The sequence below is a fragment of the Streptomyces sp. AC558_RSS880 genome (assembly GCF_019049255.1).
Classification (GTDB): Bacteria; Actinomycetota; Actinomycetes; order Streptomycetales; family Streptomycetaceae; genus Streptomyces.
The window spans coordinates 1-113,680 of sequence record NZ_JAGMUJ010000003.1; the positions used below are offsets into that span (position 1 = coordinate 1).

Annotated in this window: 104 protein-coding genes and 1 tRNA gene (1 of these 105 cut by a window edge); 38 read left to right on the forward strand and 67 right to left on the reverse strand. The window is 70.8% G+C overall.

From position 1 onward, the window contains the following. The 17 genes from KUM38_RS00205 to KUM38_RS00285 form a co-directional block, all read right to left on the reverse strand. Positions 1–252 (reverse strand): response regulator transcription factor (locus tag KUM38_RS00205; protein ID WP_217127175.1); only part of this gene is annotated, 252 nt, incomplete at its 3' end. After that, positions 249–1,586, reverse strand: a complete 1,338-nt coding sequence (locus tag KUM38_RS00210; RefSeq protein WP_308408867.1) for a histidine kinase — start codon at positions 1,584–1,586, stop codon at positions 249–251. The genes KUM38_RS00205 and KUM38_RS00210, both read right to left, overlap by 4 nt. Positions 1,587–1,687: 101 nt before the next feature. Further along, positions 1,688–2,350 (reverse strand): response regulator transcription factor, encoded by a 663-nt coding sequence (locus KUM38_RS00215; protein WP_217127177.1) that lies wholly within the window; start codon positions 2,348–2,350, stop codon positions 1,688–1,690. Then, positions 2,347–3,681 carry a sensor histidine kinase gene (locus tag KUM38_RS00220; protein ID WP_217127178.1) on the reverse strand — a complete coding sequence of 445 codons (1,335 nt, stop codon included), beginning with the start codon at positions 3,679–3,681 and terminating at the stop codon, positions 2,347–2,349. Before KUM38_RS00220 ends, KUM38_RS00215 begins: the two co-directional genes overlap by 4 nt. Continuing rightward, on the reverse strand, positions 3,674–4,861 hold the full coding sequence (locus KUM38_RS00225) for an acyltransferase (protein ID WP_217127179.1): 1,188 nt from the start codon (positions 4,859–4,861) through the stop codon (positions 3,674–3,676). The genes KUM38_RS00220 and KUM38_RS00225 overlap by 8 nt, the downstream gene beginning before the upstream one ends. Then, a complete protein-coding gene (locus tag KUM38_RS00230) occupies positions 4,858–5,772 on the reverse strand; it encodes an alpha/beta hydrolase (protein ID WP_374227023.1) in 915 nt (304 codons plus the stop codon). The genes KUM38_RS00225 and KUM38_RS00230 overlap by 4 nt, the downstream gene beginning before the upstream one ends. Positions 5,773–6,156: 384 nt before the next feature. Continuing rightward, positions 6,157–7,026 carry an alpha/beta hydrolase gene (locus KUM38_RS00235; RefSeq protein WP_217127181.1) on the reverse strand — a complete coding sequence of 290 codons (870 nt, stop codon included), beginning with the start codon at positions 7,024–7,026 and terminating at the stop codon, positions 6,157–6,159. A gap of 173 nt (positions 7,027–7,199) precedes the next feature. After that, positions 7,200–8,402 carry a kynureninase gene (gene kynU / locus KUM38_RS00240; RefSeq protein WP_217127182.1) on the reverse strand — a complete coding sequence of 401 codons (1,203 nt, stop codon included), beginning with the start codon at positions 8,400–8,402 and terminating at the stop codon, positions 7,200–7,202. After that, positions 8,395–9,228 (reverse strand): tryptophan 2,3-dioxygenase family protein, encoded by an 834-nt coding sequence (locus tag KUM38_RS00245; protein ID WP_217127183.1) that lies wholly within the window; start codon positions 9,226–9,228, stop codon positions 8,395–8,397. The genes kynU and KUM38_RS00245 overlap by 8 nt, the downstream gene beginning before the upstream one ends. Before the next feature lie 165 nt (positions 9,229–9,393). Then, on the reverse strand, positions 9,394–9,807 hold the full coding sequence (locus tag KUM38_RS00250; RefSeq protein ID WP_217127184.1) for a DUF3151 domain-containing protein: 414 nt from the start codon (positions 9,805–9,807) through the stop codon (positions 9,394–9,396). A gap of 17 nt (positions 9,808–9,824) precedes the next feature. Further along, positions 9,825–11,294: an MFS transporter gene (locus tag KUM38_RS00255; protein WP_217127185.1), complete on the reverse strand. Its 1,470-nt coding sequence runs from the start codon at positions 11,292–11,294 to the stop codon at positions 9,825–9,827. A gap of 62 nt (positions 11,295–11,356) precedes the next feature. Continuing rightward, on the reverse strand, positions 11,357–12,388 hold the full coding sequence (fbaA, locus tag KUM38_RS00260) for a class II fructose-bisphosphate aldolase (protein WP_217127186.1): 1,032 nt from the start codon (positions 12,386–12,388) through the stop codon (positions 11,357–11,359). A 218-nt stretch (positions 12,389–12,606) separates the two neighbouring features. Then, positions 12,607–13,155: an orotate phosphoribosyltransferase gene (gene pyrE, locus KUM38_RS00265; protein WP_217127187.1), complete on the reverse strand. Its 549-nt coding sequence runs from the start codon at positions 13,153–13,155 to the stop codon at positions 12,607–12,609. A gap of 10 nt (positions 13,156–13,165) precedes the next feature. Then, positions 13,166–13,954 carry an aldose 1-epimerase gene (locus KUM38_RS00270; RefSeq protein ID WP_217127188.1) on the reverse strand — a complete coding sequence of 263 codons (789 nt, stop codon included), beginning with the start codon at positions 13,952–13,954 and terminating at the stop codon, positions 13,166–13,168. A gap of 173 nt (positions 13,955–14,127) precedes the next feature. Next, positions 14,128–14,979: an SRPBCC domain-containing protein gene (locus KUM38_RS00275; protein ID WP_217127189.1), complete on the reverse strand. Its 852-nt coding sequence runs from the start codon at positions 14,977–14,979 to the stop codon at positions 14,128–14,130. Positions 14,980–15,065: 86 nt separating this feature from the next. Next, positions 15,066–16,739 (reverse strand): polyamine aminopropyltransferase, encoded by a 1,674-nt coding sequence (locus KUM38_RS00280; protein WP_217127190.1) that lies wholly within the window; start codon positions 16,737–16,739, stop codon positions 15,066–15,068. 130 nt (positions 16,740–16,869) lie between these two features. After that, entirely contained in the window at positions 16,870–17,388 is a 519-nt protein-coding gene (locus KUM38_RS00285; RefSeq protein ID WP_217127191.1) for a DUF2617 family protein, read from the reverse strand. A gap of 769 nt (positions 17,389–18,157) precedes the next feature. Between KUM38_RS00285 and KUM38_RS00290 the strand changes: the two genes are divergently transcribed. Beyond that, entirely contained in the window at positions 18,158–19,351 is a 1,194-nt protein-coding gene (locus KUM38_RS00290; RefSeq protein WP_217127192.1) for a pyridoxal phosphate-dependent aminotransferase, read from the forward strand. Positions 19,352–19,623: 272 nt separating this feature from the next. Here KUM38_RS00290 and KUM38_RS00295 read toward each other — a convergent pair whose 3' ends face one another. Next, the gene (locus KUM38_RS00295) at positions 19,624–20,262 is read right to left on the reverse strand and encodes a VanZ family protein (RefSeq protein ID WP_217127193.1); all 639 of its coding nucleotides are present in this window, start codon (positions 20,260–20,262) and stop codon (positions 19,624–19,626) included. Between the two features lie 157 nt (positions 20,263–20,419). On the opposite strand from KUM38_RS00295, the gene KUM38_RS00300 reads away from it, so the two are divergent. Continuing rightward, positions 20,420–21,646, forward strand: coding sequence for a sensor histidine kinase (locus KUM38_RS00300; RefSeq protein ID WP_217127194.1), 1,227 nt, complete (start codon positions 20,420–20,422; stop codon positions 21,644–21,646). Further along, a complete protein-coding gene (locus tag KUM38_RS00305; RefSeq protein ID WP_217127195.1) occupies positions 21,643–22,293 on the forward strand; it encodes a response regulator transcription factor in 651 nt (216 codons plus the stop codon). Before KUM38_RS00300 ends, KUM38_RS00305 begins: the two co-directional genes overlap by 4 nt. 730 nt (positions 22,294–23,023) lie before the next feature. Here KUM38_RS00305 and KUM38_RS00310 read toward each other — a convergent pair. Further along, positions 23,024–24,079, reverse strand: coding sequence for a hemin ABC transporter substrate-binding protein (locus KUM38_RS00310; protein ID WP_217127196.1), 1,056 nt, complete (start codon positions 24,077–24,079; stop codon positions 23,024–23,026). 171 nt (positions 24,080–24,250) lie between these two features. Between KUM38_RS00310 and KUM38_RS00315 the strand changes: the two genes are divergently transcribed. From KUM38_RS00315 to KUM38_RS00330, 4 genes are all read left to right on the forward strand, one after another. Continuing rightward, a complete protein-coding gene (locus KUM38_RS00315; RefSeq protein WP_254396467.1) occupies positions 24,251–24,961 on the forward strand; it encodes an LPXTG cell wall anchor domain-containing protein in 711 nt (236 codons plus the stop codon). 33 nt (positions 24,962–24,994) lie between these two features. Beyond that, positions 24,995–25,969 (forward strand): HtaA domain-containing protein, encoded by a 975-nt coding sequence (locus KUM38_RS00320; protein WP_217127198.1) that lies wholly within the window; start codon positions 24,995–24,997, stop codon positions 25,967–25,969. 172 nt (positions 25,970–26,141) lie between these two features. Next, positions 26,142–26,666 carry a hypothetical protein gene (locus KUM38_RS00325; protein ID WP_217127199.1) on the forward strand — a complete coding sequence of 175 codons (525 nt, stop codon included), beginning with the start codon at positions 26,142–26,144 and terminating at the stop codon, positions 26,664–26,666. A gap of 75 nt (positions 26,667–26,741) precedes the next feature. Continuing rightward, on the forward strand, positions 26,742–29,291 hold the full coding sequence (locus KUM38_RS00330) for an immunoglobulin domain-containing protein (RefSeq protein ID WP_217127200.1): 2,550 nt from the start codon (positions 26,742–26,744) through the stop codon (positions 29,289–29,291). Positions 29,292–29,385: 94 nt separating this feature from the next. On the opposite strand, the gene KUM38_RS00335 is transcribed toward KUM38_RS00330, so the two are convergent. Both KUM38_RS00335 and clpB read right to left on the reverse strand, forming a co-directional pair. Then, positions 29,386–29,913 (reverse strand): YbjN domain-containing protein, encoded by a 528-nt coding sequence (locus KUM38_RS00335; protein WP_217127201.1) that lies wholly within the window; start codon positions 29,911–29,913, stop codon positions 29,386–29,388. A 177-nt stretch (positions 29,914–30,090) separates the two neighbouring features. Beyond that, on the reverse strand, positions 30,091–32,688 hold the full coding sequence (gene clpB, locus KUM38_RS00340) for an ATP-dependent chaperone ClpB (protein WP_217127202.1): 2,598 nt from the start codon (positions 32,686–32,688) through the stop codon (positions 30,091–30,093). 128 nt (positions 32,689–32,816) lie between these two features. On the opposite strand from clpB, the gene KUM38_RS00345 reads away from it, so the two are divergent. Further along, a complete protein-coding gene (locus tag KUM38_RS00345) occupies positions 32,817–33,233 on the forward strand; it encodes a pyridoxamine 5'-phosphate oxidase family protein (RefSeq protein ID WP_217127203.1) in 417 nt (138 codons plus the stop codon). 168 nt (positions 33,234–33,401) lie between these two features. Here KUM38_RS00345 and KUM38_RS00350 read toward each other — a convergent pair whose 3' ends face one another. Continuing rightward, positions 33,402–33,737, reverse strand: coding sequence for a hypothetical protein (locus KUM38_RS00350; protein WP_073933142.1), 336 nt, complete (start codon positions 33,735–33,737; stop codon positions 33,402–33,404). A 313-nt stretch (positions 33,738–34,050) separates the two neighbouring features. Between KUM38_RS00350 and KUM38_RS00355 the strand changes: the two genes are divergently transcribed. Both KUM38_RS00355 and KUM38_RS00360 read left to right on the forward strand, forming a co-directional pair. Next, entirely contained in the window at positions 34,051–35,061 is a 1,011-nt protein-coding gene (locus tag KUM38_RS00355) for a helix-turn-helix transcriptional regulator (protein WP_217127204.1), read from the forward strand. 23 nt (positions 35,062–35,084) lie between these two features. Next, positions 35,085–36,077 carry a LuxR C-terminal-related transcriptional regulator gene (locus tag KUM38_RS00360; RefSeq protein WP_217127205.1) on the forward strand — a complete coding sequence of 331 codons (993 nt, stop codon included), beginning with the start codon at positions 35,085–35,087 and terminating at the stop codon, positions 36,075–36,077. Here the strand turns inward: KUM38_RS00360 and KUM38_RS00365 are convergent. The 7 genes from KUM38_RS00365 to KUM38_RS00395 form a co-directional block, all read right to left on the reverse strand. After that, complete coding sequence (locus KUM38_RS00365) at positions 36,040–37,071, reverse strand: helix-turn-helix transcriptional regulator (RefSeq protein ID WP_217127365.1); 1,032 nt, start codon at positions 37,069–37,071, stop codon at positions 36,040–36,042. The two genes, KUM38_RS00360 and KUM38_RS00365, sit on opposite strands and share 38 nt — an antisense overlap. Positions 37,072–37,200: 129 nt before the next feature. Further along, a complete protein-coding gene (locus KUM38_RS00370; protein ID WP_217127206.1) occupies positions 37,201–38,307 on the reverse strand; it encodes a sugar ABC transporter substrate-binding protein in 1,107 nt (368 codons plus the stop codon). A gap of 277 nt (positions 38,308–38,584) precedes the next feature. Continuing rightward, complete coding sequence (locus tag KUM38_RS00375; RefSeq protein ID WP_217127207.1) at positions 38,585–39,034, reverse strand: heat shock protein transcriptional repressor HspR; 450 nt, start codon at positions 39,032–39,034, stop codon at positions 38,585–38,587. 5 nt (positions 39,035–39,039) lie between these two features. After that, positions 39,040–40,215, reverse strand: coding sequence for a molecular chaperone DnaJ (dnaJ, locus tag KUM38_RS00380; protein ID WP_217127208.1), 1,176 nt, complete (start codon positions 40,213–40,215; stop codon positions 39,040–39,042). 36 nt (positions 40,216–40,251) lie between these two features. Then, on the reverse strand, positions 40,252–40,920 hold the full coding sequence (gene grpE, locus KUM38_RS00385; RefSeq protein ID WP_217127209.1) for a nucleotide exchange factor GrpE: 669 nt from the start codon (positions 40,918–40,920) through the stop codon (positions 40,252–40,254). After that, positions 40,917–42,758: a molecular chaperone DnaK gene (dnaK, locus tag KUM38_RS00390; protein ID WP_217127210.1), complete on the reverse strand. Its 1,842-nt coding sequence runs from the start codon at positions 42,756–42,758 to the stop codon at positions 40,917–40,919. The genes grpE and dnaK overlap by 4 nt, the downstream gene beginning before the upstream one ends. A 93-nt stretch (positions 42,759–42,851) precedes the next feature. Further along, positions 42,852–43,889, reverse strand: a complete 1,038-nt coding sequence (locus KUM38_RS00395) for an MraY family glycosyltransferase (RefSeq protein WP_217127211.1) — start codon at positions 43,887–43,889, stop codon at positions 42,852–42,854. Positions 43,890–44,151: 262 nt separating this feature from the next. Between KUM38_RS00395 and KUM38_RS00400 the strand changes: the two genes are divergently transcribed. The 4 genes from KUM38_RS00400 (at position 44,152) to KUM38_RS00415 (ending at position 50,718) form a co-directional block, all read left to right on the forward strand. Next, a complete protein-coding gene (locus tag KUM38_RS00400) occupies positions 44,152–46,434 on the forward strand; it encodes a (Fe-S)-binding protein (protein ID WP_217127212.1) in 2,283 nt (760 codons plus the stop codon). Between the two features lie 203 nt (positions 46,435–46,637). After that, positions 46,638–48,113: a VCBS repeat-containing protein gene (locus tag KUM38_RS00405; RefSeq protein WP_217127213.1), complete on the forward strand. Its 1,476-nt coding sequence runs from the start codon at positions 46,638–46,640 to the stop codon at positions 48,111–48,113. A 155-nt stretch (positions 48,114–48,268) separates the two neighbouring features. Next, positions 48,269–49,609 carry an FG-GAP and VCBS repeat-containing protein gene (locus KUM38_RS00410; RefSeq protein ID WP_217127214.1) on the forward strand — a complete coding sequence of 447 codons (1,341 nt, stop codon included), beginning with the start codon at positions 48,269–48,271 and terminating at the stop codon, positions 49,607–49,609. Positions 49,610–49,689: 80 nt separating this feature from the next. After that, positions 49,690–50,718, forward strand: a complete 1,029-nt coding sequence (locus tag KUM38_RS00415) for a Yip1 family protein (protein WP_217127215.1) — start codon at positions 49,690–49,692, stop codon at positions 50,716–50,718. A 67-nt stretch (positions 50,719–50,785) separates the two neighbouring features. On the opposite strand, the gene KUM38_RS00420 is transcribed toward KUM38_RS00415, so the two are convergent. Together KUM38_RS00420 and dcd are read right to left on the reverse strand one after the other, a co-directional pair. Beyond that, complete coding sequence (locus tag KUM38_RS00420; protein ID WP_217127216.1) at positions 50,786–51,283, reverse strand: phosphoribosyltransferase; 498 nt, start codon at positions 51,281–51,283, stop codon at positions 50,786–50,788. Continuing rightward, positions 51,280–51,855, reverse strand: coding sequence for a dCTP deaminase (dcd, locus tag KUM38_RS00425; protein WP_073933174.1), 576 nt, complete (start codon positions 51,853–51,855; stop codon positions 51,280–51,282). The genes KUM38_RS00420 and dcd overlap by 4 nt, the downstream gene beginning before the upstream one ends. A gap of 488 nt (positions 51,856–52,343) precedes the next feature. On the opposite strand from dcd, the gene KUM38_RS00430 reads away from it, so the two are divergent. After that, positions 52,344–52,417, forward strand: a tRNA-Gly gene (locus KUM38_RS00430). 49 nt (positions 52,418–52,466) lie between these two features. Here the strand turns inward: KUM38_RS00430 and KUM38_RS00435 are convergent. From KUM38_RS00435 to KUM38_RS00490, 12 genes are all read right to left on the reverse strand, one after another. Then, a complete protein-coding gene (locus KUM38_RS00435) occupies positions 52,467–53,636 on the reverse strand; it encodes a tyrosine-type recombinase/integrase (RefSeq protein WP_217127217.1) in 1,170 nt (389 codons plus the stop codon). Beyond that, positions 53,636–53,848, reverse strand: coding sequence for an excisionase family DNA-binding protein (locus tag KUM38_RS00440; RefSeq protein ID WP_193512408.1), 213 nt, complete (start codon positions 53,846–53,848; stop codon positions 53,636–53,638). The genes KUM38_RS00435 and KUM38_RS00440 overlap by 1 nt, the downstream gene beginning before the upstream one ends. After that, entirely contained in the window at positions 53,841–55,136 is a 1,296-nt protein-coding gene (locus tag KUM38_RS00445) for a replication initiator (protein WP_217127218.1), read from the reverse strand. The genes KUM38_RS00440 and KUM38_RS00445 overlap by 8 nt, the downstream gene beginning before the upstream one ends. A gap of 153 nt (positions 55,137–55,289) precedes the next feature. Further along, on the reverse strand, positions 55,290–55,535 hold the full coding sequence (locus KUM38_RS00450) for a SpdD protein (RefSeq protein ID WP_217127219.1): 246 nt from the start codon (positions 55,533–55,535) through the stop codon (positions 55,290–55,292). A gap of 25 nt (positions 55,536–55,560) precedes the next feature. Continuing rightward, a complete protein-coding gene (locus KUM38_RS00455; RefSeq protein ID WP_055690856.1) occupies positions 55,561–55,755 on the reverse strand; it encodes a hypothetical protein in 195 nt (64 codons plus the stop codon). Positions 55,756–55,770: 15 nt separating this feature from the next. Further along, positions 55,771–55,962 carry a mobile element transfer protein gene (locus KUM38_RS00460; protein ID WP_217127220.1) on the reverse strand — a complete coding sequence of 64 codons (192 nt, stop codon included), beginning with the start codon at positions 55,960–55,962 and terminating at the stop codon, positions 55,771–55,773. A 2-nt stretch (positions 55,963–55,964) separates the two neighbouring features. Then, positions 55,965–56,147, reverse strand: a complete 183-nt coding sequence (locus KUM38_RS00465; protein WP_217127221.1) for a hypothetical protein — start codon at positions 56,145–56,147, stop codon at positions 55,965–55,967. A gap of 16 nt (positions 56,148–56,163) precedes the next feature. Then, entirely contained in the window at positions 56,164–56,820 is a 657-nt protein-coding gene (locus tag KUM38_RS00470) for a DUF2637 domain-containing protein (RefSeq protein ID WP_217127222.1), read from the reverse strand. A gap of 88 nt (positions 56,821–56,908) precedes the next feature. Continuing rightward, a complete protein-coding gene (locus KUM38_RS00475; protein WP_217127223.1) occupies positions 56,909–58,288 on the reverse strand; it encodes an FtsK/SpoIIIE domain-containing protein in 1,380 nt (459 codons plus the stop codon). Next, entirely contained in the window at positions 58,288–58,644 is a 357-nt protein-coding gene (locus KUM38_RS00480) for a hypothetical protein (RefSeq protein ID WP_217127224.1), read from the reverse strand. Before KUM38_RS00480 ends, KUM38_RS00475 begins: the two co-directional genes overlap by 1 nt. Positions 58,645–58,812: 168 nt before the next feature. Then, the gene (locus tag KUM38_RS00485) at positions 58,813–59,094 is read right to left on the reverse strand and encodes a DUF3027 domain-containing protein (protein WP_217127225.1); all 282 of its coding nucleotides are present in this window, start codon (positions 59,092–59,094) and stop codon (positions 58,813–58,815) included. 14 nt (positions 59,095–59,108) lie between these two features. Then, on the reverse strand, positions 59,109–59,894 hold the full coding sequence (locus tag KUM38_RS00490; protein ID WP_217127226.1) for a GntR family transcriptional regulator: 786 nt from the start codon (positions 59,892–59,894) through the stop codon (positions 59,109–59,111). Between the two features lie 107 nt (positions 59,895–60,001). Here KUM38_RS00490 and KUM38_RS00495 point away from each other — a divergent pair, with 107 nt between their 5' ends. The 4 genes from KUM38_RS00495 to KUM38_RS00510 all read left to right on the forward strand — a co-directional run bounded on the left by KUM38_RS00495 (position 60,002) and on the right by KUM38_RS00510 (position 61,602). Further along, a complete protein-coding gene (locus KUM38_RS00495; RefSeq protein WP_086739627.1) occupies positions 60,002–60,409 on the forward strand; it encodes an NUDIX hydrolase in 408 nt (135 codons plus the stop codon). A gap of 46 nt (positions 60,410–60,455) precedes the next feature. Beyond that, positions 60,456–60,887 (forward strand): ATP-binding protein, encoded by a 432-nt coding sequence (locus tag KUM38_RS00500; RefSeq protein WP_217127227.1) that lies wholly within the window; start codon positions 60,456–60,458, stop codon positions 60,885–60,887. A 116-nt stretch (positions 60,888–61,003) separates the two neighbouring features. Then, on the forward strand, positions 61,004–61,228 hold the full coding sequence (locus KUM38_RS00505) for a hypothetical protein (RefSeq protein WP_308408869.1): 225 nt from the start codon (positions 61,004–61,006) through the stop codon (positions 61,226–61,228). After that, on the forward strand, positions 61,225–61,602 hold the full coding sequence (locus KUM38_RS00510) for a hypothetical protein (protein ID WP_217127229.1): 378 nt from the start codon (positions 61,225–61,227) through the stop codon (positions 61,600–61,602). Before KUM38_RS00505 ends, KUM38_RS00510 begins: the two co-directional genes overlap by 4 nt. 361 nt (positions 61,603–61,963) lie before the next feature. Here KUM38_RS00510 and KUM38_RS00515 read toward each other — a convergent pair whose 3' ends face one another. From KUM38_RS00515 to KUM38_RS00525, 3 genes are read right to left on the reverse strand one after another with little or no spacing between them, the layout of a single operon-like run. After that, complete coding sequence (locus KUM38_RS00515; RefSeq protein WP_217127230.1) at positions 61,964–63,706, reverse strand: DUF2326 domain-containing protein; 1,743 nt, start codon at positions 63,704–63,706, stop codon at positions 61,964–61,966. Then, the gene (locus KUM38_RS00520; RefSeq protein ID WP_217127231.1) at positions 63,690–63,941 is read right to left on the reverse strand and encodes an ABC-three component system middle component 6; all 252 of its coding nucleotides are present in this window, start codon (positions 63,939–63,941) and stop codon (positions 63,690–63,692) included. Before KUM38_RS00520 ends, KUM38_RS00515 begins: the two co-directional genes overlap by 17 nt. Next, the gene (locus tag KUM38_RS00525) at positions 63,922–64,707 is read right to left on the reverse strand and encodes an ABC-three component system protein (protein WP_217127232.1); all 786 of its coding nucleotides are present in this window, start codon (positions 64,705–64,707) and stop codon (positions 63,922–63,924) included. Before KUM38_RS00525 ends, KUM38_RS00520 begins: the two co-directional genes overlap by 20 nt. 811 nt (positions 64,708–65,518) lie before the next feature. Between KUM38_RS00525 and KUM38_RS00530 the strand changes: the two genes are divergently transcribed. From KUM38_RS00530 to KUM38_RS00540, 3 genes are all read left to right on the forward strand, one after another. Continuing rightward, positions 65,519–66,442: a Shedu immune nuclease family protein gene (locus KUM38_RS00530; protein WP_217127233.1), complete on the forward strand. Its 924-nt coding sequence runs from the start codon at positions 65,519–65,521 to the stop codon at positions 66,440–66,442. Positions 66,443–67,021: 579 nt separating this feature from the next. Continuing rightward, positions 67,022–67,870: a hypothetical protein gene (locus KUM38_RS00535; RefSeq protein ID WP_217127234.1), complete on the forward strand. Its 849-nt coding sequence runs from the start codon at positions 67,022–67,024 to the stop codon at positions 67,868–67,870. Between the two features lie 681 nt (positions 67,871–68,551). Further along, positions 68,552–69,385 carry a PIG-L family deacetylase gene (locus KUM38_RS00540; RefSeq protein WP_217127235.1) on the forward strand — a complete coding sequence of 278 codons (834 nt, stop codon included), beginning with the start codon at positions 68,552–68,554 and terminating at the stop codon, positions 69,383–69,385. A 381-nt stretch (positions 69,386–69,766) separates the two neighbouring features. Here KUM38_RS00540 and KUM38_RS00545 read toward each other — a convergent pair whose 3' ends face one another. Further along, positions 69,767–71,101 carry an erythromycin esterase family protein gene (locus KUM38_RS00545; protein WP_217127236.1) on the reverse strand — a complete coding sequence of 445 codons (1,335 nt, stop codon included), beginning with the start codon at positions 71,099–71,101 and terminating at the stop codon, positions 69,767–69,769. Positions 71,102–71,226: 125 nt separating this feature from the next. Here KUM38_RS00545 and KUM38_RS00550 point away from each other — a divergent pair, with 125 nt between their 5' ends. Then, positions 71,227–71,817 carry a TetR/AcrR family transcriptional regulator gene (locus KUM38_RS00550; protein ID WP_217127237.1) on the forward strand — a complete coding sequence of 197 codons (591 nt, stop codon included), beginning with the start codon at positions 71,227–71,229 and terminating at the stop codon, positions 71,815–71,817. A gap of 850 nt (positions 71,818–72,667) precedes the next feature. After that, positions 72,668–72,937, forward strand: coding sequence for a hypothetical protein (locus KUM38_RS00560; protein WP_217127238.1), 270 nt, complete (start codon positions 72,668–72,670; stop codon positions 72,935–72,937). 429 nt (positions 72,938–73,366) lie between these two features. On the opposite strand, the gene KUM38_RS00565 is transcribed toward KUM38_RS00560, so the two are convergent. Next, on the reverse strand, positions 73,367–74,476 hold the full coding sequence (locus tag KUM38_RS00565; RefSeq protein WP_217127239.1) for an SPFH domain-containing protein: 1,110 nt from the start codon (positions 74,474–74,476) through the stop codon (positions 73,367–73,369). Positions 74,477–74,506: 30 nt separating this feature from the next. Continuing rightward, the gene (locus KUM38_RS00570; protein ID WP_217127240.1) at positions 74,507–74,944 is read right to left on the reverse strand and encodes an NfeD family protein; all 438 of its coding nucleotides are present in this window, start codon (positions 74,942–74,944) and stop codon (positions 74,507–74,509) included. A 499-nt stretch (positions 74,945–75,443) separates the two neighbouring features. Here KUM38_RS00570 and nhaA point away from each other — a divergent pair, with 499 nt between their 5' ends. Both nhaA and KUM38_RS00580 read left to right on the forward strand, forming a co-directional pair. Then, positions 75,444–76,766 (forward strand): Na+/H+ antiporter NhaA, encoded by a 1,323-nt coding sequence (nhaA, locus tag KUM38_RS00575; protein WP_217127241.1) that lies wholly within the window; start codon positions 75,444–75,446, stop codon positions 76,764–76,766. A gap of 277 nt (positions 76,767–77,043) precedes the next feature. Next, positions 77,044–78,759 (forward strand): SpoIIE family protein phosphatase, encoded by a 1,716-nt coding sequence (locus KUM38_RS00580; protein WP_308408870.1) that lies wholly within the window; start codon positions 77,044–77,046, stop codon positions 78,757–78,759. A gap of 33 nt (positions 78,760–78,792) precedes the next feature. Here the strand turns inward: KUM38_RS00580 and KUM38_RS00585 are convergent, their stop codons facing one another. Together KUM38_RS00585 and KUM38_RS00590 are read right to left on the reverse strand one after the other, a co-directional pair. After that, positions 78,793–79,326, reverse strand: a complete 534-nt coding sequence (locus KUM38_RS00585; protein WP_254396472.1) for a hypothetical protein — start codon at positions 79,324–79,326, stop codon at positions 78,793–78,795. Positions 79,327–80,710: 1,384 nt separating this feature from the next. Further along, a complete protein-coding gene (locus KUM38_RS00590; protein ID WP_374227021.1) occupies positions 80,711–81,622 on the reverse strand; it encodes an alpha/beta fold hydrolase in 912 nt (303 codons plus the stop codon). Positions 81,623–81,736: 114 nt separating this feature from the next. Between KUM38_RS00590 and KUM38_RS00595 the strand changes: the two genes are divergently transcribed. After that, the gene (locus KUM38_RS00595; protein ID WP_217127245.1) at positions 81,737–82,354 is read left to right on the forward strand and encodes a TetR/AcrR family transcriptional regulator; all 618 of its coding nucleotides are present in this window, start codon (positions 81,737–81,739) and stop codon (positions 82,352–82,354) included. A gap of 176 nt (positions 82,355–82,530) precedes the next feature. Here KUM38_RS00595 and KUM38_RS00600 read toward each other — a convergent pair whose 3' ends face one another. Further along, on the reverse strand, positions 82,531–83,151 hold the full coding sequence (locus tag KUM38_RS00600) for a TetR/AcrR family transcriptional regulator (RefSeq protein WP_254396474.1): 621 nt from the start codon (positions 83,149–83,151) through the stop codon (positions 82,531–82,533). A gap of 123 nt (positions 83,152–83,274) precedes the next feature. Between KUM38_RS00600 and KUM38_RS00605 the strand changes: the two genes are divergently transcribed. After that, a complete protein-coding gene (locus tag KUM38_RS00605) occupies positions 83,275–84,054 on the forward strand; it encodes an SDR family oxidoreductase (RefSeq protein ID WP_217127366.1) in 780 nt (259 codons plus the stop codon). Positions 84,055–84,345: 291 nt separating this feature from the next. Here the strand turns inward: KUM38_RS00605 and KUM38_RS00610 are convergent, their stop codons facing one another. Then, complete coding sequence (locus KUM38_RS00610; RefSeq protein WP_217127247.1) at positions 84,346–85,101, reverse strand: calcium-binding protein; 756 nt, start codon at positions 85,099–85,101, stop codon at positions 84,346–84,348. 214 nt (positions 85,102–85,315) lie between these two features. Then, on the reverse strand, positions 85,316–85,978 hold the full coding sequence (locus KUM38_RS00615; protein ID WP_217127248.1) for a hypothetical protein: 663 nt from the start codon (positions 85,976–85,978) through the stop codon (positions 85,316–85,318). A gap of 587 nt (positions 85,979–86,565) precedes the next feature. Between KUM38_RS00615 and KUM38_RS00620 the strand changes: the two genes are divergently transcribed. After that, positions 86,566–86,709, forward strand: a complete 144-nt coding sequence (locus KUM38_RS00620) for a WYL domain-containing protein (RefSeq protein ID WP_217127249.1) — start codon at positions 86,566–86,568, stop codon at positions 86,707–86,709. Positions 86,710–86,872: 163 nt separating this feature from the next. On the opposite strand, the gene KUM38_RS00625 is transcribed toward KUM38_RS00620, so the two are convergent. Continuing rightward, on the reverse strand, positions 86,873–88,843 hold the full coding sequence (locus KUM38_RS00625; protein WP_217127250.1) for an Ig-like domain repeat protein: 1,971 nt from the start codon (positions 88,841–88,843) through the stop codon (positions 86,873–86,875). Between the two features lie 578 nt (positions 88,844–89,421). Between KUM38_RS00625 and KUM38_RS00630 the strand changes: the two genes are divergently transcribed. Next, entirely contained in the window at positions 89,422–89,973 is a 552-nt protein-coding gene (locus KUM38_RS00630) for a DUF4232 domain-containing protein (RefSeq protein WP_217127251.1), read from the forward strand. 521 nt (positions 89,974–90,494) lie between these two features. Here the strand turns inward: KUM38_RS00630 and KUM38_RS00635 are convergent. The 5 genes from KUM38_RS00635 to KUM38_RS00655 form a co-directional block, all read right to left on the reverse strand. Continuing rightward, positions 90,495–91,796, reverse strand: a complete 1,302-nt coding sequence (locus tag KUM38_RS00635; RefSeq protein WP_217127252.1) for a diaminopimelate decarboxylase — start codon at positions 91,794–91,796, stop codon at positions 90,495–90,497. 213 nt (positions 91,797–92,009) lie between these two features. Next, positions 92,010–93,659, reverse strand: a complete 1,650-nt coding sequence (locus KUM38_RS00640; protein WP_217127253.1) for a CdaR family transcriptional regulator — start codon at positions 93,657–93,659, stop codon at positions 92,010–92,012. 96 nt (positions 93,660–93,755) lie between these two features. Next, positions 93,756–94,370 (reverse strand): hypothetical protein, encoded by a 615-nt coding sequence (locus KUM38_RS00645; RefSeq protein WP_217127254.1) that lies wholly within the window; start codon positions 94,368–94,370, stop codon positions 93,756–93,758. Beyond that, positions 94,367–95,998: a cell wall metabolism sensor histidine kinase WalK gene (locus tag KUM38_RS00650; protein WP_254396475.1), complete on the reverse strand. Its 1,632-nt coding sequence runs from the start codon at positions 95,996–95,998 to the stop codon at positions 94,367–94,369. The genes KUM38_RS00645 and KUM38_RS00650 overlap by 4 nt, the downstream gene beginning before the upstream one ends. After that, positions 95,995–96,681, reverse strand: a complete 687-nt coding sequence (locus tag KUM38_RS00655; protein ID WP_217127255.1) for a response regulator transcription factor — start codon at positions 96,679–96,681, stop codon at positions 95,995–95,997. The genes KUM38_RS00650 and KUM38_RS00655 overlap by 4 nt, the downstream gene beginning before the upstream one ends. Before the next feature lie 163 nt (positions 96,682–96,844). Between KUM38_RS00655 and KUM38_RS00660 the strand changes: the two genes are divergently transcribed. From KUM38_RS00660 to KUM38_RS00690, 7 genes are all read left to right on the forward strand, one after another. Then, complete coding sequence (locus KUM38_RS00660) at positions 96,845–97,750, forward strand: DUF3152 domain-containing protein (RefSeq protein ID WP_254396476.1); 906 nt, start codon at positions 96,845–96,847, stop codon at positions 97,748–97,750. Positions 97,751–97,908: 158 nt separating this feature from the next. Continuing rightward, the gene (locus tag KUM38_RS00665; RefSeq protein WP_217127256.1) at positions 97,909–98,865 is read left to right on the forward strand and encodes a hypothetical protein; all 957 of its coding nucleotides are present in this window, start codon (positions 97,909–97,911) and stop codon (positions 98,863–98,865) included. Beyond that, positions 98,862–100,391, forward strand: a complete 1,530-nt coding sequence (locus KUM38_RS00670; RefSeq protein WP_308408871.1) for a peptidoglycan-binding protein — start codon at positions 98,862–98,864, stop codon at positions 100,389–100,391. Before KUM38_RS00665 ends, KUM38_RS00670 begins: the two co-directional genes overlap by 4 nt. After that, a complete protein-coding gene (locus KUM38_RS00675) occupies positions 100,388–101,125 on the forward strand; it encodes an ABC transporter ATP-binding protein (protein WP_217127257.1) in 738 nt (245 codons plus the stop codon). The genes KUM38_RS00670 and KUM38_RS00675 overlap by 4 nt, the downstream gene beginning before the upstream one ends. Then, complete coding sequence (locus KUM38_RS00680) at positions 101,122–102,360, forward strand: ABC transporter permease (protein WP_217127258.1); 1,239 nt, start codon at positions 101,122–101,124, stop codon at positions 102,358–102,360. Before KUM38_RS00675 ends, KUM38_RS00680 begins: the two co-directional genes overlap by 4 nt. A 176-nt stretch (positions 102,361–102,536) precedes the next feature. After that, positions 102,537–103,538, forward strand: a complete 1,002-nt coding sequence (locus tag KUM38_RS00685; RefSeq protein WP_217127259.1) for a TerC family protein — start codon at positions 102,537–102,539, stop codon at positions 103,536–103,538. A gap of 58 nt (positions 103,539–103,596) precedes the next feature. Continuing rightward, positions 103,597–103,833, forward strand: coding sequence for a hypothetical protein (locus tag KUM38_RS00690; protein WP_254396477.1), 237 nt, complete (start codon positions 103,597–103,599; stop codon positions 103,831–103,833). A 164-nt stretch (positions 103,834–103,997) separates the two neighbouring features. Here the strand turns inward: KUM38_RS00690 and KUM38_RS00695 are convergent, their stop codons facing one another. From KUM38_RS00695 to KUM38_RS00710, 4 genes are all read right to left on the reverse strand, one after another. Next, positions 103,998–104,552 (reverse strand): GNAT family N-acetyltransferase, encoded by a 555-nt coding sequence (locus tag KUM38_RS00695; protein WP_217127260.1) that lies wholly within the window; start codon positions 104,550–104,552, stop codon positions 103,998–104,000. Between the two features lie 157 nt (positions 104,553–104,709). Then, positions 104,710–105,219 (reverse strand): inclusion body family protein, encoded by a 510-nt coding sequence (locus KUM38_RS00700; protein ID WP_217127261.1) that lies wholly within the window; start codon positions 105,217–105,219, stop codon positions 104,710–104,712. A 60-nt stretch (positions 105,220–105,279) separates the two neighbouring features. Beyond that, positions 105,280–107,118: an alpha-keto acid decarboxylase family protein gene (locus KUM38_RS00705; RefSeq protein ID WP_217127262.1), complete on the reverse strand. Its 1,839-nt coding sequence runs from the start codon at positions 107,116–107,118 to the stop codon at positions 105,280–105,282. Next, positions 107,115–109,154: an NAD(P)/FAD-dependent oxidoreductase gene (locus KUM38_RS00710; protein ID WP_217127263.1), complete on the reverse strand. Its 2,040-nt coding sequence runs from the start codon at positions 109,152–109,154 to the stop codon at positions 107,115–107,117. Before KUM38_RS00710 ends, KUM38_RS00705 begins: the two co-directional genes overlap by 4 nt. A 618-nt stretch (positions 109,155–109,772) precedes the next feature. Here KUM38_RS00710 and KUM38_RS00715 point away from each other — a divergent pair. Then, a complete protein-coding gene (locus KUM38_RS00715) occupies positions 109,773–110,546 on the forward strand; it encodes a polysaccharide deacetylase family protein (RefSeq protein WP_217127264.1) in 774 nt (257 codons plus the stop codon). Positions 110,547–110,597: 51 nt separating this feature from the next. Here KUM38_RS00715 and KUM38_RS00720 read toward each other — a convergent pair whose 3' ends face one another. The 3 genes from KUM38_RS00720 to KUM38_RS00730 form a co-directional block, all read right to left on the reverse strand. Beyond that, positions 110,598–111,977, reverse strand: coding sequence for a UDP-glucose/GDP-mannose dehydrogenase family protein (locus KUM38_RS00720; RefSeq protein WP_217127265.1), 1,380 nt, complete (start codon positions 111,975–111,977; stop codon positions 110,598–110,600). A gap of 152 nt (positions 111,978–112,129) precedes the next feature. Further along, on the reverse strand, positions 112,130–113,293 hold the full coding sequence (locus KUM38_RS00725) for a nitrous oxide reductase family maturation protein NosD (RefSeq protein WP_217127266.1): 1,164 nt from the start codon (positions 113,291–113,293) through the stop codon (positions 112,130–112,132). Further along, positions 113,290–113,680, reverse strand: partial view of a right-handed parallel beta-helix repeat-containing protein gene (locus tag KUM38_RS00730; protein ID WP_217127267.1) — the 3' end only. The gene runs 1,547 nt beyond the window's last position; the window shows 391 of its 1,938 coding nt (coding positions 1,548–1,938); its start codon lies beyond the right edge, outside the window; its stop codon occupies positions 113,290–113,292. The genes KUM38_RS00725 and KUM38_RS00730 overlap by 4 nt, the downstream gene beginning before the upstream one ends.

Below are 113,680 nucleotides of genomic sequence, written 5' to 3' on the forward strand. Positions count from 1 at the left end.
GGTGGTCAGCACGAGCACCTTCGCCGCGCCGTCGGCGGCGACGATCTCCCGCGTCGCGTCGATGCCGTTCAGTTCGGGCATGCGGATGTCCATGAGGACGACGTCGGGGGCGAGTTCGCGGACCCGCTCCACCGCCTCGCGGCCGTTGACGGCCTCGCCGACGACCTCGATGCCCGGCATCGCGTTGAGCAGGACCGAGAAGCCCTCGCGCACCATCATCTGGTCGTCCGCGATCAGGACCCGGATGGTCATGCGTCACCTTCGTTCACCGTGGCGACCGGCAGGAACACGGCGACCTCGTAGCCGCCGTCGTCGGCCGGTCCTGCCGTCATCTCACCGTTCAGCATGGCGACCCGCTCGCGCATGCCGGTGATGCCGTGACCGGCGCCGGGCGAGGGTTTGACGAGGCTCGGCTCGGGCGCTGGACCGTTGACGACGCGTACGCCGAGTCCGCCGAGGACGTACCCGATCTCGACGCGGGCGCTCGCGCCGGGCGCGTGCCGCAGGCTGTTGCTCAGCGCCTCCTGCACGATCCGGTACGCCGACAGCTCCACGCCCTGCGGCAGCTCCCGCACCGCGCCGGTCACCACCTTCTCCACCTCGAGACCGGCGTCGCGCACGTTGACGAGCAGGGCGTCCAGGTCGGCGAGGGTGGGCTGCGGGGCGTCCGGGGCCTCGTAGTCCTCGGCGCGGACCACGCCGAGGATGCGGCGCAGCTCGGTGAGGGCGGCCACCGCGTTCTCGCGGATGGTGGCGAAGGCGCGCTCCAGCTCCGGCGGCGGGTTCTCCACCCGGTAGGGCGCGGCCTCGGCCTGGATGGCGACCACCGACATGTGGTGGGCGACCACGTCGTGCAGCTCGCGGGCGATGGTGGTGCGCTCCTCAAGGAGCGTGCGCCGGGACCGTTCGTGCGCGGTGACGGTCTGCTGGGCGGTCACCTCCTGCTCGGCGGTGCGGCGGACGTGCCAGAGGGAGACCACGAGCAGGGCGAACGCGGACGTCACCATCATGGGCGCACTGTTCGTGGCGTAGTACGACCCGCCGAGGACGCCGTCCGAGAGGAAGGCGTACACGCCGGTCAGGACCCACATCCAGGCGGCGGTGCGGGGCCGGGTGCGCAGCGCCACGACGACCAGCACCGCCAGGTGGCCGACGAACGCGCCGGGCATCCACGGCCAGTCGCCCTGACCGCTCTTGATCACCGCGACCACCGGGGTCACCGCCAGGGACAGCCAGAACGCGCCGACCGGCCGGACCAGCGTGGTGAGCACCGGGAGCGCGCACAGCAGACCGATCAGCAGGGCCATCACGTCCCCGCCGGGCAGGCCGCTCGACAGCACGCCGGTCATCAGGGCGATCAGCGCCAGTACCCCCACCACCGCGTGCGGGAGGTGCTGCGCGGCCGACCGCGGCCGGGCGGGCAGCCGGCGGACGAACGGGCCGTCCGTGCGCCGGGGCGGCAGCGGGCGGTAGGCGAAGGGGTCGTGGAACAGGTCCTGGCGCAGTCCCCGCAGGGAGTTCCGGGCCAGCCGGTACTCCGGGCTGCGGGTCCCGGCTCCGTGCTGCTGCTGAGTCGTCTCGGTCACGCTCACACGGTAGGCCGACCGGGTGAGGGCGGTCGTCCCCGCCGAGGCGGGTTCCCGGGCATCCGTCTCAAGTACTACACGGGCCACGCCCGGGTCGCCTCTCAGTACCCGGAGGGGCGGACCAGCCCCGACTCGTACGCGAACACCGCCGCCTGGGTGCGGTCCCGCAGGCCCAGTTTCACCAGGATGCGGCCGACGTGCGTCTTCACGGTCTGCTCGGCCACCACAAGACGTACCGCGATCTCCGCGTTGGACAGGCCCTGTGCGATCAGCGCGAGCACCTCCGTCTCGCGTTCGGTGAGGTCGCCCACGCGCTGCTTGAGGGGGCTGCGGGGTCTGGCGTCCAGCCGGGAGAACTCGGCGATCAGCCGGCGGGTGATCCCGGGCGCGAGCAGGGCGTCCCCGGCCGCCACCACCCGCACCGCTTCAGCCAGTTGGTCGGCGGAGGCGTCCTTCAGCAGGAACCCGGAGGCCCCGGCGCGCAGCGCCTCGTACACGTACTCGTCGAGGTCGAAGGTGGTCAGTACGAGGACCTTGATGTCCGGGGTGGCATCGGTGATGAGGGCAGTGGCCTCGATGCCGCCGAGTTCGGGCATGCGGATGTCCATCAGGACGACGTCCGGGGCGAGTTCGGCGACCTGCGCGACCGCGTCCACTCCGTTCACCGCCTGGCCGACGACCTCGATGTCGGGCTGTGTGTTCAGCAGCACGGTGAAGCCCTGCCGGACCATCTGCTGGTCGTCGGCTATCAGTACGCGGATCATGCGGTGCCGTCCTGGGGAAGGGGGTCGGTGGCGGGCGGGGCGGTGGCGGGCGGGGCGGAGACCGGGAGGTAGGCGTCGACCTTGTAGCCCCGGCCGGTCCAGGGGCCGGCCGTCAGCCTGCCCCCCAGCATGACGGCCCGCTCCCGCATGCCGAGCAGCCCGTGCCCGGCGCCGGGGGACGGCGGCGCCTCCCGGTCCGGGCCGGTGTTGACGACCTTCACCCGCAGTCCCCGCGGATCGTAGGCCAGGGTGACGTGGGCGGTCGCGCCGGGCGCGTGCCGCAGCACGTTGCTCAGCGCCTCCTGCACGATCCGGTACGCCGACAGCTCCACGCCGGACGGCAGCGGACGCCGCTCGCCGGTGATCTGGGTGGTCACGGTCAGTCCGGCGGCGCGGGTGTTCTCCACCAGCGCCTCCAGCCGGTCGAGGGTGGGCTGCGGGGCGTCCGCGCGCTCGCCGGGGGCGGGGTGCTCGGAGCGCAGCACGTCCAGGACGCGGCGCAGTTCGGTGAGCGCCTCGACCGCGTTCTGCCGGATGCCGGCGAGGTTCTCCTTCAGCTCGTCGGGCGGGTCCTGGACGAGGTGCGGGGCGACCTGGGCCTGGATGGAGATCACCGACATGTGGTGGGCGACGACGTCGTGCAACTCCCGGGCGATACGGCTGCGTTCCTCGAGGAGGGTGCGCCGGGCGCGTTCCTCGGCGGTGAGCGTGGTCTGCCTGCCGAGTTCGGCGCGGGCCTCGCGGCGGCCGCGCAGGGCCGTGCCGAGCACGACGACGACGAAGAACAGGGTGACGGCGAGGTGGCCGGTGGGCTGGTAGTTCTGCCCTCCCACCAGCCCCTGGACGACATAGGTGAGCAGCGAGGTCAGCGCCACCGCCTCGGCCGAGACGCGGCTGCGGACCCGCAGGGCGAGCAGCAGCAGGACGAACAGGTGGGCGATCAGCCCGGCCGAGGTCCAGGGCCAGGTGAACTTGTACTCGCCGGGGGCCATCCGGGCGCGCACCGCCATCGCCCCGAACACCGTGACCAGGAGCGACAGCCACCATGCCGGCACCGGCCGTCGCAGCGCGAGCACCATCGCGCCGCTCTGCCCGAGCGCGATCAGCAGGGCGAGCCCGAGGCCCAGTCCGCCGTGGTCGTACAACTGGGCCAGGTCGCCGAGGAAGACACCGAACGCGGCCAGGCACACGAACCCGTGCGGCACCCAGCGCAGCCACACCGAAGGGGGCAGCGGGTCCACTCGCCAGGTCCACAGGTCGTCCCGCAGCACGCCCAGCCACCGCCGGACGTACCCCGCCCCCTTGTCCGTCACACGGTTCAGCCTAGACATGACGTACGTCCTTCGCCGTCGGCCGGTGGACACGGACCACCCGGGACCGTCCGCGCCGCCGCCCGCCCCCGCCCCGCTCCCACGACCGGAACGCCGCCCAGCAGACCGCGAGGGCGAGGACGAACACCGGCAGCCACACCAGGCGGGCGGCGACCCAGCCGAGGCCGTCGGGGACGGTGTGCAGGCCGGGGAGGCGGCCGGCCAGGAGGCCGGTGGCGGTGGTCGCCATCAGGGCGGACTGGTGCCAGAGGAAAATCGTCATCGCGGAGAGGTTGACCAGCGCCACCGCCGCCCACGCGACGGGACGCCGCATCGCGCCGCGCAGCCGGTCCCGCAGCAGCAGCGCGAGCCCGCACTGGGCGAGGCCGAAGGTGACGGCGGCCAGCGTCGGCGGGTTGAGGTTGGAGACACCGGCGCCCGGGACGCCGACCATCGACGCCGGGTAGCCGGCCCAGGCGACGAGCGCGGCCGTGGCGGCCGTACCGGAGAGCAGGAGGATCCAGCCGGACCTGCGGCGTTCCAGCTCGCCGCGCGTCCAGGCCGCGCCCAGGGCGTACGGCACCAGCCAGCCGGCCGCCAGGTTCAACCAGCCGAGCCAGGCGGGCGCGCCGAGGCCGAAGCGGAGCAGGTCGACGTGGAGGACGACGGCGAGCGGCCACAGCGGGTGGAGGCGGGCCAGCAACGGGGTCGCGGCGGTGAGTGCGGCGAAGACCAGCAGGAACCACAGCGGCGACAGGGCCAGCTTCACCAGCGTGCGGACGGTCGCGTACTCGGCCCCGGAGAGCAGCAGTACGGCGGTGACGGCCGTCCACAGGAGGAGGACGGCGACGACCGGCTTGAACAGCCGGACCAGCCGGCCGTGCAGCCAGCGGCGGTACGGGATGCCGCGGGCGCGGGACGAGGCGTACCCGCGGGTCGCCACATGGCCGCCGACCAGGAAGAACACGGCGAGGGTCTGGAACGCCCAGGACACGGGCGCCAGCCACGGCAGGTGCTGGAGCGGGCTGGCCGTGTGCAGGGTGCGGCCGTCCGCGACGAGGGCGGTGACCAGCCAGTGGCCGAGGACGACACCGAGGACGGCGCCGGCGCGCAGGGCGTCCACGGCACGGTCGCGATGGTCCGGGGTGGCCGCGTCGACGCGCTCGGCGGCGCCGCGTACCACGGCTGTGAGGCGGCTCATGAGGTCACCTCCGGGGTCTCGCCGAGGACGATCCGGGTGAGGTTGGCCAGGGAGGTGGAGCCGGGGGCGAAGTAGTCGCTGTGACCGCCGTCGCCGGCCGCGAAGACCCGGGCGCCGAAGGCCGGGGAGACGGGGTCGGTGCCGAAGCCGACGGTGGTGCCGAGGACGTCGACGCTGAGGTGGGGGACGTTCCCGATCCAGTCGTCGGCACCCCGGGCGGCCCAGACCCGGGCCCGGGTGCGCAGGGCGGCGGCGGTGTCGGCACCGGTGCCGGGGCTGCCGAGGAGGGCGATGTCGTCGACGTCGAGTCCCCCGGCGGCTTCGGCGCAGACGACGGAGCCGTAGGAGTGGCAGAGGAGGGAGACACGGGCGCGCGGTCCGGCGACGGCCCGCACGTCGCTCACCGCCTCCCGCAGTCCGGGGGCGGCTTCCTCCGCCCGGTCGGTGGTGGCGACGGTGGTGCTGACGGTGCCGGGGGTCTCGTAGCCGAGCCAGGCCACGACGGCCGTCCGCGTACCGGCCGGGGTCTCTCGGGCCAGCCGCTCGTGCAGGGCGAGGGCTGTCGCGCGGAACCGGCCGTAGGTGTCGATGCCGGTGTCGGAACCGGGGACGAGGACGGCGACACGGTCGGCGTGCGCGAGGTCCCCGAGCACCTCGGTGACCAGCCCGGACCCCCGCCCGTCGAAGTACAGCAACTGCCGCCCGGCCAGCGCGCGATCGGCGTCGGCCCGCCGCCGGTCCCCGTACGCGTCGGCCATACGGGCGGCTTCCTCGGCGTTGGCCCGGTTGGCGGCGTAGATCGCGTCAAGGCTCGCTGCGGAAGGCCCCGCGAGCACGACAGGCGGAGGCGCGGGCACCTGCGCCCGAGCCGCCCCGGCCAGCGGTACGGCCACGGCCCCGGCGACAAGCAGCGCGAGAGCACTACGCCGCCACCGTGCACCGCGGGCAGTCGTGTCATCGTTCCCGCGGACAGTCGTGTCGTCGTTCCCGCGGGCAGTCGTGCCGCTGGGGCGGCACGGGTGGGCGATGGGGGTCCCCCCGCTCGAGCGGAGCCGAGAGTGGGGGAGGCACCCCGCAAGCGCCGGGCCGCGCGACCCACCCTCGGCCGACCCCAACGCGGGGAACCCCTCACGCTCGCGCACCATGCCGCCGTACCTCCCCCTCCGCCCGCCCATCGGGCTTACTGGAAAGGGAAGTTACGGAGCCGCGTGTGTAACCCACGTCCCGCCTGGGGACTCACCTGAGCGGTAGCTCTCAGGTACTACGGGTATGACCGGGCGGCGCCACGAGGGTGCTCACCAGGCGAGCTGGGCAATCTCCTCCGCCACCACCGCACACGCGTCCGCCACCGGATCGATCAGCGGAAAGTGCCCGACGTCCTCCAGCAACGTCAGCCCCACCACTTCCCCGGCCTTCGCCGCCGCCTCCGCGTACGCCTCGGCGACCGCCTGCGGAACCACGGTGTCGGTACGTCCCTGCACCAGGGTGGTGGCGATCCCGGTGGGCAGCAGCACCCCGGGATCGGCATGCGGCCGGCGCTCGGCGAAGTGATCGTCGCCGCCCAGCAGTTGCCGCACCGCGCCCCCGCACACATCCAGCTTGTCGGCGATCTCGAAGTCCGCGATCGGGGCGAGGACGACGACGCCGCGCAGCGGCGCGGGCCCGTCCGTGCGCCAGGGGGAGCCGGCCGGCAGGACGTGCCGCGCGGCGGCCCACAGCGCCAGGTGGCCACCGGCCGAGTGACCGGTGAGCACGACGCGCCGCGGGTCGGCCCGCGGCACGTGCTCCCGCACCAGCGCCGGCAGCGCGTCCAGCGCGGCGGCGACGTCGTCGAAGGTGTCGGGCCACCGCCCCGCGACCGGATCACCGCCGCCGGACTCCCCCGCCCCGCGCCGGTATTCGACATTGGCCACGGCGAAGCCCCGCCCGGCCAGGAACGCCGCGAACGGACTGATGTGACGCCGGTCGTACGACGCGCGCCAGGCACCGCCGTGCAGCACGACCACCACCGGAGCGGGCCCGCCCTCGGCACGCGGCGCGTAGAAGTCGATCAGCTGGTCCGGGTCGTCGCCGTAGGCCACCGTGGCGTCGGGGTCGACGGGCGGGTGGGAGAAGGCCGACTCCTCCTCGGCGGCGGCCCGGGCGGCTGCGACGTCGTCCGTCATGCCTCAACCTCTCAGCGATACGAAGTACGTGACGGACCATGCGGGAACGCGGCCGTTTGGCCGGGACGGTATCAGCACGCCCACGTGCGCCGACATGGGGATGTCACGCTCGGTCAGCGGGCCCGGGAGCGACACCGTACGGCGTCACCCCCGGCCCCCGCCCGCGCCGGTACCTACGCCAGCACCTCCGCCAGCACCCGCGCCGCCCGCTCCACGTCCGCGAACCCGACGTACAGCGGGGTGAAGCCGAAGCGGAGCACGTCCGGGTGGCGGAAGTCGCCGACCACGCCCCGCTCGATCAGCCGCTTCATCACGTCACCGGCGTCCGGGCAGCGCAGGGCGACCTGGCTGCCCCGCTCCCCGTGCGCACGCGGGGTCACGCATGCGACCCTGCCCCCGGGGACGTACTCCTCGACGCACTCCAGGAAGAAGTCCGTCAGCGCGAGGGACTTGGCCCGCACCGCGTCGATCGTCACCCCGTCCCAGACCTCGAGGGCCGCCTCCAGGGCGAGCATGGAGAGGATGTCCGGGGTGCCGACCCGCCCGCGCACCGCGCCCGCCGCCGGTTCGTACCCGGGGCGCATGCCGAAGGGCTCCGCGTGGGAGTTCCAGCCGGGCAGCGGGGAGTCGAAGCGGTCCTGCAGATCCGCGCGCACGTACAGGAACGCCGGTGAACCGGGGCCGCCGTTCAGGTACTTGTAGGTGCAGCCGACCGCCAGGTCCACGCCGTGCTCGTCCAGGCCCACCGGCAGCGCGCCCGCGCTGTGGCACAGGTCCCAGACGACGTACGCCCCCGCCGCGTGCACGGCGGCCGTCAGCGACGGCAGGTCGTGCAGCCGGCCGGTGCGGTAGTCGACGTGGTTGAGCAGCACGGCGGCCGTACGCCCGCCGAGCGCGTCGGGGATCTCGGCCGGGGGCACCGGACGCAGCGTGCAACCGGTCATCCGGGCCGCCGACCCGGCGATGTAGCCGTCCGTGGGGAACGTGGTCGCGTCGACCACGATCTCGTCCCGCCCGGGACCCCCGTCGTCCGTCGGCCGTGCCAGCCGTACCGCGCCCACCAGTGCCTTGAACACGTTGACGCTGGTCGAGTCGCCGACCACGATCTGTCCGGCCGCCGCGCCGACCAGCGGCGCGATCCGGTCACCGATCCGTTCCGGCGCCGTCCACCAGCCGCCCTCGGTCCAGGACCGGATGCGCAGCTCGCCCCACTGCCGGCGCACCACGTCCTCGACCCGGCCGGGGACGGCGACCGGCAGCGCGCCCAGCGAGTTGCCGTCGAGGTAGACGACGTCGTCGAGGACGAACTCGGCGCGTTTGGCGGCCAGTTCGTCGGAGGCGTCCAGCTTCTCGGCCTTCATCACGAGCTCAGACATACGACCTCGCCGTCCACAGTTCGGGGAACACGCTCTTCTGCGCCCTTTTCTCCAGCCAGGCCACTCCGGCGGACCCTCCCGTACCGGTCTTGGCGCCCATCGCGCGCCGGGTGGCGACCAGGTGGTCGTTGCGCCAGCGCCACACCAGTTCGGCGACGTCGGTCAGCGTCTCGCCGAGGCGGGCGACCTCGTCCCGCTCGTCGCCCGCGTAGACGGCCGTCCAGACCGCCTCCACCTCCGCCGACGGCTCGTACTTCCGCGACACGTCGCGCCGCAGGACGTCCTCCGGGATCGCGTGCCCGCGCCGGGCGAGCAGCCGCAGCACCTCGTCGTACAGGCTCGGCTCGTACAGCGCCTTCTCCAGCTCGGCGTGCACCCGCGGCGCGCCGCGGTGCGGGACCAGCATGGACGCGGACTTGTCGCCGAGCAGGAACTCCATGCGCCGGTACATCGCCGACTGGAAACCGGAGCCCTCGCCGAGGGCGCCGCGGTAGGAGTTGAACTGCGCCGGGGTGAGCCCGCTCAGCGGCTTCCAGGAGGCGTTCAGCGCCTCCAGCTCCCGCCGGGACCGCTTCAGCGCGTCGACCGCGGTCGGGATGTCGTCCTCGCGCAGCGCCTTCGCCGCGGTCTCCCACTCGTGGACGATGACGGTGAACCACAGCTCCATGACCTGGGTGGTGACCAGGAAGACCATCTCTCCGGGATCGTCGGAGAGGGTGTGCTGGAGGTGGGTGAGGACATCGGCCTTGACGTAGTCCTCGTAAGGGGTCGTGCCCTGGAAGTCGAGATGCGGGGTCTCGGGCTGCTCGTGAGCCTCGTGGGACATCGCTGTCTCCTGTACGTGTACTCCGGGTAGCGGTCCGCCCCTGCCGTTACCGGCACGGGGGCCCCGGTCCCCACGGTGCATCCTGCGCAATCGTCCCCCACGACCGCAAGGCCCGCCTGCTCACAGACGGGCCCCGGGAACATCACAGGTCAGCCGGCCGGCCGGTCAGCCCAGGGCCTGGGCCGCCGTCGGCGAGGAGTCCTTCAGGAACTGCGAGCAGCGCTCGTACTCCTCCTGTTCGCCGATCGACTGCGCGGCGCGGGCCAGGGCGTGCAGGGCGCGCAGGAAGCCGCGGTTGGGCTCGTGCTCCCACGGCACCGGGCCGTGGCCCTTCCAGCCGTTGCGGCGCAGCGCGTCCAGTCCGCGGTGGTAGCCCGTACGGGCGTACGCGTACGACTCCACGACGCTGCCCCGCTCGAAGGCCTCGTCGGCCAGCTGCGCCCAGGCCAGCGAGGAAGTGGGGTGCTGGGCGGCGACATCGGCGGGCGAGGTGCCGGACGCGAGCAGCTCGCGCGGACCGGGGTCGTCGGGGAGGTGGGTCGGGGGCGGGCCCCCGAGGAGGTTCTCGTGAATCGACATGGGTCCAGTCTCGTACATCAGCGGGGCCGGCTCCCGTCCTCCTCCCCCGCTTCCAGCGGAGGCACCGCCACGCTGCCGTGGGTGTGGCACTCGGGGTGCTTGCAGTCGGGTGCCGGGCGGCGCACGGTCGCCCAGGCGATCGCCGCTCCGACCACCAGGACGCCCGCGCACAGGACCATCGCCCGCCGGAACGCGTCGTCGAAGGCGTCGGGGAGCCGGTACGCCTCCGGGCCCATCCCGGCGAGCAGCGGCAGCGCCGCCACCGCCACCAGGCCGGCCGCGCGGGCGGCGGCGTTGTTGATGCCGCTGGCCAGTCCCGCCCGCGCGGTGTCCACGGAGGCGAGGACGGTCGCGGTGAGCGGCGCCACCAGGGTGACCATGCCGAGGCCCAGCACCAGCAGCGCGGGCAGCACCTCGGCGGCGTACGAGGCGTCCGGGCCGACCCGCAGCATCAGCAGCATCCCGGCCGCGCACAGCAGCGGTCCGACGGTGAGCGGGACGCGCGGGCCGATCCGGTCGCCGAGTTCACCGGAGCGGGCGGAGAGCAGCAGCATCAGGGCGGTCGTGGGCAGCAGGGCCGTACCGGCGGCGAGCGCGGACCAGCCGACGACGACCTGGAGCTGGAGCGCGGCGAGGAAGAAGAACCCGCCGAACGCCGCGTACACGCACAGCGTGACCACGTTGACCGCCGAGAACTGGCGGGAGGCGAAGATGTCCAGCGGCATCATCGGGTGCGGGCGGTGCTTCTCGACGAGCACGAACGCGACCGCGGCGGCCAGCCCGGCGACCGCCGTGACCGCGACCAGCAGGGAGCCCCCGTCGGCCTCGATCAGCGCGTACGTCACCAGCGCGAGGGCGATCGCGCCGAGCGCGGCGCCGAGGACGTCGAACCGGCCCTCTGCCTCCCCGCCCGCCGACTCCGGGACGTGGCGCACGGCGACGGGGGCGCACAGCAGGGCGAGCGGCACGTTGAGGAGGAACACCCAGCGCCAGCCGGGCCCGTCCACCAGCCAGCCCCCGACGAACGGGCCGACCGCCGCGCCGATCCCGCCGAAGCCGGACCACAGGCCGACCGCGCGGCCCCGGTCGTCGGGGTGGAAGGAGGCCTGGATGAGGGCGAGCGAGCCGGGGGTGAGCAGCGCCCCGCCGACGCCCTGGAGCGCGCGGGCGGCGATGAGGATGCCGGCGTTCGGGGCGAGGCCGCACAGCAGGGACGCCGCGGCGAACCACAGCACCCCGACGACGAACACCTTCCGCCGCCCGTACCGGTCGCCCAGCGCTCCGCCGAGCAGGATCAGCCCGGCCAGCGTGACCATGTAGGCGTTGACGGTCCACTGCAGCGCGGCGAGGTCGGCGTCGAGGTCGCGGCCGATGCGCGGGAGGGCGACGTTGACCACGGTGGAGTCCAGCAGCGCCATGCTGGAGCCGAGGACCGTGGTGAGCAGGACCCACTTGCCCTGCGGGGAGGACAGCCGGACGTCGGGCATGCGGCGAGCATACGGAAGAGCCCGGCACCGCGTGCGGTACCGGGCTCCCGTGGAACGGGGTGTTACTTGAGGCGGGTGCCCGTGGAGCGCAGGTTCTGGCAGGCCTCCACGACGCGGGCCGACATGGACGCCTCGGCCAGCTTGCCCCAGGTGCGCGGGTCGTAGGTCTTCTTGTCGCCGACCTCGCCGTCGACCTTCAGGACACCGTCGTAGTTGCGGAACATGTGGTCCGCGACCGGACGGGTGAACGCGTACTGGGTGTCGGTGTCGATGTTCATCTTCACGACGCCGTTCTCCAGCGCGGTGAGGATCTCCTCCGGGGAGGAGCCGGAGCCGCCGTGGAAGACGAAGTCGAACGGCTGGGAGCCGGCCGGCTTGCCGTACTTGGCGGCGACGCCCTCGTTGAGCTCCTTCAGCAGCTCGGGACGGAGGACGACGTTGCCCGGCTTGTACACGCCGTGCACGTTGCCGAAGGACGCGGCGAGCAGGTAGCGGCCCTTGTCGCCGAGGCCGAGGGCCTCCGCGGTGCGGACGGCGTCGTCGACCGTGGTGTAGAGGGAGTCGTTGATCTCGTGCGAGACGCCGTCCTCCTCGCCGCCGGTCGGGGTGATCTCGACCTCCAGGATGATCTTCGCGGCGCGGGCGCGCTCGAGGAGCTCCTGGGCGATGGACAGGTTGTCGGCGAGGGTCTCCGCGGAGCCGTCCCACATGTGGGACTGGAACAGCGGGTTGCGGCCGGCCTTGACGCGCTCCTCGGACAGCGCGAGCAGCGGACGGACGTACCCGTCGAGCTTGTCCTTCGGGCAGTGGTCCGTGTGCAGGGCGATGTTGACGTCGTACTTCTCGGCGACGATGTGCGCGAACTCGGCGAGCGCGACCGCGCCGGTCACCATCTCCTTCTTGTGCTGGCCGCCCAGGAACTCGGCGCCGCCCGTCGAGATCTGGACGATGCCGTCGCTCTCCGCCTCGGCGAAGCCGCGCAGTGCCGCGTGCAGGGTCTGGGACGAGGTGACGTTGATGGCCGGGTAGGCGAACTTCTCCGCCTTCGCCCGGTCGAGCATCTCGTTGTAGACCTCGGGAGTTGCGATGGGCATCTGTCCGCTCCTTATGCGTGCGGTGTGGCGTACTGCGTACGGTCGGCCCTGACCTGGAACCTTGGATGCGACGTCATTGTCGGGGCCATCTTCCCAGACTTGCCCGCCCGGTCGACGGCGCAGGTCAAGTCGTTATGCGGAGGATGTCGAGGTGCCGGGGAGGCGCCTGGGAGGTGCCGGGGCGCCCTGCGGCCCCGGTGCGCGGCCTCGGCGCGGCCTCAGTCGAGGCCGAGCTCGTCCTTGGCGTAGGCGAACAGGTACGGCACCCCGGCGCCCTCCTGGATCTTCTCGGCGGCGCCGGTCGCCCGGTCGACGATCGTCGCGACGGCCACGACCTCCGCCCCGGCCTCGCGCACGGCCTCGACGGCGGTGAGCGGGGAGCCGCCGGTGGTGGAGGTGTCCTCGACGACGAGGACGCGGCGGCCCGCGATGTCCGGGCCCTCGACGCGCCGCTGCAGCCCGTGCGCCTTGGCGGCCTTCCGCACGACGAAGGCGTCCAGCCTCCGGCCCCGCGCGGCGGCGGCGTGCAGCATGGCGGCCGCCACCGGGTCGGCGCCCATGGTGAGCCCGCCCACCGCGTCGAACTCCAGCCCGTCGGTCAGGTCCAGCAGCACCTGCCCGACCAGCGGGGCGGCCTCGCCGTCGAGGGTGATGCGGCGCAGGTCGACGTAGTAGTCGGCCTCCAGACCGGAGGAGAGGGTCACCTTGCCGTGCACCACGGCCTTGTCCTTGATCTGCTGCAGCAGCGCGCCACGTACTTCGCTCATGACAGCCAGCTTAGAGGCGGGTCCAGGTCCAGGTGGTCGAGGCCTCCAGCGGCTCCAGGGGGGTGACCAGGCGGGGGTGGGTGTTCAGCCCGTCCGGCGGCCCGGTCTGCGGTTCCACGCAGACGGCCTCCCGCTGCTCGTCGTAGACCACGACCCACTCCTCCCGGCTGGTCACCTTCAGCTCCAGCCGCCCCGGCCAGGTGAGGGTGACGTCGACGCCGTCGGGCATCCCGAAGCAGTCGTCCCACGGCCCGGGCTTCGGCTCGATCCGGCGCCCCGTCGGCAGGTGGTCCGCCCCGCGCTCCTCCTGCCAGGCGGGCGCGAAGTCGATCGCCACGTCCTCGCCGCCGAGGTCGCGGTTGAACCACGGGTGCCAGCCGATCTGCGCCGGGAAGGACGACTCGTACGTCTCCACGCTCATCGTCAGCGTCAGGGAGTCCCCGGTCAGCGCGATCTGCTGGGTGACGCGCCCGGGGTACGGCCAGGGATCGACGAGGTCGTACGTGAGCACGGCCTCGTCGGTGCTCGTGCGGGCGGTGCGCCAGGCGGCGTCGCGGGCGGTGCCGTGGATGGCGTTCGGCGGCGCGTTGAGCGGCATCTGGTGCACGGTCGCGCCGTCCCGGAACCGTCCGTCACGGATCCGTCCGCACCAGGGCACCATCGGGAAGCACCCGAACCGCTCCCCCTGCCGCAGCAGCTCGACGCCCCCGACCCGCAGCCCTCCGACCCGCCCGCCGTTCCCCGGCAGCACGGTCACCTCCGCGTCACCCGCGGTCAGCGTGATGTCTCCGTTACTCACGCGACGACCCTACTGGGGTGATCAAGAGGACGCCGCCCCACCGACTCCCCGTTCCCGCGGGCAGTCGTGCCGCAGGGCGGCACGGGTGGGCGGTGGGGGTACCTCCCGCTCGAGCGAAGTCGAGAGTGGGGGAGGCACCCCGCAAGCGCCGGGCTGCGCAACCCCCCACCACCTCAGCGACGTCTACGAAGCGCCCTGATCGCGACAACCGCCGAGGCGACCGCCAGCGCCGCCGCCGGCGCGGCCCAGCGCAGGGGCGTCGCGGAGGCGACGGTCTGCGGAGCGGGAACGGGCGCGTAACGCCCGCGCGGCGGCGCGTGGTCCACCTCCTCCGCACTGCGGCCGATCATCGTCCGCCGAGCGTGCGCCGCCTCGGCGACGGAGTCGTCGTCCTCCTCCTCGAGGGAGGGCGACGGGATCTCCGCGTCGAAGACGGACGGGACGTCCGCGTCCGGAGCGGCTGGCGGGACGTCCTCCACGCCCGGAGCGGCCGGCGGCGGAGCGTCATCCGCATCCGGCGTGGTCTCGAAATCGGTCGTGGCCCGCGGTTCGAAGTCCCCCGTCGACAACAGCTCGGGCGACTCCGGCCCGGAGCCCCGCTCCGCCGCGTCGGCCCCCAGGTTCTCCGCGAAGCGGTCCAGCAGGCGGGACACCGCCGAGGCCACCGCGTCCGCCGGAAAGTCCATGATCCGGCCGTCGGCCGTCGCCGTACCCTCGACCGTGAGAGTGGTACCGCCCTCCACGGACCGCAGCCGCACCCGCAGCGCGAGCCGCACCGAGCCGCTGCCGCGGGTCTCCGCCGCGTCGCCCTCGACGGCGTAGGAACCGTCGTCCCGCGCGGACACCCGTACGGCACCCCGGTAGGTGACGGAGTGGCTGCCGACGCGGATCTTCAGCCGGCCGGCGACGGGATCCGCACCCGCGTCGTGCTGGAGCCCGGGCACCGCCCGGGCGACCCGCGCGGGGTCGTCCAGCACCTCCCTGAGCCGCTCCGCCTCGACCGGAACGAACGCCTCGTGCTCCATGAGTGCGGAGCCTACCCACGCGACGCCGAGCTGCACCTCCGTCGGCGGGAAGTCGCGGCGCGTCGGCGCGGAACGCGGTAAGGGGCTCAGTCGGTGTACCGGGGGTGCACCAGTGTGGACGGCGGCAGACCGGTGACCCGGGTGCGCTCCGCCGCCCGGACGTCCGCCGCGAGGGAGGCGTCGGTGAGCGTGCGCGGACGCGGTCCGGCGGGGTCGAGGCGCGGCTCGGGCAGGCCGCGGGCGGCCAGGACGAACCCCCAGTCGCGGTGGGCGTGGGCGGTGGCCGCGGTGCCCCGGTCGGGCCCGGCGGCGAAACCGGCCCGTCGGCCGCTCACCCGGTACGCGGCGGTCCGCAGTCCCGCCGCGCGGAGCGTCGCGTCCACCGTCCAGAAGTCGCGGGGGCGGGACTCCACCGCGCCCCCGTGCACCACGAGCCGCCCGCCGGGCGCCAGTACCCGCCGGGCCAGCCCGTAGAACTCCTGCGCGTACAGCTTGGTGCTCGCGGTGATCCCGGGATGCGGCAGGTCCGAGACGACGACGTCGTACGCCGCCGGGGGCGCCCCGCGCAGCCAGTCGAAGGCGTCCGCGGTGGTCACCCGCACGCGCGGGTCGTCGAGGGCGTGCGCGTTCAGCGCGGACAGCGCCGGATCGCGGCGGGCCAGCCGCACCACGCCCGCGTCGATCTCGACGACGTCGACCCGGCGCACGCCGGTGTGGCGCAGCACCTCGCGGACGGCCAGCCCGTCACCGCCGCCGAGGACCAGTACGCGGGTGTGCGGCCCGTGCATCGCGGGGTGCACCAGCGCCTCGTGGTACCGGAGTTCGTCCCGGCCGCTGACCCGCAGCCGTCCGTCGAGGAACAGGTTCAGGGGCCGCCCGTCCCGCCCGCCGGTGAGCAGTACCTCCTGGACGTCGGTCTGCAGGGCCACGCGTACGTCGGAGCCGTACATGGCGTGCCGGGCGGCCCGCTCGAAGTCGTCGACGAGAACGGCGGCCGAGGCGAGGACCACGAGCACGCACGCGTTGGCGGCCGTCAGCAGCCGGCGGGCGCGCCGCGTGAGGTCCTGCCGGAACAGCCCGAGCACCAGCGCACCGCCGACGACCGCGTTGACCGCGCCGGTGATCAGCGCGCCGGTCAACTGGCCGAGCAGCGGCAGGAGGAGGAAGGGGAAGGCGAGCCCGCCGACGAGCGCGCCGACGTAGTCCGCGGCGGACAGGTCGGCCACCGCGCCCCCCGCGTCCTGCCGGCGGATCCGCTGGATCAGCTCCATCAGCAGCGGCACCTCGGCCCCGATCAGCAGCCCGGTGGCCAGGGAGAAGGCGACCAGCAGCGCGCGCGGGCCGCTCGCCCACACGCCTCCCCAGTCACCCGTCCAGGCGAACACGGCGTACAGCGCCATCGCACTGCATCCGCCGACGAGGGCGAGGACCGCCTCGACGGCGCCGAACCCGGCCGCCGCGTGCCGCCGCAGCCGTTTCGCGGCCAGGGATCCGATGCCCATCGCGAAGACCATCACGGACAGCACGACCGACGCCTGGGTGACCGAGTCGCCCATCAAGTACGCGGCCAGCGCGACCAGTTCCAGCTCGTACACGAGTCCACAGGCCGCACAGACGAACACACCCGCGAGGACCAGGAACCGCCCGGTGCCCTGTCGCACCGGCAGCCGCAGCACGCTCCCCGCGTCGCCGGCGGGGCCGCCCGGCCCGTCCCAGGACTGCGCGGAGCCGGGCGGTGCGGGGGCCTGCGGTTCGATCACCTCAGTGACGTTACGTCACGCCTACACCGCACAACGTCACCCACACGTGTGGTCTTTGTTTACACCTGCCCATTATTGGTACGAGCAATGGCTTCCCCATGGGTACGGGCAATGGCTTCCCCGGCCGGCCTCACACCGCCGACCTCACCCGCACTCCCACCCTCGTCCGCGTCGCCACCAGCTGCCCGTCCTGCGGGTAGGCGTGCCAGGTCCGCCAGTGCACCTGGCCCTCATGGCACTGGGCGAGCATCGCCGTGAACGCGTGCGGACTGCCGGGGAAGACCCCGGCGAGACCCTGTGGATGGTCGGACACCAGGGCCAGCAGCTCCTGGGCACGGCCCGCGAAGGATCCCGGGGAGAGCACCTCCACCCGGGCGGCGAACTCGTACTCCCAGTCGTCCACCCGCTTGGCCACCCCCAGCGGAAGGGGCGTACTGCTGCCCGGAATGCACGCCACCGTCTCCGAGCAGAGTCCCCGCTCCTCCTCGAGCAGCACCTGGTGGGACGCCCCGAGCAGTCTCAACTGAACCTTTCTTCCGGCCAGTACGAGGTCGAGTGCGGCCAGCGCGGGAAGCGGCTCGCGCCCCAGGGCCCAGGCGAGGTCGGCCGCGCGCGTATCGGAGTAGGCGGTGTTCAGGGTCGTGAGCATGGATCGGCTCCGCAAGCACACAAGGAGAGGGAGATAAGGGGGTCCGCGCGCCCCGGTCGCACCGGAGAACTCGGCCCGTCAGGCCCGTCAGCCCGGTCACCCGGCCGGAAGAAGGGTCCGCGGGGAGTCCGAGGGCTGCGTCGGTGATTTATAGGCAATCATGAAATGTGGTGCCACCACAGCGTTTTTACCCAACTTCGTGGGCTTTCCCTCCCCTGGGGGGCTCCCCAGCTCAACTGTTCAACTCCGGCGCACACCCCGAGGTGATGGCGCACGCCGGTGCGCTGCGTCCCGGAACGTCACAGCGGGGCCCGCCCAGGTGCGGACCCCGCTGTCGCGGATGCGTCATCCCCCGTGGTGGAGGCGCGCTGCCCCGTGTCAGCCGCCTCCCCCACCGCATCCGCCGCCCCCGCAGGACGACCCGCCTCCGCAGGACGAGCCCCCGCCGGAGTCCGACGACGAGCCGCAGGACCCACTGCTGCCTCCGCCGCCCTCCCACCAGCTGTCACGGCCTCTGCCGCGACGGCCCGGACGACCGGCGTCCACCCGCCGCCCGGCCCTGCGGGCCGCGGTCACGACAACGCCGACGAGCAGAGCGAAGAGCACAACCAGGATGATGCCGATGACCATGACGTCACCCTCCTTCCGTTCCCCCGTGATCCCCCGAAGCGGCCCCCCGTGGGCGCCTCGCTCACGTGTGTGACCGGGAGATGCCCTCCGCCCGCGCGGCCCAAAGCAGAGTTGAGGAACTCCAGAGCTTCGGCGCAGGATGACCGCCATGACCTCCAGCGCGCGCCCCCTCCTGAACCGTCGGCTCGCCGAGTTCGGCACGACGATCTTCGCCGAGATGTCCGCCCTGGCCCTGCGGACCGGATCCATCAACCTGGGCCAGGGCTTCCCCGACACCGACGGTCCCGAGGAGGTCAGGGAGGCCGCCGTACGGGCCCTGCGGGACGGCCGCGGCAACCAGTACCCGCCGGGTCCCGGCGTCCCCGAACTGCGCACCGCCGTCGCCGCGCACCAGCAACGCCGTTACGGCCTCTCGTACGACCCCGACACCGAGGTCCTGGTCACCGCCGGCGCCACCGAGGCGATCGCCGCCGCGCTGCTCGCCCTGGTGGAGCCCGGCGACGAGGTGATCGCCCTGGAGCCGTACTACGACTCCTATGCGGCCTGCGTCGCCATGGCCGGCGGCACCCGCGTCCCCGTCACACTCCGCCCGCGCGACGGACGCTTCCGCCTCGACCTCGACGAACTGCGCGACGCCGTCACCGACCGCACCCGCCTGCTCCTGATCAACACCCCGCACAACCCGACCGGCACGGTCCTCACCCGCGAGGAACTGACGGCGATCGCCGAGCTGGCGGTGGAGCGGGACCTGCTCGTCGTCACGGACGAGGTCTACGAACACCTGGTCTTCGACGACGCCGAACACATCCCCCTGGCCACCCTCCCCGGCATGCGCGACCGCACGGTGACCATCTCCAGCGCGGGCAAGACCTTCTCCTTCACCGGCTGGAAGGTCGGCTGGGTCACGGCGGCCCCGGAACTGGTCACGGCGGTCCGCTCGGCCAAGCAGTACCTGACCTACGTCTCCGCGGGCCCCTTCCAGTACGCGGTCGCCGAGGCCCTCGCCCTGCCCGAGTCGTACTTCACCGGGTTCCGGGACGACCTGTGGGCCAAGCGCGACATCCTGGCGGCGGGCCTGGAGGAGGCGGGCCTGACGGTCTACCGCCCGTCCGGCACCTACTTCGTCACCGCCGACATCCGCCCCCTGGGCGAGACCGACGGCATCACCTTCTGCCGCGCCCTCCCCGAACGCGCGGGCGTCGTCGCCATCCCCACGGCCGTCTTCTACGACCACCGCGACATGGGCGCCCCCTTCGTCCGCTTCGCGTTCTGCAAGAAGCGGTCCGTGCTGGAGGAGGCATCCCGACGGCTCAAGGCCGCAGGGGCCCGCTGAACAGGAGCCGTCCCCGTGGTGCGGGCCGGGCACGGACCTTCGGAGGAGTCCGGTCCGGAGCCGTCGCCGCCGCCGGTGCCTTCGGAGCCGTCGTTGCCGTCCGACACCGCGGCGGAGGTGTCCTCGCCCCCGCCCCCTTCGCAGGCGGCCGGCAGGAAGCCCGCGGTGACGGCGGCGGTTCGTCATGGTGGGTTTCTTTCTCGTTCTTTCTCGTTCTTTCTCGTTCTTTCTCGGTGGACGGATGGATAGGGATGAGGAGGGGCGGGGACCGGTCAGCGGCGGAGGTCGGGACCCGGGGCCGGTGCCGGCGCGGGTACGACGGGGGAGGCGGTGGTCCGCCGGCGGTCCTCCTGGAGTGCCGCGGAGCGGGGCAGCGAGGCCGCGAGGAGCGGCTTGCGCAGGGCCTCGGAGCGCAGGGCGAACGTCAGCAGGAAGTAACCGATGAACCCGCCGAGCGAGTTGGCGACGACATCGTTGACGTCCACGGCCCGGCCGTTGTTCAGGGCGATGTACGACAGCAGTTGGGCGGCCTCGATGCCCAGGCTGACCAGCCCCGTCAGCAGGGTCGTCGCCTTCGCCGAGGTCGCGCGCCGGGACAGCAGGGGGAGGAGGAAGCCGGCCGGGATCAGCATGATGACGTTGGGGACCATGGTGATGTCCGCGACGATCAGCGGGATGAAGTTGATCTGCTCGATCCAGGAGGCCTGGTTGGCGTAGGTTCCCCAGGTCACGTTCAGCGGGAAGATCGTCAGGGACAGTACGGCGGCGGTGTAGACGGCGACGGCCATCTGGAGCAGGGCGCGGCGGACGTTCCACGCGTCCCGCCACACCTGGACGCCGGTGACGACGGCGAACACGACGAGCAGCGGGCCGAGAACGAGTGAGGAAGCCACTTCGAATCGGATGTCCATGAGGGGCGGGTCCTTCGGTCGGGGCGAGCGGGGCTGACGTGGATCAGCTTCGTTCCGGGACCGGGTCCGGCGGATCTCCCGAAAGATCCATTCCTCGGAGGACGACTACGACTTTCGGCAGAGGGGCCCGCGAGCGGGCCCGATTAGGGTGATCGCCATGTTCGGATCACCGCGTGCGGCGGCCGTCGGCCGGTTCGCCGGCGGCGCGCTGCTGCTCTGCGTCCTCGGCCTGGCCCTGCTGGTCGACGTCGGCGCCGGCACCCTCGGCAACCCGGGCACCGGCATCGTGCTGTACCTGTCGACGGGCGTGGCGGGGGCGGTGGTCCTCCCGGTCACGGGCATCCGGCTGCCCGGCGGGCTGCTGGCGTGGGCGGCCTGCGGCGCGGCCCTGGTGTCGCTGGCCTGCTCGGCCTGGCTCGGTGTGGCGGCCCGTGACGGCTCCTCGCTGGACAAGGCCTCCGACGCCTACGCCCTGTTCGAACCGACGGCCCTGATCGTGCTGCTGAACGTGACGGCGCGGCGGGGTTCCAGGGCCGGTACCGTCGCCGCCCTGCCGCTGCTGATGACGGCGGTCGTCCTGCGCCCGCTGGTGATCGAGGTGGACGAGGGCAGCAGCATCGTCGCGCTCCTCCTGACGCTGGTGGCCAGTGGTGCCCTGGCCGCCGGTCTCACCGGGCGGCTGGTCGCCGTGTCCCGCCGGCAGCGGGAGGAGCAGATCCGGCTCGAACAGCGGCTCGCCTTCGCCCGTGACCTGCACGACTTCGTCGCCCACCACATATCGGGCATCGTCGTGCAGGCGCAGGGCGCGCGGGCGGTCGCGGCCAAGAAGCCGCAGGCCGTGGGGGACGCCCTCGGGCTGATCGAGAGCACCGGGGCGGAGGCGCTGACCGCGATGCGCAAGATGGTCGGAGCCCTGCGCGAGGACACCGATCCGCACACCCGGGCCCCGGGCACCGACGGGATCCGCGCCCTGGTCGACGACGCCGTGCTGCCCGGCGCCCGGGTAGACTTCACCGAGACCGGCCCGGCCGGCGAACTGCCCGCGGACGCGGCGCACCTCGTGGAGCGCGTGGTCATGGAGGCGTTGACGAACATCCGCAAGCACGCCCGTGGCTGCACCGCCGCACGGGTGTCCCTGGACGTCTCGCGCCGCCGGGTGACCGCACTGATCACCGACGACGGCAGCCAGGCCGACGACGGCAGCCGAGGCGCGCAGGACGGCCGCACGGGCGGCGGCTACGGCCTGCGGGGCCTGCGCGAGGTGGCCGACGCGGCCGGTGGCACACTGACCGCGGGCCCCGCCCCCGACACCGCCTCGGACACCGGGGACGGCTGGCAGGTCGTGCTCCAACTCCCCCTCCCCCTACGGCAGGTGCGTCGATGACCATCCGTGTCCTTCTCGCGGACGACCAGACGATCGTCCGCACCGGCATGGCCATGATCCTGGCGGCCGAGGACGACATCGAGGTCGTGGCCCAGGCCGCCGACGGGGTCGCGGCGATCCAGCAGACCGAGCTGCACCGCCCGGACGTCGTCCTCATGGACATCCGCATGCCCCGCCTGAACGGCATCGAGACGCTGCGGCACCTGCACCGCCCCGGGGCCCCGCACACCCCGAAGGTCGTCATGGTGACGACCTTCGACGACGACGAGTACGTCCACCAGGCCCTGCACAACGGCGCCTGCGGCTTCCTGCTCAAGGACGCGGGCCCGCGACTGCTGGCCGAGGCGGTCCGTTCCGCCGCCTCCGGCGAGGCCCTGATCAGCCCGTCCATCACCGTCCGGCTGCTCCGGGAGTTCGCCCGCCCGGCCACGGCGACCGCCCCGGCCGCTCCCTCGCCGCTGTCCCAGCGGGAGACGGAGGTCGCGGTCCTGGTCTCCCGCGGGCACACCAACACGGAGGTCGCGGCCGCCCTGCACATCAGCGCGGGCACGGTGAAGACGCACCTCACCAACATCCAGAGCAAGCTGGGGGTCCGCAACAGGGTCGAGATAGCGGCCTGGACCTGGGAGTCGGGCCTGGCCCGCTGAGGGCCCGTGGACGGACTGGGCGTCGGGGGCGGGTGACGCGGGCTTTCCCCGAGTTTCCCTTCCAGGGACCGATCGCACACCCACCCGTCGGCTCAAACGGCGGCATGGAGACGGCTCCCCGATCGGCAGCTTCGGCACTGTCCGGGTTCCGGTGCGCGGAATGCCTTGTCGCAGTCTTCGCAGGTCTGGAAGGGGAGGACGGCGGGGCGTTCGTCGCGGTGCGCCGGTGAGAGGGGTGGGACGGGCAGCGGTGTCTCACGCAGGCGGTAGGCGAGGATGCCCGCCGGGCGGGTGCGTACGTGGATCACGCCGGAAGTCGGTGCTCCGGCGTCGGCGCGCAGGCGCGCGTTAGACTGCGGGTCAGCCATCGGGAAGGTGCTTTCTTCCTGATCGGTCAGGCCCTCGTTCCGGGACGGCGAATCCTGGGCGGGGGCCGCATCTGTCTGCGGTTGTCGCGGTGAACGTAACCGCCCGCGTCCCGCGCCTGCAAGCCGGTCACTCGCACGGGTGACGCCAGCCTCCCGGCGGGGAGGGTGGGCGGGTGGGTAGTTCTTTCCCCCGGTTCTTTGGGGAGGTCAGTGGCCCACCGGAACCTCGCGGACGAGGCACCGGCGGACCCGTACAAGGGCCTGCGACCGGTGCCCCGTTGACCCGGACGCGGTGACGATCGCCTTCAACTCGCCTCTATGAAAGCGACCCAGGAGACAGCGGGGGGCGGCCGTGCCGTCGTTCACTCGGTGTGGAGTCTGTCCACGAGGATGTCGATGACCAGCGGCGTCCGCGGGCCGAAGCTCAGCAGTACGCCGTCCTCCAGGCTCACGATGCGGCGGTTCGCGCCCGCCGGGGTTTCGCGGATGCCCGGGATGTCGACCAGGCCGTCGACGCCGCCCACCGACTCGAGGCCCTTGTCCATCATGAGGATCACGTCGGGCGCGGCGGCGACGAGGGCCTCGCTGGTGAGCGGGGTGAAAGGCCTGTCCAGGCCGCCCTCGACACCCGCGTCGACCCCGCCCGCCGCCTCGATCAGGGAATCCGCGCCGGAGCCCCTGCCGCCCATGAGGTAGACGGCCGCGCTGCCGCGCATGTAGAGGAAGGCGACCTTGGGCTCGCTGCCCTCGGGAACGGCCGCCCTGGCCGCCGCGAGGTCCTTCGCCATGCGGGAGTTGAGCGCCTTGCCCGCCTCGGGGACGCCCAGTGCCCCGGCGATGCGGGTCGTGCGCGTCGAGACGTCGGACAGCTCGGTCGCCGGGTCCAGGACCACGACCGGGACGCCCGCGTCGCGGATCTGGTCGAGGGCCTCGCTCGGGCCGGTGTCGGTGTCGGCGAGCACGACCGTCGGGCGCAGCGACAGCACGCCCTCGGCGCTCACGTCGTGCGCCTTGGTGACCTGCGGGAGCTTCTCGGCCTCCGCGAAGGTCGCCGTGATGTCCCGGCCCACCACCCGGTCGCCGAGCCCGAGGGTGAAGACGATCTCCGCGATGCCGCCGTTGAGCGGCAGGATGCGCGACGCGTCCCGCACGCGCACCGTGCGCCCGTCGGAGGAGTCGACCGTCACCGGCAGCTTCGGGGTGGGTGCGTCGCCCTCCAGTGGTACGAGGGTGTTCTTCGTCAGCTGCTTCTCCGCCGCGACCGCCCGCGCACCCGCGGAAGCCGGTGTGGTCCCGGAGGACGCCGTGCCGGTGCCACCGCCCGCACAGGCTCCCGTCAGCAGCGCGAGGGCCAGGGCCAACGGGGCCAGGACTCGCCGCCCGGGCGCCCCGGCCGGCCGTCTACCGGACATGCGCATCGCTCATCCCTTCGCACTCTCCCGCATCCCCCACAGTTGATCCATGGGAAGGTTAGGCTTACCTTACAAACTTATGGTGGGGGTGTTGCGTTGATTTCCTCAAGTCGCCTAAGTGGTACGGGTGTTGTCCGTTCCGCCGGGACGGCGGCCTCGGCCGCCCTGGTGCTGGCGGTGGCCTCACCGGCCGCCGCGGCGTCCTCGGCGACCGGCCCCGAGGGGCAGAAGCTCACCGTTTCCAAGAGCTCGGGGCTGGACCCGGCGGGCGAGACGGTCACCGTCTCCGGCACCGGTTACCACACCGAGAAGGGCATCTACGTCGCCTTCTGCGTGGACAACGGGGCGGGCAGGACCCCGACCCCCTGCGTCGGCGGCGTCGACATGTCCGGTGAGTCCGGGGCCTCCCAGTGGGTCTCCTCCAACCCGCCCTCCTACGGCGAGGGCCTCGCCAAGCCGTACAAGGGCGAAGGGCACGACGGCTCGTTCTCCGTGCAGATCAAGGTCCGCGCCAAGGACGCCAACACCGACTGCACCGAGTCCGGTGTGAAGTGCGCCGTCATCACCCGCAACGACCACACCCGGGGCGGGGACCAGAGCCAGACGGTGCGGATCCCGGTGACGTTCCAGGGCTCCGGATCCCCCACGGACACGTCGACGCCGGGCGCGACCGCCCCGGCGGGCACGACCGCCGGGGCCGCCACCGGAGGAAGCACCACCGGCGGCGGCACCGGCGGTTCGGACAAGACCGGGAACGGCCCCCTCGCCTCCACCGGCTCCACCGCCCTCACCACCGGCCTGACCGCGGCCGGCCTGGTCGCCGCCGGCACCGGTACCTGGCTGTGGGCGCGCAGGCGCCGGTCGGCCGCGCACGACGGCCGACCCTGACCTCAACACCACACTCCACAGGGAGGCTTGAAGATGGCGAAGAGACCCGGCGCCGCCGCCGTGACGGGCGGCGCGCTGCTCGCACTGCTGTGTCCGGGCGTCGCGGCGGCCCAGGACGGGGCCACGTTCCCGCACGAGGCGTCCGGCGGCTACGCGGCCCTGAGGTTCGAGAACCGGAACGTCACACTGGACGTCGCCGAGCCGGCCGTACGGGGGTCCGCGGACCGCTCCTGGTTCCCCGTGACCGGCGGCGGCGCGGACACCGGGACCGGGGAGGCGGACATCGAGCTGGGCGGTACCGCGCTGCTGACCGCGGCATCCGGATCCCTGCCCCTCGGCGGGCTCCGGCTGGAACTGGACGGTGACACGGGCGTTCTCTCCGCGCGCGCGGTGGTCGCCGGGCAGGCCCGTGAACGCGTCCTCGCGGAGGTGACGTCGGACTCCGGTCCCGTCGTCCGCTCAAGTGGCGTGACCTGGAGCGGACTTCGGGCGTCCCTCTCCGCAGAGGGGGCGGCACTGCTGTCCGAGTGGAGCGGGGCGGAGTTCGCCGCCGGAGACGCGTTCGGGGTGCTGGACGTGACGGTGGGGACGGGGAGCGGGACCGCCGGGGCCACACCCGTGCCGGGCGAGACACCCGGCACAGCCGGCACACCCGAGGGATCCGGGCCCTCCCGGCCGTCCGGGCCGCCCGCGAGCCGCCCCACCGACGAGAGGCGGGAGGACGCCGGACGGACGGCAGCCGCCCCCACCGCCACCGTCACCCGGACCACCCTCGCCCCCGGCGCCGGACAACAGGTCACCGGCACGGGCTTCGAGCCCGGCGAGATCGTGCTCGTGTCGATCGATCAGGACACCCGCTACCAGGTGGTGGCCGATGCGCAGGGCGGTGTCACGAGGACCTTCCCCGTGTACGACAGGGCCTTCGAAGGCGTTCACACGGTCGAGCTGTACACGGTGTCCGGCGGCCGCGGCGCCGTCGCGGAGTTCGAGGTGCGGGCACCGGAGTAGCCGCTTCACCGGAGAGGAGCGGAAGCGGGAGCGGGTCGGGCCGACCCGCTCCCAGGCATGCCCACCGACCTTGCGGAACACGGGAGTTGAGAGATCCACACCTCCGTTGACAAGCACCCCGAACTCATACTTAGGTTTACCTTACCTAACCTACGAGAAGGGTGATCCTCCCATGAGAGCCAAGCTCGCCGCCCGCACCGCCCTCGCCACCGCCGCCGCCTCCGCCCTCACCCTGGGCCTGGCGACCTCCGCCTCCGCCGCGACGTCGACCCGCACGATCGTCGACGGCGGCACCACGTACACCCTGTCGGTGACCGCCCCGAGCACGGCCTCCGCGGCCGGTCAGGTCGTCAACGTCACCGGCTCCGGCTTCAACCCCGGCCAGGGCATCTACGTCGGTCTGTGCGTGGTCGACGGCGCCCCGGGCACGCAGAAGCCGACGCCGTGCCTGGGCGGTCAGGACCAGACCGGCTCGACCGGTGCCTCGCACTGGGTCAACAACACCTTCGGCGGCCTGTTCGCCAACAGCTCCAAGTTCGGCCCCGGCGGCACCTTCGACGTGGACGTCTACGTCAACCCCAACCTCGCCGACGGCAGCGTCTGCGGCGTGGACGTGGAGTGCGCCATCGTCACGCGCGCCGACCACCTCGACACCAACGACCGCAAGTACGACGTCCACGTCCCGATCACCTTCTAGCGGTCCGTCCCCACCCATCCGCCCACCCATCCATCCATCCGGCCGGGCCCCAACCGGACGAGTGAGGAACTCTCCATGCACCTCAGACGCCCGGCGGCGCTCCTGGGAGCCGCCGCGCTCACGACCGCGTCACTCGCCATGGGCCCGGCCGCCCGGGCCGCCGACACCCCCAAGACCGGAACGGGCGCGGAGGGACAGAGACTGTCCGTCTCCGCCACCGCGAACCTGAACCCCGCCGGCGAGACGCTCCGCGTCACCGGCGCGGGCTACGACACGACCAAGGCCGTCTACGTCGCGCTCTGCCGGGACAACGGCGACGGCAAGGTCCCCGGCCCCTGCGTCGGCGGCGCCGACCCGAGCGGCGAGGGCGGCGCCTCGCACTGGATCGTCCCCGAGGGCGACCCGTACGCGGGCGTCCTCGCCACCACCTGGGGCGCCGGCGGCACCTTCGACGTCGAGATCAGGGCGCAGGCCAAGGACGCGAGCGTCGACTGCCTCCGGTACTCCTGCGCCGTCGTCACCCGCGTCGACCACCGCAACACCGGCGACCGCTCCCAGGACGTGCGCGTGCCCGTCACCTGGGAGGGCCAGGACACCGGCGGTGGCGGCGACGGCGGTGACGGCGTCGACGTGCCGCCCGGGACGATCAGCTACGTACGGTCCGCCGCTTTCACGACCGTCGGGCGCCCGCTGGACCTGCTGCTGCACCCCGACTCCGGGAAGCTGTACGTCGGTTCGGAGAACATCCCCGACACCGGCGACGTGGCCGAGCAGGGCCTGTACGTCGTCGACCCCGAGAACGGCGAGCTCCTCAGCCACATCGCCCAGGCCCCCGGAGCGGGCGGCACCATGGCCGCCCGCGTGGTCCGCAGGATCATCGGCCCGCTCGCCGGCGACGGCGTCGCGTTCCACTTCCCGCTGCGCGGCATCGGCACGGCCAAGGACGGCGACACCGCCGCGCGGGGCCACTGGTTCGACGGCACGTCCTTCACCGGTGTCGACCAGGACGCCGACACCTCCTCCGTGCTGATCGCGGCCGGCCCCGAGCTGCGCCGCGTCGAGCTCGCCACCGGCGCCGTGACGGACACGGTCACGCTGGAGGGCGGCGGCCGGATCGGTGTGGACGCCGAGCGCGGCGTGGCCTGGTCCATCGGCACCGCCGGGGAGACGAGGGTGCTGCGCCGGGTGGACACCGCCACGTTCAAGGTCACCGCCACGACCGAGATCCCCGCCGACGACTCCGTCTTCTTCGTCGAGACGGACCCGGCGACCGGCAACGTCTGGGTGGGCGGCACCACGTCCGTGCTCGTCTTCGACGAGGACGGCACGCCGCTGACCACGCTCACCGGCGTGGACCGGCCCTCGGCGGCCGCCTTCGACAAGGCCACCGGGCGGGCCTTCGTCCTGCGCGAGGACCTCTCCGACAGCACCGGGGACGACGACGGCTCCGTGGAGGTCCTGGACGGCGCGACCTTCGAGCGGGCGGCGACACCGGTCACCCTGCCGGGAAGCGAGTCGACCTCCTACGCGGGCATCGCCGTCGCGCCCGGAGCCACCTCCGTGTACGTCACCAGGGGCACGGCGAACGAGGTCGTCAGGCTCGACCTGCGCAGGTCGCCCAAGGTCGTCCGGTCCCCCACCGACCAGTCCGTCGCCCCCGGTGACGAGGTCACCCTCACGGCCGCCGCCGAAGGCACCCCCGAGCCCACGGTGGCCTGGAGCGTCAGTCCCGACGGCGGCCAGACCTGGTCGGCGGTCGAGGGCGCGACGGAGAACACGTACACCTTCACCGCCAAGGCCGCCCAGGACGGTTACGCGTACCGCGCCGAGTTCACCAACCCGGCCGGCACGACCCGTACCGCGCCCGTCACCCTGACGGTGAAGGAAGCCCCCGGCACCGATCCCTCCGGGCCTCCCGCCGACGGCGACGGCGACGACGAGCCCTCGGGCTCCAGGACCGTCACCGGCCCCGACGGCCAGAAGCTGACCGTGACCCCGGTCAACCACCTCGCCACCGAGAACCAGACCCTGAAGGTCACCGGCTCCGGTTACGACGAGGAGAAGGGCGTCTACGTCGCCCTGTGCGTCGACAACGGAGAGGGCGCACTGCCCACTCCGTGCATCGGCGGCGTCGACATGACCGGCGGCTCCCACTCCTCCGCCTGGATCTCCTCCGACCCGCCGGACTACGGCGAGGACCTGGCGGTCCCGTACGAGGACGGCGGATCCTTCGAGGTCGAGCTCACCGTCGACGCCAAGGACGAGTACACCGACTGCTTCAAGGCGAAGTGCGTCCTGGCCACCCGCGCCGACCACACCCTCTCCGGCGACCGCTCCCAGGACGTGAAGGTCCCGGTCGCGTTCGTCGGCCAGGACCCGGTCGACACGGACGACGACGGCACCGGCGGCACCGACACCCCGGACGACACCGACCCGGACACCGGCGGTACGGACGGCGATACGGGCGGCACGAGCGGCGGTACGGGCGGCGGCACCGTCACCACCGGCTCCACCGGCGGCAGCCTCGCCTCCACCGGCGTGACCGTCCTCTCCGTCGCCGCCCTCGCGGCCGCCCTGACGGCCACCGGCTGGGTGGCCCGCCGACGGGCCCGCACCGCGGCCTGACGGCAGCCTGACGGCGGTCCCACAGACGTCCGCCCCCTCCCCGCGTGTGCGGGCGGAGGGGGCGGACGCATGTGAGGGGGGCGGACCGGACGGACTACTCGTCGTCCTCCGGCTTGTCCGCCTCGTTGACCTCCTGCTCGAGGCCGAGCTGCTCGACGAGCCACTTGTCGAACTCGATCGCGGCCCGCACCCAGCTGACCGTCGACGAGACGAAGTGCTCCAGGCTGACGCCCATGCCGATCAGCATCTGGGCCTCACCGATGAGACGGACCGTGCCGTCGTCATGCGTGTGGGTGTAGACCTTGGGCCACAGCGTGCGCCGGTTCCAGTCGTCGACGGACTCGAGCAGCTGCGGCTTCTCGTCGATCTTGTGCGGCCGGTCGTAGAACGTCCGGACGGAGAAGATCTGCTGGTCCTCCTCCCCGCGGAACATGAAGTAGGTGCGGAACTGCTCCCACGGCGCCGCGAGGTCACCCTCGTCGTCGACGACGTACTTGAGCTCCATCTGGTCGAGGAGCTGCTTCACGAGGTCCTGATCCGGAACGACGGGGCCCGCCGGTCCTTGGGGCTGCGGCTCGGGCTGGCCCCCGAAGCTGGGGATCGAGGACGGGTCGATGGTCACCGTGAATTTCCCTTCGTACGGATCCCGCCATCCTCCCCCATGCGGGGAGGGGGGTGGCAAGCCCCGACGGGCCTGTCAGCCGTGGGCTGACTCGATCCGGTCACTGTCGGGGTACCCGGTACGGGTCGGGCCCAACGTTCCCGGGGGGAACATCGGGCCCGAAAGCGGAACCGTCGCTCAGAGCGACTTGCCGGTGGCCGGGCCCACCAGCAGGCCGTCCTCGAAGCGGTCCACGCGGACCGTGTCGCCGTCCTTGATCCCGCCGGCCAGGATCTCCTTGGCGAGGCGGTCGCCGATGGCGGTCTGGACGAGGCGGCGCAGGGGGCGGGCGCCGTAGGCGGGGTCCATGCCCTCCTCGGCGAGCCAGGCCAGGGCCTCGGGGGTGACGTCCAGGGCGAGGCGGCGGTCGGCGAGGCGGCGGGCCAGGCCGTCGAGCTGGAGCCGCGCGATGCGTTCCAGTTCGGGCTTGGTGAGGGCCGAGAAGACGACCATGTCGTCGAGGCGGTTGAGGAACTCGGGCTTGAAGGAGGCGCGGACCACCTCCAGGACCTGCTCCTTCTTCTCCGTCTCGGTACTGAGCGGGTCCACCAGGTACTGGCTGCCCAGGTTGGACGTCAGCACCAGGATGGTGTTGCGGAAGTCGACGGTGCGGCCCTGGCCGTCGGTGAGGCGGCCGTCGTCGAGCACCTGGAGCAGGATGTCGAAGACCTCGGGGTGGGCCTTCTCGACCTCGTCGAGGAGGACGACGCTGTAGGGGCGGCGGCGGACGGCCTCGGTGAGCTGGCCGCCCTCCTCGTAGCCGACGTAGCCGGGCGGGGCGCCGACCAGCCGGGCCACGCTGTGCTTCTCGCTGTACTCCGACATGTCGATGCGGACCATGGCCCGCTCGTCGTCGAAGAGGAAGTCGGCGAGGGCCTTCGCCAGCTCGGTCTTGCCGACGCCCGTCGGGCCGAGGAAGAGGAAGGAGCCGGTGGGGCGGTCGGGGTCGGCGATACCGGCGCGGCTGCGGCGTACGGCGTCGGAGACGGCGCGTACGGCCTCGGTCTGGCCGATGAGGCGCTTGCCGAGTTCGTCCTCCATGCGGAGCAGCTTCTGGGTCTCGCCCTCCATGAGGCGGCCGGCCGGGATGCCGGTCCAGGAGGCGACGACGTCGGCGATGTCGTCGGCGCCGACCTCCTCCTTGACCATGGTGTCCTTCGCTGCCTCCTCCTCGGCCTCGGAGGCGGCCTCCAGGTCGCGTTCCAGGGCGGGGATCTCGCCGTAGAGCAGCTTGGAGGCGGTGTCGAAGTCGCCGTCGCGCTGGGCGCGTTCGGCCTGGCCGCGCAGCTCGTCGAGCTTCTCCTTCAGTTCGCCGACCCGGTTGAGGGACTGCTTCTCCTTCTCCCAGCGGGCGTTGAGGCCGCGCAGCTCCTCCTCCTTGTCGGCGAGGTCGCGGCGCAGCTTGTCCAGGCGTTCCCGGGAGGCGGCGTCGGTCTCCTTGCCGATCGCCATCTCCTCCATCCTCAACCGGTCCACGGCGCGCTGGAGTTCGTCGATCTCGACGGGCGAGGAGTCGATCTCCATGCGGAGGCGGGAGGCGGCCTCGTCGACGAGGTCGATGGCCTTGTCGGGGAGGAAGCGGGAGGTGATGTAGCGGTCGGAGAGGGTGGCGGCGGCGACGAGGGCGCTGTCGGCGATCTGGACCTTGTGGTGGGCCTCGTAGCGGCCCTTGAGCCCGCGGAGGATGGCGATGGAGTCCTCGACGGTCGGCTCGGCGACCAGCACCTGCTGGAAGCGGCGTTCGAGGGCCGGGTCCTTCTCGATGCGTTCGCGGTACTCGTCGAGGGTGGTGGCGCCGACCATGCGGAGTTCGCCGCGGGCGAGCATGGGCTTGAGCATGTTGCCGGCGTCCATCGCGGAGTCGCCGCCGGCGCCCGCGCCGACGACGGTGTGCAGTTCGTCGATGAAGGTGATGACCTGGCCGTCGGATTCCTTGATCTCGGCCAGGACGGTCTTCAGCCGCTCCTCGAACTCACCCCGGTACTTGGCGCCGGCGACCATGGCGCCGAGGTCGAGGGCGACCAGCCGCTTGTTCTTCAGCGACTCGGGGACGTCGCCCTTGACGATGCGCTGGGCGAGGCCCTCGACGACGGCGGTCTTGCCGACGCCGGGCTCGCCGATCAGCACCGGGTTGTTCTTGGTGCGGCGGGACAGCACCTGGACGACGCGCCGGATCTCCTGGTCGCGTCCGATGACGGGGTCGAGCCTGCCCTCGCGGGCGGAGGCGGTGAGGTCGGTGCCGAACTTCTCCAGGGCCTTGTACTGGCCCTCGGGGTCGGCGGTGGTCACCCGGCGGGCTCCGCGGGCCTTCTGGAAGGCGTCCTGCAGCTTCTTCGCGGTGGCGCCCTGCCGGGCGAGGACCTCGCCGGCGGCTCCGCCCTTGGCGGCGATGCCGATGACGAGGTGTTCGGTGGAGAGGTACTCGTCGCCGAGGTCGCGGGCGCGGGACTGGGCGTCCGCGATGACGGCGAGCAGTTCACGGTTGGGCTGGGGCGGTGCGACGGTGGACCCGGTGACGCTCGGCAGGCCGGCGAGGATGCGCTCGGCCCCGGAGCGTACGGCGGCCTGGTCGGCGTCGACCGCGGCGAGCAGGTCCGTGATGTTCTCGTTCTCCTGCCCGGCGAGCAGGGAGAGCAGCAGGTGGGCGGGGGTGAGGTCGGGGTGTCCCTCGGTCACGGCCCGGTTGCCGGCGGCCTGCAGCGCTTCCCGGCTCCTGTTGGTCAGCTCGGCGTCCACGTATCCGTTCTCCTCCTTGCGGTGACCCTTCAGCGGCCTTCGCGGCTGACTCGGTCAACGTACACAAACTTGAGTCTATTCCACTCAAGGTGTGTCCCGGGAGGGCCACGGCGGCTAAGTTCCGGTCCATGGCCACCACGTACTCGGTAGATCCGGGCGATCCGGACGCGTCGTACCTCAGCTTCTGGCGCGAGAAGCACCTGTGCACGCTGACCACCCTCCGTCCGGACGGCACCCCGCACCTGGTACCCGTCGGGGTGACGTACGACCCCGGGGCGCTGCTCGCCCGGGTCATCACGAACAGGACGAGCGCGAAGGTGCGCCACGTGCGGGCGGCGGGGGCCGGGGGCGCGCCCGTCGCGGTCTGCCAGGTGGACGGCCGGCGGTGGGCGACGCTGGAGGGGCGGGCGGTGGTCCGTACGGAACCGGGGCGCGTGGAGGAGGCGGTGCGGCGGTACGCGGAACGCTACGGACGGATGCCGTCGCCGAACCCGTCCCGGGTGGTCATCGAGATCGCGCTCACGCGCGCGATGGGCCGTGGGTGAGGCCGCCCGTACGGTTCGTACACCGAGCGATGGCTTCCGGCCATCGCTCGACCGGGCCGATACCCGGAAATGTCCCGGAAAACTGCAGCGGCGTCACCGTGTTCAGGTCACGGTGACGCCGCTGCGGGGGGAAGCACCTGCGCGATCTTTTACGACGGGGGAATCGCGTCAGGCACTGCGGGGGGTGGCAGAGATGGTCCGGGGGACAGGGGAGTCGGACTCCACCTGCCGGTGGTCCCGCTGGTCCAGGTTCACAAAGATCATTCCGTACCGGATGGCACACCGTACGGGCTTCGGCGCCCCCCTGGGCCGCCGCAGGCACCGGTACGCCCGTACGTCCCCGTCCTCGTCCCGCGTGACGACGACCGGCTCACCGAAGACGGTCACCATCAACGAGTCACCGCTGTGGGGGATGGCGGTGACCAGGTCGATGAAGTGCCATCCGGACCGGTAGGCGGTCGCCATCTCCCTGCGGAAGGAACGGTCGTCGGGTGGTGTGGTCATCACTCAGCCCCAACTGCTGTCGTCTGCGAGCTGGGGCACCGGCGAACCCCAGCTGCTGTCCGGGGGCGCGGACTTGGATACCACCACCGGCCCCCAGCTGCTGTCAGCCCGGACGTCGCCCTTCGTGCCGGCCAGGCCACTCAGCGCTCCGAAGGCCATGACGGCAGAGAAGGCGGCGACAAGTACCGAGCGAAGCGTTCTCTTGCGCATAGTCGGCTTCGTCCTCACTCGAAAGTCACCCTTCCCCCGTCAAGTACGACGATGGCTCATTCGGGCACGTCATGGCCACACAATCGGTGCATCATGTTCCTGCATGTTCAGGACCCTGGGGGGTGGAGATTTGACTACGAATCGGACCAATGAGGTACATCCCCATACGGTGACCGAACTGTGTGAGGCCGCCAGCCGTCTCTATGCCGACGCGCTGCGGGCGGGCCGCGTCCCCCGCGCGGACGCGGAGTCCGCCCCCTGCCTGATGGAACTCGCCCTGCTGCACCCCGACCCGGACGACCCCACCTGGCTGCGCCCGGTCGCCCCGGCGGTGGCACTGGCCCAGCGGCTCAACCCCCTGGAACGGGAGATCACCGAGCGCCGGCGGGCCTCGATCGAGCTCGCCGACGCCTTCGAGCCGTTCATGACCCTCAGCGCCCAGACCACGATGAGCACCCACTCGATGACGGTGCTGGAGGGATTCGACCGGATCAACGCCGCCCTCGATCTGGCCACCTCCCAGTGCCGGTCCGAGATGCTCTCCGTCCAGCCGGGCGGCCGTCGCCTGGAGCACACCCTCACCCAGGCGCTGGAGCGCGACCGGCAGATGACCGAGCGGGGGGTGCGCATCCGGACCCTCTACCAGCACACCGCCCGGCACAGTCCCGAGACGCTGGCGTACGTGGCCCGGTTCGACACCGCCAAGGTGGAGTACCGCACCATCGACGAACTGGTGGAGCGGCTCATCATCTGCGACGAGACCGTCGCCTTCATCCCCACCCGCGACGACCGGCAGGTCGCCCTCGAACTGCGCCACCCGGGTCTCGTCCGCTACCTGATCAAGGTCTTCGAGTTCATGTGGACCCGCGCGGTCTCACTGAACGCGGGCGCCCCGTACGAACCGGCCCCCGACGGCCTCACCGACATCCAGCACTCCATCGCCAAACTGCTCGTCGAGGGCCACGTGGACGAAGCCATCGCCCGGCGTCTGGGCATGAACGTACGCACCTGCCGCGCCCACATAGCCAAGCTCGCCTCCGCCCTCGGAAGCGGCAGCCGCGCCCAGCTCGGCTATCTGATCGCACAGTCGGGAATCCTCAACCAGGAACCGTGAAGCCGAGGAGGTACGGACCCCGCGTGACCGCAACCGCGCACCACCACGAAGCCGAGGACCTGTGCGACGCGGGTGCCGAGCTGTACGCCCGGGCACTGCGGGAAGGCCCCGTGCCCGCCGAGGAGGCCCACGAGACCCCCTGCGTGCTCGACTCCGGGCTGCTCCACCCTTCCCTCGACGATCCGGGACGACTGGTTCCCGTCGCGCCGACGGTCGCCCTGCACCGGCTGCTGCGGTCCTCCGGCGAACGCGTCGCGGCGGAGCGGCGGCGCGAAGCACGACTGACCGAGGCCTTCCAGCCGCTCCTACGGATGGGTGAACTGGCCGTGGAGACGCACACGCCGTCGCTCCGTGTCATCAGCGGCGCGGAGCGGATCAACGGCGCCATCCTCGAGGCACTGGCGGAAGGGACGGGGGAACTCCTCGCCATGCAGCCTCACAGCAACTACCACACCTCCGAGGTCGCGCGAGCGGCACAGGCCGCCGCCCTGGTCCGCGACCAGGAGTTCCTCGACCGCGGCGGCCGGATCCGCGTCCTCTATCCGCACACCCAGCGCCACATCCCCCTGGTCGTCGCCCGGTACGAGCGGTTGAACGGCGACGCCGAGGCACGCACCCTGGACGAGGTCGCCGGCCGTCTGATCGTCATCGACCAGACCGTCGCCTACATTCCCGGTGACGCGGACAGACAGCGCAGCGTCGCGCTGGAGATCCGCCACCCGCCCATCATCACGTACCTGGTCAGCGTGTTCGACAGCTTCTGGCGACTGGCCACCCCCATGCACCCCCGGCCGGTCGAACCGGCGGCCCTCAACGGCGTCACCGCCCGTCAACGGGCCATCGCCCGCTTCCTGGTGGAGGGCCACACCGACGCCGTCATAGCGGACCGCCTCGGCATGAACATCCGCACCGCACGCGTCCACATCGCCAAACTCGCCGCGCTGCTGGGCAGTCGGAGCCGGGCGCAGCTGGGCTATCTCATCGGACGGTCCGGGATCCTCGACCGGGCCGAATGACCGCCGGCCCCCGGGCCCCGTCCAGGCCGGCCTGGGCGATCCGCACCCCCAGTTGCGTACGGCTCGCCGCCCCCAGCGTCTCCGACAGGCGGGCGATGTGCGCCCGGCACGTCCGCACGCTGATGCCGAGCCGCTCCGCGATCACCGCGTCCTGGTGGCCCTCCGCCAGCAGCGCCGCGATGGACTGCTCGCGGTGCGAGATGCCCTCGATGCCGGTGTCGGGCAGCGGGGCGGTCAGCGGGATGGCCAGCCGCCACAGCCGTTCGAAGACCGTGCCCAGGTACTCCACCAGCGCCGGGTGGCGCAGTTCCAGCGCCATGGTGCGCTCGGCGTTGGCGGGGATGAAGGCGACCGTGCGGTCGAAGAGGATCAGCCGCTCGATCACCTCGTCCAGCGTGCGCGCCTCCACCGCGTCGCCCATCAGCTCCAGATAGCTGAGCAGCCCGTGCCCGTGCCGGGCGACATGCGTGTACAGGTCCCGCATGCGCACGCCCCGGCCGCGCAGCGCCATCGCCCGGTGCAGACCCTCCGACAGCTCCGCCTCGCGCCGGATGCCGCCGGGCTGGACGGTGAGCACCTCGGTGGCGCACGCCTGGGTCGCCTCGTCCATCGCGGCCTGGATACGGGCCAGCCCGTCCAGCACCCGGATCGCCGGGCCCTCCGCCGCCGACGGCGAGGCGGGCACCCGGCGGCCCAGGCCGGCGTACCGCTCGAAGGCCTCGACGGCCGAACCGACCCGGCGCTGACTCGCGCTCACCTCGTCGTACATCCCGCGCAGCAGCCGGGTCATGACCTCCTGCGGGGCGGTGGGGACGAGCCAGTCCATGTCGTCGGGATCGGGGTGCAGCAGGGCCAGTTCCAGCAGGCAGGGCACCGGCTCCGCGTCCCGGCGCGGCAGCCGTCCGCGCCGTACGGCCCGGGAATACACGCGATCCCCGGCCTCGCACAGTCGGTCAGCACCGTGTGGATGCCCGTCCGTCCCGTGCCCGGCCATCGCCCATCCCACCCCCGGTTCCGCCACTTTCCGCAGCGCAACTATGCGCGGCCACAACCGGCTGTGCAACACGGGCGGGGCCCGCCGCCGGTCAGGGGACCGGCGGGTGGCCGGATATCGACGGGGCGGCTACTTCAGCTTGACCGCCTCGCAGGCCGCGGCGAACTCCGCGGTGCAGATGTCCGAGACGTCGTAGATCGCGTCGGCGACCACGGTGTCCTCGATGTTGTCCTTCGTCAGCGCGACCACGGGCACGAGCTGCGCCGGGATGTCCTTGGTCGTGGGGCTGTCCACCCGGTCGCGGGTCAGCGCGTCGAACTGGATGTCCTTGCCCTGGACCTTCGCCACGGCCATCTCCGCGGCGTTCTCGGCCTCGTCCGGGTAGGACTTGTACACGCTCATGTACTGCTCGCCGGCGAGGATCCGCTGCACCGCCGCGAGTTCGGCGTCCTGGCCGGTGATCGGGGGCATCTCGGTCACGCCGGCGGCCTTCAGCGCCTTGACGATGCCGCCCGCCATGCCGTCGTTGGCGGAGTAGACCGCCTTGATGTCGCCCGCGCCGATCGCGTTGATCGCCTCGGCCATGTTGGCCTGGGCGTTCTCCGGCTTCCAGTCCTTGGTGTCGTAGGACTTGGCGATCGTCACCTTGCCCTTGAGCTCGGAGAGCGCGCCCGCCTTGAACTGCTTGGCGTTGGGGTCGGTCGACGAGCCGTTCATCATCACGATCTTGTCGGTGATGCTGGCCTCCCCGTCGAGCGACTCCAGCAGGGAACGGCCCTGCACCTCGCCGACCAGCTCGTTGTCGAAGGAGATGTACGCGTCGATCGGGCCCTCGGCGAGACGGTCGTAGGCGATGACGGGGATGCCCGCGTCATCGGCCTTCTGCACGCTGTCCGCGATGGTGTGCGCGTCGACCGCGTCCAGCACGATGACGTCGACCTGGTCGTCGATCATCTTCTGCATCTGGCTCGCCTGCTTCTTGGCGTCCGCCTCGGCGTTGGCGTACTCGACGGTGCCCTTCTTGTTGGTGAGCGACTCCACCTTCGTCTTGAAAATGGGGTAGTCGAACTGCTCGTACCGGGTGTTGGCCTTCTCCGGGAGCAGCAGCCCGACGGTGATGTCGTCGCCCTTGCTCGGGCTCGCGTCGTCGCTGCTCCCCGTCGCGTTGAGCACGCCGCATCCGGCGAGCATGACGGACATGGAGGTGGCGGCCACGGATATGGCGATACGACGCATGCGAGGGCTCACTTCAGGTGCGTTTTGGACGTGGGCACAGCTTTGCGGCCCATGTGACTGAAAAGCCAACGCTTCAGCCCCCACCGGCGTCAAGGTCGTCCGCTTAACGAGATGGACACAGCACGGTGCGCCGAACTCGTGAGAGACCCGCGGACGTCCGGCGGGGATCATCTGGACACGCAGCTACACGATAGTCACACACGTGTCCGTACATAAGCCGGGAGGCCCGGAGGTCCACTCGACCTCCGGGCCTCCCGCGGCGCCTCACACCCGCGCCTCAGTCCGACTGCTGCCGCTTGGGCCGCCACACCACCAGCGCGCTGGTCTGCTGCACCTCCTGGTAGGGCACCAGGTCACGGCGGTACGAGGCGTGCACCGCGGCCTCGCGCTGACGCATCGCCGCGGCCGCCCCGTCGAGGGCGCCCTCCAGTTCGGCCACGCGGGCCTGGAGGGCGGCGACCTGGTTCTCCAGTTCGATGATGCGCTTGATTCCGGCCAGGTTGATGCCCTCGTCCTGCGACAACTGCTGCACCTGACGGAGCAGCTCGATGTCACGGGCCGAGTAACGGCGGCCCCGGCCGGCCGTGCGGTCCGGCGACACGAGACCCAGCCGGTCGTACTGACGCAGCGTCTGCGGGTGCAGGCCGGAGAGCTGGGCCGCCACCGAGATGACGTAGACCGGGGTCTCCTGGGTCAGTTCATACGGATTGCGTCGACGGCCGTCCATGCAGATCAAGCTCCCTTCGCGGCCTGGAACAGCTCCGCCCGCGGATCGTCGTCCGCGGTCGCCTCGCGATACGCCTCCAATGCGTCACGAGCCTTCCCCGACACGTCCTTGGGAACACTCACCTCCACCGTGACCAGCAGATCACCGCGGGTGCCGTCCTTGCGGACCGCGCCCTTGCCCCGGGCCCGCATGGTGAGCCCGTTGGGCGTGCCCGGCGGCAGCTTCAGCGTGACCGGCGGACCGCCCAGCGTCGGGACCCGGACCTCGCCGCCGAGGACGGCCTCGGGATACGTCACCGGGACCGTGACGGTGAGGTTGTCGTCCTTGCGGCCGAACACCGGGTGGCTGCCGACGTGCACGACGACGTACAGATCGCCGGCGGGGCCGCCGCGCTCGCCCGGCGCGCCCTTGCCGCGCAGCCGGATCCGCTGGCCGTCGCTGACGCCCGCGGGGATGCGCACCTGCATGGTCCGCGAGGACTTGGCCCGGCCGCTGCCCTTGCAGATCTCGCAGGCATCCTCCGCGATCAGGCCGCGGCCCTTGCAGTCGGGGCAGGGGTCGGTGAGCGAGAAGCCGCCGCCGGAGCCGCGCGCCACCTGGCCGGTGCCGACGCAGGTCGGGCACACGCGCGGTGTGCCGTTCTTGTCGCCGGTGCCCGAACAGGCCTTGCAGGGCGCCTGCGACGACATCCGCAGCGGGACGGTCGCACCCTCGATCGCCTCGGTGAAGCTGAGCGTCACCTCGGACTCGATGTCCTGGCCGCGCCGCGGCTGGGTACGCGTGGTCCCCGCGCCGCCGCGGTTGAACAGGCCCCCGAAGACGTCACCGAGGCCGCCGCCGAAGCCGCCCGCCTGCTGGCCGCCGGCCTGACCCCCGAAGAGGTCGCCCAGGTCGAAGTTGAAGGAGCCGCCGCCCGCGCCCGGCCCCGGGCGGAAGCCGCCGTTGCCGAAGAGCGCGCGCGCCTCGTCGTACTCCTTGCGCTTCTTGGGGTCGCCGAGGACGTCGTTCGCCTCGGAGATCTCCTTGAACCGCTCCTCCGCCTTGGCGTTGCCCTTGTTGGCGTCCGGGTGGAACTCGCGGGCGAGCTTCCGGTACGCCTTCTTGATCTCGGCCTCGGTGGCGTCCTTGGGGACGCCGAGGACCTTGTAGAAGTCCTTCTCGATGAAGTCCTTGGTGCTCATCCCCGACGTCCCTCCTTCCCTGCGTCGACTCCCGCGTCAGCCCTCGTCCGGGCCACCGCTCTCCTTGTTCTCCGAGCCGGCCTGCGCCTCGGTGCTCTCCTCGGCCGGCTTGACCGTCTGCGCGCCGGGCTGCGGCTCGGCGACGGCCACCCGCGCGGGGCGGATGGTGCGCTCGCCGATGCGATACCCCGGCTGCAGGATCGCCACGCACGTCGTCTCGGTGACGTCCGGCGCGTAGCTGTGCATCAGCGCCTCGTGGATCGTCGGGTCGAAGGGCTCGCCCTCCTTGCCGAACTGCTGGAGGCCCATCTTGGCGATGACCGTCTCCAGCGACTCCGCGACGGACTTGAAGCCGCCGACCAGTTCGCCGTGTTCCCGCGCGCGGCCGACGTCGTCGAGCACGGGGAGCAGCTCGCTCAGGAGGTTCGCCACGGCGATCTCCTTCACGGCGATCCGGTCGCGCTCGACCCGGCGCCGGTAGTTCTGGAACTCGGCCTGGAGGCGCTGGAGGTCCGCCGTGCGCTCGCTGAGCGCCGTGCGCGCCTGGTCCAGCTGGGCCACCAGTGCCGCTTCCTGGCCCGTGTCCCCGGCCGGGGCCGCCGCCTCCTCCGCGGAGGGCTGGGCGGCGGCCTTCGGCTCGGCTTCGTCGGAGGGGACGTCGGGCTGCTGCGACTGCTCGTCGAAGCCCGGGGTCTCCTCGGTCACGCCGCACCGTCCTTGCGGTCCTCGTCGACGATCTCGGCGTCGACGACGTCGTCGTCGGCCTTCGCCTCACCGGCACCGGCGGACGCGCCGGCGGCCTGTCCGGCCTGGGCGTCGGCGTACATGGCCTGGCCCAGCTTCTGGGAGACGGCGGCGACCTTCTCCGTGGCGGTGCGGATCTCGGCGGAGTCCTCGCCCTTGAGCTTCTCCTTCAGCTCGGCGACGGCCGTCTCGACCTCGGTCTTGACGTCACCGGGGACCTTGTCCGCGTTGTCGCTGAGGAACTTCTCGGTCTGGTAGACGAGCTGCTCGCCCTGGTTGCGGGACTCGGCGGCCTCGCGGCGGGCGTGGTCCTCCTCCGCGTACTTCTCGGCCTCCTGGCGCATCCGGTCGACCTCGTCCTTCGGCAGCGAGGAGCCGCCGGTGACGGTCATCTTCTGCTCCTTGCCCGTGCCCAGGTCCTTCGCGGTCACGTGCATGATGCCGTTGGCGTCGATGTCGAAGGAGACCTCGATCTGCGGGACGCCGCGCGGCGCCGGGGGCAGACCGGTCAGCTCGAACATGCCGAGCTTCTTGTTGTACGCCGCGATCTCGCGCTCGCCCTGGTAGACCTGGATCTGCACCGACGGCTGGTTGTCCTCGGCCGTGGTGAAGATCTCGGAGCGCTTCGTCGGGATCGTGGTGTTGCGCTCGATCAGCTTGGTCATGATGCCGCCCTTGGTCTCGATGCCGAGGGACAGCGGGGTGACGTCGAGCAGCAGGACGTCCTTGACCTCGCCCTTGAGGACACCGGCCTGGAGCGCGGCACCGATCGAGACGACCTCGTCCGGGTTGACGCCCTTGTTGGCCTCCTTGCCGCCGGTCATCTCCTTGACGAGCTCGGCGACGGCGGGCATGCGGGTGGAGCCGCCGACGAGGACGACGTGGTCGATCTCGGACAGCTGGATGCCGGCGTCCTTGATGACGTTGTGGAACGGCGTCTTGCAGCGCTCGAGCAGGTCCGCGGTCAGCTGCTGGAACTGGGCGCGGGTCAGCTTCTCGTCGAGGTGCAGGGGACCCTCGGCGGACGCGGTGATGTAGGGGAGGTTGATCGAGGTCTCGGTGGACGAGGACAGCTCGATCTTGGCCTTCTCGGCGGCCTCGCGCAGGCGCTGGAGGGCCATCTTGTCCTTGCCGAGGTCCACGCCGTGGCCGGACTGGAACTGCTTGACCAGGTAGTCGACGACGCGCTGGTCCCAGTCGTCACCACCGAGGTTGTTGTCACCGTTGGTGGCCTTCACCTCGACGACACCGTCGCCGATCTCCAGCAGGGAGACGTCGAAGGTACCGCCACCGAGGTCGAAGACGAGGATGGTCTGGTCGTCCTTGTCGAGGCCGTACGCCAGGGCGGCGGCCGTCGGCTCGTTGACGATGCGCAGCACGTTCAGACCGGCGATCTCGCCGGCCTCCTTGGTCGCCTGGCGCTCGGCGTCGTTGAAGTACGCCGGGACGGTGATGACCGCGTCCGTGACCTTCTCGCCCAGGTACGACTCGGCGTCGCGCTTCAGCTTCTGCAGCACGAAGGCGCTGATCTGCTGCGGGTTGAAGGGCTTCCCGTCGAGCTCGATCTTCCAGTCGGTGCCCATGTGGCGCTTGACCGACCGGATGGTCCTGTCGACGTTGGTGACCGCCTGGCGCTTGGCCACCTCGCCGACCAGCACCTCACCGTTCTTGGCGAAGGCGACGACGGACGGCGTGGTCCTGGCGCCCTCGGCGTTGGTGATGACGGTGGGCTCGCCGCCCTCCAGAACGCTGACGACGGAGTTAGTCGTGCCCAGGTCGATGCCGACCGCACGTGCCATTTCGATTCCTCCAGCTGACTTGAGTGGAACGGACTCAAGCATGCATGACACCCGGCGCGGGGTCAACAGAGCTGAGTCGAACAGACTCAACTCTTATCCGTTCCTTACACGCAACCGCTCTATGACCTGCGGCGATACCTCGGCAGACCGTTGACGGGGATGAAAAACAGGGGTGACGGGAAGGCGTACGAGCGCGAGGACGACCACCGCGGCCACCGCCACCACCCACAGCACCGCGCCCCCGGACACCCGCCCGGTGTGGACGGCCACCCCCACGAGCACCCCACCCAACGCTCCCGCGCCGAGCAGGACGGTCACCGCGCGGGGCGCGAGTCCGAGCCGCCGCAGCCGGTGCCCGAGGTGATCCGGCCGACCGCGGGTCAGCGGCCACCGGGACAGCCGCCGCGCGAGGACCACCAGGACGGCGTCGGCGCACGCCACGGCCGTCAGGGCGAACAACACCCCGGCGCCGGCCCCGATTCCCTGCCCGGCCCGCACGAACACCGCCGCCGAGGCCACCACGAACCCCGCGAACAGCGAGCCTCCCGCCCCGAGGCCGGCCCGCGCGGGGTGCCAGTTGTGCAGCAGGAACCCGGCGAGCCCGGCGGCCAGCACGCCCAGCAGCACCGCGATCCCCTCCATCAGCTCGACCGCCGCGCAGACCGCCACCCCGAACGCGGTCACCGCCCCCACGGTGCCGGCCAGCCCGTCCGCGTGGTCGAGCCCCCGGAACGCGGCGGTGACCGCCACGATCCACCCCACGGCGAGCACCCCCTGCACCGTCCCGGTCTCCGCGTACGGCACGACGAGCGCCGCCGCCACGGTCGTACCGGTGAGCGGGATCCACCACCGCAGCCGCCACACGTCGACGGCCAGACCGAGGACGCCGATCCAGGCCCCGGCGGCCAGCAGCCGCCCGATCCCGGTGCCGAGCGGGGCGAGTCCCGCCCGGTCGCCGACCCCCGCCACCAGCCCGGTCGCGAGCACGACGGCCGTTCCCCCGGACAGCGGCACCGCCAGGCGGCGTCTGCGGTCCAGGATCCCCAGGCGCAGGGCGGGGACCCGCAGCAGTTCCGCGAACACGGCGGAGAGCAGCAGGGCGATGGTGGCGGCGGCGATCCCGTAGAGCACGGATATAAGTTAGGTGCGTATGGACCGATTTAGCGCGAATAACACGACCGGATCCCGGGCGCCATCCAGGACACCCGCGCGGGTGCCGCCATAGGCGACCCTGAGCGATTCAGATCACCCCGCGCCCGACTACAGTGCGACCGGAGATGGGGGTAATCTCGAACGGACTGCATAAGTTACCGCTTAGTAATTTCGGGGAAGCCGTAGTGGAGCCCCCGCCGAAGATCCCTCTCGAAACCCCTCGCAGGCCCGAGGAGCCCCCATGCAACTCGCCGCGATCATCGTGTCGCTGGTCCTGACCGTGGTCGGCGTCGCGCTGCTCGCACGCGCGATCGGCCAGTTCGTCCGGTACTTCAAGCTGGGCCAGCCGGTACCGGCCGGTGCCCGGACCGACAATCCCTACCAGCGCAGTGTGACCCTGGTGCGGGAGTTCCTCGGCCACACCCGCATGAACCGGTGGGGCGTCGTCGGCATCGCCCACTGGTTCGTCGCCGTCGGCTTCCTGACCCTGCCGCCGACCATCGTCACCGCCTACGGCCAGCTCTTCGAGGCCGACTGGGTACTGCCGGTGCTGGGCGGCTTCCTGCCGTACGAGCTCTACATCGAGTTCATCAGCGCGATGACGACCCTCGGCATCCTCGTGCTGATCGTCATCCGCCTGCTGAGCCTGCCCTCGCGGCCGGGCCGCAAGTCGCGGTTCACGGGCTCGAAGATGGGCCAGGCGTACTTCGTCGAGTACGTCATCCTCACCATCGGCCTCGCCATCTACGTGCTGCGCGGCCTGGAGGGCGCGCTGCACCACGTGGACCACTACGAGGCCGCGTACTTCGCCTCGTACCCGCTGGTCCTCGCCTTCGAGGGCCTGTCCGTCGCGACGCTGCAGAACCTCGTCTACCTCTTCGCGATGATCAAGCTGGGCACGACCATGATCTGGATGATCACGGTCAGCCTGAACACCAACATGGGCGTGGCCTGGCACCGCTTCCTCGCCTTCCCGAACATCTGGTTCAAGCGCGAGGCCACCGGCGGGACGGCGCTGGGCGCCCTGCAGCCGATGACCTCCGGCGGCAAGCCGATCGACTTCACCGACCCCGGTGACGACGACGTCTTCGGCGTCTCCCAGGTCGAGCAGTTCTCCTGGAAGGGCCTGCTGGACTTCTCCACCTGCACCGAGTGCGGCCGCTGCCAGTCGCAGTGCCCCGCCTGGAACACCGGCAAGCCGCTCTCCCCCAAGCTCCTGATCATGTCCCTGCGCGACCACGCGCACGCCAAGGCCCCCTACCTGCTGGCCGGCGGCGGCAAGACCATGGAGGGCGAGGAGAAGGCGTCCGAGGAGCAGCTGGCCGGCGTGCCCGCGGCGGCGCTGGCGGAGGCCGAGCGCCCGCTGATCGGCACCGCCGAGGAGAACGGCGTCATCGACCCGGACGTCCTGTGGTCCTGCACCACCTGCGGCGCCTGCGTCGAGCAGTGCCCCGTCGACATCGAGCACGTCGACCACATCGTCGACATGCGCCGCTACCAGGTCATGATCGAGAGCGCCTTCCCGTCCGAGGCGGGCACGATGCTCAAGAACCTGGAGAAGAAGGGCAACCCCTGGGGCCTGGCGAAGAAGCAGCGCCTGGAGTGGACCAAGGAGGTCGACTTCGAGGTCCCGGTCGTCGGCAAGGACATCGAGGACCTGTCCGAGGTCGAGTACCTGTACTGGGTCGGCTGCGCCGGCGCCCTGGAGGACCGCGCCAAGAAGACCACCAAGGCCTTCGCGGAACTCCTCCACATCGCGGGCGTCAAGTTCGCGATCATGGGCGGCGACGAGAAGTGCACCGGTGACTCCGCCCGCCGCCTCGGCAACGAGCCCCTGTTCCAGGAGCTCGGCATGGAGAACGTCATGTCCCTCAACGCCGCCTTCGGCGAGGAGACGGACGACGACGGCAAGGTCACCGACGAGTCCCGCAAGCCCAAGTCGGCGAAGAAGATCGTCGCCACCTGCCCGCACTGCCTCAACACGCTCGGCAACGAGTACCCGCAGCTCGGCGGCGACTACGAGGTCATCCACCACACCCAGCTGCTCCAGCACCTGGTCGACGAGGGCAAGCTGATCCCGGTCACCCCGGTCGAGGGCATCATCACCTACCACGACCCGTGCTACCTGGGCCGCCACAACAAGATCTACACGCCCCCGCGCGAGATCATCGGCAAGGTCCCGGGTCTGCGCAACGAGGAGATGCACCGCCACAAGGAGCGCGGCTTCTGCTGCGGCGCCGGCGGCGCCCGGATGTGGATGGAGGAGCGGATCGGCAAGCGCATCAACAACGAGCGCGTCGACGAAGCCCTCGCCCTGAACCCGGACATCGTCTCCACCGCCTGCCCGTTCTGCCTGGTCATGCTGACCGACTCGGTCAACGGCAAGAAGAACGACGGCAAGGCGAAGGAGTCCATCCAGGTCGTCGACGTGGCCCAGCTGCTGCTGGAGTCCGTCAAGACCCCGGCCGACCCGGCGGGCGACGAGGAGAGCGAGAGCGCTCCGCAGCCGGAGCCGGTGAAGTAACGCGGCACACCCCCGAAGGGGCCGTCCGACAGGGCGGCCCCTTCGGCATGTTCACGTACAACCTTTACGTGCCGCCGCCGGTCTCATGATCGCCGACCGTCCGGTGAACCCCGGGACAACTCCCGGCGAACCCGCACGGTCCCGGCACCTCATCGACTCCGGATGCCCGCCAGGCATCCCTCGCATGCCGCAGGAGAACCCGCATGCACCGACCCATGAGACTCGCTCTCGCCTCGGCCACCGCCGTCGCGCTGACGGGCGGTCTGCTCACCCTCGTCGCCTCACCCGCGACGGCCGCCGACGCCACCGACGTCGCCCTGGCCGACTTCAACGGCGACGGCCGGGGCGACGTGGCCACCTCGGTCAACGGCGCCCACGTCTCCGGCAAGGCCCAGGCCGGTCAGTTCGTCGTCCTCTACGGCACGTCCACCGGTGTGTCCTCCGCCAAGCGCCACACCCTCAGCCAGAACTCCACCGGAGTCCCCGGCACCGCCGAGGCCGGGGACAACTTCGGTTACGACCACGCCTACGCCGACTTCAACGGCGACGGCTACGACGACGTCGCCGTCTCCTCCCCGTACGAGGACGTCGACGGCGACAAGGACGGCGGCACCCTCGCCATCCTGTGGGGCTCCGCCTCCGGCATCACCGGCAAGGGCATCACCGTCACCGACCCGTCCCGCTCCTCCCACGACCAGTGGGGCAAGAACCTCGCCGCCGGCGACTTCGACGGCGACGGCCGCGCCGACCTGGCCGTCGGCAGCAACAACGCCACCCTCTACGTCTACAAGGGCGGCTTCACCACCGCGGGCAAGCCCGGCGGCCGCTACACCCTCACGCCGCCGATCCTGGGCAGCGAGGCGGACGGCCCGGTGAACCTGACCGCAGGCGACGTCGACGGCGGCGCGACCGACCTGATCGTCGACGGCTACGAGACCGCGTCCGAGTACGGCTGGAACCGGAACTACTTCATCCCCGGCACCGCGAGCGGCCTGGACGTCTCCGCGGCCACGTCCCTGAAGCCCGGCGTGATCACCGCCATCGGCGACATCGACAAGGACGGCTTCGGCGACATCGTCAGCGGCGCCTACTGGAACTCCACCGTCGAGGACGGCACGCCGGTCCCCGACTCCGCCAACGGCGGCAAGGTCTGGGTCACCTACGGCTCGGACGCCGGCCCGCTCACCGACTCCGCCACCGGCATCACCCAGAACACCGGCAACGTCCCCGGCACGTCCGAGGGCAACGACTACTTCGGCTACGAGCTCGACCTCGGCGACATCAACGCCGACGGCTTCCTCGACCTCGCCGTCGGTGTCGCCGGCGAGAACATCGACACCGAGGTCGACACCGGCACCGTCACGATCCTCTACGGCACCGCGAACGGCCTGAACACCGCCTCCGGCGCCCAGTCCTTCTCCCAGAACACCGCGGGCGTCCCGGGCTCCAACGAGGACAACGACGGCTTCGGCCTGGACGTCAAGCTCGACGACGTCACCGGCGACGGCAAGGCCGACCTGATCGTCGGCTCCGCCGAGAACGCCGGCAACGGCGCGATCACCTACCTGCCGTCCACCGGCTCGAAGATCACCACGAGCGGCGCCCGCTCCGTCTCCCCGAGCACCTCGGGCGTCTCCACGACGGGCACGCCGTACTTCGGCTCCAACTTCGCCGACTGAACGCGCCGCGTCTCCCCGCACCGGGCCCGCGTACCACCGCGGGCCCGGCCGCATGTCCACCGGCCCTCCGGCGACGACCGCCCGCCCTGACCGCCGGCAGCCCCGCACCCACCGCACGTTCGACGCCCCCACCGGCTGAACCACACGGAGACCGCATGCGCAGACACACCGCCACCGCCCTGGCCGCCACCCTCCTGGCGACGGGCCTGACCCCCGTGCTCCTCGCCACCTCCGCCTCCGCCGCCGTCGCCAAGCACTACGACGACTTCAACGGCGACGGCCGCCGCGACCTCGCCTACCGCGGCCTGGGCGACGTCGACCGCGACGGCGGCACCGTCACCGTCGTGTACGGCACCGCCGGCGGCCTCGACACCGCCCACCCCCAGCTGATCCACCAGGACAGCCCCGGCATACCGGGGGGCGGCGAGGAGGACGACATGTTCGGCGAGACGCTGGCCGGCGCCGACCTCAACAAGGACGGCTACGCGGACCTCGTCGTCGGCAACCCCAGCGAGCACGTCGGCAGCGTCGAGTACCGCGGGACCGTCACCATCGTCTGGGGCTCGAAGTCCGGCCTGTCCGGCGGCACCAACCTCGACCCCAAGTCCGGCGCCGGCGGCCGCTTCGGCCGCGACGTGGCCACCGGCGACTTCACGGGCGACGGATCGCCCGACCTCGCGGTGATCGGCAACGAGGAGGCCTGGCTGTACCGCGGGGCGTTCACCAAGGCCGGCGGAACCGGCAGCGTGAGCAAGATCGACAAGGCGGGCGCCGGCTGGTACTCGCACGGCCTCGCCGCCGGCAAGGTCAACGGCGACGGGCGGACGGACCTCGTCGTCCTCGGCACCCAGTACGAAGCCGGAGACGTGCCGCGCCACCGCGTCTGGTTCCTCAAGGGCTCCTCCTCCGGCCTGACCTCCGGCCCCTACAAGACCTTCACCACCGAACCCTGGTCCGCCACCATCGGCGACTTCGACAAGAACGGCTACGGCGACATCGCCGTCGGCCTGCCCGACCAGAGCGGTGGCAAGGGCGCCGTGACCGTGTGGCGCGGCACCTCCTCCGGCCCCAGCGGCTCCACCACGTTCACCCAGGCCACCTCCGGCGTCTCCGGCAGCCCCGAGACCGGCGACAGCTTCGGCTACGCCGTGTCCGCCGCCGACGCGAACGGCGACGGCCACGCGGACCTGGCGGTCGGCGTGCCGCAGGAGGACGTCGACGGAAGGGCCGACCAGGGCGGTGTCCACTTCTTCCGCGGCGGCTCGGGCGGGCTCAGCGGCGCCCGCTCCTCCTGGATCCCCCAGACGGTGACCGGCCCCGCCGACGAGTCCGCCTACTTCGGATCCTCCCTGCGCCTGCGCGACCTCACCGCCGACGGGCGGGCGGACCTGGCACTCGGCGCGGACAGCGCCGTCGTGCTGCGCGGCACGAGCACGGTCCCGACGACCGGCGGCGCCATCCCGCTGCCCGAGTTCGGCGGCGGCTTCCTCGACTGACGCGTCTCCGTCCTCCGTAGGACCGGACCGCCCCGGCCCCCTACGGAGGACGGACGACCCGGCTGACGACCCCTTAGGGGATGTCACAGCTCGGCCGCAAACCCGGCCCCGAACGCCGGGGTCCGGTACGTCACCGCCCGGGACCAGGTACGTTCGATGACGTGGCTGGATTCAGGATCGGACGCGGCCGGAACAACAACGGCGCTCCTCACGCGCGACCGCAACACCCCCCGCACGGGCAGCAGACGCCGCAGGGGCCGTCGTACGGCTACCCGCAGGCGCCGCAGCCGTACCCGCAGCAGCCGTCGTACGGCGGTGGCGGCGCCGGCCCCTGGCCGCACGCGAACCGCGGCCCGGGCGGACCCGGTGGCCACGGCGGTCACGGCGGTCACGGCGAGCCGGAGTACTTCGGCGACGGCGCGTACCCGCACGGCGCCCAGGGCGCCCCGCACGACCCGTACGCGGCCAACAACCCCGGCCACACCCAGGCCTTCTCGATCAACGAGGACCCCTACCACCAGGGCGACACCTACCACGCCGGCACCGCCCCGCCCCCCGGCCCGGTCGGACCCCGCCTGCACTGGAAGGACCTGCTCAAGGGCATCGTCCTGTCCCCCGCCCAGACGTTCCTCCGGATGCGCGACTACACGATGTGGGGCCCCGCCCTCATCGTCACCTTCCTCTACGGCCTGCTCGCCGTCTTCGGCTTCGACACCGCCCGCGAGGACGCGATCAACGCGACCCTCTCGAACGCGATCCCGATCGTCCTGACGACGGCCGTCGCGATGGTGCTCAGCGCCTTCATCCTCGGCGTGGTCACCCACACCCTGGCCCGCCAGCTCGGCGGCGACGGCGCCTGGCAGCCCACGGTCGGCCTCTCCATGCTGATCATGTCCCTCACGGACGCGCCCCGCCTGGTCTTCGCCATGTTCGCCGGCGGCGACGCCGCCTTCGTCCAGATCCTCGGCTGGGCCACCTGGGTGGCGGCCGGCGCCCTGCTCACGGTCATGGTCAGCCGCTCCCACGACCTCCCCTGGCCGAAGGCCCTGGGCGCCTCGGCGATCCAGCTGGCCGCCCTGCTGTCGATCGTGAAGCTGGGCACGTTCTGACGCGGACACGCATGAAGGAGGGGGCTCCCGGCACCGGGAGCCCCCTCCTTTTTCCTTCTTGCCGCCCTCAGGCGTCGAGCACCTGACCGTCCCGCTTGACCACGGGTTCCTGAACGGACCACGGGAAGTTGATCCACTCGTCGGTGCGCTTCCAGACGTACTCGCACTTCACCAGCGACTGCGTCTTCTCGTAGACCACGGCGCTGCGCACCTCGGCGACGGCGTCGAGGCAGAAGTCGCGCACGAGCTTGAGCGTCTTGCCGGTGTCGGCGACGTCGTCCGCGATCAGCACCTTCTTGTCGGTGAAGTCGATGGCGTTGGGCACGGGCGCGAGCATGACGGGCATCTCGAGGGTGGTCCCCACCCCTGTGTAGAACTCCACGTTCACCAGGTGGATGTTCTTGCAGTCGAGGGCGTAGGCGAGCCCGCCGGCCACGAAGACGCCGCCGCGGGCGATGCTCAGCACGACGTCGGGCTCGTACCCGTCGTCGGCGATCGTCTGGGCGAGCTCACGGACGGCGACGCCGAACTGCTCGTAGCTGAGGTTCTCGCGCATGCCGCTCACACCTGCGTCCGATGGAAGTTGAGGAAGGACCGCGAAGCCGTCGGCCCCCGCTGCCCCTGGTAACGCGACCCGTACCGCTCGCTCCCGTACGGGTGCTCGGCCGGCGAGCTGAGCCGGAACATGCACAGCTGCCCGATCTTCATACCGGGCCACAGCTTGATCGGGAGCGTCGCGAGGTTGCTGAGTTCGAGGGTCACGTGCCCGGAGAACCCGGGGTCGATGAACCCGGCGGTGGAGTGGGTGACCAGCCCGAGCCGTCCGAGCGAGCTCTTCCCCTCCAGCCGCGAGGCGAGGTCGTCCGGCAGCGTGATGACCTCGTACGTACTGGCCAGCACGAACTCACCGGGGTGAAGGATGAACGGTTCGTCCCCCTCCGGCTCCACGAGCCGGGTCAGGTCCGCCTGCTCGACGGAGGGGTCGATGTGGGGGTACCGGTGATTCTCGAACACCCGGAAGTAGCGGTCGAGGCGTACGTCGATGCTGGACGGCTGCACCATGGCGTCGTCGTAGGGATCGATACGCACCCGTCCGGCGTCGATCTCGGCCCGGATGTCCTTGTCAGAGAGAAGCACGGGCCCGAGGATACGCAAGGCGCGCGGACCGGCCACCATCGGCCACCCCGCGCGCTGCCACTGTGACCGGTGCTACCGCTTCTGAAGACTCACCGGCACGACACTGCGGAGCCGCGCACAGCGCGGACACCGCAGAAGCCGGCCGGGGCCGAGTCGCTCGGCCTGCTGCATCGGAAACGAGGCGGCGGTGAACACGTGCCCATCGGCACAGCGGACGACGGTGCGCTCCATCAAGTCCAAGAGTCCCTTCCCCAAGAGGCCGCGTCTGGCGAACTGCCCTGACGACAAAAGCCACATTACGGGATCAAAGGAACGGTCCTCCAGGCGGCACCCCGCACCTTCACCGTACGCCCCAACTTCTGCCCCCCGCAGCCGCATCCACCCCCTGAAACAGCATCAGGCCCCCGGGCTTGAACACCGGGGGCCTGGCATGGGGTAGAGTAAGCGAGCGTCCGGACACCGTTGATGCGACGGATTCTGGATCTTACGCGGGTGTAGTTTAATGGTAGAACATCAGCTTCCCAAGCTGAGAGCGCGAGTTCGATTCTCGTCACCCGCTCCACGAAGAAGGCCCAGGTCAGAGACCCGGGCCTTTCTGCTGTTCACGGCGATCACTCGTCGCGTGCCAGATCCGTGCCAGAAGGCTTCTCGACGGCCTCCCGGGCAGCGGCGGCCCGGGCCTTCCGGACGGTCGCGTCGAGGCCGGCGGCGACCTCTTCCTGACGCTCCTCGTCGGAGTGCTGGTAGATCAGCGCGGCCTTCTCGGACGACTGCCCGGCGCGGACCATCGTGTCCTTGAGGGTGGCCCCGGACCGGGTGGAGAGCGTGTGCCCGGTGTGCCGAAGGTCGTAGAACCGGAAGCCCTCGGGCATACCGACGACCTCCCGCGCCCGCCGCCACTTCCGCCCGAAGGTGCTGCGCCGGAACGGAGCCCCCTTCTCCCCCACGAAGACCAACCCGTCCGGCCCCGGCTCGGCGTACGACTCCAGATGCCACCGGAGCTCCCGGCGGAGGAACGCGGGAAGAATCACAGTCCGGGTCCCGGCCTCCGACTTGGTGTCGCCCTGGACGCGCCGCCCATTCATCCGCTCCGGCTCGGCGAGGCGGATCCGGACGCGCAGGTTGTCGACGTCGACCTCCCGGCGGCGGAGGCCGGCCAGTTCCTCCGGCCGCATCGGGCCGTAGGCACCGAGGTACACCATCAGCCGCCACCGCATCCCCACCGCATTGGCGAGGGCATCGACCTGGGCAACAGTGGCGATGCGCCGCTCAGTCGCCTTCTCCTTACCGGCGCCCTTGATCCGGCACGGGTTGCGCTGGATCAGCTCGTCGTCGACGGCCGTCTCCATGATGGCTTTCAGGAGGCGGTACGCCTTTGCCGTCATCGTCTTGGCGTTCGTGGTCCGGAGCCGTTCGGCACGCCACTCGCGTACGCGGGGTGCGGTGATCTCGTCGAGGTCGAGGTTCGCGAAGGCGGTCAGGTGCTTGTCGAGGAGGTAGCGGTAGAGATCCCGGGTCAGCGGAGCCAACTCGCGTTCCTCCACCCACTTGTCGGCGTAGGCCCGGAAGCCCACCGCGCCGGCCTCCGGGTCCCTCCACTCGCCCCGGCGGATCTCCGTCTGCTTCTCGGCGAGCCAGTCATCCGCGTCGGCCGTCGTCTCGAAGGTGAAGGGAGCCGGACGCATCACACCGTCCGGGCCCGGGTAACGCGCCTGGTACCGACCGGAAGGCAGCCGTCTGATCGCTCCGAAGCGGCGGCGCCTGCCCCTGCTGTTGGCCATCAGGCAGCCCTCCCGTATCGAGCACGGGGCCGCCTGATCGGCTCGACCGTGTGAGACGAGATGAAGTCGGCAAGGGCGCTCTCCGGGATGCGTACGTGCCGACCGACCTTGACGTAGCGGATGCGTCGCTCCTCGATCAGCCGTCGAGGGAAGCGGACCGTGGTGCCGAGCAGTTCGGCGACTTGGTCGACGGAGAGATAGCGCTCAGCCACGGGTGGGTTCTCCTTCCGTTCCGGGAGCGGGTTCGAGGGTTTCGGCGAGCCAGGCTTCGGCGTCGGTGAGGCCGGTTCCGGCGTAGATCCAGTGCGCGAGGACGAGGGTCGTGCCCGGGGCCGTCCCGCCCGCTGCCAGGGCTTGTGCGCGGCGCCATTCGGCACGGGCGTCGCGGAGGGCGCCGAGAGTGGTGGAGTAGCGGCGGGACTTGGTGGAGAAGTGGCCGCGGAAGCCGAGCATGTGGGCCCAGGCCCGCAGGCGGAGGTATTCGAGGTCCTTACGGGCGCCAAGGGTCCAGGCGGTGCGGATGAGCCGGCGGGCGTGGTCGCTGATGTCGAGCTGGGCGAGTTCGGCGAGGAACCTCAGCGGCCGGTCGAGGGCTCCCGTGGCGGTCTCGGCGCCCTTGGTTGCGTACTTGGCGATGTACGCGGCGACGGCCCGCTCAGTCAGTTCCTGGTCGCCGTCGAAGTCGGCCGAGCGGATGGTACGAACGTCGAGCTGTCGGCCGAAGGTGAAGGTGTGGGCGCGGCCGTCGATGACCGGGCCGTCCACGCGGGCGGCGGTAGCGGCGGCCCGGATGGCGTCGGTGAGTAGTTCGGCGGTGGCCCAGGCGGGAGGCGGGGTGTCGCCGCCCTCGGGGCCGTCGATGCGGATGACGGCGTGAAAGTGGACGGCTCCGCGCTTCTGGTACTCGGCGACCTTGGCGAAGGACACCCGGGCGTGCTCGCGGAAGGCCCGCTGTGTGAGTCCGGCGCGCTTGGCGACTTCCCGGCGCAGGTAGGTGGAGAAGCGCCGCCACAGCGGACCGGCGTGCGCGTTCCAGAGGACGGCCGCTTCGTAGTCGTAGGTGTCCGGGTCGAGCGGGGTGCCGAGGGCGGGGTCGTCCTGGTCGTGGAGGGCGCCGCAGCGGCAGCGGCGGACCGAGCCGGCCGGACCGGTAGGGCGGTTGTGGACCGGGCCGAAGCTCGGCGCGGTGAAGGTGGCGAAGACGCGCGGGTGTGCGGCGATGCGTTCGGGGACTCCCTTGCCGCCGCGCAGTCCGGAGGTGATCAGGTGGAAGGTGTCGCGGCGGTACACCTCGGCGCAGGCCGCGCACCGGGTCGTGCGGCGGTTGTTGCAGCGGACCAGGAGGTGACCGGCCGGGAGGCCGGCGGAGTCGAGGTGATGGAGAACGTTCCCGATCTCGCCGGTGCGGGTGTCGACGGCGTACTCGGTGCGGTGGCCGTCGAGGCGGATCGGGTGCGTGCAGCCGCCGAGGCCGGCGAGCTGGCGCAGGAGTGCGGGCATGGTGCCGAGGGCGGCCAGTTCGCCGAGTTCGCGGAGCGGAGGCGGAGTGGCGCGGGTGATGATGGCTTTCTCCTTCTGGTTCGGCTGGAGGGAGACGGCCCCCGGGGCGGCGGATGCTTGGCGGTATCGAGGCCGCCCCGGGGGTCCGGTGCGTCAGCGGCGGTGCTGGTCGCGGAGCAGCGAGCGCAGGACCACGGCGGCGACGGCCACGGAGACGGCCGTGACGGCGACGGCGGCCAGGAGCGCGGTCAGCACAACGCCGCCGACGAGGACGGCCACGACCGCTCCGGTGCTGACGGAGATCTGAGGAGCCGGACGTCGCGCGGGCGCCTGGTCGGCCACGGTGTGGGGGTGCGCGGGCGGCGGCGTCGGGCTGTCGGGGTATTTGGGCAGGAACACGGCGAAGCTCTCCTCATCTACTCGTCTAGTCATGTGAGCCGTTGACGATGTCCACGCCGGAGCGCGTGCCGGACTCGATGGCCGGGGCCATGAAGGTGTCCGAAAGCCAGAAGCCGAAGAGGGCGATCAGGACGACGATCCACGTGCGGACGCCGAGGAACTTGACCGCTCCCCAGGCGAAGAAGCCGAGGAGGACGACGAGCGGCAGGCTGACGGTCACGGTGTGCGGGTCCTTTCAGCGGACGGGGCAGCGGTGGGTACGGGCAGCCAGCTCGGCGGCAGCGCGGCTGTCGTAGTCGGCGGAGAAGCCGCAGCGCGGGGCCGTGCAGGCGGCGGTGTGCTTCTCCCGGCCGCGCCCGTCGTAGGACGTGCCGACCTGGACGGGGCCGATGCGGCTGACGTTGCGGAAACGCTTCGGTGCGGACATGGTCAGTTCTCCTGTCGCAGGCTGGGGCCAGGGAAATCGCGCAGGATCCGGGCGGCTTCCCCGGGGTCCGACATGCGGTCGGCAGCTTCTTCGGCGAGGAGCCGAGCGAGCGCCAACCGACCGCTTACGGCCATCTCACGGGCCGCTTCGAGGTAGTCGGCGGCCGTGTTGAAGCAGAGAGGCATGGTTCTCCTTTGTCGGTCAGGTGAGCTGGGCGGCAATGGCGTCGGCCATGGGCGGCGGGACACCGAGGCGTGCGCGCAGGGTCGGGGTGTCGATGGCCGTTCCGGTGCGGGCGTGGTGCTCTGCGGCGACTTTGCGGGCGTGCTCGACCAGGGCGGCCGGGACGGTGACCGGCGGCGGAGCCGGAGCCGGTGCCGGCTCGACTGCCGGAGGCGCCGGGGGTTCCGGTGCGGGATCGGGCGCGTCCTCCTGGTCCTCGATGTCCTCGGGCTTCTCCTGGCCCACGGCGTCACTGGTCTCGTTGTGCGTGGTCGGTGACGAGTGGACGAGGAGGGTTCCGCCGAGGAAGGCGACCGCGGGCCAGCCCGCGACGAGGATGCGGAGCCAGGCCGGCACATGGTCCAGGTCGAGCAGTCCGGCGGTGGCGACGTTGGCGCCCAGGGACGCGGCGAGGGCGATCAGGAACCAGCACCACCCGGCTGCTTTCGCCTCGCCGGACCGCAGTCGGCGCCAGGCGGCGACGAGCAGCAGGTCGACCGAGACGGGATAGGCCCACGCCTTCCACCCGTCCTGTCCGGCCGCCGAGGCGACGTCGTGCAGGTGGGCGAAGGACAGAGCGGCGGCGATGACCGCTTGGACGAGCACCGCGTCAACACGGGCCAGGTGGGCACGCATGCTGCGGCTCCTTCCGGGTTCGGGCATGGGAGGGGTAGGGACATGGCGCGAGGCGGTCACGCCGACCGGGGATACGTGCAGGCGCGGGTCAGTCGGTCACCGGGCGGGGCCGCACGACCGGGCCCGGTGTCTCGGCGGGCGGCCGTACGGGCACGTCGGGCCGGAAGGGCTTGAGCGCGGGCAGGTCGGGGACCAGGTGGGCCGACTCGCGGCAGGTCTCGGCGGCGTCGCCGAGGGAGAGGTACGGCGTGCGGATGCGGGACCAGCCGCCGGAGGTGTCACCGGCCACGGCGAGGCCGGGCCGTTCGGGGGCGATGGCGCAGGCGGCGGAGACCGCTTCGGGGGCGATGTCGCCGAGCGCCATCTTGGCGGAGGCTTCATCGTTGACGCGGTGGCAGACACGACCGGTCAACTGGGCCCGCAGCATGGTCGCCCCTTTGCCCAGCTCAGCGCCGAAGCGCTGGCCGCAAACCTCCAAGTAGATGCCGGCGGCCCGGCCGAGCTGGGCGAGCCGGATGAGCTGGGTGACCATCTCGTCCCGGCGTTCCTCGTCCTTCTTCGTGGCGACGAGGAAGAGTTCGGCCACTTCGTCGACGAACAGCACGACAGGCACCGGGCGTTCGTGCTCGGGCAGGCCCCAGATGTCGGAGGTGATCTCCTCGTCCGGTGTGCTCGGCGCGATGCCCTGCCGGGCCTTGATCAGGTCGTACCGGTCCTCCATTTCCTTGATGAGCACGGGCAGCAGCTCGGCGGCTTGCTCCGGGTCGGTGGCGAGCGCCGACAGGCGCGGGGCGAAGGGCGCCAGTTCCACGCCCCGCTTGCAGTCGATGCCGACCAGGGTGACGGGCTGACGGGCGAGGCCGGCGACGAGGTGACGCAGGTACATGGACTTGCCGGACAGCGTGGCGCCGAGGGTGAGTTGGTGCGGAACGGTGCGGTAGTCGCGTACGAACGGAGTGGCGTCCTCGCGCAGCGCGACCGGCACCCGGAGAAGGTCCGGGCGGAGTTTGCGCGGCATGCGCACCCGCCGCAGCACGTCGAAGCCGACGAGCCGCAGTTCGACCACGCCCGGCTTGATCGTGGTCACGTAGACGGCGTGGACGCCCCAGGCGTGGCGCAGCCGTTCGGCGGAGGCGGCCACGTCGGCGGGTTCCTGCCCCGGGGCGAGCCGCAGGCGGACCCGTAGCCCCGTCGTGGTCGGCCGGATGATCCCCCGGCGCGGCGGTACGGGCCGGACCTCACGGCGGGTGGTGGCCTTGACCGCCAGGACCCGCAGCCGGGAGGGGGCCACGGTCAGCCCGCACGCCTCCATGACGGAGCCGTAGGAGCTGAGCAGCCGGACCGTGGACACCGGTAAGCCGACCGTGGACCAGTAGACGCCGGGGTGTCGTGCCCGGGCGTAGGCGGCCCCACCGCCGAGCGCGGCGACGGGACCACCCACCTCCAGAAGCGTTGCCAGGTCGGTCATCAGGCCGACGCCCCCATGGCGGCCGGGAAGGCGGCCGGAGTGACGGCGGCGGCCCGGAAGGCGATGCCGTGGCGCTGCTGGCCGTTGAACACGCTCTCCCACGGCCGGGCGACCAGGCCCGGCAGGGAGACCGGGGCGCCGAGGGTGAGCCCTTCCGACACCCCACTCTCCGGAACGGTCACCTTGATCAGGGACGACTCCCCCTCCTCGATGTACACGACGCCGATCGTCATCAGCGCCTCACCGCTGACGGCGTCCTTCGCGATCTCGCCCGACTGCCGGTCGCGGACCTTGGGCTCGGGCGCCTCGGTCAGCAGGATCGTCGCGGCCGAGGTCTCCACACGGATGGTGCGCAAGGCTTCTCCCCATCTACTCGTCTAGACAAGATGCATCCTTCGAACCCGACGACGCCGGGAACGGGATCACCTTGCCACACAACTTGCCCACTCGTCTATACGAGTATGCGTGTCGGTGTGTACGAGTTCGGAGGTCCACTCCATACGTCGGCCAATCCTCCATCGAGGTCACCCGAAGGACCCGTCCTTACGGACGACGAACAGATCGCAACCGTCGTGCTCGAAACGGACCCGCCCATCGAACGGCGAGCCGGGATGAGTGCAGACTCCCCAGTCCCGCCCCAGCCCACCTCTCAACGCGACCCAGAACTGACACCCACCGCACTGCTCGTCAAACCACTCATCCCGATAACCAGACTGATCAGTACGCCTGCTCCGCAGCCGCACCCAGCGCTCGTGACACTCATCGTTGTGCCGACGGTTGTCACCCGTCCAAGCCCTGTCAGACATAGCGCGACCCGGGCTCAGGTGGCTGGAAGCTGGTAGGAGAGGACGTACGCGTCCGCCGCCATCACCGTGTCGCAGACCTCCACGGCCCGCCCCGCAGTGTCGAAGGCGGTGCGGATCAGGTGGATCACCGGCACGCCGGAGGCCAGTTGCAGCGTCTTCACCTCGGACGGCGAAGGCATCCGGGACCGGATCTCCTCCTCGAAGTGGTCGAGCTGGTGGCCCAGTTCCTCAAGGCGGGCGTAGATGCCACCGGGGCCCGGGTTGGGCTCGGCGATCTGCGTACCGCGAGCGATGTCGAGCGGGAGATACGACGTGGCGAACTCGACCGGCCGGCCGTCGAGCAGGTACCGGCGACGCCGAGCGAGCACGCGTCGCACGGACCCGAGCCGGGTGGAGATGTCCTGGCTGGCCTTCTCCTCCTTCACCTCCAGGCTGTCCACGGTGGGGTGACTGCCGGCGGCGTCGGCCTCCACGATGAACGCGGACTTCCCCTGCTCGCGGTGGCGCCGGGCGAACCGGTCGGAGGCGAGGCGGCGCACCGGAGGCCGGGGCCGGACGAAGACACCCCGGCCGTGCTCGGCGTGCACCAGGCCCTCGCCCTGGAGGATCGAGAAGGAGTTCCGGACCGTCATCCGGGAAACCCCGTAGTGCTCGACCAGCTCAGCCTCAGAAGGCAGCTTCTCCCCTTCCTTGAATCGCCCACGGTCGATGGCCTCGCGCAGCTGGTCGGCGATCTGCCGGAAGACCGCACGATCACTGGTCGGGTCGAGGCCGCCGAGAATGCTCGGTAGAGACGCCATGCGTACTCCTTTAGGTATCTAGACGAGTGGGCGAGTCTTGTTGCTACGGTGGAGAGCCTAGTCAGCCGAGAGGGCCGAGGAACGTGAGCACAGAACGCCCGCACTCCGTGAGCGTCGCCGGGGTCATCGTCGATGACCAAGGCCGGGCCCTCCTGATCAAGCGCCGCGACAACGGCCACTGGGAGCCCCCGGGCGGAGTCCTCGAACGCGAGGAGACCATCCCCGAAGCCCTTCAGCGCGAAGTCCTCGAAGAGACCGGCATCAAGATCGAGCTTCCCGCGACCTTGACCGGCGTCTACAAGAACATGACGGGCCTGATCGTCTCCCTCGTCTTCCGCTGCCAGGCGGCCGACGGCACCCCCACCACCGGGGACGAAACCCACGCACTGCGCTGGGCCACCCGCGAAGAAGTCATCGAACTCGCCGACGAGGCGTACGCGATCCGCGTCCTTGACGCACTCGACGCGGCGTCCCCGCCGGCCGTCCGCGCCCACGACGGCGTGAAACTCGTCTAGCCCGAACCCGCTGCACATGGCGGCCTACCAGCACGAAGGAACTTGTATGCACGAGTATACGAGTAGCGCCCGGGTCTGGGGGCTCAGTTGCCCAGGATTCCCGGAAGAGGTCAGCAGGGCCCGCCGCTGGACCCGCGACATCCTGCGAGGTTCGCCGTTGGCCGAGGACGCCGAGCTGATCGTCAGCGAGCTGAGCGCGAACGCGATCCTCCACACGGCCAGCGGTCAGACATCCGGCAGCTTCCATCTGGCCCTCGCGGTCTCCCCGCAGGTGATCGCCCTGTCGGTCACGGACGACGGAAGCACCGGCACGGCGCCGAAGGTCGAGCACCAGGACCAGGAGGCGGAGCACGGCCGGGGCCTGGGCATGGTCAGCGCACTCGCTCACCGGGTCGTCGTCCACGGCAGCCAAGGCGGCCACACGGTCACCGCGGAACTCTTCACCGATGCCGGCCCGGCAGGAGGGCACCCGTGCTGACGTCCGCTCCTGCCGCAGCGCTGAGCACAGGCAGCCGGCCCCTCCCCTGCCGATGCCGAGCCGCCGCCTACCCGTTGAACGAGGTCTGTTCCATCCCCTTGGGATCACACGACGCCATGAGCCCACGCCTGGCACTGCGCTGGTTACGCGAGCGCACGCAGCACATCACCGACCAGCTCGACGCCGCATACGCACAGCCGGGCCTGCACTGGCTGACGGACGAGGCCGAACATGAACGGGCCCTCGCCTACCTGACCAGCGGCACGGGGTACCAACTCACTCTCTACGACGAAAGCACCCGCTACGTGCTGCTGGCCTACCCGGCGGGATCGACCCCATGAACGGGCCCGCCCGCGGCTACTGGTGCGAATGCTGGACCGAGCAAGTCACCGGCACGGGAGGGCCGGCGCGCCTGGCATCGTTCGACGCGTACTCGGCACCCCAGGCAGACCGCTGGGTAGCCATCGCTCTCCGCACCATCTCACCGGCGCTCGACTCCGACGCGTCGGACGAAGCCTGGACGTGGCTGTACGAAGAGCGCGCCGAGACCCGCAGAGCTCTGATGCGCTCCGAGCCCTGCACGGTAACCATCACCCATGCCGACGTCCGCGTCACATGGACGATCCGACCAGTGCTCTTCCTGCCCCTCGCACACCGGCAGGACTCCGAACTCCCAGCATGCGCACGCAGCTTCAAGCCCCACCGCGCAGACTGAGTTACAACTTTCTCTACTGGTTCAAGGCGGCTCGCTCCGCTCCCCGCGCGCGACCCGGCCCCCGGCCGGGCCTGCGCTCCTGCCTTCGTCCCGCTCCAGCCCGGCCGGCGCCCGTGCCGCGCGCACAGCAATCAGCCGCTTGCCGTCAGAGAAGGGGTACGTCATGGCTGGGGCGGTCGGCTCCACGGCTTTAGGCAGCCACTTTGGCGCGAGCCTCGAAGATCATGGCCCCAACGTCGTGCTTTAACGGGCAGGTCCACAGACTGCCCGACGCGCCGGAAGCTTACGGGGCCATGATCACTCGCGCCAAAGCAGCTCCAGCCCAAAGCCGCTACACCGACCGCTCGCCGATCCTCACGCGCTACCGTCCAAGCCCGAACGAAATTCCCATGATGCCTCCGACCTCCGTATCAAGAACTGTTCTCCTAATCCCGTCTTTGAACCATGATTCACGCGCGATGGCCGGAGGTACATCGTTACTGTTCATGGTGCAAATGTATTGGCAACCTGACTGATTCGCCGTCTTCTGGGCAAGTGATAGGCCGGCCGCGACTTGCCTCGGATCCACACCATCGAAGATTACGGAATCATGAATCAAGAACCCAGGATGTTGGCTAGATCGGACCCCTTCAGCCATGAGCGTCAGATCGAAGCACAGGAGCTGCATACGCGTTACACCGCTACTAGAAGCCGTAGCTACCTTGATACTGAACTTGTAACCGAGATCGTCTACTTCGGCCGTTAGAACACCGCTGACACCATACAGGTCCTGCATCATACGATCGAATCGAGCGGCAACCGCATCCAACTTTCGCCTTTTGACGCTTAGATCTCGCGCAGCCTCTTGGCGCATTTGCGCCTTCTTGAGTCGCACATCCTCTTGGGCTTGAGCCAGCTCGCGCACGTTGTTCAGCGCCGTCTCAATTTCGCCAACTCGTGCCGCCGCCTGGACCACCTCTGCTTGCAGAGCGCCCAACTCTTCAAGCGCTCCGCCAGCGTCCAGGACAGCCAATATTGAGTTCCTGCGCGCGCTTAGCTCCTTGATCCGTTCGTCACGCTCCGCTTGCTGGGCATGAAGCCTTTCGAGTTCAGCAGAGAGGAAACGCCGCCTGTTCCCCATCAGTTTCTCGTGAAAAGCAGCGACGGCGTCAAAGCTGCGAAGAGCCTCCACCGTGAAAGCTCTTTCCATCTCGCCATACAAGTCGGCGACGTCGGAACTAGCGACGTGGTCTTCCTCGTTAGACTCCATCGATTCTTTGTACAGCTCAATCATGCGCCGATCGACGACGCTTTCGTTCCTGAGCTCTTTCAATTCTTCAGTCAGACGGTCAGCCCGGGCGATGAGCCCCTGCGGATCCTCCACTATTTGGAAACCAGATACCCGCGACTGAAGTTCATCCAACTCACGCTGAGCCTCAGCAAGCTCCAACATCAACTCAGGTTCGGGCCTCAAAGCCTTAGGTAGCAAATTCGCGCTAGTAGCCCTAGCAATTGCCTTATAGGTCTCGGACTCTTCGTCGAGCTTGGAAAGATCGCGAACAAGTTCCCAATTCAGCCCGAGGAGGTAAGCGACATGCTCACGCGAACTCCAAGCCGCCTGTTGGGGGATTATTTTAAGTGGATCCTTTACTGCTTCCGTTCGAATCACGTACGAGAGAAGGGTTCTCGGGGAAATAGCACGTTCACCCGACTCTGCAACGCGATCCAGCGAGAACAGACCTAGACCAAGGAGGAACTTCCAGTCATCGACAGAAATCATCGATGACTCGTCAACGAACGAACTAAGCGCTTGAGCCAGCGATGCGGGATATTCGACTTTTACCCGAGTTCCACCCTTGACGGATCGAGTAACTGAAACTCGCTCGTCGAAGAGATCAAGCTCAAGCGTAAATGACCAGCCCAGGTTCCCGAGCGGAGACAGGGGCTTCGGCAGGTTCCCGCCGAGGCAGTAGTTAATCGCCTGAATAAGGGTGGTCTTCCCTCGTGCATTGCGACTGTGCTTGTCGGTTGCGCCAGGCGCCTTGTCCGCAAGAACAACATTGAATCCAGGCTGAAAGGAAATGGGAACGAACGATCCCTTATTCGCACTAATCCTGTGCAGCATTTCGCCCCACCACCTTGATCAAGACTGATCCATCGAACTCCAAGAGCTTCAGCGCAACGAGTACATCCAGCGTCAGCACGAACCGCTCGAAAGGAAGATCTGGAAATATTGATTTGTAAGTCAGCCATGCTGTGCCGACCGTTGAAGTGGATTCGAGCTGCTTGTATAGCCTTGCCGCGTGCACGGCAAGGCTGCTCGACGTCTTGAGGTGCCGATTAGGCAGCAGAAGACTCATGCTCGAATATCTCACACATTTCGAATAGATGGGCCACGGTCGCCAGCACTGCTGCGCGTAGCGTGTCGGACTCCACAGGCCCGGCATTGTCCAGCGCTACGGCGCAAACATACTCAAACAGATCATCACCTTCAAGTCCCTGCGCAATTCCGCCGTAGTACTCCTGCTTGAATCGCGCTGCAAGCAAGTTCCCGAAATTAGACCTCATCCTGCTGATGGACTCAATGAACTCGCCAACTTCGTTGGATTTTGCGAGGCCCGTCTGTATTCGCTCCTCCGCCACCGGACCCAAACTGTTAAGCTCAATCTTCTCTTGGATGTCGAGCGGTATTACAATCGCGTCGCCTGTTCTCTCGGTAGACGTACCGAGGAATTTGCATACGATTTCTAGATGCTCGAATCCAACCTTCCCCATGGCGTGACTCATGGCGCGAGCAACTTTGCGCTCGTGAGTACGTTTGGCATCAAGAAGGTATTCGGTTGTGTGGAAAGCCAGTTGTGTATCGATGGCGTCATGGTGAGGACCGCAGAGGTAAATTAGGTTCGCTGCGCTGCCTCGTTGCTTCGGAGACATACTGGCGTCATAGCGCGGGCCCCCCTTGCTTGCCGCAGCTATGTGAGCGATCTTCCCTACGACCTTGTCATCGTCCTCGGCGACCTTGGCATCAATCGTCAGCGCCGCGCCACAGCCCGGGTAGGCGCAGCGATCGCCGCTTCGCTGAATGACGATCTTTGCCTGCGCTACCGGCACAGGGTCTCTGGCCACAGTCCCCCCACTTGAACCCAGACCAACCCGCTTGCAGGGCCACACCTCTGACGGGCACACAGAAGGATCTAGCCTAATGGTTCAGCTTCAACGTAGGTAGATGCTGACGGAAGGTACTAGCCCTACCCTTGTCGTGGCGAGCACAGCGCACGGGAGCGCGACCGCGCGCCAGGACGTAGAGCCTCTCGGGCGGGCTGCACCACAAGCGCACCAGATCGGGCGGGTCACAGCAGGGAATCACGGTCAAGGTAGCTGCGCCCGATGGGGCTGCGCCGGTCCGTTCGCGCAGGTCAGCGCCCAAGCCAGCTCCAAATGATCGCAACTTCCTAGCTGAGGGCGCCGACACGTTTTTACGACGTCGGCTATCGCGTCTTGCTCTGGCCAATGGCACTGGCAGCATGACTGAGACCGGTGGGGGTGCGGCGGGGCATACGCGTCTGGTCGGTCAGCTGTCCCACCGCCGCGGCTCACTGTCGCCGGCTGAGACTCAGACGAACTGCTTCGACGGCACCTGCTGTCGACCGGCACAGACTCCAGGCTGATCGAGGCGGGCCGTCTCTGAGCCTGAGCAGCTCAGCAGTAGCCACTGAGCCTTTTTCAACCTGGCATTTTCGCTGGTCAGATGGTTGGATCTCGGCCTTGACTGTAGCTGGGCCAAGCTGTTGACCAGCGATCCCATCATGCGACAGACCGCCCGCCGGTCACTCCGCATGGCGCCCGACGGTCGACGTCAGTCAGGTTGGAGAAGGCTCACTGCGGTTGTCTCGCCAAAGTGCCTCCTGTAGCTGGCTCTGTGCGGAAGAATCGTCTGGTGTCCAACTACCGTATGCCAATCGCCGCGTCAGTCATCAAAGCAGCATTCGCACAAGCTGGCGGCAGGTGTGCATTCCCCGAGTGTCAGCCCCTCGTCCTTGAGAATGGTGCACCGCTCCTCGAAATCGCCTTTATCGAATCACTTGCGCCAGGCAGCCAAAGGTATTCAACCCGTCTGACGCCAGAGGAGCGAGTAGGCATCAAAAACCTCATCGTTCTTTGCCCCACACATCACGCCTACGTCGACAGGAATCCCGAGACTTACTCGCCGGACATATTGCGCCAGATGCGTGAGTCGCACATTGAGCGAGTGGAGATGGCTCTAGATGGAGTTCAGTCACGAGCCACAACCTCACGTCGCCTCGCTTACGCGCTGAAGATCTGGGAGGACAGTCGAGAGAACGATACTGAAGAGTACTGGCAGGAGTTCTTTTCCGAGCACCCTGAGGTGCTGGTTCTGGCTCTGGACGGTAGAGCCTACACGCTCAGCAGCAAGTGCTACGTAGGGGGTAAATCGGTAGACAACACGGGCGGGAATGAGCTGGATTTCCTCGCTCAGTACGGCGGAAATGTCGCACTGATTGAAATCAAGACACCCAAGTCAAGACTACTCGCTGCAACGAAGTATAGGGGCAATGTGTACGCCCCTTCCAAGGAATTGGCTGGATCGACTGTACAGGTACTTGAGTACCGGAATAGTCTTCTGTGCAATCTTCCCAATCTGGCATTTCACACTCCCGGGCTCCGGGCGGCTCATCCCTTGGGCGTCGTGCTGATTGGGGACCTGGAACGCGAAATCACGAGCGAGGATCAGCGTAGATCGTTCGAACTCTACCGGTCCTCACTTCGTGATCTAAAAATTATGACATATGATGAGCTATTTGACGGGATTCGCATGCTGGCCAGCGCATGGACCGACTAAACGGAAGGGCGCCGTACACTTGGCGCCGAACAAAGTGGCCGATCCAAGCCATTCACTGAATGCTCCGGTTCACCTCCGAACACGGCGACGAGCCCACAGGGGATGGTTGTGGCTGTGAGTGTCTATGGAAGGCACACCAGCCCAAGGCCAGCAGCCTGCTCAAACTGGTTCGGAACGCGGAGGGCGCCGTGCCACAACCGTGGCTGATGCAGGGGTCAGCAGCGGTCAATAAGCCGGGCTGGCGAGTGCAACCGTGCCCGCCAGCTCGGTCGGCGAAGCGGCAGGTCAGCGGCCCAACGCCCCAGCCCCTCTCCTAAAGCGGTGCTGCCCCCAGCCACCCTTTAGCAGTTCCCCGCCCATGCCTTCCATCATCTTCACCGCGGAGTCAGGATTGACTTCGTCGTCACCGCAGCTTCCGAGGAACCAGACGACGTCGACGACCAGTCCGGCACAAGCGGATCCATGTCAGTCATTCCCTCAACCCCGCCGACCACTATGACAGCAAGGCCGCCGTCTCCCGGTGCATGAGCCTGGCAAATGTTGTGGCACCACCGAGTACAGGGCGAGCACTATGGGCGCATGACAGAAGAGTACGATCTGGGCGCACTCCCCGATGACGTAGTACACATGGGGAGCTTCCTCGAAGCCTCGTCCGACTGGCCTGAGAGCTCCTGGTTCGGGCGCGCCATGGCTCTTCTGCACTTCGGCACGTTCCGCGTTGACCGCTTTCCGTTCGAGGAGACCTTCGAGAATGAGCTCGCTGCCGCTGCGGCGCTGGCTCGGAGCTACACCCAGCTGCGGGCAGCTTGGGTGGTCACGAGCCATGGCTTTCTGGCGGAGATGCGCAACTTGTTACGTTCGGTGTATGAGTCTGCCGGCCTAGCCAGAGTGTTGGCCAAGGACCCCAAGATGGCCGATCAATGGCTTCGTGACGGTAAGTGGTTCCCTGACGTGCGTGTACGACAGTGGCTCAGTGACGTACGAGGAGACTCCGCGCATGAGGTTGATGAGTACAGGAACTTCTACGCGGAGGCTTCCGCTTGGGCCCATCCGACGGCTGAGTCTTGCATGGGGCAGTTCACAGTTGAGGTAGATCATTTCTACTTGGACTCAGCGATCACATTCGACGAAGAGGCTTGTCAGCAAGCCGTCGGTCTGCTCGCATCCACAGCGCTCTTCGCGTGCTTCGCCTTCCGAAACGCGGTTGTCGACGAGCGGGCCATTGACCCGGCCTGGCGGAGGGATCTGTATGACCTCGCCCGCGAGATGTCGAACGATGCGATGCCCCACCTCGACCGGGACTGGGACGCTGAGCAGGCTCACTACGACGCTGTTATGGCGAACCTGCGTGATCGGCGTTACCTCAAGGGTCAGTTGCGCACCCACCCCAGGGCGTACAACAACCTCAAGCCCCAAGAGTCGGACTAGCTGGGGGCTTGCTCCCACCTAGCTCGCCCGCTAAGCAGTCACCGCGAGCATAGGAAGCCCGTGCCAGACCCGTGCCAGATCGTGCGGGGAACCATGGGGAACACCGGGGATCAGGGCAGCGGAAGCCACACCCCCGACCCCGCATCTCCGCAGGTCAGCCCGGCAACCTCCCTCAAACGCCCCTAGCTTCCCAAGCTGAGAGCGCGAGTTCGATTCTCGTCACCCGCTCCATGAAGAAGGCCCAGGTCGGAGACCCGGGCCTTTTTGCTGTCTCTGATTGTCCGCCGCCGCGTGCCGATTCGTGCCCGAAGGCTCGGCAGGTGGCTTGCCGATCGCTGCGGCTTCGCCTTCCGGACGGTGGCGGCGAGGCCGGCGCGGATCATCTTCCGTATCGGAATCTCACAGCTGGTGCCGGACGGAAGCCGAATCCGACGTGGTGCCGAGACGTGCAGGTCGCGCCTGTCCCCCGGTCGCGTCGAACGCCGACGCCCGGAAGGCCAAGTGGCCGCGCCGGGAACAGCCGGTGCGTCCGGCGCGGTTGCACCGACCGAGGGGCCGGCGCCAGACGGCGGGAGCACTGAGGCCGCGAGGTCGTCCGCCCCGCCAGGATCCGGGCTCCAGGATCGCGGCACGCCCGCCGCGTACTCGGGCCAGGACTCATATCCGCAGGAGGACTGTTTCATGACTGACCGGCCCTTGACGCTCATGGCAGTACACGCCCACCCCGACGACGAGGCCACCGGAACCGGAGGTGTCCTCGCGCGGTACGCGGCGGAAGGAATCCGCACGGTTCTCGTGACGTGTACCGACGGCGGTTGCGGTGACGGGCCGGGGGGTGTCAAGCCGGGCGAGCCCGGGCACGACCCGGCGGCGGTCGCCTTGATGCGCCGTCAAGAACTCGAAGCGAGCTGCGACGTCCTGAAGGTCAGCGATCTGGAGATGCTGGACTATGCCGACTCCGGGATGGTGGGCTGGCCGAGCAACGACGCCCCCGGATCCTTCTGGCGGACCCCCGTGGAGGAAGGCGCGGCCCGACTCGCGGAACTCATGCGGCACTACCGGCCTGATGTGGTCGTCACCTACGACGAGAACGGCTTCTACGGCCACCCCGACCACATCCAAGCCCACCGCATCACGATGGCGGCGCTGGAGATGACCGCGCTGACACCGAAGGTGTACTGGACCACGATGCCCCGCTCGGGGATGCAGCGGTTCGGCGAGATCATGCGCGAGTTTCATCCGGACATGCCGGAGCCGGACCCTGCCGAGGCCGCCGCGATGGCCGAGATCGGCCTACCCGACGATGAGATCACCACGTGGGTGGACACCACCGCGTTCAGCGGTCAGAAGTTCGACGCGTTGGCCGCGCATGCCAGTCAGGGCGAGAACATCTTCTTCCTCAAGATGGGAAAGGAGAGGTTCGGCGAGCTGATGGGCATGGAGACCTTCGTACGTGTCCAGGACGCCACCGGCGCGGCCCTGCCCGAGAACGATCTCTTCGCCGGACTGCGCTGATCCGCCCGTGGGACCGGCCGGGAAAGCGCATCGACCGCACGGCGCGATCGAGCGGGTCGCATACAGCGCTTCGGCGGTACTCCCCGGAAGGACTTCCCGCGCCTCCGAGTCGGCGGCGTGCCCGTAGCGTGCCCGTACGACGGGTCGACCACGGTCGACAGTGGTGCGGTCCTGCGCCCGCAGGGGTCACGCTGGAAGCAAACGGCCAGGCCGGAAGTGTCCGGCTACGCAAGCGCCGTCGCTTCCCGAGCTGAGAGCGCGAGTTCGGTTCTCGTCACCCGCTCCATGCGGACCCTCAGGCCACAAGGCCTGGGGGTTTCTCTGTTCGTCTCGGCCGGCCTGAAGGTGGTGCAGCGGGGCGGGCTTCGGGCGTGTGCGCCGTCAGCGCAGGTGGGCGGCTTGGACTTCGTGGAGGTGGATGAGGATGTCGTAGGAGCGGCCGAGGGCGATGTGGGGGTCTTCGGGGGACCAGTACAGGCCGTAGAAGCGGGTGGGGCGGGCGGCGGCGAGCCAGGTGCGTGCCGCGGGAGGCGCGGTGCGCAGGTCGATGACGAAGTCACGGGGGCGGACCCGGTCGAGGGTGTGCTCGTTGTGGCCTGCCGGGGCCGGGGCGACGGGGTAGGTCCTGGGCCGGTCCGCCGTGAAGTCGGGGAACGCGTTCATGGAGCCCTGGTTGAAGGTCAGGCCGATGTTGACGTAGTCGTCACCGAGGCGGCGGCGCAGGAACGCGCCGGTGGGCTCGGGGAATTCCGCCGGGTTGTCGCTGACGTAGGCGATGTGGCCGTTGTTGGAGGCGAGCAGGATCTTGCCGCCCCGGTTCCGTAGCCACCACACCGTGTTGGCGGCCATGGCCTGGTCGCGATAGCGCATGCGCTCGGGGAACCGGGACTGGGGGTAGGCGTAGCCGGTGAAGCTCTGGGTGATGGCGGTGGCGCTCTGCACGGCCCAGGCGTACGCCTCCCGGCTCCTGCGGTCGGCGCCGCGCGGGCGCCCCTGTTCGCGCAGCAGGGTCAGGGCCGCCGTGGCCGTGTCGGCTTCGCTCTCCAGCTGGTCGGGCCCCTTTCCGGTGAGCTGGGTCAGCATCCAGTCGCCCGCCTGAGTGCCGGCCGCCGGCCGGAGCTCGCGGTAGGAGCTCTCGATGGCGGCGGTCAGGTCCGGACGATACGCGGCCGTGTAGTCGGTGACCTGGTCGAAGGCTTCCTTGCCGGGGAAGCCGAGATCGTTGCCGACGAAGCGCAGCCGCGGTCTGCCGGGGTGGGCGACGTTGTAGGCGCGCATCCAGTGGATCAGGTCGAGGTACTCCTCGGTGTTCCAGAAACGGTACTGGCCCTGGAACTCGTCCCGCATGATCCGCTCGGGATCGCCGACGCCTCGGGTCACGTAGGCGTCCAGACGCAGACCGGTGCTCCAGCTCGCCTCCAGGGCGAAGGTCGTGAAGCCCTTGCCGGTGACGAGGTGCCGGAAGACGCGCTGCTTGAGGGTGAAGAACTCGTGCGCGCTGTGACCGGCCTCGCCCAGGCCCACGACACGGGCGCCGCCGACCATGCGGTCGAGGGCGGTGAGGTCGCCCAGGGGGCGGGCACCGCTGTTCAGGGCGGCGACGGGTCCGGGTGGAGTCTGCGCGACGGCGGTCCCGGTGCCGAACAGACCCACGGAGAGGGCGGCGGTGGTGGCGAGGCCGAGCAGGCGGCGGCTGATCGGACGGGCGTGACTCATGGCGTCTCCCTGGCGGGTCGGTGATGTGGGACGACCGTAGCCAAGGTTTGGGCGAGCGCGCAATACACTTGTATAGATCGATCGCCTCAGGCGCTCGCCTCAGCGACTCGGGTAGCCTTCTCCGCATGGGCAATCGCGAGGATCTGCTGGTCGGGGCCAGGCGCTGTCTGCAGGAGAAGGGCTGGGCACGGACCACGGTCCGGGACATCAGTACGGCCGCGGGCGTGAGCATGGCCGCCATCGGCTACCACTTCGGCTCCCGTGAGGCGCTGCTCAACGCGGCCCTCATCGAGGCGATCGACGAGTGGGGCACCCGGCTGGGGCGTACGTTGGGCTCCTTCGGTGGCGTCGGAAGCAGCCCGGCCGACCGCTACGAGGCCATGTGGGCGGCGATCATCCAGTCCTTCCAGGACGACCGGACCCTGTGGCTGGCCACCCTGGAAGCCCTGATCCAGGCCGAACACTCCGACGAGCTGCGCCGCTACCTCGCCGGCAGCCAGGCCCAGGGGCGCCGGGGGCTCGCCGCTCTGCTGCTGAGCACACCGGAGGACGAGATCCCCGACGCCGCCCCCCGTACTCTCGGCGCGACACAGATGGCCCTGTTCACCGGCCTGATGACCCAGTGGCTCACCGACCCCGCCCAGGCTCCCGACGCCGCGCAGGTCGTCACAGGGCTGCGCGCCCTCACCGGCGTCGTCACGGACGGACGACCCTAGGCGGACCGGCGGAACCGAGCAGCCGCCACGGCCTCCCCGGCAGGGGCCAGGAGCGGGCAAGTGAGCCAGGCCCTGCATCGCCAGCCGCAACGCTCAAGCCCGACAGGCGGGCTGAAGGCCTTCCCTGCCGGATCTCGGGACCAGCCCAGTCGGACCCGTACCCCCCACTTGCTCACGTCTGCTGTCCGCCACTCTCGGAAGCCGTGCCCACAGCGTGCCCCAACGGGCGGTCGACTACGGTCGACAGCGGTCAGATCCTGCACCGGAGGGTGTCGCACGGGAAGGCGTACACACAGGTCAGAAGCCTCCCGGCTGCTCAAGCGCCGACACTTTCCAAGCTGAGAGCGCGAGTTCGATTCTCGTCACCCGCTCCACGCGAAACCCCAGGTCATCGACCCGGGGTTCTTTGTTGTCCGGAGTGGTCAACCGGAGTGGTCAAGGGGTGGCGTGCCCTCTGCGTTTCCTGACACCGGGCCCTGAGGCCGTGTCCTGCATGGTCGGTTCGAGGTGGTGCTCGTGGCAGCAGAGGGCTGCGGCGAGTCCGAGGAAGGCGAGGGAGTCGCGTGGGTGATGCTCGTAGCGAGGGGGCGGGCGGCGGTGGCCGGTCAGCCAGGAGATCGTGCGCTCGATGACCCATCGCCGGCGGCCCGGTCGTTCGCTGGAGTCGACGCCTTGCGGGCGATGCGGATGCCGATGTGCCGACTGTGCGGCCCTTGCCGCAGGTCAAAGAGGTCTTGGGCCTTGTCGACGGGCAGCCGCTGGGGTCGGGAACGGTCGCTGTGGGGGTTCGTGTCCCGTGTGGAGATGGGCCGCCGTGGGCTTCAGCCCGAGACCGTCGCGGGTGCCGGCCGTGGAGATTCCCAACCAGTGGCTCTCCAGCGTGACCGGATTCGTCAGCGCCTACGCCGAACAGATCGACCGGGGTGCCTACCCCGCCGAGGACGCCACCCTGGAGACCCATCTGGCCACCATGAAGTACCTGGTGTGGGAGAGCGCGGCCGCCGGCGTCGACACCGACTGGCCCACCCGCGTCCAGGCCCTGGCCGAACGGGCCGTCGCCGCGGGACACGCCGGAACCAGCTACGCCAGTCTCATCGAGGTGTTCCGGGGCCGGGTCTGAAAGCCGCGTTCACCCCACACCTCCCCCGCGCCTGCCCCCGCTGTACTGGCATATCGAGACGGCTGGGACCTACCGGGCTACGAGGTCCTCCCGGGGCGGCACGTGGAAGGCTGCGACGGCCGGGCATGCGGTTGCGTTCCACACCCACCTGAGCGCCTCGTCCGGCGACAGGCGGAACGGGAAAGCCGACGCTTGATGCGCAGACTTCGGCCTCCCCCGCAGGCAGCGCCCAGCAGGGCGGAGGCGTGTGCGACGTTTACGGACGGCAGCGCTCCGGTTTGTGGACCGCGGACCGTCCGGCGCCGGGAAGGGGAGCGGTGTCCGGGATGAAGGGGAGCGGTGTCCGGGATGAAGGGGAGCGGTGTCCGGGATGCCGTCGCCGGCGAGCGCGGCGAGGACGCCGAGGCCGTGGTCCAGCCGGGGCGGGACTCAGCTGCCGGACGTCCGCCCTCGGCGCGGCGCCTGGGGCGTCTTCGCGGCCTCGGCCTCCGCCTTGGCGTCGCTCACCGCGGCGGCGGCCTGCTTCTCGGCCTCGTCAGTAGCCGTGGCGGCGTCGAGGGAAACCGTCGAGCCCGCATCGAGCTGCGGGATCCGGAGGTCGTCCGACGCGTCGCCGACGTCGGCGGTGGCTTCCTCCTCGGACGGTACAGGCTTGGTAGGGCCTGCCGCCGACTCGTCGCCGAACGCACGCGTGACGGTCCGTACCGCCTCGGTCAGCTCCCCCGGGATCACCCAGAACGTGTTGTTGTCGCTGCCTGCCAGGTGCGGCAGTGTCTCCAGGTACTTGTAGGCCAGGACCTTCGGGTCGGCGTTGTTGCGGTGGACGGCCTGGAAGACGAGTTCCACCGCCTTGGCCTCGCCGTCCGCCCGCAGGATCATGGCCTGTTGCGTGCCCTGGGCCTCCAGGATGTCCTTCTGCTTCGTGCCTTCCGCGGTGAGGATCTTGGCTTGCCGTTCCCCTTCGGCGTGCAGGATGGCCGCGCGCTTGTCCCGCTCGGCCCGCATCTGCTTCTCCATCGCCTCCTTGATGGTGTGCGGTGGATCGATGGCCTTGATCTCGACCCGGTTGACCCGGATGCCCCACTTGCCGGTGGCATCGTCGAGGACGGCGCGGAGCCGGGAGTTGATCTCCTCACGCGAGGTGAGCGTCTCCTCCAGGTCCATGCTGCCGATGACATTGCGCAGCGTGGTCACGGTGAGCTGATCGATCGCCTGGAGGTAGTCGGCGACCTCGTAGGCCGCCGCTCGCGGGTCCGTGATCTGGTAGTAGAGCACGGTGTCGATGTTCACCACGAGGTTGTCCTCGGTGATCACCGGCCTGGGATCGGACGAATAGACCTGCTCGCGCACGTCGAGCTTGGTGTTGATCCGGTCCGCCACGGGCAGGACGAGGTTCAGGCCGGGTTGCAGTGTCCGGCGATAGCGGCCGAACCGCTCGATGTTGTAGCGGCGCGCCTGCGGGACGATCCGCACAGTGGAGGCCACGAGGAAGACGACGACGAGGGCCGCCACGAGAAGGGTGATGCCAACTGGGTCCACAGTGCCTCCGCTGCTGTTCTGTTCAGCCGTTCACGGAAGGAGTTCGCGGGGGTAGACGACGGCCGTGGCGCCATCGATCTCCATGACATCCACCGACGCTCCCACCGGGATCACCAGGCTCTCGTCGAGGGCGCGGGCGGACCATTCCTCGCCGGAGAGCTTGATCAGGCCACGGGTCGCGGTGACCTCCTGCATGACCTCCGCCCGCTTGCCGATCAGCGCATCGCTGCCCTCGCGTACGAGGGGTTGCTGTGCCATGTGCCGCAGCGCGACAGGACGAACGAGGAGGAGCCCCGCTGCCGCCGCTGCTCCGAGGGCCACGAGCTGTCCGAGAACGCCGATACCGAAACCGGCGACCACGGCGGCGACCAACGCGGCGCCCGCCAGCAGGCCGAAGAACAGTGTCAGGGTGAAGAACTCCGCGGCACCCAGTGCCGCGGCGGCGAGCAGCCATACGAACCACGGCATGGAATCGCCCTCCTTCAGGGGGCCATCTCCACCACGCTACCTCCCGGAACGCTTGGCAGACAGACATGGCATCCGGGTTCTCGCGCGTTGAGGAGTCTGCCCTGATCGGCAGGGATACGCGGGCATGTGAACGGCTACCGGGGTCGTGAACGTACTGGAAGACGATCAAGGGGGCGTTCGCGAGACCGTTCGTGCTCGATCCGCGCCCACAGGAGCGGACCACCACGGCCGACAGCGGTGCGTTCAGGTCCGCGCAACGACAACTCCGCACCGAATCCGCGGGGCCTGCCGCACTGCTGCGCACCTCGGCGAGTCGGCGCCCACGGATTTTCGCCGGCAGCGGCATGCCTGCTCCAGATCAGCCGGGCGACGGTGAGCGGGCTACGGTGGGTGGGATGTGATGCATGCGCCATCAGGGCACGATCGCACCGGAACATCCGGTAGGCACCGGAGGGGGTTCGTGCCTGTGGCCGTTGCCCGCGGCCCGGAGGTCCTCCCGATGCCTGCTGCCCCGCGCGGGCCGTCCGTCTTCCTCGGACTGCTGCCCTGGCCGGAACGCGTACAGGTGGCCCGGGCCCTGCGCACGGAGACGGTCGGTGGCCTGGTGCTGCTGATCGCCGCCCTGGTGGCGCTGGTGTGGGCGAACACCCCGTGGCGCGGCAGCTACGAGGCGCTGCGCGACGTCCACTTCGGGACAGCGGCACTCGGACTGGAGCTGTCGGTGCGGCACTGGACCGCCGACGGGCTGCTCACCGTCTTCTTCCTGGTCGCCGGGATCGAGCTCAAACGCGAGTTCGTGGCCGGCCGGCTGCGCACCCCGGCCACGGCGGTCCTGCCCGTGGTCGCCGCGGTGTGCGGCATGGTGGCGCCCGCGGGGATCTACCTGGCCACGGCCGCGGCCGGTGGTGGCCGGGCCGACGGCTGGGCGGTGCCGATGGCGACCGACATCGCTTTCGCACTCGCGGTCCTCGCCGTGCTCAGCACCCACATGCCGACCGCACTGCGGGCCTTCCTGCTCACCCTGGCGGTCGTCGACGACCTCGGCGCGATCCTGGTCATCGCGTTGTTCTTCACCAGCCGCCTGAACCCGGCAGCCCTCGCTGGGGCTGTCGGCGGCCTGGTCGTCTTCTACCTGCTGCAACGGTTCGGGGTGCGCGGATGGTGGTGGTACGTGCCCTTGGCGGTGGTCACCTGGGCGCTGATGTACAACGGCGGGGTGCACGCCACCGTGGCCGGGGTGGCGATGGGACTGATCCTCCGCTGCGCCCGCGACCAGGATGCGGGGGAGGACGCCTCGCCCGGGGAGCGCACCGAGCACCTGCTGCGTCCGGTGTCGGCCGGTTTCGCGGTCCCCCTCTTCGCCCTGTTCGCCGCCGGAGTGAGCATCTCCGTTCCCGTGCTGGGCCAGGTGTTCACCCGTCCCGAGCCGCTGGGCGTGGTGCTCGGCCTGGTCGTCGGCAAGGCCGTGGGGATCTTCGGGGGGACCTACCTCGCCGCCCGGTACACCCGGGCCCGGCTCAACCCCGACCTGGCCTGGGCCGATGTCTTCGCTCTCGCGGTTCTCGCCGGAATCGGATTCACGGTCGCCCTGCTCATCGGCGAGGTGACCTTCGTCGACCCGGCTGACACCGAGCGGATCAAGGCCGCCGTCCTGGTCGGCTCACTGCTCGCCGCCGGCATGGCCGCGGTGCTGGTCAAGCACCGTAACAGCATCTACCGCAGGCTGTGGGAGGAGGAACACCTCGACGAGGACGCCGACGGCATCCCCGACGTCTGCCAGCGCGGTACGGGCAGGCTGAACCGTGCTCGGCGCCGCCGGTGACGGCAGGTGGCCGACAGCCCGCCGCGGGAGAGCCGGCCACACCGGGCGACCGCCGACGCGCACGGCCGACCGGTTGATGCCCGACGAGGAGGCGACCGGCGACGTCACCGACACCCGCAGCGCGGAGCATGCCCGGGCCCGCCGCTCGGACACACACCCGAGCAGGTCGTACTCCGCATCGCTGTCAGCTCGGGGGATCATCGACCCACTGGTGTGTCGGCCTGCCGACGCGCCCGCGGTCTTCGGCGAGGGTTCGCACGACTGGAGAGGCGGCAGGGTGGAGGACGTGGGAGACGAGGGCCGGTGGCGGTCGGCGGCCGAGCCGGGTTTCTGGCGGCAGGTCGTCGGACGGCTGGGCACGGCCCTGATCGTGGTGGACCCCGCCGGACGGATTCTCGCGGTCAACCCGGCCGCCGAGCGCCTGCTGGGCCGTGCCGCCGCCGCGATGCGCGGGGAGGACGCACACGACCTGCTGCACCGGGACGCGGCCGGCGGCCTGGTCCCCCGGGGACAGTGCCCGCTGCTGCGGTCCCTGGCCGAGAGGGCCGAGGCACGGGGGGAGGGCGACATCTGTCTGCGCGGTGACGGCCGTCTGACCGCGATCTCCTGGTCCGCTTCTCCCCTGACGGACGACGGCGCCTTCAAGGGCATGGCCGTGCTGTTGACCGACGCCGTCGGTGACCGCAGCGCGCGTCGGGAGCGTGCGGCCTATACGCGTGCTCTGGAGGACCTCACCGAGCGGCTGACGCTGGTGGCGGAGATCACCGACGTGCTCGGTCAGACACTGGGGATCGACGAGGCCCTCGCCCGGCTGGGCCGCCTGCTGGTTCCCCGCCTCGCCGGCTGGGCGGCGGTGGACCTGCGGGTCGGTTCCGGACAGGTCCACCGCGTGGCGGTGACGGGTCCCGGGGGCCGCGACGCCGTACAGGAGGACTGGTGCGAGCGCCTGCCCGAGGCCGAGACGGCGGCCCGCTCTCCGCTGGTCCACGTGCTGAACGGTGGTGATCCCGTCCTGCAGCGCGAGGCGGACATGACCGCACCGACCGGCTCCGCCCTGGCCGCCGTCCACAGCGGCTTCCTGCGGGCGGTGGGCGCGACCTCCACCATCACGGTGCCGCTGGGCTCCGCTCGTCAGGTCACCGGCGCCCTGACGCTGGTGCGCACCGACCCGGCGTCACCCTTCGACACCGACGACCTGAAAGTGGTGGGCGACATCGGCCGCCGGGTCGGCCTGGTCATCGACAACGCCCGCCGGTTCGGCCGCCAGCGTGCCGTCGCCGAGGCCATGCAGCACAACCTGCTCGCCCCGCTGCCCCGGCACGGCCGTCTGCGACTGGCCGCCCGCTACCAGCCCGCCCCGGCCGGCTCCCAGGTCGGCGGCGACTGGTACGACGCCTTCGAGCTGAAGGACGGCACGCTCGCGCTGGTCATCGGTGACGTCGTGGGCCACGACCTCACCGCCGCGGCCGGCATGGCACAGCTGCACGGCATCCTGCGGTCACTGGCCTGGGACCACACCGGCCCGCCCGGTGCCGTCGTCGACCGCCTCGACGACGCCCTGCCCGCCATCACCACCGTCCCCATGGCCACCCTCGTCCTCGCCCTGCTCGAAGGCAGCCCGCGCACCGGCCCGTGGACGCTGCGGTGGACCAGTGCCGGGCATCCGCCGCCCCTTCTGCTGACTCAGGACGGACAGGCGCAGTACCTCGAAGCCGGGCAGGGACTCCTCCTCGGCGCCGGTCCGGGCACCGGTGGCAGTCGGCCGAACGCCGCGCAGCCCCTGCCGCCGGGTTCCACCCTGCTGCTCTACACCGACGGCCTGATCGAGATTCCCGGCAGCGACCTCGACACCGGCCTCGCCCGTCTGCGCCGCCACGCCCTCGCGCTCGCCCACGAACCGCTGGACACGCTGTGCGAGCAACTGCTCGCCCGCATGCCGCCCGGCAGCACCGACGACGTGGCCCTGCTCGCCCTGCGGCTGCCGTCGCCGTGAGCACCGTGACGGCGCCGGCGCGGGACGTGGCGCTCAGGTCTCGAGAACCAGGACGCGGAACGGACCGAGTGGGGCCGTCCGAGGTGTGTCGCCTTCGACGTACCGCCACCCCCAGGACCGCAGCGCCTCGACGGTCCTGTGGTCGGAGCTGTTCACCAGCGTGACGGCGACGGCGGCACCGTGGTCGGTGAGCAGCCGTTTCTGCAGTCGCCGGGCGAGGTTCCAGGCACGGTCCTGGTTCTGCCTGCGTACGCGGGACGGAACGTGGATGCCGGAGATCACGAAGAGGCGTCCGGCGGCGGCGAGCCGGAGCAGCCTCCCCGGAAGGTACCCGTCGAAGCCCTCCCACCAGGGACCGTCGCCGCGTACGGGAAACCCGTACGCGCAGCCGGTCAGCGCGGTGGTCTCCGCGATCAGCAACTCGAATCCCGGTCGCCGTACGTCTGCCGCCAGCCGCCGCAGGAAGGCGCCGCGGGCCTGGTTCCACGCCCAGGGGCCGCCGCCGGACGTCTCCGCGTACAGATCGCCCAGCTCCTGCAGATGGTCCTCGATCTGACGCCTGGTCAACGGACGGACGCGTTGCCCCTCGCGGGGCGAAGAGCCGCGCTCCGGACTTGACGGGCCGGGTTTCCGCGTACCGCGCCGGTCCGGGTCGTCGGGTCGCCCGAGGAACTCTGTGATGGTCGGCGGAACCGGCATGTTCACGGTCATGAGGCAAACCCTGCCCCGGGCACGGGCGGATCCGGCCCGGCGTCGTCGGTCGCCGAGAGCGGCGCCGGTGTCGGACCGGCGCGCGACATGCCCTCGGTGCCTTCCACCGTACTCCCGGGGCCTCACCCCTTGTGGGCCGACGGTGGCCGAGAACGCCGAGGCGGGTACGGCGATGCCGTCCGCTCCGCCGCGGACGAGGGCGCGCGGGAGTACGGTGGACGTACCGAGGGCATGTCGCACACCGGCTCACGCGCCGGTCTCGTCCTCGGCGAGACACTCCGCCGGAAAGCCCGCGCAACCGCAGGAGTTTCCGGAGACAGGTCAGAGCGATGGCCTCGCCCCTCGACACGTCACCCGCCGCCGGCGTGTGGCCGGAGCCCGACCCGCGCAGAGCCGTATTTCTGCTCTTCACCACCGGCCCCGCCACGTCACCGCCGCCACACGCACGGGGGACGGCAGACCTACTCCTCCCGAGCGCGTCTCGCGGTCGGCCGACCGTCAGGCAGTGAACGAACGCCATGAACACCGCCCTCACCATCGCCGCCTTCCTCGTGCTTGTCGCGGGCGGAGCGTACGTGATCCACCGGCTCAACTCGGCGCACGCCGAAAGGGTCGCCATGCGTTCCTACAGCCGTTTCCGTCCAGGCCGCCAGGCCGCCCCCGACCGCGCCGCCGACACCACCGCGCCGCCCCCACCATCCTCCGCCCCGGCCACCCCGCACGAGCGTCGTGACCATCGCGACGGCGGTCGGGGACGCTTCCGACCGCGCCGCCGTCGGGACCGGACCACGCACAAGACGCCGACCTCCGCGGGGCATCGAGGCCAAGCCGCGCGACAGGGCTGAGGCCACCATCGCCGTCGTCCCCGAAGTCGCCCGACGGGTGGCGCGCCCGCTGCGCCGGCGCTTCCACTGCGACGAGTACGGAGAACCACGGTCCACCACGGTGCGATCCGGGCTGAAGGCATGGGACTTCACACCGCGCACGCGCAGGTCAGACCCCACGCACCCCCGCAAGCGCCGTCGCTTCCCAAGCTGAGAGCGCGAGTTCGACTCTCGTCACCCGCTCTTATCGAAGCCCCAGGTCAGCGGCCCGGGGCTTCTGCTTTACCGGGCACGCGGAGGGCACGAGTTCTCCGCCCCCCGCGACGGCTTCACCGCTTCCGGCGCCGCCGGACGCCACCGACCCGCGGGTTCGCCGCGTTCACCTCGGCCCGACCGCATGCGCGGCTCGGCGGTCGTCAGTCGACGGAGGCCATGAAGTCCAGCATCCTGCGGTTCATCTCCTCCGCGTGGTCGATCTGAGGTCCGTGCCCGGTGCCGGTGATGATCTCGGCACGGGCGCCCGGTATCAGGCGTGGAACGCGTTCCCTCTGCCGCTCGGGGTGCAGCAGGAGGCTGCGCTTGCCGAGCACCAGGTAGAGGGGCGTGCGGATGGTGGACAGTTCCGCCTCGGACAGGGGAAGCGGTGCCGGGCGACGGATGCGGTAGGCGCGGACGGCCGTCCTGATCATCGTGCGCAGCTCGGGCATGACCAGGACCGGCTGTTCCAGCCAGGCCGCCAGCCGCGGGCGCAGCGCCTTGGGTGCGAACGTCGCGAAGAGGCCGGCGAAGATCCAGACGAAGAAGCGCAGCCCCACCTTCTCCAGGCCGCCCGGGTCGAGCAGGGTGACCGAGGCGAGGCGTTCGGGCCTGCGGTGCGCCTGGTTCAGGGCGAGCCAGCCTCCGTACGAGGTGCCGACGAGGTGAACGCGTTCGAGCCCGAGCCCGTCGAGCGTCTCGTCCAGCCACTGCGCGGCCCGTTCGGGCTGGTGGATCGGCTCCCGCTGCACGCTGCGTCCGGGATCACCCGGGGTGTCGACGGCGTAGACGGGGCGGTCGGCGCTGAGGGCGGGGGTGTTCGGGTACCACATGGCGGAGCAGGAGCCCGCTCCGTGCACCAGGACGATCGGGGTGCGGGACCGGGCCGCGGGGTCGGTGGGCCCGTAGCGGTACACGTGGGTGGTGCCGAACGAGGTCTCCACGTCCTGTTCCGCGAGGGCGGGTGCCCCCAACGCGTAGACGGCGTCACACGCGGCGAAGTAGCGGTCGCGCCACGCGTCGCTCACATAGCGGCCGACGTCGGCCTGGGTGCGGGCAGTGGTCTCGGACACGGCCACCTCCGGAAGGTCTCGGTTTCGTGGTACGAACGTACCACGATGTTGATACGGCTGTATCATCAAGAGGCCCTGCGAGGGCGCAGCGGACGAGGAGCGGAGAACCAGCCGATGCCCAAGCGCGTGGACCATGCGGAACGGCGCACCGAGATGGCGGAGGCGCTCGTCCGGGTCGCCGGGCGACGCGGGCTGCATGCCGTGGGGATGCGCGATGTGGCAGCCGAGGCAGGCGTGTCACTGCGGCTGGTGCAGTACTACTTCGAGACCAAGGAGAAGTTGCTGCTCTTCGGACTGGAGCACCTGACCCGGAAGTTCGGGGAGCGGCTCTCCGCCCGCATCCGAGCCGCCGGGGACGCTCCGGGGCCGCGCGCGACGGTCGAGGCGCTGTTGATGACGGCGCTGCCGACCGACGAGGAGAGCCGCACCTTCCACCACCTCTACACCTCGTACGCCGTTCTGGCCGTGACCGACCGGACGCTCGCGGCGCAGCCCTTCATCAGGAACCCTGACGCCGCCGAAGGCGCCGTGGCCGACATCCTCCGGCGGGCACAGGCGGCGGATCTGCTGCGGCCCGGCGTGGACGCGCAGTTGGCGGCGGCCGGCCTGCTTGCGATGTCCGCGGGGCTCGGCACCAGCATCCTCGCCGGTCAGCGCAGTCCCGAGTCCGCCGCCGCGGTCCTGGACGACCATCTCGACCGCATCTTCCGCACGGTCGACGCGGCCGGCTGACGCAAGAGCCGTTCGCGGTCCTGCTTCCCGGGTGCCCGGTAGCGGCGGGCGCGTGCGTGGAACGCTTCCTTCGCCCGCGGCGCGCCGTGCGCCTCCGGTGGTCGGGTGGTCGCGTCGAGAGGCTCGTACGGCGCGATCGTCCGGCTTCCAGCCGCGTCGAGGTCAGGGCGGAGTGGTCACGAGCCGCCCCCCTCGCCGTGGCGTCGCGGGTTCTCCTCACCCGACCGGCCGATGTCGACGACGTCGGCGCCGAAGGCGGCGACGAGCGCCTGCGCGATCAGGCCGGGAAGCTCGGTCCGTCCGTCGTCCTCGGCCCAGCGCACCAGTGCCGTGTGCATGGCGGCCAGACAGGCGCCGGCCGCCGCTCGGGCGCGGAACGCCGCGTCGGGATCGGTGACATCGTCCCCGAGGGCATCGACGATCGCCTGCTGAAGGGCGTAGTGGTTGTCCAGGTGCCTGGCGCGCAGGGCAGGCGTCGAGATCATGAGCCGGAGGCGGGCGAGCAGGAACTTCTCACCCGCCGTGGGGTCGTCCGGGCGGCCGCCGCCGGTCAACGTCGCGGCCGCGTCGACGAGCGCACCGCCGATACGGCGGACCAGAGGCCGCGCGGCGGACGAGGCGGCGATCCGCTCGGCGACGAGCGGGCCGTTCCGGTCGACGAGCACCAGGTCTTCCTTCGTGGGGAAGTGCCGGTACACGGTCATGGGCGACACGCCTGCGGCTTCGGCGACGTCGGTCACGGTCGTGGCGTCGTATCCGCGCTCGGTGAACAGTCGCACCGCGAGCGCCTGAATCATGCGCTGCGTCTCCGCTCGCCGTTGTGCTCGCAGTGTTGAGTGGTGGCCCGCCATGTGGTAGACCCTACCTGACTGGTAGTCACTACCATATTGGTAGTGACTCACAAGAATGCGGGGTGGGGCATGAACGCGGTGAACGACCTGGCCGGCGCCGGCAGGACGGCTCTGGTGACCGGTGCGTCGCGCGGCATAGGCCGAGCGATCGCGGTCCGGTTGGCGGCGGACGGGGCCGCGGTCATCGTGCATTTCGGCGCGGACGAGGTCGGTGCGGCGGCGACGGCCGACGAGATCGAGCGTGCCGGTGGAACCGCGGTCACCGTCCGAGCGGAACTGGGCGTGGAGGACGACGTCGACACGCTCTTCGCGGGAGTCGAGGCCGCATTGGCCGGACGGCCGCTCGACATCCTCGTCAACAACGCGGCAGCCGCGCCCGCCGGCCCCCTCGGGGCCACGACGCGCCAGGAGTTCGACCACCTCTTCGCGGTGAACGTGCGAGCGCCGTACTTCATCATCCAGCGAGCACTGGACCTGCTCCCCGACGGTGGCCGCATCATCACGATCTCCTCCGTGGCGACCCGGATGGCCAACCCCTCCCAGACCTCCTTCGCCATGACGAAGGGAGCGGTCGAGACGATGAGCATGACCTTGGCCAACGAGCTCGGAGTACGGGGAATCACGGTGAACGCGGTCGCTCCCGGCGCCACTCGGACCGCGGCCAACGGATCGTTCTTCGAAGCACCGGGCCTGGCGGAACTCATCGCCGGCACGACGGCGCTCGATCGGCTGGGCAGGCCCGACGATGTCGCCGACGTGGTCGCGTTCCTCGCCTCCGACGCGGCGCGCTGGATCACCGGGCAGGTCATCGACGCAAGCGGTGGCCTGTTCCTCGGACCGCGCGTCTGACAGTACGGAGCCGGCCACGACCGGCGGAGGGAGACCGGCGCCGGCACCTCGAGGCCGTCTCAGCCGCTTCGCAGTGGCCGCTCACCACAGTGGGCCACGCCGTGGCGCACGGGCTCCACGGTGCAACGCGTAACAGCCCGGACGCCCGCATCGGACTTGGTCGCATCGGGAGCGCGCCCGCCGTTGTGCCGACGGGAAGTGATCGGCCCCTGTCGGTGGGCGCCGCCACTCGTGTGAGGGCTGTCGCCGGGTTCCGGCTCGTCGAGCAGGAACCCGGCGGGGTCCGCGGGGTCAGCGGACGTCGACGTAATCGCCCGAGGCGGTGGCGGGTGCGGTGGTGGACGTGCCGGCGAAGGTGTAGCGCCAGTAACCGTCCGTCGACGCCTTCACCGTGGTCTTCAACGCACCGGAGCTGTCAGTGGTGATCGTCTTGACCGTCGTGTAGGTGGACGTCCCCTTCTTACGGAACTGCAGCTTCACCTTCTGACCGGTGTAGCCGTGGTAACCGCCGCGCGTCTCCCAGTCCGCGCGGGCGAGCTTGCCGGTGACGGTGAGGGTCTTGCCCTTGGCGACCGGTTCGGGAGCCGCGTTGACTGTCAGCGTCGCGTCCCGCACGACGGAGACCGACTTGGCGGCGTGCAGATCGACATGGCCCGTGCGGTCCGCGGACTCGGCCCAGGCGGCCAACTTCCAGGTGCCGGCGAAGGAGTTGCGGCCGAGGGCCCAGCGCGGCTGGATGTAGGCGAAGTGCGCCTCACAGGTGGAGGTGGTCGCGCTGACCTCGGTGCAGGTCGCCGGCCAGGTGCCGTAGAGGACGGCGTCGGGAGTGTCGTACGAGCCCTTGTACAGGTACATGTCCCCGCTCGCGATCCCCGACGGGTCGGTTGCGGTGAACCTCGCCTTGAACTCCTGCAGCGGCGCGTCGGTCAGCTCGACCCGCTTGCCCCCGTTGACCACGACGTTCGAGATACGGGTCGCCCCCGCCGTCTCGTCACCGTGGGGCGCCGGGCCCGCGAACGCCCTGGTGATACGCCTACGGTGGTACAACGAATCCGTGCAGATCAGCAGCCATGTGGGTGCCCAAGCTCCGGCGCTTCCCGGGCTGAGAGCGCGAGTTCGGTTCTCGTCGCCCGCTCCAGGGGGAAGGCCCGGATCACCGACCCGGGCCTTCTTGTCGTTCATCCTGATCCCCGCCCGCACGCGCCTCACGGGGATGATCCGCCCGGCGGTCTCGCCACCGCTTGTGCCGGACGCGCGGGTGTCAGGCCTCGAGGCTGTAGAGGTTGAACTCTTCCCAGCCGGAGATCTCGCCGGAGCGGGCGCGCAGGACGTACTGGAGCGAGCCGGTGTAGCTGTTCTCCATGGAGACGAAGAGGCCGTTCAGCGTGGACTGGAGCGCCCAGCGGTCCTGGCTCTCGTTGTAGTAGAGGACGAACCGCTCCCAGCCGCCCACGCTCGTGGAGCGGGCGCGCAGCTCGTTCTGCGCGCTGCCGGTGAAGTTCTTCTCGACCGCCACGTAGCGGTCGTTGGCCAGGGACTTCAGCGCGTACGTACTGGTGGTCTCGTCCCACTCGAAGGCGAAGCCCTCCCAGGAGCCGTTGTACGCGGCGGAACGGGCCCGAAGCACACCGGTGTCGGGAGCGGGGTACGTCTTCTCCGTGGCGACGAACTTCTCGTTGCGGAGCGACTGCATGGCCAGCAGCTCGGGCTCCTCGGCCTGGGTGGAGACGTCGTCGCCGGCGGCGAGCGGCGCCTGCCGGGCGTCCGTGTTCTGGGCAATGTGCGTCAGCTCGGTGGCGTCGACCTTCTCCCACCCGCTGGGGACGGCCGCCGGCCGGTCGGCCTGCGGGGCCGCTCCGGCCGCGGGTGCGGCCCAGGCGGAGGCCACCAGCAGGGCGCTGAGGGACAAAAGGACGGGGGTCATGCGTCTCACAGCTTTTCCTCACCATTCATGGAACGGATTCTGGGCACGGCGAGACGGTGGGCCCACGACGGGTTTCCAGCCGTTTCCCGGAAGATCAACGGCACAAAGAGCACAAGCCGCTTCACGCGCGCCGGTTGATTTCCCCGACACGCAGCGGGCCCCTCCCGTATCTCTCGCCCCCCGACGACTGCGGTCGGCGCCCCTCCCCGGGCACTTCGGCAGCGGCTGCGCCACGTGGCGCAGCCGCGCCAATGTAAACGGTGGTGCGCGAGTTCCGGCAGTGATTTAACCTCGAATTACGCGAGGGTTCACCAACCCGCTCACGAACTCTTTTCGCTTGTTCAGAAGCAAGGAGATCGCAGCCCGACCCTTGGAATTCGGCACCGTGGCGGGTGGCGCCGATGACATTCACAGGATCATTCGCACGGCTTCCGCCGGGCGACGTCCGGGACGGCTCCCCACGAGCCCTACGGGTGCAGCCGAACGCCACACGTCGAGGCCGCGGCGCACCGCCGCCCCGGTGTGGAGCCGGACCAGGTCTGGCACGGCCCGCGCCGCGAGGTGGAGGACCGCACGACCGGCTGCGGGTGGAGGTCGTCCACCCCGTCGTGGAAGCGGTCCGCCGCCTGCTGCGGTTCGGCACCGACGTCCAGGTCGTCGGGCCTCCCGAGGCCCGTACGGAGATGGCCCGTGTCGTCGCCGAGTTGAGCGATCTCCACGGCGATTTTTGAGCGGCGATTCCCGAGCGGCGGCTTCGCGGACGCCCGCGCGGGCCGCCACCGTCCGGACTCGGAGAACGCCCCTTCCGCACCACGTCCGGGACGTCGAACGCATCGCCGCCGTCGCCGGTACGACCCGGTGGGGTCCGGGGCCGTACCGGCGGCCGGTGGCGGACTACTTGGTGAAGGTGAAGTACTTCCAGGCGCCGTGCGTCGTGGAGTTGACGGTGTCGCCGGAGGAGCCGTTGATGTACGACGAGCGCATGCGGGCACGGATGCCGGACTCGCCCGGTGCCTCCAGGCGCACGGCCGACTTGCCGTTGGTGCCCAGGGCGAAGTACTCGGGGGTGGAGTCGTGCCAGGCGCCCTGGTAGTAGACCTGGAGCTGGAAGCGCTGCTCGCGGCCCTCGTAGTAGTTCATGGTGGTGGTGAACACCGGATCGGTGTTCTTGCGGAAGTAGTGGTACGTCGTGGAGCCGATCTTGCCCGTCTTGTAGTGCTTGGAGACGGAGGTGGAGACCTTCGCCTGGGCGTACCCCGTGGACTTCACGGTCTTCGAGGCGTAGCGGGCGTCGCCGGTGAAGACCGCGGAGACGGTGGTGTCGCGGGTCATGGTGACGGTCGCCGACAGGTTGCCCTTGGAGTTGACCTTGGCCGTCTTCAGCAGCTTCTTCGGCTTGTCGGAGCCGAAGGGGTCCGCGTAGATCGAGACGGTGCGGTTCTTGTACGTCGTGCCGAGGTGCGCGGTGAAGGTGACCTTCTTGCCGTACGAGTACAGCTTGCCGTTGTTGTTCAGGCTCAGCACGGTCGCCTTGCGCGAGACGTCCACCGTGTCCGAGCCGGAGGCCGGGGCGTGCGTGGCGTCGCCCGCGTAGGAGACCTTGTAGGTGACCTTGCCGCCGGCGGGCGGGGTGTCCGTGAAGGAGAAGCTGCCGTCCGCCTTCGTCCTGACGGCGGCCAGCTCCTTGCCCTTCGGCGACTCGACGTCCGTGCGGGTCACCTTCAGGCCGGTGCCGGAGGGGAGGGGCGTCCTGGAGGTCAGCTTGCCGGTGACGGTGAGCTTCTTGGCCCGTTCCGACGTGGCGGGGGCCGACACCTTGAGGGCGGGCAGTTCCTTGGTGGGGTCGGTCAGGGCGCGCAGGGTGTAGGTGCCGTGGGTGTTCACGGAGACGGCGAAGACCCGGCTCGAGTCCGGCGCCCAGGCGAGCGCTCCGTCCACGAGGGTGTCGGCGCCGCTGCTGTTGCCGGTGTTGGGGAAGTCGTACTCCCGCACCGGCACCGGGTCGCCGGGCCGGTGGATGTGGACGTCGGGGTCGTACCAGGAGGAGCTGCCCCCCGCGACGCTGCCGTCGGGCGCGACCCGCACGGCGTTCGGGTAGGCGTCGATGGGGTAGCCCGACTGCTCGGTGAGGTCGGCGGTCGAGTAGGAGCCGAGGCCGTAGCCGTACCCCGGGTCGCCCCACGAGGTGAGGACCTGCTTGCCGTCGGGCGTCAGGTCCAGCTGCTTCACGGCAGTGTCCATGGCGCCCTTGACCCGCAGTGCGGCCCCGTCGGCCGAGACGTCGTAGACGGCGAGGTCGCCACCGTTGCCGGCCACCAGGACGCCCGGGACGGCCGGGTCGGACGCCAGGAACATCCCGAAGGCGCCGGAGAAGCCGATGTCGCCCCGCTGGGCGAGGTGGACGACGGGTTCGGGGCCGGAGATGTCCAGCGAGCCGAAGTCCGTGCCGTGGGCGAACCAGATCCGGCCGTCCACCACCTCCAGATCGCCGGGAGTCACGCCCACCGGGTGGCTCGCGGTCCGGGTGTACGTGCTCGTCTCCACCGAGACGATCCGGTTGCCGTCCTTCACGGCCGCGTACACCTGCCCGGAGTCGGCGGACAGCGCCAGGCCGGTCACGCCGGAGAGGCTGGTCAGGGTCGCCTTCACGGTGCCGCTGTAGTCGGTGACGACGATCGTGCCGCCGGTCGGGTCGGAGACGTAGACCCGCTGGTGGGCACCGTCCACGACGATGTCGCCGACCGACTTCACCGGAAGGACCTTCGCGGAGTCGGCCGCTGCCGGACTCGCCGCGCCCCCTACCAGGGCCGCGGAACTGAGGACGACCGCGAGTGCCGTCGCGGTCGCGATGCTGCGCCTGCGCACAGTGATGTGAACCCCCACAGAGGAAGCCCGGTGTCCACCGGGCGAAAACGAACGGCCGCGTGTTCCCCCTCACCCGACGAAGGGTGTCCGGACGCTGCCGAAACCGCAGCGTATGACATGCGAGTGACAACTGAGGACCGTATTAAGGCGACTTGACGGGGCGGGCCGACGGGCATGCCGTGGGGTGTCGCGCCCGCCCGGTCGGTGTGCGGCGCGGCGACATCAGCGGTCCCCTCAGCCGCCCCGCCCCGTCCTCCATTCCGTCCGGCTTCCCAGGAAGGTCACGTTCTCCCAGGTCAGAGCCGGTTCGCGCATCCCAGCGTTCCAGAATGGCCGGGAGGAATGGCAGCTGGGACGCCGCATGGCACAGGCTTGGGCCATCCGAGAACGGCGCCTCGCCGGACACGGTGACCGGCCCCGCTCAACTCCGCCCGCTCGACTCCGCCCGCACGGCCCGCGCTTCCTGCGCACCGCGCCCCGGGCAGCACGGCCGGGGCAGCACGGCCGGGACAAGACCGACCGACACAGGTCACGGCCAGAAGACCGTCTTTCCGATACTCAGAGAAAGCAGCTCCGTCATGCGTACAGCCACTCGTCTCCTCTCCCGCTCGGCCGCCTCCTCCATGGTCGTCGCCGCCGCCCTCGCGCTCGTCGGCATCCAGGCCGCCGCCGGGCAGACGGCCTCCGCCGCCACGAAGCAGACCCCCTCGGTCGTCACCTGCACCGCGGCGAACACCAAGCTGACCGTCACCGAGGTGTCCCGTCCGATCAACCACCTGCTGCTCAAGGCCACCAACACCGGTGCCAAGCCCTGCTACGCCTACAGCGCCCCCTACCTGAGGGCCGGCGCCGACGCCCAGGCCCCGCTGCCGTGGGCCCGGGAGACCACGCCGCAGGCCGTGGTGATGCTCAAGCCCGGTCAGTCCGCCTACGCGGGCGTCCTGACGTACTCCCCCGACGGTGCAGGGGGCGGCGCCGAGAAGACCCTGGGCGTGATCCTCACCGACAAGAAGGGCGGCGCGACCGGCAAGGAGAAGACCCTGAAGCTGCCGAACGGCGGTGTCTTCTTCAACAGCGCCGCCACGGTCACTTACTGGCAGGACAACGCGGCGGACGCCCTCTCCTGGTGACCGCCCCGGCGTCCCCGGGCAGGCGCGGTGCGCGGCAGGGCCGTACGGCAGGCGCGGGCGCCCTCGCTTCCCGGGCAGGGAGCGCGAGTTCGATTCGCGTCGTCCGCCGGCCGTGGAGGAAGCCCCGGACTGTCGGTCCGGGGCTTCCCCGCCGTCAGCGGGTCTGCGCCCACACCGCCAGCAGACCCACCACGGCCGTGCCCGCTCCGTAGCACGCGCCCCGGAGGAACTGGTCGGCCGCGATGCGGCGGCGGCGTGAGATCCACCGCGCGGCATCACACGTCGCCCGGCCGCAGCGCGCCCCCGCGGCGGACAGCCGTCGTCCGGTGACCTTCCGTCGGCCCGGGGGTGCCGCTTTCTCCGTGGAGCACCCTGAGCGGGCGCGCCGTACTTTCATGGCGGTTGCACCTGCCTTCCTCGGTGTGGTGGTTCTCCCCGGGCAGCCGGGCACGGTCGCTCGGGTCGCGCCGGCCCGAGTGGCTGCGATCGGGGTTCTGGCGGGGTACGCGGCAGAGCCGGCGTCACCGTCCGGCGAGGGCCGGGATCGGGTGGGCGGCCTGCGCGGGGCGGAGCAGCCGGAAGGTGACCCGGCCGTCGGCGTCGATACGGGCGCCGTGCACGGCGGGTTCGGGCAGGCTGTTGTAGTGGAAGGGCGTGGAGAAGTAGTAGGCGCCGGTGTCCGGGACGACGACGAGGTCGCCGACGTCGAGGAGGGGCAGCGCCCGGTCGCGTGCCAGCAGGTCACCGGCGAAGCAGCACGGGCCCGCGATGTCCTGCCGTACGGGTCGGCCGTGCTTGGCCCGGCCGTGGGGATCGTGGGCCTCGATCCGCAGGGGCCACGCGTCGGGGGCGAACACCGTCCGCGTGGCGACCTGTGCTCCGGCGTGGGTGATCGCGATGGGACGTCCGCCGACGGTCTTGGTGTACTCGACGTACGCGGCGGTGAACCCGTTCTTGGCCAGCACGGAGCGGCCGAACTCGGTGACGATCTCGTACTCGCCCGAGAACAGGGCCGGCGCGTGTTCGCGCAGGTGGTCCACGTAGGTGTCGAAGCCGGGCGTCGTCTCGTCGTCGGCGAAGTTGACCGGCAGTCCGCCCCCGATGTCGATGCCGGTGACCTGCCGGTGGCCGAGGTGGGCGTTGATCTCCTCGGCGAACTCCACCGCCTTCGCGATGCCCCGGGCGATCAGGTCCAGGGGGCAGCCCTGTGAGCCGACGTGCGTGTGCACCCAGGTGAGCCAGGGGCGGTCCCGGTACGTCTGGAGCAGTCGTCGTCGGTTGCCCTCGTCCTCCAGGGGGATGCCGAACTTCGAGGTCGCGGTGGCGGTGCTCATGGCGGTGATCGAGCCGGCGCCGACCTGGGGGTTGACGCGCACGCCGATCCGCGAGTCGGAACGGCGGGCCGCCAGGATCTCGTCCAGCCGCGCCAGTTCCTGGAAGCTGTCCGCGTTCACCGCGACCCCCAGGCTCAGGGCCCGGGCCAGTTCGGCCCGCGTCTTGGCAGGGGAGTCGAACACGATGTGCTCGGGTGCGAAGCCCGCCTCCAGCGCCTGGGCGAGTTCGCCCGCGCTGGCGACCTCGCAGCCCATGCCGCTCAGGCGCAGTTCCTCGAGTACGGGAACCAGGCAGTTCGCCTTGGCCGCGAACGCGTGCAGGACCCGGAGGGAGTCGGGGAACGCGCTCCGCAGGGACGTGACGGTCTCGTTGACGCCGTCGAGGTCGACGAACCCGGCCAGTACGGCCGTCTCGGGTTCCAGGAGTCCCTGTTGTACGGCTGCCCGCAGAATCCGTTCACGCCGGTCGGCCTTGTCGGAACCACTCATCGTGCACCCTCCCTGAGCCGGGGTCTCACCGCCCCACGATCGCCGTGGGGCGGACCACCAGACTCCCGTCGCGGCGGTGCGGGTGTCTTCGTCGGGAGTCCCGGTGTTCCGCCGCGCGGTTCTCACCGCGGAGCGAAACCGCGGACGTGGCGCAGCCGCCGTTGTGCCCGGGCACGAAGAAGCCGCCCCTTCTTCGTGGCGGCGCCCGAGGGCTCACGCCTCCCGGCCCCCGCGCTCGAGGAGGCGCAGTTGCAGCTGGGCGAGGAGCCGGGCGTCCGGACTGCGGAGGTCGAGCCCGGACACCTCGGTGATCCGGCTGATCCGGTGCCTCAGGCTGTTCGCGTGCACCCCCAGCGCCCGGGCGGTGTCCGGCACATGGCCGAAGTGGTCCAGGTACACCCGCAGGGTCCGCACCAGGGTGCCCCCGCCGTTCCCGGCGTCGAACGCCACCAGGCGTGCCACCGGTGTCTCCGGCGCCGGGGCCGGTCCCGTCAGCGTGTCCAGCATCTGGTTCAGGGCGATCGACTCGGCCACCTCGTCCGCGGAGGCGACGGTGCGGTGCTCTCCCGCCGAGAGCAGGGCCCTCAGTGTCAGGTCCGCCGACCGGCGGGACTCGGGCAGGGCCGCCAGGGTGTCGACCACCGTGCCCAGACCGATTCTCGTCTCCGGCCCGAACACGTCGGCCACCTGCCGCACCAGTGACTTCCCCAGACGCGCGACCTGTTCGACGGCCCGCCGCACGTCCTGGTGCAGCGCGCCCACCAGGACCAGGGCCCCCTGGTCGACCGGCACCACCACCGACGTGAGGCCGTTCGCGCCGCAGCACACGGACAGCAGGGCGCACAGCCTTCCGGTCTCCTCCCCCTTGCAGGAGGCTCCGGGACGTACCGCCAGGACCGCGCAGTGCCCGTGCGCCGGTATCCCGGTGCGTTCGGTCAGTACCTCGGCGGATCCCCGTCCGTCGAGCAGCGCACGGGCCGTGTCCTCGACCAGTCGGGCGTGCGTGCGGTGCGACCGGTGGTGCAGCAGGTGTGCGGCGGCCGCCCGCGCCGCCGACCGCAGTGTGTCGGAGGCGTGCGGCGGGAGGTCACCGCCCGCGGCCGCCACCCAGATCGATCCCAGGATCTCCCCGCCCGCCCGGACCGCCACCACCAGGCGTTCGGGATTCTCCCCGTGCGCCGGCCGGTGGATGACGTCCCCCGAGCCCCACAACGCCTGGAAGAACCCGGCCTCCCGCATGGCGGCCACGCGCCACTCCGGCACCCGGCGGCCGAGGATCGTCAGCCGGCGCAACTCGTCCACGTCCTCCTTCGTGGACGAGTACGCCAGGACCCGGGACTCCACGTCCTCGATCGTCACCGCGCCGCCCACCAGGACCGCCACCGCGTCGGCCAGCCCGTTCAGGTCGCCCGGCAGCACAGCCGCCACAGCCGGATCGGCGGGGACCCCGGACAGGACCAGACCGGCCCGCAGCGCGCCGACCAGCTCGGTCCAGCCGCACCACGCCGTCCGGAAGAGCACCGCCGTACCGGCGTCCTCGACGGCCGCCCGCAGCGCCTCCGGGGGCCGCCCCGACCTTCCCGGCCCGAAGACCACCGCGGCCGCGCCCGATCCGGCGGCCCCGCGCACGACGTCGACGGCGGCGGCCGAGTGCGGATCGACGCCCACGGCCAGCACCACCTGCCCCCGGGGCGGCCCCGCCTCCAGCGGGTCCAGCACGGTGACTCCCTCGACCACGACCCCCAGACCGCGGGGAGCCATGTACGGCTCCAGCGCACCGGCCCCCATGACCGACAGCAGGCTCTCCAGCGTCGGTCCCGCCGCGGTGCCGTCCCCCTGCCCCGCCCTCTCGTTCAGCGCCATCCGGCCCCCCACTTCGGTGCGTCACGTGACGGTGAGTGTAGAAGGCCTCACAGGAACGAGTGAGGCATATGCCCAAAAGCGGTGTCCGTCCGGTGGTCAGCCGGAGGGCTCCCACGGGGTCGGTGCGTCCGGCTGCTCCTGCGGAGGGGACACGACGGGGCACGCGTGGTCCGACTGCGTCATCGCCCATCCGTCCCCGAACACATGGAGGCCGCTGGGCGCGGCGGAACGGCGCGCGGTGTCGCCGTCGGCTTCCGCGTCGGCGGTGGGGACCGACGAAGCCGCGTGGTTCACCGTGCACGTCAGCTGGAGCATGGCCCGGCGGCTCAGCGGAGCCGTCTCACCGGGGAGTTCGACGAAGAGGATGCCGCCGTCGACCGCCACCCGCGGCGCGTCCGTCAGGCGGGGCAGCTCCGTGGTGGCCGTCGGGGCCTCGTTCGCGGCCGACGCTTCGAACAGCAGGCGTACGACGGCCTCGAGGTCCCCGGCGTCGTCGATCCGGTGGGGACGGGGCGTCAACTCCCCGTCGCGCAGGAAGAAGAGGGGGATGGTGGCGGGCGTCGAGGACGGTGTCGCACTGGGGGAGAACATGCCGCTCGCCGGCGCACCGGTCTCGATGACACCGGACGGGGGGACTCCGCACGCCGTGAGCGCGACCGCGGCCACGGCCGTGAGCCCGGACAGCAGCGCTGCCGTCCGCGAGCCCCTCACCGGGTGCCCCCGTCGGCCTCGGTGTCGGTGTCGTCGTGGTACAGCGGGAGTTCGACCGTGAACACCGCGCCGCCCCGGGGCAGGTTCGCCGCCCGGATGCGCCCCCCGTGCAGGCGCACGTTCTCCGCCGTGATGGCCAGACCAAGCCCGCTGCTCTCGCTCCTGGCCCGTGAGGTGCTCGCCTTGTAGAACCGCTCGAAGATGTGCGGCATGGCCTCCTCGGCGATCCCCGGTCCGTTGTCGGTCACCTCGATGACGGCCCACGCCATGCCCGCCCCGTCCACCCGTACCCCCATGGTCAGCCGCACGGGCGGCGCTCCGTGCCGCAGCGCGTTGCCGATCAGATTGGCCGTCACCACGTCGAGTCTGCGCGGATCGACGCGCGCGCGGAGCTCACCCGGTCCGGGCAGCCGGGTCTCCACCTGCTCCTGCCGCCACCGGGAGGCGATGGTGCGCCGTACGGACTCGGCCAGGTCGATCTCGTCCCGGTTGAGTTCGGCCGCCCCCGCGTCGAAGCGGGAGATCTCCATCAGGTCGTTCACCAGTCCACTCAGCCGGTTCGTTCCCTCGCTGATGAGCCGCAGCGCCTCACCGGTCTCCCCTTCCCCCTCCAGGTCCAGCACGTCGGTGACCGCCGACATCGCCGCCAGCGGCGTGCGCAGCTCGTGGGAGACGTCCGCCACGAAGCGGCGCCCCTGGGCCTCCAGGCGGCGCAGCTCCCGTACGGTCCGCTCCAGCTCGGCCGCCGTCTCGTTGAAGGACTGGGAGAGATCGGCCAGTTCGTCGGAGCCGGTGACGTCCAGCCGGACGTCGAGATGCCCCGCGGCCATCCGGCGCGTCGCCCGGCGCAGCGCCCGTACGGGACGCAGTACGCCGCTCGCGGCGAGCAGCGCCAGGACGACGGCGAGGCACAGGGCCACCAGGGTGGCCCGCTCGATGCCGTGGACCATGGCCTCGACGTACCCCTCTTCGGTGGTCTGCGGGACCTCCAGGTACATCACGACTCCGGAGAGCCTGGTCTCAAAGCCCTCGCCCCAGGTGTACGTGACGGGCATGCCGACGACGAGACGAGGGCGCCCGTCGACGTTCATCCGCTGAAACACCGCGACACGTCGGTCCCGGACGGACCGGAGCATTCCGGGGCTCAGCTCGACGAAACCGGCGCTCGGCGCATAGGCGCGGTGGCCGCCGTACGTGGCCATGATCCGCCAGCCCGACGCACGGTTCGCGTACAGCACCTGGTCCACCGCGGACTGGAGGTCCACCTGGTCCGGGGCAATGGGGATGGAGGGCGCGACGGCGTCGACGCTCGTACGGAACTGGTTGATGACGGAGTCCTGGCTCTGCTGGAGCACCCCCGTGCGTGCCTCGCGGAAGGCGAGGGCCCCGGTGCCCAGGGAGCTGGCCATGGCCACCAGGACGAAGGACGTCAGCAGGCGGGGGCGCAGACCGCGCAGGGGAAGCGGGATGCGCGCCAGGGCCGCCCGGAGGAAGCGCCGGGGGCCGGCACCCGGTACGGCGGCGGGGGGCTCTTCAGTCGTGGGGACCTCGGGTGCGGTTCTCCGCGCCCCGGCGGTCTTCCGCGTCCGTACGGTCCTCCGTGTCCGCGCGGACGTCCGGTCGCTCATGAGGTGCCGAAGCGGTAACCGAATCCGCGTACGGTCTGCACGTAACGGGGAGTCCTGCCCTCGCCGAGCTTGTTGCGCAGTCGCTTCACACAGGCGTCCACGAGCCGTATGTCGCCGTGGTAGCTGTGTTCCCAGACCGCTTCCAGCAGCTGCTGGCGGCTGAACACCTGGCCGGGCGAGGCCGACAGGGTCAGCAGCAGCCGCAGTTCGGAGGGGGCGAGGGCGACGGGTTCGCCGCGGTGCGTCACCACGAGCCCGGCGCGGTCGACGACCAGCTCGCCGTGCGTCTCCGCCCGGGGACGGGTGCCGTCCGGCAGCGACGCGTCCTGTCTGCGCAGCACGGCCCGTATCCGCGCGTCGAGCACCCGGGCCTGCACGGGCTTCACCACGTAGTCGTCCGCACCGGTCTCCAGTCCCACGACCACGTCGACGTCGTCTCCCCGGGCCGTCACCATGATGATCGGCACCTGGTCGCGGTCCCTGATCCGGCGGCACACGTCCAGGCCGGACATGCCGGGCAGCATGAGATCGAGCACGACGACGTCCGGCCGGAAGGGGCGGAGCTGTTCCAGCCCTTCCTCCCCCGTTTCCACGGCGGAGACCTCATGCCCCTGGTGCCGCAGACCCAGTTGGACGGCCCTGCGGACATCTTGGTCGTCTTCGACGATCAGAATCCGTGGCATTTCGGCAGTGTAAGCAGACCGGATGAGACGACCGTCCCGAGGAAGGCCCCTCTCCGACCGCCGTTACACAACGATCACACGGGCCGGGGAACGCGGGCGTCGTTATCTTTCCGTGACAGTCTCGGCTCATGGGGATCATCTGGGATCACCAGATTGAGCTGCCATGTATTCGGCACGAGAGCGGCAATCCGCACCCGCCACCGGCAGCACCGCGGCCGGTCACCGCGCCGGTCACCGCGCCGGCCGTCGGCGCCGGTCCTCCCATCGCCGGGGACGGCCGCGCCGCCGGGGCCGGGGCCTGCTGATCGGCCTGCTGGTGGCCGTCGGCCTGCTGGGTTCGACGGCGTACCTCCTGGGAGGCGGGCGGAGCGACGCGTCGAGCGGTGCGCCGCACCCGCGGAGCACGCACGTCGCCCCCACTCCCACACCCACACCGCCCCCCTCCGCCTCCCCTTCCTCCTCCCCCTCCCCCTCCGCGAGCCGGACCGAGATCGACGTCCCCCCGAAGGGCAGCGGGACGTTCGTCACCGCGCAGGCCAGTGGGAAGACGGTGGGCAGCGGTTCCCGCCCGGTGCGCTACGTCGTGGAGGTCGAGACCGGCCTCGACATCTCGCCGTCCCAGGCGGCGAACGAGATCGCCGAGATACTCGCCGCCCCGCGGGGCTGGACCCACGACCCGGACAACGCGTTCCAGCTGGTGGGCGCGGGATCGCCGCACGACATCACGATAAAGATCGCGACACCGGCGACGGCGGACGCCCTGTGCTGGGCGGGCATCCAGCAGGACACCGGAGGCGAGTACAACTGCGAGGTTCCCGGAGGGGTGGTGGTGAACCTCAAGCGCTGGGTCAAGGGCTCACCCAACTTCGACGGGCCGATCCATGAATACCGGGCGCTGATCATCAACCACGAGGTGGGGCACTTCCTCGGTCACTCGCACGTGACCTGCGGGGGCGCCGGGCGACTGGCCCCCGTGATGATGCAGCAGATCAAGGGCCTGCACGGCTGCGTCGCCAACGCCTGGCCCTACGACGAGAACGGTGACTTCGTCACCGGGCCGCCCGTCTGACCGGCGCCGGTCCCGAGGCCGGCCGTCACGGCGGACGGCCGTTACAGCTCGGTCATGTACCGGCCCCAGGGCCATGAACTGCCGGCACCACTGTGAACTCCGCGTTCTCCTGCGTCCGCAGGCGGAATCCCCCCTCCCTCCCGATCGGATGGAAGTAGATGACTCGTTCCCGCACTGTCCGGAGACTGGCCGCCGCGACGGCGGTCGGTCTGCTGCCGCTGCTGGCGGCTTGTGGCGCCGACACCGACACCGGCACCGGCTCGGAGTCCCACGCGTCGGACGGTGGGAAGACCACGGCCGGATCGTCGGGGCAGCTCGACATCCCCGCCGACGCGAACGCCGATCTCAAGAAGCAGTACCTCTTGGAGAACGCGATCGCGGCCTGCATGAAGAAGCAGGGATTCACCTACACCCCCGTGGCCCCCGAGGATCCCGCCGCCTCCTGGGACACCTACGGGGCGGACTACGCGCTGACGAAGAAGTACCGGCAGAAGTACGGTTTCGGCATCTACGCGGGCATCGTCTACCCCGACGACGCCGGCGCGTCGGGCAGTGCGGCCGCCCAACAGGACTCGAACAAGACGCCCAACGCGGACTACGTGGACACGCTCACTCCCGAGCAGAAGGCCGCGTACGACAAGGCGTTGGGCGCTTTCCCCGACCCGAAGGCCGGTGAGAAGAACTGGACCGGCTGTCAGGGTGAGGCCGACAAGAAGGTCTACGGCTCCTCGTCGGCCCAGGAGCGGGGCACCGAGGCCACGAACCGGAACCAGGCCAACGCGCAGGCGCTCAACGGTGATCCGAAGCTGGTCGCGCTGGCGCAGTCGTACGCCTCGTGCCTGAGGAAGGAAGGCATCTCCGTCACGACCACGCAGCCGACCGGCGTCGGGGAGATGGTCAGGTTCCAGGCGCTCGACTCCGCTCCGGCCAGTACCATCCCCACCGTCGACAAGGACGGGAACACCCAGGAGCCCATGAGCAAGGAGGAGGCCCTCCCGCTGCTCACCAAGGACATCGAGCTGGCGATGCGGGACCTGGAGTGCGGCAAGGAGTTCCGGGCCGCCTACTTCCCGAAGTTCCTGAAGGCCCCGACCAGCGGTGGCGGTGCCGGGTGAGGCAGCGCCCCGAGCCGGCCGGCGCCCGTCCCGGACGGTTCCGCAGGCTGACCGGCACCCGTTCCGGACAGCTGACGGTCGTCGTCGCCGCGGTGGCGCTGGTCGGGGCGGGCGGCTGGTTCGCCGGATCGCGGATGCAGTCGCCCGCGGACGCCGCCGCCTCGCACCGGCCGCCGGAAGCCGGTCCCGTCACCGTCGCGGTCGAGCGGCGCTCGCTCACCGCGAGCGTGGTGGCCCAGGGCTCGGTGGAGTTCGCCTCGCCGCAGAGCGTGAGCCTGGCCGGACCCGTCGGCTCCCCGGACTCCGGGTCCGGCGAAGCGGGGGCCGGCGACAGCGTCGCCCAGCGGATCACCAAGGCACCGGCGGCCGGGGCGGAGGTGAAGGAGGGCGATGTGCTGATGCAGATGAGCGGGCGGCCGGTCCTGGTGCTGCGGGGCACCGTGCCGATGTACCGGACGCTGGGACCCGGCGCCTCCGGGGACGACGTCGAGCAGCTCCAGCGGGCGCTGGCCCGGCTGGGCTTCGACCCCGGTTCGGCGGACGGGACGTACGGGCAGTCGGACGCCGCGGCGGTGAGCCGCTGGTACGAGAGCAAGGGCTACCGCGCCATGGAGCCCACCGTCGCCGACAAGCAGCAGCTGGGGACGCTCGAAGCGGCGGTGACCACCGCGCAGCAGGCCCTCCTCGCGGCGCGGAGCCCGGGCGGCGGGTCCGGGGGAGCCGGCGGCTCCGAGGAGCCCGGCGGGCCCGGGGAGTCCGGCGGCTCCGGGGAGCCCGGCGGCGGCTCCGGGGAATCCGGCAGTGGCTCCGGAGACGGGTCGGGCACCGGCGGGGACGCCGCCGAGCTGGAACTCAAGTCGGCACAGCAGCAGTTGGACGCGGCCAACACCGCGCTCTCCGCCTTCCAGGCCGGTTACGGAACCAAGGTCCCCGCCGGTGAGGTGGTCTTCCTGCCGGAACTGCCGGCCCGGCTGGACAAGGTGTCCGTGAAGACGGGGGACACCCCCTCCGGACCGGTCGCCACGGTGACCAGCTCCAAGGTCGTGGTGCGGGCCGTGGTCCCGGCCGACGACGCCGAGTTGCTCCACAAGGGCATGCGGGCCCGGGTGGAGACCACCGACGGCACGACGGCGGACGGCGAGGTGGTGGCACTCGGCGACGAGGTGCCGAAGGACGATCCGGCCGACGCCGGCAAGCGGCAGGGGACCTCGGACGGCGGGAGCGACGGCAGCTCGGCCCCCGTACAGGTGCAGATCTCCGTGCCGGCGGGGACCCTGGCGAAGAACGCCGCCGAATCCGCGAAGGTCACCATCGAGGTGGGCTCGTCGGAGGGCGCGGTGCTGACGGTGCCCCTCGCCGCGCTGCACACGTCCGCCGGCGGGAAGGCCCGGGTGCGGGTCGTGCGCGGCGGCGAGGTGGTGGACGCCGCCGTCGAGGCCGGGCTCTCCGCGGACGGTCAGGTGGAGGTCACCCCGTCGTCCGGTGCCGCCCTGAAGCCCGGCGACCAGGTGGTGGTCGGGCGATGAGCGGTCCACCGATGACCGGTCCGCCGTCCCCCGTCGTGCCCGACGCGGACACGGTCATCCAACTGACCGACGTGGGCCGGACCTTCGACTCCGAACCGCCGGTGCACGCCCTGCGCGAGGTGAACCTGACCGTTCGGCGCGGCGAGCACCTGTCGATCGTCGGCCCGTCCGGTTCCGGCAAGTCGACGCTGCTCAACACCCTGGGGCTGCTGGACCGCCCCACCTCGGGCACCTACCGGCTCGACGGGGTGGAGACCAACGCGCTCGGCGACCTGGAGCGCACCGCGTTGCGCGGCAGCCGGATCGGGTTCGTCTTCCAGTCCTTCCACCTGCTGCCGTACCGGACCGTGGAGGAGAACGTCATGCTGGCCGAGACCTACCGCCGGCCGCGCCCGGGGCGCGGCCGGGCCGACCGCCGTACCAGAGCCGAGCAGGCACTGCGGCGGGTGGGTCTGGCGCACCGGGCCGGCTTCCGGCCGGACCGGCTCTCCGGCGGTGAGAGACAGCGGGTGGCGATCGCCCGGGCGCTGATGAGCGACCCCGCCCTGCTGCTCTGCGACGAACCCACCGGCAACCTCGACAGCGAGAACACCGAGTCGGTGCTGGACCTCTTCGACCGGCTCGGCGAGCAGGGCATGACCCTGGTGGTGATCACGCACGAGGAGGCGGTCAGCGGGCGGGCCCACAGGCGGGTGAGGATCAGCGACGGGCTGCTCACCGAGGAGCACCGATGAGGTCCCGGACCCGGGCCGGGGGGACCGTCGAGCGCCCCTGGATGGACTTCAGGGACCTGTGGTCCGAAGCGCTGGCGGGGGTGCTCGCCCGCCCGATGCGCTCCGCCCTGACCACGCTGGGCACCGTCCTGGGCATCACCACCCTGGTCATCACCATCGGGGTCTCGTCCACGGCGGGCAACCAGATCGTGGGCCGGTTCGACGCCCTGACCGCCACCTCGGTCACGGTGGGGGTGCCCTCCGTGGCCTCCGCCGACCCCGGTCCGCTCGTGGACTGGTCGGGGGTCGACGCGGTGCGCCGGCTGGCCGGGGTCGAGTCGGTGGCGGCGATCGCCGACTCCCAGGAGACCGCGGGCGTCGAGGTGCGCGCCCACCACGTGGTCGCTCCCGGCGAGACCACCGGCCAGACCATGGCGGTCGTCGCCGCGTCCCCCACGCTGCCGGCCGCGGTCCGGGGCGGGATGACCGCCGGGCGCTTCCTCGACGACGGGGACATCGCCCGGCACGACCGGGTGGCGGTCCTCGGCGACCAGGCGGCGCGGCTCCTCGGCATCGACTCGGTCGGGAACGCTCCCGCGGTCTTCCTGAAGGGCCAGGCGTACACGGTGATCGGGATACTCGGCGGAGTGGAGCGGGAGCAGCAGCTCGCCACCGCGGTGATCCTGCCGCCCACGACGGCCGCGGACCGGATGGGGCTGGGGACCGTGACCCGGGTACTGATCAACACCGCGCTCGGCGCGGCCGGCCAGGTCGCCCGCCAGGCGCCGATCGCGCTGGCCCCCGGAGCCGAGGCTTCCCTGACCGTGACGGCACCGACCGATCCGGCCGAGGCCCGCAAGGGAGTGCAGGGGGACGTCAACGGCCTGTTCCTGGTCCTCGGGCTGGTCTCGCTGGTGGTCGGGGCCATCGGTATCGCCAACGTGACGCTGGTGACGGTCATCGAGCGGATCGGGGAGATCGGACTGCGCCGCGCCCTCGGGGCCTCGCGGCGGCAGGTCGCCGGCCAGTTCCTGGTGGAGTCGACGACGATCGGGCTCCTCGGCGGTGTCGTGGGCGCCGCCCTGGGCATGGTCGTCGTGGTGATCGTCTCCGCCGTCAAGGAGTGGACACCGGTCCTGGACGTCCGCCTCGCCCTCGGAGCCCCGGTCGCCGGGGCCCTGGTGGGACTCCTGGCCGGCCTCTACCCGTCACTGCGGGCCTCCCGCATGGAACCGGTCGACGCCCTGCGCGCGTAACCGTGCCCGCGGGCAGGCCGGGCAGGAACAGCCGGTGCGGGCTCCGTGGGGACGGGACGCCCGCACCGGCCGGTCGGTCACGGTCGTGCCGCGGGTGCGCCGAGGAGACACCCGCCGCCCCATGCACCAGACTCGAAGGGAGACCGCCGGTCGACCACGCTCGAAGGGCCGGACCCGTGCACGACGTTCCGCTGTGGCTGTGGATGGTCTTCGCCGTCACCGTACTGGTGTCCCTGACCGTCGATCTGCTCGCGCACCGGCAGGCCCACGTCATCGGGTTCCGGGAGGCCGCCGCCTGGAGCGGGGTCTGGGTGGGACTGGCGATCACCTTCGGCGCCGTGGTCTTCCTCGTGGTCGGGACGACCGCCGGAGTGGAGTACACCACCGCATGGCTGCTGGAGAAGAGCCTCTCGGTCGACAACCTCTTCGTCTTCGCGCTGATCTTCGGCTACTTCCGTGTCCCGCGCGCCTACCAGCACCACGTCCTGTTCCTCGGCGTCCTCGGCGCCCTGGTCTTCCGAGGCGTCTTCCTCGCCGCCGGCGTCGCCGTGGTCAGCCGCTTCACCGCCGTCCTGTTCGCCTTCGCCGCCGTCCTCTTCTACAGCACCTACAAGATCCTCAAGGAGGAGGAAGACAGCTTCGACCCCGGCAGGAGCATCGCCGTACGCCTGCTCCGCAAGGTCGTCCCCGTGCGGGACGACTACGCCGGCGCCCATTTCTTCGTCAAGGAGGCCGGCAGACGCGTCGCCACCCCGCTGCTCGCCGTCGTCGTCGCGATCGAGGCCGCCGACCTCGTCTTCGCCGTCGACAGCGTGCCCGCCGTCCTGGCCGTCAGCAGCGACGCCTTCATCGTCTACACCAGCAACGCCTTCGCCATCCTGGGCCTGCGCGCCCTCTACTTCATGCTCGCGGGCCTGCTGGACCGGTTCCAGTACCTGAGCAAGGGCCTGGCGCTCATCCTCGCCTTCATCGGCGTCAAGCTCGTCCTCCAGGCGTCCCACGAGATCATCAGCCCCGCCGTGCCCGAGATCCCCTCTCCGCTCAGCCTCGCCGTCATCGCCACCGTCCTGAGCGTCTCCATCGCACTCAGCCTGCTGCGGCCCCCGCCCACCGGCCACGAGGACGCACCGTCGGCGGCCGGCACCGGTCCGCCCGAGGGCCGCACCGAGGATCGGTGACCGGACCCGAGCACCAAGGGAATCCCAAGAGAGACCAAAAAGGCGATAACGTTACATTATGTCCGAAATGAAGGAGCAGCCGGCACCGTCTCGGGCCGAGCACGTGTGCCGCTCGTGCAAACACCCCGTGCACGCCGTCCTGGAACGGCACAAGACGATGGGGGTCTACGTCCCCTCATGGGCCGCCGGTCCCTGCCACAACCCGAAGTGCCCCGACTACGTACCCGAACAGGTATCGGTCACTTCCGTACGCGGCGAGACCTGGCGGACGCTCACCGGCTGGCAGCGCGACTGAACCGGAAGGGCGGCCGGACCTCGACGGCCGGCCGGCCTGCCGTACCCGTCTCCCGCGGGACCGTTCCCGGTCGGTGAGCAGGGGTTCGGGTCCTGGACCCGTCGCCGCTCGCTGCGGACACACCGAACGGTGCCGGGTGTCCGGGTCGCCCGCGTCCGGGGCCGTCAGTGCGGGCCGGGCTGCCATTCCTCCGCCAGGATCGCGTGCACCACCGAGTCCCGCCAGCGGCCCGCCTTGTGGACGTGGCCGCGGATCGTGCCCTCCTCCGTCATGCCCGCCGCGGCCATCGTGCGGGCCGAGGCGGTGTTGAGGGGGGAGCGGGCGCCCCAGACACGGTGGAGGTCCAGGTCCTCGAAGGCCAGGGCCAGCAGGAGGCGTACGGTCTCGGTGCCGTGGCCGGCGCCCCAGGTGTCCGGGCGGAGGGCGAAGCCCATGGTGGCCGCGCGCTGCTGGTGGGGGTCCATCGCCAGCCGGGCGAAGCCGATCAGGCGGCCGGAGGGCGGGGCGACCACGGCGAGCGCGTACTCGGTGCGGGGCTCCGCCGTCGCCGCCGCGACGGAACGGGCGACGATGTGGCCGGTCTGTTCCCGGGTGCGGGGCTCGAACGACAGGTGTTCCGTCGCCTCGGGGTCACCGTAGACGGCGAGCACCGCGTCGACGTCGTCGACGGTGAGTTCGCGGAGACCGAGGCGCCGGCCGGAACGCTGGACCGGGTACATGCGGGGAACCCTATCGCCGCGGCGGGGAAGGGAACGGCGACCGCCGGGGCGGGACGGCTTCCGCTGAGCGTCGGCCGCCGCCCCGGCGTCACCCCGGCACCCGGCCGGTCCGCTCTGGCCGGGTGCCCGCCGCCCCCACCCGGGGGGCGTCAGGTCCTCAAGGGCGCTCGATGGTGATGAAGGGGTCCCACTGGAAGTACCCCTGCAGGTTGCGGTGGCGGTCCAGGATCTGGAAGTAGAAGTGGTAGACGACCTTGCCGGTCCGCTTGACCGTCGTCCGCCAGTAGTGGTCCTCGTACTCCTGGGTCGTGAACGCCGGCGTGCCCTCGCTCCCCTCCTGCGGCATGGGGTAGACGCCGTCGACGACCTCGATCTCCGGGGTCCTGATGAGCACGTGGTCGTTGTCGCTGCTCACGTACCGGTACAGGAGTGCCTTGTAGTCGCTGCCGAGCGACAGCGTCGTCTCCCGCCACTTGACGCTGTCCCCGGGTTCGGCCCGGAGGTTCAGCTCGGCGCCCGACGTGCCGATGATGTGGTCCTGGCGCGTCGTCATGTAGATCAGGCTCTCGTCGGCGTAGGTCGGTGCGTCGGGGTTCCGCGACGCGCTCGGGTTCCGCTCGACGATCGTGGCCGCGTCGAACGCGATCAGCACGTTGAGTTCAGCCATGTCCTGCCCCTTTCGGATACGGGTCGTGATCCTCTGCTCCCTGACGGGCCGGGCGGTCCGTCAGGCGGTCGTGCCGGGCTTCGGCACCTTGTACGCCATCGCCCGCGGGTAGTCGTGCCGGTGCAGGCGGACGCGGACCAGCAGCGGTCCGGCGTTGACCGGGTCGGCGGGGTCGGTGAGACGGGTCAGCAGGGCGTCCAGCTCGGAGGTGTCCGTGACCTGGACCCCGTGCGCCGGGGTCTCCTCGCCGGCGAAGACGGCGGCGAGGCGGTCGTAGTGCCACGGGTGGAGGACGTTGTAGAAGTCCGGCTCCGGGTGGTCGTGTCCGGCGTAGTAGGACGGGTGGACCAGCATCTGCTCGATGCCGTAGAAGTGCCCGTTGTCCATGACGAACACCACCGACCGCAGGCCGAGCCGGGTGTGGGTGGAGATCTCCTGGCAGGTCTCCTGGAAGGCGCCGTCGCCGACGAACACCATCGGACGGGCGGGCGCGCGCCCGGGGGCGAGCGCGGCGCCGGTGGCCGCGCCGACCGACCAGCCGATGGACAGCCAGCTGACCTGGGACAGGAACCCGCCCGCGGGCAGTGACAGGTTCATCGAGCCGATGAGGGAGAACGCGGCGTCGGAGACGACCGTCCAGTCCTCCCGGGTCTCCTCGCCCAGGAAGTGGTTGATCCGGTCGAACACGCCGTCGTAGGTGAGGTGTTCGGGCGGACGGGACGGTGAGCCGGGGACGCTGAGTGCGGCCCGGTGGTGCTCCAGGGTGGCGGGGCGGTTCCCGGGCGCTCGGTGGTGGGCGTGGGCCTCGGCGTAGTAGTCGGCGGTCAGTCCGCCGGAGCCGTAGGTCTTGACCAGCGCGTCCTGGAGGGCGGGCAGCAGGTGTTCGAGCTGGACGTCGGGGAAGTAGGAGGTGCCGACGCTGACGCCGCCGTGCGCGGCCATCACCCAGTCGGTGCCGACGGACTGCTCGCCGCCGAGGTTCTTCGACGTGGACCAGGCGCCGAGCCCGATCCGGCAGGTGGCCCACTCCTTGAAGACCCGGTGCACGTCCGGGTGGCTGGCGTGGCCGTTGTAGACGCCGTGGAACTGCGGCTGGTCCTCGTCGAGGACGGCCTTGGCGCCGACGGTGGTGCAGTACGGCACCCCGGTGGCCTCCACCAGGTCGGTGAGCTGCCCGCCGAGGCGGAACCGGTCGGTCTCCTCGCCGGCCCACACGATCGGGCGGGGCCTGCCGTCCGGCCCTGGATGCTCCTCGATCAGGGTGAGGATCGCGTGGACGGCGTTGTCCAGCATCGTGCGGCCGCGGGCGCCGAGCGGCCGTTCGCGGGGGACGATCGGCGCCTCGGGTGCGGCGCAGGGCTCGTCCCACAGGTCCTCCATGACCTCCAGGTAGACCGGCCGGCGTTCGGTCAGGCAGGCGGTGAGCGCGGCGTCGATCTGGCCGGGGGCGAGGCCCGGGTGGGAGATGGCCTGCGCGTCCACGGTGACCTGCCGGTAGACGTCCAGGTTGCTCTCCGTGCGCGGGCTCATGTGGGAGGTGAGCAGGCCGAGGGCGCGCTGGTTCTGCCACTGTTCGTAGGGCGGGGAGGCGTTGACGGCGACGAGCGGGACCTGCTCGACGTAGGCGCCGCCGCAGGCGTTGAGCAGGTTGAACGCGCCGACGCTGTAGGTGACGGCGGCGGCGCCGATGCCGTGGATGCGGGCGTAGGCGTCGGCGGCCTGGCCGGCGCCGCCCTCGGTGGGGGTGCCGACCCACTCGATGTCGCCCTCGGCGCGCAGGGCGGTCAGGAACGGGCCGAGGTGGTTGCCGGGGACGCCGAAGAGGTGGGTGATGCCCAGCTCGGCCAGGCGCAGGGCGAGGTAGCGGGCGACCGTGCACCCGGGGTCGACCGAGATCATGACGCGTGCTCCTCCCGGTCCGGGCCCGGGGTGGTGACCGGCGCGGCCCGGTGGACGGCGACGGCGGCGCGGACGGCGCTCTCCAGGGCTCCCTCGATCCAGGCGTGCTTGAGGGAGGTGTGCTCCCCGGCGAAGTGCACGGGGCCCTCGGGCCGGGAGACGTCCAGGTGGAAGCTGGTCATCTGGTGGGCGGTGTAGATGGCGGCCTCGCCGAAGGCGTACGGGTCGCGGGCCCAGCTCTGGGTGGCGCCCCGGCCGGTGAAGAACACCTCGATGCGGCGGCCGTGCAGGGCCTGGAGGTTGCGCAGGGCGTAGACGTAGCGCTCGGCGTCGGGCATGGAGTCCCAGCGGGCGGCGTCGTCGGACCAGCAGTACGAGGCGAGGACGACGCCGCCGGTGCTGCCCTCGACCCGGTGCGAGGGGTAGTACATGAACCGGTTGGGGTTGTCGGCGGCGGAGCCCCCGCCGAAGCAGTGGGTGGCGGGGCGGACGGCGGGGCCGCGCAGCGGCAGGGTGCTGTCGATCCGCCGCATCTCCTCGGTGACGCCGTTGTCCTTGACCGCGGCGCCGAGCAGGCCGGCGGCCGGATCGGGGAGGGTGATGCGGGGCGCGGTGTCCGCGTCGGCGCCGTGCCGGTAGTACGCGTACAGGCCCGGTGCGATGTTCTCCAGCTCGTCGCGCCAGTCGTCCTCGGTGAACTCCCACCACCGGTGGCTGAACTCCAGCAGCACCTTGGTGGCCTGGTCGTAGTGCGTCTCGATGATCGCGCGGCGCTTCTTGTACGACATCGAGGGGACGATCTCCACGAAGCGCAGCGCGGAGAACGGGACGGTGACGATCGCCAGGTCCGCGGTCCACAGCCGCGGTGGTGCCTGGGGGTCGTCCTCGGCGACGGTCTGCACGGCCACGCCCCAGCCGTCGGGACCGACGGCGCCGGTGCCCTCGGGGTCGGCGTCGCGGCTGGGGTCGTGGTATTCGAGGCGGATCATGCGGTGGCCGAGCCGCACCTCGTCGAGCAGGCCCTGGTGGAGGGCGTCCGGCAGGCGCCAACTGCCGCCCGGGATCTCCCAGTAGCGGACGCCGGGATTGATGTCGCTGCGGCTGAGGAAGCTGTGGAAGAAGGAGAGGTGCAGCCGGGAGGACATGTTCTCCAGCGTTCCGACGGCCTCGACCGCCTCGTCGCTGAGTCCGGCGTGGTCGCGCAGGAAGCCGCCCATCGAGTAGCCGTCGAAGTCGCGGATGACCCGGGCCCAGCCCTCGATCCACTCGTCGAAGGGTTTGTCGACGCGTTTTCCGTCGACGATGTCGGAGTAGTAGTCGCGGACGCTCTCCAGCGCGTCGTCGACCATTTTCACGACGGGGGCGCGGACCTCGTCGTCGGTGAGGTGGAATTCCTCGTTGATCCGTTCGGGGGCGGTGGCGTAGTCGGACCGCCGCACCTGGACGCGGTTGGCGCGGATCCAGGAGTTGCCGCGCTTGTCGGGTTCGCGGAAGTCGGGGCTGTCGTCGCCGTGGGTCCAGGTCCGGCCGGTGAAGGAGGTGTACGTGACCGGGGGGACGGGGACGTCGGGGCCGCTGCCGGTGGAGGGGTCCACGTCCACGTTGTAGAACTGGCGGCGGCCGAGCCCGAGTTTGTCGACGAGGGCGAGGACGAGCGGGTGGAAGTCGGGCAGCCGCATGGCGCCCGCCTCGGCGTACTGGGCGGGGTCGGCGAAGGGCTGGTCGTGCTCGGTGGCGCGGAAGGTCTTGATGCGTCCGCCGACGCGGCCGGAGTTGGCCTCGAGGACGGTGACGTCGTGGCCGGCGTCCTTGAGCAGACGGGCGGTGACGAGGCCGGCGATGCCGGCACCGACGATCAGGATCCTCTTGCGCGGGTGGTGGGTGGGGCCGAGGTGGCCCGTGTCGATCAGGGTGTGGAGGTAGTCGAGCTTGAGGTCCTTGTCGTCAGGGCCGACGAGAAGGAGTTCGCGGGCAAGTCGGAGACAGGTCTGCCAGCGCGCACGGGTGGCGGAGTTTTCCCGTGAAATGTCGGTCATAGCTTGCGATCGTAGAGATGGAGAAACGGTTTCCTGATTCCTTCGGAAGACAAAGTCCAAAAAGCGCCGGTCGCACTGCCTGACGTGAATTCGACTTGCTCGAACATTTCTTACCGGACGGAAGATTCGCCCGGGACGGATGGGAAAAAAGAAACGGAGCCGAATCGATAATTCACCGATGAAGCAAGGAAATCCTGGTGTCTCGATGGTGGTGGTCCCGTCGGCCGACCGGGGCGAAAAGAGCACCCGAACGGCGGTTTTTTCCGCCGAGCCGTCGCCTCCGCGGCCTCCACGACGAGGACCACCCGGACGCCGTACCGCCGCCCGCCTCCCCACAGCCGTACCACCGCCGTACGACCGACACCGCTGCTCGCACATCGTGATCAGGACGGTCCGTCCGCCGTCCCGATCCTGACCGGAGGACCGGTCCCCGCGGACGGACACGGCCGGACCTGGTCCGAGCACCTCCCCGGGCACGTCGCCCGTCGAGTTGTCCGCGAACTCCCCCGGCATTGTCCGTGATCGGTAACGGACGCATCCCGTGGACACCGTTCCCCGTCTTGTCAGGTGGCCGGGGTGACCGGGGGAAGACGGCGACTACGTGAGGGCGGGGCGGACATGGCACGGCACGGTGGCGGGCGCGGCTGGTACGGCAAGCTGGTCGGGGCGGCGCTCGGGGTGACGGTGCTCGCCGTCGGTGCCTCGGTGTGGACCGCGCAGGCCGGCGTGGTGGGCGACCCGTCGCCGAAGGCGACCGCGCCCGCCGCGCCGGGCGGTGACGCCAAGCCGGTCGACAAGAGCATCGTGCACGCCTCGGACCAGGGGGCGCGCGGCGTCAACATCACCATCGACGACGGTCCCGACCCCGCGTGGACCCCCCAAGTGCTCGACCTGCTGGAGGAGTACGGGGTGAAGGCCACGTTCTGCGTGACGGGGATCCAGGCGCAGACCCACCCGGACCTCGTGAAGGAGGTCGTCGCGGCCGGGCACCGGCTGTGCAACCACACGGTGTCGCACGACGTCACGATGGACAAGAAGCCCGAGGCCTACCAGAAGAAGGAGATCCTCGACGCCGAACGCATGATCGTCGAGGCGTCGGGGGGCGTACGGTCGATGTACTACCGGGCACCCGGCGGGGCCTTCACCCCCTACAGCCGCGAACTGGCCGCCTCCCGGGGCATGCGCCCGCTGGGCTGGAACGTGGACACCAAGGACTTCGAGCAGCCGGGCGCCGACGCCATCGTCGCCACCGTCCAGCGGGAGATCTCCAACGGGCCGACGGTCCTCTTCCACGACGCGGGCGGCGACCGCGCCCAGACCGTCGAAGCCCTGGGCCGCGTCCTGCCCTGGCTCAAGGAGCAGGGCTACTCCTTCGGCTTCCCGGTGCGCTGAGCCCCGGGACCGGCCGCCGGGACGGTGCGGCCGCTCTCCCGCACCGCCTCGTCACGGGCGGCCGAGGGCCCGGTACTCCCAGCCGGCGGCGCGCCACCGGGCGGGGTCGAGGGCGTGGCGCCCGTCGACGATGCGGCGGTGGTTCACCACGGCGCCCATGGCCTCCGGGGCTACCTGGCGGAACTCGTTCCACTCGGTGAGCAGGACGACGACGTCGGCGCCGGCGGCGGCCGAGATCGCGTCGGTGCCGTAGTCGAGCTGTGGGTGGCTGCGCCGGGCGTTCTCGGTGGCGGCCGGGTCGACGACGGTGACGTGGGCGCCGAGCCGGTGCAGGGTGCTCGCCACGTCGAGGGCCGGGGCGTCGCGGATGTCGTCGGAGTTGGGCTTGAAGGCCGCGCCGAGGGCGGTCACCCGGACTCCGGTGAGGTCGCCGCCGGCGAGCTCGCGGACGAGGTCGACGGTACGGGCACGGCGGCGCTTGTTGATGTCGTCCACCTGGCGCAGGAAGCCGACGGCCTGGCCGACCCCCAGTTCCTCGGCCCGGTGCGCGAAGGCCCGGATGTCCTTGGGCAGACAGCCGCCGCCGAAGCCGAGACCGGGCTTGAGGAAGCGGCCGCCGATCCGGTCGTCGTACGCCAGGGCCTCGGCGAGACCGGTGACGTCGCCGCCGGTGGCCTCGCAGACCTCGGCCATGGCGTTGATGTACGAGATCTTCGTGGCCAGGAAGGAGTTGGCGGCGACCTTGACCAGTTCGGCCGTGGTCAGGTCGGTGACGACCACCGGGGTGCCCCGGGCGATGACCGGGGCGAAGGCGGCGCGCAGCTGTTCCTCGGCCCGGGCGGAGGCGGTGCCGAAGACCAGCCGGTCCGGGCGCAGGGTGTCGTCCACGGCGTAGCCCTCGCGCAGGAACTCCGGGTTCCAGGCGAGTTCCACCTCGGTGCCCGCCGGGGCCAGGCGCTGGACCAGCTCGGTCAGCCGGGCCGCGGTGCCCACCGGCACGGTGGACTTGCCGACCACCAGGGCGCGCCGGCGCAGGTGCCGGGCGAGCTCGGTGACCGCCGCGTCGACGTAGCGCAGGTCGGCGGCGTCGGAGTCCTGCTGCTGGGGTGTGCCCACGCAGATGAAGTGGACGTCACCGAACTCCGCGGCCTCCTCGAAGCCGGTGGTGAACCGCAGCCGTCCCGAGTCCAGTGCCTTGACCAGCAGTTCGGGCAGGCCGGGCTCGAAGAAGGGGACCTCGCCCGCGTTGAGCCGCTCGATCTTGACGGGGTCCACGTCCACGCCCAGGACGTCGAAGCCGAGGGCGGCCATGCAGATGGCGTGGGTGGCCCCGAGGTAGCCGGTGCCGATGACGGTGAGCCGGGGAGCGGCCCCGGCGGCGTCGCCGGCTCTCGGGCCGGCGGTGTCCTCCGGAAGGGTGGTGGCATCCATGATCATCTCCAGGCGTGTCCGAGTGGGGACGGGGTTTTCGGTGCTTCCGGCTGTTTCCGGGTACGGCGAACCGCCGCAGTGGCCCGCCGTGCGGCGGGCCCTGCGGGACGGGCCGGAGGGGAAAGAGAGAAAGAGGGGGAGCGGCGGGGGCGTCAGGCGGTGCAGTCGGTGTTCGCGAGGCCCTCCGCCGCGCCCGTGGCCTTGTTGTCGCAGGTCAGCTTGTTGCCGTTGACGTCGGGCGTGAAGTGGAAGCCGTAGCCCGGACCGTCCACGTGGGCGGTGTTGCCCTTGAAGGTGTTGTCCTTGCCCCAGCCGTCGAGGATCTCGTGCGTCTGGAACCCGTCCTCGCTGCTGTGACGGCCGGTGTTGAAGGAGATCGTCCAGCCGTTGCCCTTCACGTCGACCCACGAGTCGTTGTGCGACCCGGACAGGCCGGAGCCGTCGAAGGTGTTGCGGGTGACGACGCCGCCGGTGGTGCCTTCCTTGATGTCGACCGCCTCGCCCGTGACGGCGCTGATGTGGTTGCCGCTCACGACGTTGCGGTCGCTGTGGTCCGGCTTGCACCGGCTGACCGTGCACCAGTTGGACTCGGCGGTGCCGATGTACACGCCTTCGCCGAACTTCGGCTTGCGCAGCCCGGTGTCGCGGATGGTGTTGTCGCGTACGACGTTGTCCGAGCTGAAGTTGCGCAGGTGGATGGCCTCGTCACCGATGTGCTCCACCGTCAGGCCCTGGATGACGGCGTGCTCGACCTCGTCCGCCATCACGCCCTTCTGGCCGTTGCGCACGGTGAAGCCGACCAGCCGCCAGTGGTCGGCGCCGTCGAGGTGGAAGGCATAGCCCCCCTTGATGTCACCGGCGTCGATCACCGCGCCGGGGCCGCCGCAGACCCAGATCGGCCTGTCGGCGGTGCCCGCGGCCTCGGCGGTGAACTTGTCCTCGTAGCGGCCGTCGGCGAGGTGGATGACGTCACCGGGCATGGCGTTGTCGAGGGCGTCCTCCAGCGACGCGGCGTCGGTGACCTCGACGGTGGCCGCGGGGCAGGTGACCGCGTCGGCGGACGCCGTGGCCGAGCCGGTGGCCCGCGGCGTGGTCGGGTCCCCGCCGGAAACCGGCCCCGTGGCGAGCGCGGACGGCTCCTCGGGGGCGTTGTTCCCGGCGGTCGGGGCCGGGTCCGGGGTCGCGCCGACCGAGGCGCCGGCCGCCGCAGGCGGGGAGTCCTCGCCCCCGGCGGCGGTCAGGGCCACGATCAGGGCCACGACCGCGACCGCGAGGGCCGCGCCCGCGAGCCACACCGCACGGTTCCCCGCGTTCACTTGGACATCACCGGAACCCGCTCCTGTTCTGCTTCCGCCGGGACGATCTCACGCACGTTGTGCTTGGGCAGCGGCGCCTTGTCCAGGTAGGGGTGGGTGCCGAGCGTGCCGCGCCTGCGGCGTCCGCGCCGGCCCAGGGCCGCGGAGAACAGGATGAGCAGCAGGATGCCCGTCCACAAGAGGGTCATCGGGCTGGCGTAGTGCCGGAACTGCACCCAGAACGAGCTGGTGTCGTACCAGGCGAAGGTCTGGTTCTCCTTGACGGTGAGGTCACCGTGGGCGCGGGTGGTGTCGAGGGCGCTGGGGCCGACACCGGCGATCACGTTGTACGAGACCGTGGAGCCGTCGATGCCGCCGACCAGGGAGATGCCGTGGTTGCCGGCGTCC

What these genes read in the sequence shown, in the direction of transcription:
- KUM38_RS00215 (WP_217127177.1), bottom strand. Translation starts at nt 2,350, where the DNA reads ATGATCCGCGTACTGATAGCCGACGACCAGCAGATGGTCCGGCAGGGC.
- KUM38_RS00220 (WP_217127178.1), bottom strand. Translation starts at nt 3,681, where the DNA reads ATGTCTAGGCTGAACCGTGTGACGGACAAGGGGGCGGGGTACGTCCGG.
- KUM38_RS00225 (WP_217127179.1), bottom strand. Translation starts at nt 4,861, where the DNA reads ATGAGCCGCCTCACAGCCGTGGTACGCGGCGCCGCCGAGCGCGTCGAC.
- KUM38_RS00235 (WP_217127181.1), bottom strand. Translation starts at nt 7,026, where the DNA reads ATGACGGACGACGTCGCAGCCGCCCGGGCCGCCGCCGAGGAGGAGTCG.
- kynU (WP_217127182.1), bottom strand. Translation starts at nt 8,402, where the DNA reads ATGTCTGAGCTCGTGATGAAGGCCGAGAAGCTGGACGCCTCCGACGAA.
- KUM38_RS00245 (WP_217127183.1), bottom strand. Translation starts at nt 9,228, where the DNA reads ATGTCCCACGAGGCTCACGAGCAGCCCGAGACCCCGCATCTCGACTTC.
- KUM38_RS00250 (WP_217127184.1), bottom strand. Translation starts at nt 9,807, where the DNA reads ATGTCGATTCACGAGAACCTCCTCGGGGGCCCGCCCCCGACCCACCTC.
- KUM38_RS00255 (WP_217127185.1), bottom strand. Translation starts at nt 11,294, where the DNA reads ATGCCCGACGTCCGGCTGTCCTCCCCGCAGGGCAAGTGGGTCCTGCTC.
- fbaA (WP_217127186.1), bottom strand. Translation starts at nt 12,388, where the DNA reads ATGCCCATCGCAACTCCCGAGGTCTACAACGAGATGCTCGACCGGGCG.
- pyrE (WP_217127187.1), bottom strand. Translation starts at nt 13,155, where the DNA reads ATGAGCGAAGTACGTGGCGCGCTGCTGCAGCAGATCAAGGACAAGGCC.
- KUM38_RS00275 (WP_217127189.1), bottom strand. Translation starts at nt 14,979, where the DNA reads ATGGAGCACGAGGCGTTCGTTCCGGTCGAGGCGGAGCGGCTCAGGGAG.
- KUM38_RS00285 (WP_217127191.1), bottom strand. Translation starts at nt 17,388, where the DNA reads ATGCTCACGACCCTGAACACCGCCTACTCCGATACGCGCGCGGCCGAC.
- KUM38_RS00290 (WP_217127192.1), top strand. Translation starts at nt 18,158, where the DNA reads ATGACCGCCATGACCTCCAGCGCGCGCCCCCTCCTGAACCGTCGGCTC.
- KUM38_RS00295 (WP_217127193.1), bottom strand. Translation starts at nt 20,262, where the DNA reads ATGGACATCCGATTCGAAGTGGCTTCCTCACTCGTTCTCGGCCCGCTG.
- KUM38_RS00300 (WP_217127194.1), top strand. Translation starts at nt 20,420, where the DNA reads ATGTTCGGATCACCGCGTGCGGCGGCCGTCGGCCGGTTCGCCGGCGGC.
- KUM38_RS00305 (WP_217127195.1), top strand. Translation starts at nt 21,643, where the DNA reads ATGACCATCCGTGTCCTTCTCGCGGACGACCAGACGATCGTCCGCACC.
- KUM38_RS00310 (WP_217127196.1), bottom strand. Translation starts at nt 24,079, where the DNA reads ATGCGCATGTCCGGTAGACGGCCGGCCGGGGCGCCCGGGCGGCGAGTC.
- KUM38_RS00320 (WP_217127198.1), top strand. Translation starts at nt 24,995, where the DNA reads ATGGCGAAGAGACCCGGCGCCGCCGCCGTGACGGGCGGCGCGCTGCTC.
- KUM38_RS00325 (WP_217127199.1), top strand. Translation starts at nt 26,142, where the DNA reads ATGAGAGCCAAGCTCGCCGCCCGCACCGCCCTCGCCACCGCCGCCGCC.
- KUM38_RS00330 (WP_217127200.1), top strand. Translation starts at nt 26,742, where the DNA reads ATGCACCTCAGACGCCCGGCGGCGCTCCTGGGAGCCGCCGCGCTCACG.
- KUM38_RS00345 (WP_217127203.1), top strand. Translation starts at nt 32,817, where the DNA reads ATGGCCACCACGTACTCGGTAGATCCGGGCGATCCGGACGCGTCGTAC.
- KUM38_RS00350 (WP_073933142.1), bottom strand. Translation starts at nt 33,737, where the DNA reads ATGACCACACCACCCGACGACCGTTCCTTCCGCAGGGAGATGGCGACC.
- KUM38_RS00355 (WP_217127204.1), top strand. Translation starts at nt 34,051, where the DNA reads ATGTTCAGGACCCTGGGGGGTGGAGATTTGACTACGAATCGGACCAAT.
- KUM38_RS00365 (WP_217127365.1), bottom strand. Translation starts at nt 37,071, where the DNA reads ATGGCCGGGCACGGGACGGACGGGCATCCACACGGTGCTGACCGACTG.
- KUM38_RS00370 (WP_217127206.1), bottom strand. Translation starts at nt 38,307, where the DNA reads ATGCGTCGTATCGCCATATCCGTGGCCGCCACCTCCATGTCCGTCATG.
- KUM38_RS00375 (WP_217127207.1), bottom strand. Translation starts at nt 39,034, where the DNA reads ATGGACGGCCGTCGACGCAATCCGTATGAACTGACCCAGGAGACCCCG.
- dnaJ (WP_217127208.1), bottom strand. Translation starts at nt 40,215, where the DNA reads ATGAGCACCAAGGACTTCATCGAGAAGGACTTCTACAAGGTCCTCGGC.
- dnaK (WP_217127210.1), bottom strand. Translation starts at nt 42,758, where the DNA reads ATGGCACGTGCGGTCGGCATCGACCTGGGCACGACTAACTCCGTCGTC.
- KUM38_RS00400 (WP_217127212.1), top strand. Translation starts at nt 44,152, where the DNA reads ATGCAACTCGCCGCGATCATCGTGTCGCTGGTCCTGACCGTGGTCGGC.
- KUM38_RS00405 (WP_217127213.1), top strand. Translation starts at nt 46,638, where the DNA reads ATGCACCGACCCATGAGACTCGCTCTCGCCTCGGCCACCGCCGTCGCG.
- KUM38_RS00410 (WP_217127214.1), top strand. Translation starts at nt 48,269, where the DNA reads ATGCGCAGACACACCGCCACCGCCCTGGCCGCCACCCTCCTGGCGACG.
- KUM38_RS00415 (WP_217127215.1), top strand. Translation starts at nt 49,690, where the DNA reads ATGTCACAGCTCGGCCGCAAACCCGGCCCCGAACGCCGGGGTCCGGTA.
- KUM38_RS00435 (WP_217127217.1), bottom strand. Translation starts at nt 53,636, where the DNA reads ATGGCCAACAGCAGGGGCAGGCGCCGCCGCTTCGGAGCGATCAGACGG.
- KUM38_RS00445 (WP_217127218.1), bottom strand. Translation starts at nt 55,136, where the DNA reads ATGCCCGCACTCCTGCGCCAGCTCGCCGGCCTCGGCGGCTGCACGCAC.
- KUM38_RS00460 (WP_217127220.1), bottom strand. Translation starts at nt 55,962, where the DNA reads ATGTCCGCACCGAAGCGTTTCCGCAACGTCAGCCGCATCGGCCCCGTC.
- KUM38_RS00465 (WP_217127221.1), bottom strand. Translation starts at nt 56,147, where the DNA reads ATGCCTCTCTGCTTCAACACGGCCGCCGACTACCTCGAAGCGGCCCGT.
- KUM38_RS00470 (WP_217127222.1), bottom strand. Translation starts at nt 56,820, where the DNA reads ATGCGTGCCCACCTGGCCCGTGTTGACGCGGTGCTCGTCCAAGCGGTC.
- KUM38_RS00475 (WP_217127223.1), bottom strand. Translation starts at nt 58,288, where the DNA reads ATGACCGACCTGGCAACGCTTCTGGAGGTGGGTGGTCCCGTCGCCGCG.
- KUM38_RS00485 (WP_217127225.1), bottom strand. Translation starts at nt 59,094, where the DNA reads ATGTCTGACAGGGCTTGGACGGGTGACAACCGTCGGCACAACGATGAG.
- KUM38_RS00490 (WP_217127226.1), bottom strand. Translation starts at nt 59,894, where the DNA reads ATGGCGTCTCTACCGAGCATTCTCGGCGGCCTCGACCCGACCAGTGAT.
- KUM38_RS00500 (WP_217127227.1), top strand. Translation starts at nt 60,456, where the DNA reads ATGCACGAGTATACGAGTAGCGCCCGGGTCTGGGGGCTCAGTTGCCCA.
- KUM38_RS00505 (WP_308408869.1), top strand. Translation starts at nt 61,004, where the DNA reads ATGAGCCCACGCCTGGCACTGCGCTGGTTACGCGAGCGCACGCAGCAC.
- KUM38_RS00510 (WP_217127229.1), top strand. Translation starts at nt 61,225, where the DNA reads ATGAACGGGCCCGCCCGCGGCTACTGGTGCGAATGCTGGACCGAGCAA.
- KUM38_RS00515 (WP_217127230.1), bottom strand. Translation starts at nt 63,706, where the DNA reads ATGCTGCACAGGATTAGTGCGAATAAGGGATCGTTCGTTCCCATTTCC.
- KUM38_RS00520 (WP_217127231.1), bottom strand. Translation starts at nt 63,941, where the DNA reads ATGAGTCTTCTGCTGCCTAATCGGCACCTCAAGACGTCGAGCAGCCTT.
- KUM38_RS00535 (WP_217127234.1), top strand. Translation starts at nt 67,022, where the DNA reads ATGACAGAAGAGTACGATCTGGGCGCACTCCCCGATGACGTAGTACAC.
- KUM38_RS00540 (WP_217127235.1), top strand. Translation starts at nt 68,552, where the DNA reads ATGACTGACCGGCCCTTGACGCTCATGGCAGTACACGCCCACCCCGAC.
- KUM38_RS00545 (WP_217127236.1), bottom strand. Translation starts at nt 71,101, where the DNA reads ATGAGTCACGCCCGTCCGATCAGCCGCCGCCTGCTCGGCCTCGCCACC.
- KUM38_RS00550 (WP_217127237.1), top strand. Translation starts at nt 71,227, where the DNA reads ATGGGCAATCGCGAGGATCTGCTGGTCGGGGCCAGGCGCTGTCTGCAG.
- KUM38_RS00570 (WP_217127240.1), bottom strand. Translation starts at nt 74,944, where the DNA reads ATGCCGTGGTTCGTATGGCTGCTCGCCGCCGCGGCACTGGGTGCCGCG.
- nhaA (WP_217127241.1), top strand. Translation starts at nt 75,444, where the DNA reads ATGCCTGCTGCCCCGCGCGGGCCGTCCGTCTTCCTCGGACTGCTGCCC.
- KUM38_RS00595 (WP_217127245.1), top strand. Translation starts at nt 81,737, where the DNA reads ATGCCCAAGCGCGTGGACCATGCGGAACGGCGCACCGAGATGGCGGAG.
- KUM38_RS00600 (WP_254396474.1), bottom strand. Translation starts at nt 83,151, where the DNA reads ATGATTCAGGCGCTCGCGGTGCGACTGTTCACCGAGCGCGGATACGAC.
- KUM38_RS00605 (WP_217127366.1), top strand. Translation starts at nt 83,275, where the DNA reads ATGAACGCGGTGAACGACCTGGCCGGCGCCGGCAGGACGGCTCTGGTG.
- KUM38_RS00615 (WP_217127248.1), bottom strand. Translation starts at nt 85,978, where the DNA reads ATGACCCCCGTCCTTTTGTCCCTCAGCGCCCTGCTGGTGGCCTCCGCC.
- KUM38_RS00630 (WP_217127251.1), top strand. Translation starts at nt 89,422, where the DNA reads ATGCGTACAGCCACTCGTCTCCTCTCCCGCTCGGCCGCCTCCTCCATG.
- KUM38_RS00635 (WP_217127252.1), bottom strand. Translation starts at nt 91,796, where the DNA reads ATGAGTGGTTCCGACAAGGCCGACCGGCGTGAACGGATTCTGCGGGCA.
- KUM38_RS00640 (WP_217127253.1), bottom strand. Translation starts at nt 93,659, where the DNA reads ATGGCGCTGAACGAGAGGGCGGGGCAGGGGGACGGCACCGCGGCGGGA.
- KUM38_RS00650 (WP_254396475.1), bottom strand. Translation starts at nt 95,998, where the DNA reads ATGAGCGACCGGACGTCCGCGCGGACACGGAGGACCGTACGGACGCGG.
- KUM38_RS00655 (WP_217127255.1), bottom strand. Translation starts at nt 96,681, where the DNA reads ATGCCACGGATTCTGATCGTCGAAGACGACCAAGATGTCCGCAGGGCC.
- KUM38_RS00660 (WP_254396476.1), top strand. Translation starts at nt 96,845, where the DNA reads ATGTATTCGGCACGAGAGCGGCAATCCGCACCCGCCACCGGCAGCACC.
- KUM38_RS00665 (WP_217127256.1), top strand. Translation starts at nt 97,909, where the DNA reads ATGACTCGTTCCCGCACTGTCCGGAGACTGGCCGCCGCGACGGCGGTC.
- KUM38_RS00675 (WP_217127257.1), top strand. Translation starts at nt 100,388, where the DNA reads ATGAGCGGTCCACCGATGACCGGTCCGCCGTCCCCCGTCGTGCCCGAC.
- KUM38_RS00680 (WP_217127258.1), top strand. Translation starts at nt 101,122, where the DNA reads ATGAGGTCCCGGACCCGGGCCGGGGGGACCGTCGAGCGCCCCTGGATG.
- KUM38_RS00690 (WP_254396477.1), top strand. Translation starts at nt 103,597, where the DNA reads ATGTCCGAAATGAAGGAGCAGCCGGCACCGTCTCGGGCCGAGCACGTG.
- KUM38_RS00695 (WP_217127260.1), bottom strand. Translation starts at nt 104,552, where the DNA reads ATGTACCCGGTCCAGCGTTCCGGCCGGCGCCTCGGTCTCCGCGAACTC.
- KUM38_RS00700 (WP_217127261.1), bottom strand. Translation starts at nt 105,219, where the DNA reads ATGGCTGAACTCAACGTGCTGATCGCGTTCGACGCGGCCACGATCGTC.
- KUM38_RS00705 (WP_217127262.1), bottom strand. Translation starts at nt 107,118, where the DNA reads ATGATCTCGGTCGACCCCGGGTGCACGGTCGCCCGCTACCTCGCCCTG.
- KUM38_RS00710 (WP_217127263.1), bottom strand. Translation starts at nt 109,154, where the DNA reads ATGACCGACATTTCACGGGAAAACTCCGCCACCCGTGCGCGCTGGCAG.
- KUM38_RS00715 (WP_217127264.1), top strand. Translation starts at nt 109,773, where the DNA reads ATGGCACGGCACGGTGGCGGGCGCGGCTGGTACGGCAAGCTGGTCGGG.
- KUM38_RS00720 (WP_217127265.1), bottom strand. Translation starts at nt 111,977, where the DNA reads ATGGATGCCACCACCCTTCCGGAGGACACCGCCGGCCCGAGAGCCGGC.